An 88,948-nucleotide genomic window follows, 5' to 3' on the forward strand; every position below is an offset into this window, starting at 1 on the left:
ATTTAATGAAGCAATTTTACTAGCAAAAGGTGAATTAGAGTTAATTCGTGAAAGAGCGATTGAGAAATTCGGCGAGGATAAAGCCGCTATTTTCTCGGCCCATTTGCTCGTATTACAAGATCCTGAATTAAAAACGGCAATCGAAGCCAAAATTGATGAAGGTATTAATGCGGAAGCAGCGCTTGAAGAAGTATCAACAATGTTCGTGACGATGTTCGAATCGATGGAAAATGAATATATGCGTGAGCGAGCAGCTGATATTCGCGACGTTTCCCATAGATTATTATCAAAACTACTTAACCGAGATTTACCGGATTTAACGACGATCAACGAAGATGTCATTATTATTGCGGAAGATTTAACCCCTTCGATGACAGCACAATTAAATAAGGAATTCGTCAAAGGTTTTGTGACGAATATCGGTGGACGTACATCCCACTCTGCGATTTTAGCTAGAACTTTAGAAATTCCTGCGGTCGTAGGAACGAAAAATGCGACAGAAAGCGGCACTACAAATGAAATGATTATTCTTGATGGCTCAAAAGGCATCGTGATTTTCTCCCCTTCTACTACAGAAATCGAGCAGTATGAGCGTGAGAAGAAGGAATTTGAAGCAGAACAGCAAGCGCTAAAAGCATACGTCGATGAAGTAAGCCAAGATGCTGATGGTCATCATGTAGAACTCGCTGGGAATATCGGCCGACCTGATGATCTAGAAATCGTATTAGCGAACGGTGGCGACGGTGTAGGGCTATTTAGAACTGAATTTCTTTACATGGATCGCTCAGATTTCCCAACGGAAGAAGAACAATTCCAATCCTATAAAACCGTTTTAGAAAAAATGGGGGATAAACCAACAGTTGTACGTACTCTCGATATTGGTGGCGATAAAGAACTTCCTTATTTGAAATTACCACATGAAATGAATCCGTTTTTAGGGTATCGAGCAATTCGACTTTGCTTAGATGATCGAGATTTATTCCGTGTCCAATTACGCGCACTTTTAAGAGCGAGTGTATTTGGTAATTTGAAAATTATGTTCCCGATGATTGCGACTTTAGATGAATTTAGAGAAGCAAAGAACTTCCTTTTAGAAGTGAAGGAGCAGTTAATTTCTGAAGGCGTAGATGTATCCAACTCTATCGAAATCGGCATGATGGTTGAGATTCCATCAGCTGCGGTGATTGCTGATTTATTCGCTAAAGAAGCAGATTTCATGTCGATTGGCACGAATGACTTAATTCAATATACATTTGCAGCAGATCGAATGAATGAAAAAGTATCCTACTTGTATCAACCATACCATCCTGCGATTTTAAGACTTGTGAAAAATGTCATCGATGCAGGTCACGCGAATGGCAAATGGGTAGGTATGTGTGGCGAGATGGCGGGCGATCCAATAGCGATTCCACTATTGCTTGCACTGGGATTAGATGAATTCTCAATGAGTGCATCATCTATTCTCCATGCCAGAAAACAAATTTCTACGCTATCAAAAGCACAATTAAGTAGCCATATTGATCATATTTTAACACTTTCAACAGCTCAAGAAGTTGAAGCGTTTGTGAAGCAAATTACACAATAATAGGAGAAGAAAAAACTGCCATTGGCAGTTTTTTTTGAACGGAGGAATAGGATGGACATTCGAAAAATTGAGCCTGAAGAATACTCGCAAGTGTTAGATTTAAGATCCTATAGCTTTCAAAGTGTGTATAACGAAGCAAAATTAGATGACTTTCTTCATTGGTTAAATGCAGGGCATGCAATCGGATGTTTTGAGGAAGGTGAATTGATTGGACAATAACTAGTTTTGCCATTAAACATTACGCTAAGAGGACAGAATCTAGCGATGGGAGGGATTGGATTTGTTGCGACCTATCTCGAATATCGTAATAAAGGTGTCATGAAAGCAATTATGATTGATGCACTTGAACGTATGCGGCATCATGGACAAACTATACCCGTTTTAGCACCGTATTCGACGAGTTTTTACAGACATTTTGGTTGGGAATTATTTCAGGAACAACTGCAATTTAGTTGTGAACTATCAACTATTGGCGCAGATCCGAAATTAATGAATGAAGTGAAAAGGACATCTTTTGATCGTGTCAATGCGGCTGTATGGCATGACATTAAACAGTTTCATAATCCACTTGCGAACAGTAGAGATAGCATGATGCAACGTAGTGATGCATGATGGTATCGGATTGAAGAGTGACGACCGAATAGTCATTTTGCGGCATTTTATGAAAACGGGGAAATCATTGGCTATATTCGTTATACAATTGGCAATTTAGTGTTTAAGTTAGAAGAACATCGTCATTTACCAATTACTGTACAGGCGAAGGATTTATGGCATTCACAGCTTATAGATGACTTAATCATCGGGAATATGTATGCTTCAGAAGAAGAACTTGAAGCACTCGGACGACTAAATCGCTCGACTCTATCCTTAAAAGTCGAGTTAAGTGATGGAATTAGTCAGTTAGAACAGAAAATTATTTTGGAAGAAAAGCATTTTAATCGAGGCGATGTTTCTGCATATGTCATTCGCAGTACACAACCACGCGTTAAGTATAAAGATGAATCCGTTCCACCACTTGCGCCGCAAACATTAATGCCTGGTGATCTGACAATTGATAATGATTTAGATATTCGTTATAAAGGCGAGCTGAATATCGTCTTAAAAGAAATGCCGAATGAAGGAAAGACGAATGTCGTTGGAAAAGTAGTTGAATCCGAACGATTTCTAATTCATCAAATTCGGCCTTGGGAAACTTTTTCATTCACAATGAAGTAAATTTTCGGGAGGTTGTTCACTAGAGCAACCTCCTCACTATGTATGGAGGTATTCATATGCCAATTATTTTAGGAATCGACGGCGGTGGTACTTCGACAGTTGCTGTTCTCTCAGATGAAACTGGTCAAGTACTCGCGAAAGTTGTTGGAGGATCAAGTAATCCTACAGCAATTTCAAGACTGCAATTCGAATCGGAACTTGCCAAAATAATAAGCAAATTAAAAGAACAGAATGAAAATGCCTTTGAAAAGGTAGAATGTTGCTTTGCTGGACTTTCTGGGGTAAAAGAACTGTCTTTTGAAAAAATTGCAAAATCAGTCATTCAACAGTTCTATGATGACACTGTTTCGATTATAATTGAAAATGACGCTTGTATCGCTCTTTTTTCGGGTACATTAGGAATGCCGGGCATTGTTCAAATCGCAGGCACTGGAGCAATCACTTATTGTTTAGACTCTCATAATAACTCTTACAGAGCAGGTGGTTGGGGTTATCTATTTGATGATGAGGGCAGTGGCTACGATTTAGGTAGAGAAGCATTAAAAGCTGTTGTAAAATCCTACGACCATCGTGGGACAGAAACAGTGCTTACTGAAAAAGTATTGAACCATTTTCAAATTGACAGTGTTACAAAAATTGTCGATTGCATTTATAATGATGAGCATCCGAGAGCAATCATCGCGCCGTTAAGTCGTTATGTGATTGAAGCCGCTGAAGAAGGCGACTATGTAGCGCAAGTTATTTTGTCACGAGCAGCGCAGCAGTATATTCTAGCAATTGAAGCGTGTGCATCCCAAGCGAGATGGGATGTCCGGAAAGAACTGCCAACTGTTTTAGCTGGTGGCGTTTTTACGAACTTTAATCTGTTCTATGACGTCTTAATGAAGCAACCAATGAATTTTCAATTACAATTTTTACAACCCAAATTGATACCTGTAGGTGGAGCAATCATCGGTGGATTAAAGCAGTTAAACGAAGAAGTGACAACTGAATTTATACAAAACTTCGCAGAACAAATGAAAATGAAGTATTAAAGGAGATTGCTATGTCAATTAAATTAGAAATTATAAAAAATGAAGACGAGTTATATACTCGCGCTCTTGAAATTTTCCAAAATGAATTAGCTAAAGGATCAAATACATTCGGATTAGCTACAGGTGGAACGATGGTGCCATTATATGAAAAAATGGCAGCTAGCGACATTGATTTTTCAAAATGTAATAGCTTTAACTTAGATGAGTATGTCGGTCTACCAGCATCGCATCCCGAAAGCTATGTATCTTTCATGAAGACGAACTTATTCAGCAAAAAGCCTTTCGCACATTCAGAATTACCGAATGGTGAAGCAGCTGATCCAGTCGCAGAAGCTGCACAATATGAAGAAAAACTTAGAAATGCTCAATTAGACTTTCAATTACTAGGAATTGGTGAAAACGGTCATATCGGCTTCAATGAGCCTGGCACACCGTTTGATGCACCAACTCATGTAGTTGAACTGACACAATCGACTCGTGAAGCGAATGCTCGTTTCTTCAACTCGATTGATGAAGTACCTACGAAAGCAATTACAATGGGGATTTCTTCAATTGCTCGTGCAAAAACAGTCTTATTAATCGCTGTTGGCGAGAAAAAACGTGACGCTCTTCATGCATTAATCAATGGTGAGGCAACTGTTGAAGTTCCTGTAACAGCATTGAAAGATCATCAAGATTTCATCGTTTTAACAGATTTAGACTTATAATAATTATTAGCTTTGGAAAGTCATCTTTCCGAAGCTTTTTTATTTTGAAGGAAGCTTGCAATTTATCGCAGGAAATTGTATATTTTTTTCATAGTAATTTTGTAGGAATACTTATAAAAACATTTCAAAACATCGGAGTGAGTCATTTGTTACATCAATTTTCAAGAAATGAATTAGCAGTCGGCGCAGCTGGCATCGAGAAATTAAAAAATACAACAGTCGCTATTCTAGGCATTGGCGGAGTCGGTTCATTTGCAGCGGAAGCAGTTGCGAGAACTGGAGTAGGCCGCATTATCCTTGTCGATAAAGATGATGTCGATATTACGAATATTAACCGTCAATTAGTCGCATATATGTCGACAATTGGACGCTCTAAATCAGCAGTAATGAAAGAAAGAATTGCCGATATTAACCCGGATTGTGAAGTACATGACTTGCATATGTTCTATACGGAAGAAACGTATGAAGAATTTTTCAGCTACAAACCGGATTATGTCATCGATGCTTCGGATACTGTTATTTATAAAATTCATATTATGAAGGAATGTTTAAAACGCGATATTCCGATCATTTCAAGTATGGGTGCAGCAAATAAAATGGATCCAACACGTTTTAAAATCGCTGATATTTCAAAAACGAATACAGATCCACTTGCAAAAGTTATTCGTACGAAATTAAGAAAAGAAGGAATTAAAAAAGGGATTCCGGTAATTTTCTCTGATGAAAGTCCAATTGTGATTCGTCCAGATGTAGTGGAAGAAGTCGGGAACCCAGATGCGGCGATTCGTAAAGCGAAAATGCCACCATCATCTAATGCATTCGTACCGTCATCTGTGGGACTGATTGCAGCGAGTTGGGTGATTCGTAAAATCCTTGAAGATATTCATATTTCAACAATGAGAGATAAATAATTAAGTAAGCCGCTCGCTGAATTTCGGGCGGTTTTACTAATTTTTGAAACTTTTTGCCAATTCAAGTAGTATATTATACGTAAAACATCACAAGGAGGAGTTTCATGACTTTAGCAATAAAACAAGTGACGAAGAAATACAAAGATTTTGTCGCAGTCAACGCACTTGATTTTACGATTGAACAAGGTGAAATCTTTGGTTTAATCGGACAAAATGGAGCCGGAAAAACAACTACTTTCCGTATGATTTTAAATTTGCAAGAAACGACAGAAGGCGAAATTCTTTGGAAGGGGAAATCCGTACATAAGTTAGATCGTGATTTCTTAGGCTATTTACCAGAAGAACGTGGCATTTTCCCTCAAATGAAAGTAGAAGAACAGCTATATTTCTTCGGTACTTTACGTGGGAAGTCTAAAAAAGAGTTGAAGCCGGACATAGATTATTGGTTAGAAAGATTTGAACTAGTCGAAAAACGAAATGATAAAGCTGAAACATTGTCAAAAGGGAATCAGCAAAAGGTTCAACTGATCGCGAGTTTCATTCATAAACCAGAGTTTTTAATTTTGGATGAACCGTTTAGTGGTCTTGATCCAGTCAATAGACAGCATTTAATGGATTCAATTATTTATTTGAAAAAACAAGGGACGACGATATTGTTCTCAAGTCATCAAATGGATAATGTAGAAGAACTTTGTGATCATCTATGTATTTTAAAAAGAGGTGTATCGCTTTACGCAGGTGGCCTTCAACAATTAAAAGAAGTATATGGCAAAATTAAATTATCGATTCGAACAGATAAAACTTTCGATGAGCTTGCGAATTTAACTGGTGTGAATCGCGTTCAAAAAACGAAAGACGGTTTCACATTATTTTTAGAGGATGAATCATATAGTGAAGAAATCTTCCATTACTTAAATGGTGGTAAATATATGGAGAAATTCAGTTTAGATTATTTATCTTTAGACGAAATCTTCAAGTTAAAAGTAGGTGAGCCAGTTGAGTAAATTAATGCTTTTAGTCAAACAACTTTATAAACAAAAAGTAACATCGAAATCATTTATCGGATTAACTATTCTCTATTTAGCCATTATTGCTGTTGTATTTAACTGGTCATCGATTAAGGATGTTTTTAAAAGCGATGATTCGAATGTCAAAATTGCATTCGTCGATGAAACGAAAGCGAATCTGTACGACCAATTCCCTTCTTCAGACGATTTAATGTTCATGCGAATGAAAGACTCTGAAGAAGTAGTGAATAAGCGAGTGAAAAAGGGCGAAGTAGATGCTGCGCTTTACTTGAAAGATGAAAAAGGGAAGTTAGTGGTGAAATTAGCTACTGCAGACTCTTTAGATTTGGAAATCCAGTCTACGATTAATCAGCTAGCGGAGAATGCTGGGAAGATTTACAGCGTTCAAAAAATGAATTTAACGCCAGAACAGGCGAAGCAAATATTAGAAACACAAACACTTGTTAAACAAGTAGATTTATCAGAAACAGTCGCTTCAAAAACCTCAGATGAGAAAAGTGCAGGAATTCTTGTCGCATATATTATCGGTTTCTTAATCTATATTTTCGTGACAAGTTATATGTCAATGATCACGACGGATATTGCATCTGAAAAAGGATCGCGTGTATTAGAAGTGTTAATGGCTTCAGTAAAACCATCGACACATCTATTCTCGAAATTAATCGGCGTATTTTTAACAGGCATGACGCAAATCATACTATTATTTGCGGGTGCGTTTACAATCGCTAAATTTTCATCGAAATCTGAGTTAGTAAATGGTGCATCTTCCATGATGAAACAATTGTCACCAAGCTATTTCATTTATGTAAGCTTATTCTTCGTACTTTCAATTATACTGTTCCTAATTATCGGTGCTTTAGCAGGTTCGTTAGTATCGAAAGTAGATGAAGCTTCTCAAGTAATGATGCCTGGTATTTTCATCACATTGATTGGTTTCTATGTCATGATTTCAGGTATGGGTAATCCAGATTCTATGCTCATTAAAGTATTCTCATTCATTCCATTTACATCAGGAATGGTCATGACTTTACGAATGGGCGCGACAGACGTATCGAACTTCTATATTTTAGTTTCATTAATTACGTTAGCAGTAACTGTAATGGCACTATTCGCAATCAGCTTAACATTCTACAAGCGTAGTGTATTAACTTACAGTACTGGCGGGATTATTCAAAAAATCAAAACCGTATTAAAAGTTACAACATAATAAAAAGCAGCAGTCACATGTCACAGTGATTGCTGCTTTTTGCTATTTTTTAAAAGATTTAAGCTTGTCATAAATACTTGCCATTCGTTGTTCTTTACCGGCATGGACAGGCTTGTAATACTCTCGTTTTGCTAATTTGTCGGGTAAGTATTGTTGATCAACCCAGCCACCGAAAGTTCCTACAGGTGTATTGTGAGGGTATTTGTAACCGACGACACCTAATTCTGCTGCGCCGCCATAATGAGCATCGCGTAAATGTGGTGGAATCTCACCCGCATTGCCTTTATGAACATCATGAATTGCCGCATCAATTGCTGAAATGCCAGAATTTGATTTTTCAGCAAGACACATTTCAATTACCGCTTGTGCTAAAGGAATTCTCGCTTCAGGCATACCGAGTCTTTCAGCAGATTGAACAGCAGCTAGCACATGTGGACCAACTGCAGGGTCCGCTAAACCAATATCTTCATAGCTAATGACAAGTAAGCGTCGATTTACTGCAACTAAATCGCCATTCTCCAAGCAGTTTGCTAAGTAATATAACGCAGCGTTTACATCGCTACCTCGAATTGATTTTTGTAAAGCGGAAATCAAATTGTAAAATTGATCTCCTTTTTTATCACCGAACACACCAATTTGCTTCGCTAAACTATCAACGACTGAATCTTTCACGATGGCGACATCATCTTCTTCATCTGAAGAATAGTAAACAGATTCAAGTAAATTCAACGCTTTCCGTGCATCGCCATTACCTGCTGACGCAATTTTTTGTATTTGTTCTTCCGTGATGTTAATGCCGATTTTACCAAGTCCTCTTTCATCATCCTTCAGTGCTTGGTGAACAAGTTGCTCGAGATTGTCAGATGTTAAGCGTGAAAGTTGTTTAATCTCGCCACATCTTGAACGAATCGCTGGATTTACGTCATGGAATGGATTTTCTGTTGTCGCGCCGATTAAGATGATCGAGCCATTTTCAACATGGGGTAAAAGTGTATCTTGTTGCAACTTATTGAAGCGGTGGATCTCATCTAGGAAGAGGATGACCTGTCCTGAAAAATGCGCTTCACCAACGATACCTTCTACGTCTTTTTTGCCTGCACGAGTGGCGTTGAGTGCAAAGAAGGGCGTGTCGACACTACCTGCTATTGCAAATGCAAGTGACGTTTTGCCGATGCCGGGTGGGCCATATAGAAGCATGGACGGAACATGACCTTTTTTGATCATTTTATATAAGTTGGTAGTCGGTCCGACGATGTCTTCATGGCCGATTATTTCATCGATATTTCGAGGGCGCATTCGGTACGCTAACGGTTCATTCGACATTCAATCACTCCTACATTTAAGTTTACTGTCTGTTATTAGTTTAACAGACGCGGTTAAAATTGCATCAATTGAAAGGCTGAAAATTGAATGATCAGCGGAAACAAATTTTCATGTAGCAAAACCAAGTACAAAGGGTGGTCTTATGTTATAATTTAGCGATAAAGAATTTAAATATACGAGGTGGATCCAATTGAAAATCTCAACTAAAGGCCGCTATGGTCTAACGATTATGATCGAATTAGCAAAACAGTATGGTCAAGGGCCAATCCCTTTAAGACAAATTGCGACGGATAATCATTTATCTGAGGCGTACTTAGAACAATTAGTTTCTCCGCTACGTAACTCTGGATTAGTGAAGAGTGTTCGTGGTGCATATGGTGGCTATATGTTAGCGAAACCACCGCATCTTATTTCTGCAGCAGATGTTGTAAAAGTACTTGAAGGCCCAATTCAACCAGTTGAAGGAATCGAAAATGAAGCACCTCCACAAAGAGAATTGTGGATGCGTATTCGTGATGCAGTGAAAAATGTGCTGGATACGACGAGCCTAGAAGATTTAGCGAAATATACAGAAGAAAACACAGAAGATAATTTTATGTTCTACATTTAAAAGGAGATTTTTTTAATGAACGACATCTATTTAGACCACGCAGCAACATCGCCAATGCATCCTGAAGTAATTCAAGTAATGACGGATACAATGTCGCAAGTATATGGCAACCCATCATCAATTTACGGAATCGGTCGTGAATCGAGAAAATATTTAGATGATGCGAGAGCAGTAATTTCAAAATCAATTGGAGCAAAAGCGAGTGAGATTGTCTTCACGAGTGGTGGTTCTGAGGCAGATAATTTAGCGATTTTTGGGACAGCACACGCACGTCAACAAGAAGGACGACATATTATTACGACTCAAATCGAACATCATGCGGTGTTAAGAGCATGTGAACGACTTGAAAATGATGGCTTTGAAGTGACGTATTTACCTGTTGACAGTCGTGGTATGATAGCTATCGATGACTTAAAAAATGCACTGAGAAATGATACGATTCTTGTAACGATTATGTACGGTAATAATGAGGTTGGAACGGTTCAACCAATTGCTGAAATCGGCCAATTATTAAAAAATCACCCAGCTACATTTCATACGGATGCCGTTCAAGCATATGGCATTGAACAATTGAATGTGGATGAATTAGGTGTGGATTTACTATCAACTTCAGCACATAAATTAAATGGTCCAAAAGGAATCGGTTTCCTATATGAGCGTGCTTCTACGAAGATTGATCCACTATTAGTTGGTGGCGATCAAGAGAGAAAACGCCGCGCAAGTACTGAAAATGTACCTGCAATTATAGGTTTTGCAAAAGCTGTCGAACTTGCTCAACAGTCCATGCAAGTAAAACAACAACAATTTGAGCAATATCGTAATTTCATCCTACAAAAATTGGATGAGGCACAAATTTCATACCATACAAATGGGGATGCCCTTCACGCATTACCTCACTTGTTAAACATTAGTTTTAAAGGTATGGATGTTGAGTCATTTTTAGTGAACCTTGATATGGCTGGAGTTGCCGTGTCGAGTGGTTCTGCTTGTACAGCGGGTTCACTTGATCCTTCACACGTACTTGTCGCGATGTATGGCAAAGGCGCTGAAGAACTACGTAACTCAATCCGCATCAGTTTTGGCTATGGACTTGACGATGTGCAAATTGAACGAGCTACACAGTCGATTGTGACCGTTGTAGAGCGTTTTACGAAATAATGAGAAAAGGTGAAGTAAAACAATGACTAGAGAAATTAAAGATCCATCGAAAACACGCGTAGTAGTAGGTATGTCAGGAGGCGTCGATTCTTCTGTAACGGCACATGTTCTTAAAGAACAAGGCTATGAAGTCATCGGGATTTTCATGAAAAACTGGGATGATACAGATGAGAACGGTTTTTGTACAGCGACCGAAGATTATGAAGATGTTATTAAAGTTTGTAATCAAATTGGAATTCCATACTATGCAGTAAACTTTGAAAAACAATATTGGGATAAGGTTTTCTCTTATTTCCTTGAAGAATATAAAGCAGGACGTACTCCAAACCCTGATGTTATGTGTAATAAAGAAATTAAGTTCAAAGCATTTCTTGAACACGCATTACGTCTAGGTGCAGATTATGTTGCAACTGGGCATTATGCTCGTATTGAAGAAACTGACGAAGGCGTTAAAATGCTTCGCGGTGTTGATCATAACAAAGACCAAACTTACTTCTTAAACCAATTATCACAAGAACAACTGTCGCATGTCATGTTCCCAATCGGAGACATTGAAAAGCCGCGCGTTCGTGAAATTGCGGAAGAAGCAGGTCTTGCAACAGCTAAGAAAAAAGATTCAACGGGTATTTGCTTCATTGGCGAAAGAAATTTCAAAGAATTTTTAAGCCAATACTTACCGGCACAACCAGGTAATATGGAAACATTTGATGGTCGTGTCATGGGTAAACATGATGGCTTAATGTATTACACATTAGGTCAACGTCATGGTCTTGGAATCGGTGGCGATGGTGAGCCTTGGTTTGCAATCGGTAAAGATTTAAAACGTAATGTTCTATATGTAGGACAAGGTTTCCATCACGATAAATTGTATTCAACTAGCCTAACAGCAGTGAAAACAAGTTTCACAACAAATCGTGAAATGCCAACCAAATTCAATTGCACAGCTAAATTCCGCTACCGTCAAACAGACGTACCTGTAGAAGTGGAAATTTTAGAAGATGGTCGTTGGAATGTGACTTTCTCTGAAGCTACTCGTGCCATTACACCAGGTCAATCTGTCGTATTATACGATGGTGATGAGTGTCTAGGTGGCGCAACAATTGATGAAGTATTTAAAAACGGCGAAAAATTAACATACGTAGGGTAATAGGAGTTGGATTTTGTGAATCACAATGAAATTGGTATTAAAGCAATGCAAGAAAAGCGCTTTGAAGATGCAGCAAAAGCATTTACAGAAGCGATCGAAGTAAATCCAGAGGAAGCGATTGGTTACATTAATTTTGGTAACCTTCTAGCTTCAATGGATGATAATGAACGTGCGGAAAGATTTTTCCAAAAAGCATTAACAATTGATGAAGAAGCGGCAACTGCTTACTATGGTTTGGCGAATCTTTACTACAATAGCGAGCGTTTTGAAGAAGCGGCTAAACTATATGAACGTTCAATTCGTGCAGGCATTGAAGGGGCAGATGCTTACTTCATGCTAGGTAAATCATTTGAAGCAGCTGGAGATACGAAATTAGCGTTACCTTATTTACAACGCGCTGCCGAGTTAGCTCCAGACGATATTCAAATCCGACTTTCTTTCGCCATTTTAATGTGTTCATTAGAAATGTTTGAACAGGCGGAAAAAGAATTACGTCATATTATTGATGTTGATTGGAATAATGCAGATGCACATTATAATTTAGGTGTATTATTTGCAGTTTCAACAGAAAATATTAAAGATGCGCAATACCATTTACAACAAGCTTATACATTACAACCTGAATTCGATCAAGCTCGTTATATTTACGATATGCTTGAACAGAAAAAAGGTAACTAAAAAGGAGGGGACAGAGTTGACTGAAAATCTTTCACTATTTGCAGATGAAAAATTATTCATAGTGGGTCGACCTGTCGTCTCTATTTTTCATAATGCTGAGAATTTATTTTCCATTATAAAGCTGAAAATTCAAGAGACGAATACGGATTATAAAGAAAAAGAAGTGATAGTTGCAGGATATTTTCCAAAGGTAGTAGAGGATTCGATTTATCGATTTACTGGCAGAATGACGAAACATCCTAAATACGGCGCGCAATTTAAGGCGGAGACATTTGAAAAAGAGATTCCAGCTACTGAAACGGGCGTAATCTCTTATTTAAGTAGTGATTTATTCCCTGGTATTGGACGTAGAACGGCTGAGATTATCGTCAAAAAACTAGGGGCAGATGCCATTAAAATCATCATTAATAATCCTTCATCTTTGGATGATATTCCTCGATTAAACGAAGAGAAAAAAGAAACATTACGCCTTGTTTTACAACAAAACTTAGGTATGGACCGTATAATGATCAAATTAGGGGAATGGGGTTTTGGTGCGCAACTGGCGATCAAAATCTATCAGCTTTATTTAGAGGATACGATTCAATTATTACAAGAAAATCCCTATAGATTAATTGCAGATGTAGATGGTGTTGGATTCCAACGTGCAGATGACTTAGGCGAGATATTAGGGATTGGCGGTTCGCATCCGAGTCGAATCGAAGCGGCTGTTATTCATATCGTCAATCAAGCTTCATTATCAGATGGGCATACATTTATTGAAGCGCAGCAAGTGATTCCGCAGGCGAAAGCGATTTTGGAGCAAAGTCAAAATGTCGTCATTTCCTTTGAAGAAATTTCAGAAGCGATTATTCGTTTAGGAGAAGAAGGATTACTATGTGGTGAGGAAACTCGTTTATACATTCCATCTCTTTACTATTCGGAAGTCGGAATCGCTTCAAAAATATTGCAACTGAAAGAAAAAAATGAAGAACAATCGGCATTCCCAGTATCAGAAATTCGCAAATGGATTGGTGATGCGGAAGAACGATTCGAAGTGACGTATGCCAAGACGCAAATTAAAGCGATTGAGACAGCTATTAATAGTGCGGTTATGATTTTAACGGGTGGTCCAGGTACGGGGAAAACAACCGTTGTTCGAGGTATTGTAGATGTATTTGCGGAGTTACATGGCTTATCGCTCGATCCGAAAGAATATAGTAAAAAAGACGAAGAATTCCCAATCATTCTAGTTGCGCCAACTGGTCGTGCAGCGAAGCGTTTAAGTGAGTCTACAGGATTACCTGCACAGACGATTCATCGACTACTTGGATTTAATGGACAAGATAAGGAAGAAGAATCAGAACGTGAAATTGAAGGGAAATTATTAATTGTTGATGAAATGTCGATGGTTGATACGTGGTTAGCACATCAACTATTAAGAGCGCTTAACGATAAATGTCAAATTGTATTTGTCGGGGATCAGGATCAATTACCACCTGTAGGCCCTGGCCAAGTATTGAAGGATTTACTCGCTTCAAAAGCGATTCCTACTGTCGAATTAAGCGATGTTTATCGCCAAGCAGATGGTTCATCAATCATCGAATTAGCGCATCAGATGAAAATGGGGCAAACACCAACGAATTTAACGGAGAAAACGAGCGATCGTTCATTTATACCGGCCTATGCGAATCAAGTGCCAAGCGTTGTCCAACAAGTTATTGGATCGGCATTGAATAAAGGATTCTCTATTCATGATGTCCAAGTATTAGCGCCGATGTACCGTGGTGATGCAGGGATTGATGCCTTGAATAAATTGATTCAAGAATTCGTCAATCCGAAGAAAAATGCGAAAACGAAGGAAATTCAATTTGGCGAAACAACTTACCGAATTGGGGATAAAGTACTTCAACTTGTCAATCAACCAAATAGTAATGTCTTCAATGGTGATATGGGTGAAATCATCTCAATTTTGAAAGCAAAGGAAACAACGGAGAAGCAAGATGTTATGGTCATTTCATTTGATGGAATTGAAGTGACATATGAGCGTTCAGACTTGAATCAGATTACACTGGCTTATTGCTGTTCGATTCATAAATCACAAGGTAGTGAATTTCCAATGGTCATTATGCCGGTTGTAAGTGGCTATTCAAAAATGCTTCGGAAAAATCTTTTATATACGGGTTTAACGAGAGCTAAAAACTTCCTGATTCTATGTGGGGAGCCTGAAACATTTTTAAGAGGTATTCAAAATGATTCAGATATTCTAAGACAAACGAGCTTATCGAGTCGATTACTTGAATCTTCCGATGAAATTGCCGAAAAGGAACAACCAGCCGATCAGGAAATTCCGGAGAAGCCAGCCACATTTGCTTTAACGATGGATAATTTCATGCAAATTCCACCGATGATTGGTATGGATCGCATTAAGCCTACAGATTTTTTAGTAGATGAGCAACAGGAATTATTAGATACTTAGGGGATTACGCGAAAGCGTAGTTTCCTATTTTTTTAGGAGAGTTGATATGAAGGAATTATCATTGAGTGAAATCCAGTCGATCCGAAATTTAAGTGAGCATAGAATGTTGCTTTTAGAAGATTTATTTATGCATGAAGCTTTGATCATCGGCACAGTTGAAGATGGGGAAGTGACAAGTTTTGCTGCGCTAGACTGCCAATACATTTCAGGTTTTCGCTTACGAATTGTTGAATTAGTCGGAGATCGTGACTTATTCGAAAGATTAAAAACGTACGCAATAGAAAAAAGTGCAGAAGCCTTGTACGTTTGTACAGCAGACTCTACACTCTTGAATTTTTATAAAGAACTTGGTTTTCGAGATCCTTCAAGAACGGATGCTTATTTAGAACAACTTTATGAAGATACAATTCATTTGGAATTACCTTTATAACCAACCGTAAACGATTAATAAAAAACAACCAAGTCCGACAACAGAATAAACGATTGAACTAATAAGAAACGGGCCAACTGTATAAACTGTTTTCTCATAAGCTAGGGAAATTCCTGTTCGTGCCTGTAATTGAGCATTGTTAAAATTGGTAAGCGTATTGTCACCGCTTAAGAAAAATAGGCCAATTACAATGAAAAATAAGCCGACGAAAAACATGACTTCTATAAAACGAACATCAAAATAAATGCTAACGCCAAAAGTTACGATTGCTTGAACAAGTAATGTAATGATGTATATTATTTTTCGTTTCATCAAATCAACTCCTTATTAGTATACATACGGATGAGAATTTGATAAGTTACATAATTATGGAAAATAGTTCAAATAGATTTAAAAGTGTAATGAAGCAGCAACCATTGACATCACGCATTCATTTTCTTATAATCAAGAATATAATAAATGAACACGATGAAGGAAAAAGTATGTTTTTGCAATGTGAGCAGAAAGAGATTTCTTGGCTGAAAAAATCTCCTCATTCAATTTCGGAAAGCTATTCCTGAGTGCAGTTAATTACTGCCGGTCACTACGTTATAGTGCTAAGAGTTAGAGGACTTTTTTAAAAATCTTCTATAAATTAGGGTGGTACCACGACAACGATTATACAGTTCTCGTCCCTTTCCATAGGGATGGGGACTTTTTATTTTGTCTAAAGCACATCATCGTACGTATTTAAAAATAGGAGGAACAAATATGAAAACATCAGATATTCGCCGTAAATTTATCGAATTCTTCGTTGAAAAGCAACATAAGCAAGAACCAAGTATGCCTCTAGTACCAATTAATGATGCATCACTACTTTGGATCAACTCTGGGGTAGCGACTTTGAAAAAATACTTCGATGGTTCAGTAGTTCCTGATAATCCACGTATTGTAAATGCTCAAAAAGCAATTCGTACAAATGATATCGAAAACGTTGGTAAGACAGCTCGTCACCATACTTTCTTTGAAATGCTAGGTAACTTCTCAATCGGCGATTACTTCAAAAAAGAAGCAATCCACTTTGCATGGGAATTTTTAACTTCAGAAAAATGGCTTGGCTTTGAAGCTGAAAAATTATCAATTACAATTCACCCTGAAGATCAAGAAGCTTATGATATTTGGAAAAATGAAGTAGGTATTCCTGAAGATCGTCTAATCCGTCTTGAAGGTAACTTCTGGGATATCGGCGAAGGTCCATCAGGTCCAAACTCTGAAATCTTCTATGACCGTGGTGAGAAATACGGTAGTGATTTAACGGATCCTGAACTATATCCAGGTGGAGAAAATGAACGTTACTTAGAAATTTGGAACTTAGTATTCTCTCAATTCAACCATAATCCAGATCACACTTACACACCGCTACCAAAACAAAATATTGATACAGGTATGGGATTAGAACGTGTTGCATCAGTAATGCAAGATGTACCTACAAACTATGATACTGATTTATTCATGCCGATTATCGAAACAATTGAGAAATTCGCTGATCGTCGTTACAAACGCCCAGATGAAATGGAATTAAGCGAAATCTTCGGTAGTGAAGAAGATATTAACACACCATTCAAAGTAGTAGCTGACCATATTCGTACGGTTGCATTTGCTATTGGAGATGGCGCATTACCTTCAAACGAAGGCCGTGGCTATGTATTACGTCGTTTACTACGTCGTGCGGTTCGTTACGCAAAACAAATCGGGATCGAAAAACCATTCATGTTTGAATTAGTACCAACTGTTGGCGCAATTATGGAAGACTTCTACCCTGAAGTAAAAGCGAAAGAAGCTTTCATTCAACGTGTAATTAAAAATGAAGAACAACGTTTCCACGAAACATTAAATGATGGTTTATCAATCTTTAATGATGTAGTAGCAGCGCAAAAAGCAAAAGGTGAAACGACGATTCCGGGTGCAGATGCATTCCGCCTATATGACACATATGGTTTCCCAGTTGAATTAACAGAAGAGTATGCAGTAGAAGTTGGTATGACTGTTGATGAAGCAGGTTTTGAAGCGGAAATGGAACAACAACGTAACCGCGCTCGTGCAGCTCGTCAAGATGTTGATTCAATGTCAGTACAATCAGAAGTATTAGCAAACTTAACGCAAAAATCTACATTTGTAGGTGGCGATACTTTACAAACTGAAACTCAAATTACAGCAATCATCGCAAATGGTGAAGAAGTGAAAACAGTTTCAGAGGGTGAAGAAGCAGTAATCGTATTAACTGAAACACCTTTCTACGCAGAAATGGGTGGACAAGTAGCCGATCACGGTACGATTTCAAATGATTCATTCTCTGCTTATGTAAAAGACGTTAAAAAAGCGCCAAACGGTCAACCATTACACACTGTAATCGTTCAATCAGGTGAAATGAACTTAAATGATGAAGTTGCAGCAGTTGTTAATCGCGAAGAACGTAATCTAATCGTGAAAAACCATACAGCTACACATTTATTACAACGCGCGCTTAAAGACATCCTTGGCGATCATGTTAACCAAGCTGGCTCTTATGTCGGTCCAGACCGTCTTCGTTTTGACTTCTCTCACTTCGGTGCAACAACAAAAGAAGAGCTTGAAGCAATTGAATTAGCTGTAAACGAACGCATTTGGGATGATATCGAAGTAATTATTGAAGAAATGCCAATCGCAGCAGCAAAAGAAATGGGTGCAATGGCTCTATTCGGTGAAAAATACGGCGATGTAGTACGTGTCGTACAAGTTTCAGACTACTCAATCGAATTATGTGGTGGTATTCATGTAAAACGTTCATCAGAAATCGGTTTCTTCAAAATCCTTTCTGAAGGCGGAATCGGTGCCGGAACGCGTCGTATCGAAGCAGTAACAGGTAAAGCAGCATTCCTTGCGGCGAAAGAAGAGCAACAGACGCTTGAAGCAGCAGCACACACTTTAAAATCGAATGTAAAAGATGTACCAGCTCGTATCGAATCTTTACAACATGATTTAAAAGATGCACAACGTGAGAATGAATCACTTTCAGCGAAATTAGCTGGCGCACAATCTGCAGACTTACTAAGTGCAGCACAAGAAATTAATGGCGTAACTGTTTTAGCTACTAAAGTTGAAGCAAAAGATAATAATCAATTACGTCAATTAATGGATGATCTAAAAGCGAAGTTAGACAAAGCAGTGATCGTTCTAGGTGCTGTAGCTGACGATAAAGTTATGCTATGTGCAGGTGTTTCGAAAGAAATCGCAGGTAAAGAGTATCACGCGGGTCAAATTGTGAAAGCAGTTGCTGAACAATGTGGCGGTAAAGGCGGAGGTCGTCCAGACATGGCAATGGCTGGTGCGAAAGACGCAGACAAACTAGAAGCAGCATTAGCTTCAGTAATAGATTCATTAAAATAATGGAATGAGTGGAGAGGGGATCGGATTTTCGATTCCCTCTTTATTGATTTAGGAACAAAGATGCTTTCCAGGAGAATTGAGAATTTGAATTGATTTAAGAACCAACCTATTCAATTGGACGAATTTTACGTGTAAACGTCATGGAATTGTCAAAAATCAAATAAATAGGTAAAACAGTAATATACAGTGTAAAAATATAAGTAATTGAAACTTTTCAATCTCTTTTAAGTCTAATAATTATGTTCGGTTACTAAATTAATGACGAACTATACGATTTCGGTTTAAAAGAAACTCATATTAAGTTATACTAAATCTAATGAGTAGAATGACTACTTTAACTTTATTGTGAGGTGTTAGCATGAGTAAGTTTGATCAAACGATGAAATTTAATTTCCCTGAAGAACCGATGGAACAAGAAGTTCGCGAAACGATGCTTCATGTTCATGCAGCACTAGAAGAAAAAGGGTACAATCCAATTAATCAAATGGTGGGTTATTTACTTTCAGGTGATCCTGCATATATCCCGCGTCACCAAGATGCTCGTACAAAAATTCGCAAACTTGAACGTGATGAAATTCTTGAAGAGCTTGTGAAGTTTTATATTAAAAAGAATAACGAGGCTAAATAATGAGATCAATGGGTTTAGATGTCGGTTCAAAAACAGTCGGAGTTGCGGTAAGTGACGCTTTAGGCTGGACGGCTCAAGGAATTGAGACAATTAAAATCGACGAAGAGAATGAAGTATTTGGAATCGAGCGAATTCGTGAACTAGTAAAGCAATACGAAGTGAATCAATTCGTAGTCGGTTTTCCAAAAAATATGAACAATACGGTAGGTCCGCGTGGCGAAGCTTCACAAAAATATGCTAAAATGCTTGAGGATGAGTTTGGATTCCCAGTAACATTATGGGATGAAAGACTAACTACAATGGCTGCAGAGCGTCTTTTAATTGAAGCAGATGTACGCAGAAAAGACCGTAAAAAAGTAATTGATAAAATGGCGGCTGTTATGATCCTACAAGGATTCTTAGACCGCAATTCAAATTAAAGGAGCAAAACAAAATGACAAACGAACAACAAAACACAATCACAGTAGTAGATGAAGAGGGAAATGAAATTCTTTGTGAAATTCTAACGATCGTAGAATCAGAAGAATTCGGTAAAAACTTCGTACTATATAGCGAAATCGGTTCAGAAGACGAAGATGGTTTCGTACAAATCATGGCTTCTTCATTCACACCAGCTGAAAATGGTGAAGATGGCGAATTACAACCAATCGAAACTGAAGAAGAATGGGCTTATTTAGAAGAAGTAATCGAGCAATTAGACGATGAAAACGAAGAAGCTTAATACATCACTTTAGGAGGTATTTATTATGACAGAAGAACATAACCATGAACATATCGTAGCAATCGATGAGAACGGTAATGAAATTGTTTTTGCAGTAATTTCACGCGTGTACTCAGAAGAATTAGATAAAAACTATGTTTTATTTGCAGAGCATGCAGATTCTGATGAAGCTGTAGAAGTACAAGCTGCTGAAGTAATCGAACATGAAGATGGTGACGATGAGCTAGTAGGCATCGACCCTGAATCAGATAAAGAATGGGAATTCATCGAGAGTGTACTTGCTGAATTAGCTGACGAAGAAGAAGAAGCTTAATAATCTTCGTAATCTTTATTTGGGTGAGGTGAATAAGCATGACACAAGATTTTAATGGTAATTTTTTCACTGAGTTAGATGAAGACGGTAATGAAGTGATTTATACAATATTGACGCGAATCGAGCCAGATGATTCAGATTCAACATACTTGGTTTTCTATGAAGAGAACGGTGAGGTTGAAGAAGATATTCAAATTGAAGCTGCAGAAGTAATCGCCAATGAAGACGGTAATGGAGAGCAACTTTATGAAATCGAGACTGAAGAAGAGTGGGCATTAATCGAAGAAGTTGTTAATACAATTATGAGTCTATAAAAGAAGCTTTAGCTGATCTTGTATAGACCAAAGCTAGTCGCGAAAAAACTCATTTGAGGCTTTCGCGACTTTTTTTATAATTGGGCAAAAATAAGGTTATGATTAAAAAACAAGGGAATTATTAACTCTATGAATTAATAATAGATTAGTAGGCTAATTTCAACTACAATGGAATAGTTCGTAATTATGTATATGTAATATGAAGGGGGATACAATGTGGATCCGAAAATACCACAAGACGAATTTGAAAGATTAAAAGGTCGTCAAAAAGAAAAGAAAATTGTTCGAAAAATCGTATTATATGTTGGGGCAGCACTAATCGCTCTAGCTCTAATTATAGGAATTAGCGCTTATTTCTACGTAACAAATGCATTAAAACCAGTTGATGAAAATAATAAAGTAGCGGTTAAAATTGAACTTCCAATCGGTTCTAATTTAGATTCTATTTCTCAAACATTAGAAGATAAAGGTGTAATTCGAAACGCGAAAATTTTCAAATACTATACTAAGTTCAAAAATAATGCTGGATTCCAAGCCGGTACTTATAAAATTCCGCCATCAATGTCAGTGGATGATATTATTAAATCTTTAAAAACAGGAAAAGTTTATCGTAAGCCAGAATTCCAAATTACGATTCCTGAAGGTTTAACGCTTGAACAAATTGGTGCAGCTATTGAAAAACGCACTGATTTTACTTCGAAAGAGTTTATGAAACTAGTTACGAGTGAGAAATTCATTAAAGAAATGAAAGCGAAATATCCTGATACAGTTACGAAAGCAGTTGATGGGAAGGAAATCCGTTATAAACTAGAAGGTTACTTATACCCATCTACGTATGATTTCTTTACAAAATCTCCAACGCTTGAAGAAATTGTTGAAAAATTCGTTGCACAAACTGATTCGATGATTCGTTCATATGAGCCGAAACTAAAAGAAATGAAAATGTCTCCACATGAATTCTTAACATTCTCATCTCTATTAGAAAGAGAAGCAACTGCTCAATCAGATCGTGAAACAATCGCAAGCGTATTTAATAACCGTATGGAACAAGGTATGCCGCTACAAACGGATCCTACAGTATTATATGCGTTAGGCAAACATAAAGATCGTGTACTATACAAAGATTTAGAAGTGAAAAATGCGTACAATACGTATAAAAATAAAGGCCTACCACCAGGTCCAATTGCGAATGCGGGAAGAGCTTCAATGGATGCAACAATTGATCCGGCTAAAACGGATTATCTATACTTTGTAGCAGATAAAAAAGGCCAAAACCATTTCGCGGAATCATATGAAGAACATCAGCAAAATGTTGCGAAATATGTTCGTTCAAATGACTCAAAAGAATAATTATGCAGCTGAACCTTTCGTTAGTAGAAGGGTTCAGCTTTTTTATTTGGCACAGTATTGACATAGGTTGACATATAGCTTTTCTAATGATTTTATGGTAGGATAAAGTGTATTTTGTATATAAATAAGGAGTCGATTAGCAGATGGAAATTTCAGATGCGTATATCCAACCTTTCATACCTACAAGAGATGAACTTTTAATGGAGATGGAACAATATGCTACGGACAATCATGTGCCGATTATGCAGTTGTCAGCCATTGAAAACTTACTTCAAATGCTTAGAATTCAAAAACCTGCCTCAATTTTAGAAGTAGGGAGTGCGATTGGCTATTCAGCTATTCGTATGGCACAAGCGATTGAGAATGTTCAGATTGTTACAATTGAACGTGATCAACCTCGTATTGAACAAGCGAAGGGATTCATCGAACGCTCAAATGTAAAAGAGAATATCGTATTGATTGAAGGCGATGCGTTAGAAGTGGATGTTGAGAGCAAATATCCATCTTTTGATGCTGTTTTTATTGATGCGGCAAAAGGACAATACCAAAAATTCTTTGATAAATATAGCCCACTTGTGAAATCTGGAGGCATTTTATATATTGATAATATGTATATGCATGGACTTTCAGATTTAGATATGAAGGATGTACCTAGACGTAAAAGAACGATGATCCGAAACTTGCATAAATTTGCAGAATGGGTCATTCAAAACGAACAGTACCAATCAACTTTCTTCCCAGTAGGAGATGGTTTATTAATTTGTATTAAGAGGTGAATAGGATGAAAAAACCAGAATTACTTGTAACCCCGCACTCGGTGTCACATGTACAAGAGCTACTTGAAGCAGGAGCAGACGCATTTGTACTTGGTGAACAAAAATTCGGCTTACGATTAGCAGGTGAATTTACTATTGCTCAAATTGAAGAGGCAGTTAAGATGATTCATACGGCTGGCAAAAAAGCCTATGTAGCGATGAATGCTATTTTTCATAATGATCGTGTTGACGCACTTACACCATATATTCAACAACTTGATCGAATCGGAGTAGACGCGATTATCTTTGGAGATCCGTCTATTATTATTGCTCGACGCGAAGCTGAAAGTAATATTCCATTACATTGGGATGCCGAAACAACTTCGACGAACTGGTTCCAAGCGAATTATTGGGGCAAACGAGGCGCGACTCGTACATATCTAGCGCGTGAGTTAAGTATGGAAGAAGTCGTTGAGATTAAAGAGAATGCAGAAGTTGAAGTGGAAGTGTTAGTCCATGGTATGACTTGTATGTTCCAATCAAAACGCTCGCTTTTAGGTAACTACTTCCTTTTCCAAGAGAAAACGATGGAAGTTGAAAATCGTAAGGAAGCGAAGAACATGTTCTTACATGATAAAGAACGTGAAAATAAATACCCGATTTATGAAGATTTAAATGGTACGCATATTTATACTCCGAACGACATTTGTATCATTGATGAATTGAATGAATTATTTGAAGCAGAAGTAGATTCTTTCAAATTTGATTCAGTTCTTTGCTCGGATGAATATGCGATCACTGTCACTTCTTGCTACCGTAAGGCAATCGATGCCTATATGGAGTCAGAAGATGATTATGATGATGTAAAACAAGATTTATTAGAGGCAATTGAAGAAATTCAACCTGAAATCCGTCCTCTTGATACAGGTTTTTACTTCAAAGAAACAGTTTACTAGGGGGAGAGCAAATGACGATGATCAAAAATGATCGTATATCAGAAATAATTGATGGCAAACGTGTCATCACGAGAAAACCTGAGTTACTTGCGCCTGCTGGTAATTTAGAAAAATTAAAAATTGCAGTACACTATGGTGCAGATGCTGTTTTCATCGGTGGTCAAGAGTTCGGCCTTCGTTCGAATGCGGGTAACTTTTCACTAGAAGAAATGCAAGAAGGTGTTGAGTTCGCTAATAAATACGGCTCGAAAATTTATGTAACGACGAATATTTTTGCTCATAATGATAATATGCATGGCTTAGAAGAATATCTTCAAGGGCTTGAGCGCGTTGGTATTACAGGAATTATTGTAGCGGATCCATTAATTATCGAAACATGTAAAGAAGTTGCGCCAAAACTTGAAATTCATTTAAGTACGCAGCAATCTTTAGCAAACTGGAAAGCAGTTCAATATTGGAAAGAACAAGGTTTAGAGCGTGTTGTATTAGCTCGTGAAACAGGTGCAGAAGAGATTCAATTGATGAAAGAAAAAGTTGATATCGAAATCGAATCATTTGTTCATGGAGCGATGTGTATCGCTTATTCTGGTCGCTGTGTGCTGTCGAATCATATGACGGCACGTGATTCAAACCGTGGTGGCTGTTGTCAATCTTGCCGTTGGGATTATGACCTTTATGCGGTGGAAGATGGAGAAGAGAAACCATTATTTGAAGAAGGAAAAGAAGCGTTTGCGATGAGTCCAAAAGACTTGAAGTTGATTGAATCTATTCCGAAAATTATCGAACTAGGCATCGATTCATTAAAAGTAGAAGGTCGTATGAAATCGATTCACTATATCGCGACAGTAGTGACTGTTTATCGAAAAGTGATTGATGCTTATTGTGCAGATCCTGACAATTTCGTCATTCAACAAGAATGGCTGGAAGAATTAGATAAATGTGCAAATCGTGAAACGGCTTCATCATTCTTTGAAGGAGAGCCGAACTACGAACAGCAAATGTTTGGAGAACACGGAAAACAGACAAAATTTGATTTCTGTGGTATGGTTCTTGATTATAATGAAGAATCAAAAATGGTTACATTACAACAACGTAACTATTTTAAACCAGGGGACGAACTAGAATTCTTTGGTCCGAATATAGAGAATTTCACAACAGTAATCGAAGAAATTTTAGATGAAAAAGGTGAATCATTGGATGCTGCTAGACATCCACTTCAAATCGTTCGCTTCAAATGTGAGCAAAAAGTAAATCCGCATGATATGATGCGTAAGGAGATGCGTTAATTATGGGGAATAATAGACCAGTAGTAATCGGTATTGCAGGTGGATCAGGTTCAGGTAAGACGAGTGTAACTCATGCCATCCACGACGTATTTAAAGATCACAATTTAGTAGTAATCGAACAAGATTACTATTACAAAGATCAAAGTCATTTAGAGTTCGAACAACGTTTAGAAACGAACTATGACCATCCTGATGCATTCGATACAGATTTATTAATCGAAGATATCGAAAAATTATTAAATCGTCAACCAATTGAAAAGCCGATTTATGATTATGCATTGCATACGCGTTCGAAAGAGTCTGAGCATATTGAACCGCAAGATGTTATTATTCTTGAAGGGATTTTAGTATTAGCAGATGAAAAATTACGTGATTTAATGGATATTAAATTATTCGTTGATACGGATTCAGATTTACGTATTATTCGCCGTATTTTACGTGATATAAATGAGAGAGGTCGTTCGATTGATTCGGTGGTAGAACAGTATTTATCAGTAGTACGTCCGATGCATAATCAATTCATTGAGCCAACGAAGAGATACGCCGATATTATCATCCCTGAAGGTGGTCAAAATGAGGTAGCAATCGACCTTATGGTAACAAAAATTAAAACAATTGTTGAATCTGACAACATTGTGTAATATCATGGTAATGATTAACATTAATTAATGAATCAGCTATGTCGCATCCTAACATGGATCGTGACATAGTATTTTTATATCTCACTTAAGGAGTGAATTGAATTGTCAACAGAAAAACAATACCCAATGACAGCTGCAGGTAAGCTAAAATTGGAAGAAGAATTAGAATACCTAATCACAACAAAACGTAAAGAAGTAGTTGAACGTATTAAAATCGCACGTGGCTTTGGAGATCTTTCTGAGAACTCTGAGTACGATGCAGCTAAAGATGAACAAGGATTCGTTGAAGGTCGTATTTCTTTATTACAAAATATGATTCGTAACGCTATGATCATCGAAGAAGGTGCTGATGCTCGTGATACAGTCGGAATCGGTTGTACAGTAGCGTTTAAAGAGTTACCGGACGAAGATGAGGAAGAATACACAATCGTTGGTTCAGCGGAAGCAGACCCATTAGAAGGCCGTATTTCGAATGATTCTCCAATTGCGAAAGCATTACTTGGTCGCAAAGTGGATGATATCGTTAAAATCATGACTCCTGGTGGAGATATGGATGTTAAAATCATCTCAATCAAATAATAATATTTGATGAAAATCTGTACTAATTTTACTCTTTAAATGAGTAAGGTTAGTGCAGTTTTTTTATGATCATTATGACATTTTCCTTACAGCTTTGTTTAAGGTCGAAAGAATATGAAGAAATATGCTATTATGACGACAAGAGGTGGAATAACTATGACAGAAGAAAATAGAAGATATCGCTCGGATAAAAAGCCATCAAATAAGGCGAAGAGTGACCGAATTTTAAATTATTTAATCGGCATTGTTGTCGTTTTAATCGTTGTAGTCGCAGCTTTCATTTTTACAGGTAGTTCAAATCCAAAAAAGGTTGCGAATGAAGCGCCGAAAGAGACCGTAAAAGAGCAAGTGAATGATTCAAAAACGAAAGATGAAGAAAAGAAAACAGAAGATGCGAAAGAAGATAAAGTGGATCTAGAAAAACCATTAGAAATTACTTCAATTGATTCTTTAAAAGAAAGTAAGACTGTAGAAATCACAAAAGGTACGGAACAAATAGTGGATGAAGTTCTTACGGATCCGAATTGGCAAGCTTTCCCTACGAAACAACAAGACGATGGCACAGGACATACTTCAAGTTATGATGAGAAATCAGCAGATTGGAAAGAGAAATTGTCAGCTATGGCACAAATAACTGCATTAGATGACAATGATCTGATTATTTGGTTCATTAAAAACAATGGTGGTCCGGATACAGCGATTGGAACGATCTCATCGAAAGATAAAACGAAGAAATATCGCGTTTCTTTAAAATGGGAAAATAAAAAAGGTTGGAAGCCAGTAAAAGTAGAAGTATTAAATCAAATTAACGGCGCGTATTAGTCAGTATTGACGAAGGCGCAATAAATGTATACTGTAATATAGTACATTTAAAATGGAAGGCGGAATAATGAATGAAAATCGCAGTAATCGGTGCAATGGAAGAGGAAGTAGAACTTCTAAGAGCAGCAATCTCAAACCCAAAAACAACAGTCATTGCAAACTCAGAATATACAGAAGGTACATATGAAGGAAAAGAAGTTGTCCTTCTGAAAAGTGGAATCGGTAAAGTAAACGCCGGTATGTCTACTACAATCCTTTTACACGAGTTTAAACCAGATGTAGTCATCAATACGGGTTCAGCAGGCGGCTATGATGAAAATCTTGAAGTAGGAGCAATCGTCATCTCTGAGGAAGTACGTCACCATGATGTAGATGCGACAATTTTCGGTTATGAAATTGGTCAAGTACCACAAATGCCAGCTGCGTTTAAATCAGACGTAAAATTAATGGCTGCTGCAGAAGCTGCCGTTAATAAAATTGGCGAACATCAAGCAGCTACAGGATTAATTACTACGGGTGATTCTTTCATGAATGATCCAGTAAGGGTTGAGAAAGTACGTCAACAATTCCCGACAATGAAAGCAGTTGAGATGGAAGCGGCAGCAGTTGCACAAGTATGTCACCAATTCAAAACACCATTTGTAGTTATTCGTGCATTATCTGATATTGCAGGTAAACAATCAGATGTTAGTTTTGAGGAATTCTTACCAGTTGCAGCTAAACACTCTACACAAATTGTTTTAGAAACAGTTAAGTCACTTTAGTTCAATAGTTGTTCACGAATTCAAATAAAAACTGTTAATTTTCTCACAGTTGGTCTTGGTTCTGTATGTTAGGGTATGAATAGAATACAAGAAACAATGACGATCAATGGAGGGATTTACATGCTTTTTCTTATGGCCACATCTGTTGTAATTACAGCAGTAATCGCATTAATTATTAGCGCTGAAACATCAGAATCATAAAGTTTTTCTCAAATAATGAAACTGAATTGCGCTTTCAATCGTCAAATAAGTAGATGAATTCAATGGAAAATGGACTGCAAGAGTTAGATGCAGTCCATTTTTTATATAAAAAATAACACTCCAAAAATCGAAGTGTTATTGAAAAATTCATTTATACTTTTTTAAGTGTGAAATTACTAACCATTAATATTGCTAGAACTGGGAACAATATTAAGAAAAATGTTGGTGATAACCAACCGCTGAAGAAATAGGATACAGTTAAAATTGCACCCGCAGCTGTGATCGGTAATCCTGTGAAATAGCCATCTGATTCAGTAACATTGAATCGAGCAAGTCTAAACGCACCACATGCGATATAAAATACTGCGACAATCATACCTAAGCTACCAAAGTCAGTTAATGTAACTTCATACATTAATATTGCTGGTGCGACACCAAATGATATAATATCACTCATAGAATCTAATTGTTTTCCTAGTTCAGATTCAAGGTTATATTTTCGAGCTACTTTACCATCATAACGATCGAGTAGAGCAGCGATTAAAATAAATAGTACCGCGTTGCTATAGGATTCATTGATTGTAGCCATTACCGCCGCACCACCAAAGGAAATGTTCCCTAGTGTGATGAGATTCGCTAAATTTGCTTTCATCTTTTTTACTGTGACATCCACCATATTCAATGGACAACACTCCTTTTATTTTATTCATTATTAGACTATTATAAGTCTTTAGGATAGAAACTGTAAATCATTAAAAAAACGGAGGAACGACAATGTTCAAAAAAAAGCTTTACCAGACTGCAATTGAGCTGACAAATAAAAAGTGGTCTTCGCAATTGTTAAAATCAGTTGTGCATTCCAAAATTAGTAAACAATTTATTAGTTCTTATATAAATATATACGAAATAGACACAAAAGAAGTTTCAAAAAATATTACTTCATTTCCAAGTTTAGAGCAATTTTTTACGCGCGAACTTAAAAATGACGCAAGACCGATTGATGGAAGACTAGATGTAATGACTAGTCCAGCAGATTCTAAAATCGAATCATTCGGTGCAATTTCACAGGATACAGTAATTTCAGTAAAAGGGCAAGAGTATAAACTTCAAGATTTATTAGGGAAAGATGATCATGCGAAGAAATATCAGAACGGCAAATACATTGTATTTTATTTGAGTCCAGCTGATTACCATCGTGTACATAGCCCTGTAGACGCGCAAATTGGACGACAATATATTCTAGGAAATAATAGTTATCCGGTAAACCAAATGGGGTTAAAATACGGGAAAAAGCCGATTTCAGGAAATTATCGTATGATTTCTGAATTACAGCTTTCTAATGGCGATCAAGCGGCATTTATTAAAGTGGGTGCTATGTTCGTTAATACAATTCAATTAACAAATACTTCGAATGAATGGTCAAAAGGCGAAGATATCGGTCATTTTTCTTTCGGTTCGACGGTTGTCATGCTTTTTGAAGAACATTCAATCGAATTTTTACAAAATGTTCAACAAGGATACCATATACAGGTGGGAGAAGCGTTCTGCAATATGTTATAATTGTCTGAGGTAAAAGTGAAATCAATCGTAAATGGAGAGAATATCATTTGTATAAATTAATTATGCCAAAGGAATTCGTCCGATCTGTACTCGATTTAACTCCTGAAAAGTTACATGATTTAGGAATCAAAGGAATCATTACAGACTTAGACAATACTTTAGTAGAGTGGGATCGAGCGAATGCCACAGCAGAGCTTGAGCAATGGTTAGCTTCGATGAAAGCTGCAGGGATTAATGTCATAATCGCTTCGAACAACAATGAAGAGCGTGTAAAGAAATTTGCAGAACCAATTAATCTACCGTACTTATTTAGAGCGAAAAAACCATTGCTTGGTGCATTCAAAAGTGCTTTACAGCAATTAGACTTGAAACCACAAGAAGTTATGATGCTTGGTGATCAAATGCTTACGGATATGATGGGTGCAAATCGTATGAAGATGCACACGATTTTAGTGAAGCCTGTCGCAAACTCAGATGGCATGGTGACGAAATTCAACCGTGCAATCGAACGCAGAGTATATAAATACTTAGCGAAAAAAGGAATACCAACTTGGGAGGAACAATAATTATGAATGAAAAGTTACACTGCATCGGCTGTGGTACAGTAATCCAAACAGAAGACCCGAAAGAACCCGGCTATGCTCCAGCATCTTCGCTTGAGAAAGAGGATGTAATTTGTAAACGTTGCTTCCGTTTAAAAAATTATAATGAAATTCAACCAGTATCTTTAACTGATGATGATTTCCTACGCATCTTAAATGGTTTAGGAACTCAAAAAGGTCTGATTGTTAAAATCGTAGATATTTTTGACTTTAACGGTAGCTGGTTACCAGGATTACACCGTTTTGTCGGTTCAAATCCAGTATTATTAATCGCAAACAAAGTAGATTTATTACCTAAATCAGTAAACAAGAAAAAAGTAATCAACTGGATGAAGCAAGAAGCGAAGAAATTAGGCTTAAAACCAATCGATGTGTTACTTGTAAGTGCGCATAAAGGTGCTGGTATGGCTGAAGCGATGGAAGCTATTGAGCATTACCGTCGTGGAGAAGATGTCTATGTTGTTGGTTGTACAAATGTAGGTAAATCAACATTTATTAACCGCATTATTAAAACAGCAACTGGACAAGGGGATATCATTACGACATCTCACTTCCCAGGTACTACGCTTGATATGATTGAAATTCCATTAGATGACGAAAAAGGAATCTATGACACACCTGGGATCATCAATCATCACCAAATGGCACATTATATTGATTCATCAGAATTCAAATACATTATGCCTAAAAAAGAAATCAAACCTGCTACATTCCAATTGAATGAGGCTCAAACATTATTCGTAGGTGCTTTAGCTCGTTTTGATTTCATCAAAGGTAAACGCTCTGCATTCACATTGCATATTTCAAACGAATTGAAAATTCATCGCACAAAACTCGAAAATGCGGATGAACTTTATGCAAATCATCGTGGCGAATTATTAGCTCCGCCTTCAGCAGAATTCATTGATCAGTTACCAAGATTAGTGCGTCATGAGTTTTCAATTAAAGAAGGAAAAACAGATATCGTATTTTCTGGACTTGGTTGGATTACAGTGCAAGATGCTAATGTTGTTATCGCTGCTTACGCTCCAGAAGGTGTAGAAGTAACCGTTCGCCCGTCATTAATTTAGGGGGAAGTTATATGAAAAAATGGTACGCTGTCATCGGTAACCCTATCGGCCATTCGATGTCACCATTTATGCATAATAGTTGGTTTTCTCAAATGGAAATCGATGCGACTTATATTCCAATTCAAGTGATTGAAGAAGATTTGGATCGTGCAGTTAGCAGTATGAATTTATTAGGGATTAGTGGTTTCAACGTCACAATCCCTCATAAAGAAAAAATCATTCCATTATTAGATATTCTGGATCCGATGGCTGAAAAAATGGGCGCGGTGAATACAGTCGTTCGTTTAGAGGACGGTCGATTGAAAGGCTTCAATACGGATGGACTCGGTTTCGTACGCTCTTTAGAAGAAGTCGTGGGAGATCAACTGAAATCCGAAGAAGTGCTAATAATTGGAGCTGGTGGTGCGGCGAGAGGTATTGCATTTGCATTAGAAACTCTTGGCTATAGCCATCTAACGATTTGTAATCGCACAGTTGAGAAGGCGGGGGCGATTTGCTCTGAACTTGAGCAAAAAGCTGCAGCTATTTCATTACAACAAGCGAGTGAACAATTAAATCAATTTAAAATAATCATTCAAACTACACCAGCTGGCTTAAAGAATGGTGATTTCTCACTTCCTTTTTCAATAGAAAAGTTAAATTCAACTGCTATTGTTGCGGATATTGTGTATAATCCATTAATGACGCCATTTTTAGAGGCGGCATCTCAAAAAGGTGCCACGACCGTTTCAGGTTTAGGAATGTTTGTTCATCAGGGGGCTCTTGCGTTCAATTATTGGACGGGGCAATCACCTGATCTATTAGCTGTAAAAAAACAGCTAATCGAAAATTTAGGAGGAAATTAATTTTATGTTAACAGGTAAACAAAAAAGATTTTTACGTGCAGAAGCACACCATTTAGATCCAATTTTCCAAGTTGGTAAAGGCGGAATTAGTGAAGCGATGCTAGTACAAATCAAACAAGCACTTAATGTACGTGAATTAATTAAAGTACGTATTTTAGATAACTGTGAATTTGACAAAAAAGAAGTAGCGGCAGATTTAGCGGAAGGTTCTTCAGCAGAATTAGTACAGTTAATCGGTTTAACTGTCGTTCTTTACAAAGAAGCAACTAAACGCGAATACCGTAAAATTGAATTACCAAGAGCAAAATAAAGTAAGGTGATTTTATGAAGAAAATCGGAATAATGGGTGGAACATTCAATCCACCTCATATTGGCCATCTCATAATGGCAAATGAAGTTTTTCATACGTTAGAATTAGATGAAATAAGGTTTATGCCGAATGCCATCCCACCTCATAAAGAGCATTCAATCACGGCAACTTCTACTCAAAGATTAAAAATGACTGAATTTGCGATCAAGCAAAATGAACATTTTAAAATTGAGCCGATCGAAATTAATGAAGGAGGCGTGTCATATAGTTTTGACACGATTTCCAAATTAGTTGAAAGTGAGCCTGATGTGCAGTTTTACTTTATTATCGGTGGTGACATGATTGATTCGCTGCATACTTGGTACCGCATTGAAGAACTGGTGAAAATCGTTCAATTTGTTGGTGTCGGCCGCCCTGGTACATTGGGCAAAACGACATTGCCAATGATGTATGTGGATGCTCCATTAATCGATTTATCTTCCACCTTTTTAAGAAACCGTTTGTCAAATGGGCAAACGGTCACTTATTTATTGCCTGAATCAGTGGAAACCTATATACGAAAGGAAGGTTTATATGGAACGAAGTGAGCTATTAGCTGCAATTAAGGACCGTATGCCTGAGAGACGTTATATTCATACGATTGGCGTAGCAGATACAGCAATGAAACTTGCGGAACGATTTGGAGAAAATGTGAAGAGCGCAGAAATTGCAGGCATTCTTCATGATTCTTGTAAATACGTTGATCGCGAGTGGATGAAAGAAATTATTTTACAAGAAAAGATGGACTCGAATTTATTGGATTTTCACCATGAATTATGGCATGGTCCAGTTGGCGCATACGTTGCTAAAACTGAATTTGCTATAGAAGATGAAGATATTTTAAATGCGATTCACTATCATACTACTGGAAGAAAAGATGCTTCGGATTTAGAAAAAATCATCTATATTGCTGATTTGATTGAACCGAATCGTAAATTTCCAGGTATTGAAGAATTACGAAAAGCAGCAGTGGAACTTGATCTTCACTCATTATCAATTGTTTGTGTAAAACACTCTATCCAGTTTTTAATGCATCAAAACCAAGCTGTTTTCCCTGATTCGTTCAATTTTTACAATGATTTATTGATACAGAAAAGAGGCTAATTCATGGGAAATGAAACATTATTAAACATCGTATTTAAAGCAGCGGACGACAAAAGAGCAGAGGATACTGTCGTTCTTAATATGCAAGGAATTTCATTACTAGCAGATTATTTTGTAATTTGCCAAGCGAATTCAGAACGTCAAGTTCAAGCAATCGCGAAGGAAATTCAAGAAAGTGCTGGTAAAGAAGGCTATACGTTAAAACGTATGGAAGGCTTTGATACTGGACGTTGGGTACTAGTTGACCTTGGAGATGTTGTAGCGCATGTATTCCACCGTGATGAGCGTGGTTACTACAATCTTGAAAAACTTTGGGGAGACGCTCCAGAACAGTACATGGAAGATGAAATAAATGGCTAGTTACGGCAGATTTGCTGAAGTTTACGATCAACTAATGCAAGATATTCCATATGATGAATATGTGAACTGGGTTATCAAAAATGCCCCATCAGCTCAAAATCTACGTTTATTAGATATTGGCTGTGGAACAGGTGTTATGCTTGGAAAATTTATTGCTCAAGGTTATGAAGTAGCTGGGCTGGATTTGTCAGAGGAAATGTTAATGATGGCAAATGAAAGATTAGCGAATTCAGGTAAGCAAGTATTACTCGTTTGCCAATCAATGGATGAATTAGAGGGTTTTGAGGATTTAGATGTCATCACGATTCCAATCGATTCATTAAATTATTTACCAGAGCAATCACAAGTAGAAGCTACTTTCAAAGGAATCTTTGAGGCGCTAAAACCAGGTGGACATTTATTCTTTGATGTACATTCATTATTTAAAATGGATGAAATATTTATGGATAGTCCATTCACATATGACGATGGCGAAATCACGTATATTTGGGATACTGAAGCGGGCGAACACCAACATTCGGTTCATCATGATATGACGTTTTTCGTTCAAGAAGAAGGTACACACTTCGAACGATTTGAGGAATATCATTTCCAAAGAACTTTTCCAATCCAACAGTATTTAACGATGTTAGCTGCAGCTGGATTTGAAGAGGTAAATGTAACAGCAGATTTCTCGGAGGATGCTCCAGAACTTGATTCACAAAGAATCTTCTTTCATGCAGTAAAATAATCGTTTCCATTTAATTGGAATTGTTGTAAGATGGTATTAGCTCCTATGAACCCCCGATGAAAGGGAGTTCGAGCAATGCCATCTTTTTTTATTCAATATAAAACACCTATTATTTCATCCCTCATCGTAATCTTCGGTATTATACTCTACTTTATTTTTGGAACGAGCCAACCCCAAGAGGCTAATGTCCAACCCATCCAAAAAATTCAAGAAACTCAACCCCCCTTAGAAAAGGAAAAACCTAAAATAGAACCACAGCAACTTGTATCAACCGCGGTAATCGTGGATGTTAAAGGTGCTGTTAAAAAACCCGGTATTTACGAACTGGATCCAAACGCGAGAGTAATGGATGCCATCTCATTAGCTGGTGGTTATATTTCGACGGCTGATCGTAATGGTATTAATTTGGCTGCAAAACTACAAGATGAGATGGTCATTTATGTCCCTAAAAAGGGTGAGAATAAAGACAATCCTATTATTCAAAGTCCAGCGTCTTCGCCTACAGGACAACAAAATTCTTCTGGAAGTGAAGCGCAGTCTGTAGTGAATATTAATACGGCAGATGAGACTCAATTGCAGACGCTTAGTGGAATAGGACCTGCTAAAGCACAAGCGATTATCTCCTATCGCACCGATACGGGGTTATTTCAGACGATTGAAGATCTCAAAAAAGTGACAGGATTCGGAGAAAAAACTTTCGAAAGATTACAAAGTTCTATAACAGTTCAGTAAACCTATTGACCTTCAGCACACTTTATAATTACACTAGAGATATTAAAAAATCGGGGGCGTTCATATGGAGCGAATAACATGGCATCAATTTTTCATGGCGCAATGCCATTTACTAGCATTGAGAAGTACTTGTACAAGACTTGCGGTAGGTTCAACTATTGTCAGAGATAAACGAATCATTGCCGGGGGCTATAACGGTTCAATTTCAGGTGATGATCATTGTATCGACAAAGGTTGTTACGTCGTTGATAATCATTGTGTGCGAACGGTTCACGCCGAAACGAATGCACTTCTACAATGTGCAAAATATGGTACACCTACGAAGGATGCGGATTTATATGTCACGCATTTCCCGTGTTTACCTTGTACGAAATCAATCATACAGTCCGGCATTAAAAACCTTTACTACGCAACAGATTATAAGAATAATCAGTATGCAATCGAATTATTAGAACAGGCAAATGTCAACATCATTCATGTGCCGTTTGAAGAGTATAAAATCGATTTTTTAAGTGATGAGAAATTATCTCTTAATTTAGAAATGCTGACTGAGTTGCGCGCAAAAGGTGCGACACCTGAAGAGTTGGCATCATTTGAAAAAAGGGTGGAACAATTATTTGGGCTAAATATCTCAACAATGAAGTAATATACATCGCTCTGTCAGTCTTAATTGCTATTATTGCAGCAAATGGATTAACAGAGCTTTTATTTTTATATATCCCGTTTTTATTATGGTTATGGTTCCGACATACTTCTATTTTTGCGATGATCATGGTAGCTAGTTTCGCAATTTTGTTCTTTGTTTCGACTTCTGTCAGAATCCAGATGCCAAAAGAACTTCCGAAAGAAGCTATTTTGACATGGACTTCTCAAGTGAAAATTAATGGCGGCACAGTCCGTGGATTTATGAAAAATGAGCAGCATCAGAAAGTCTATGTCACATATAAAATCCAAGATGAAAATGAGAAAGTTCAACTTTTGAAACACGCTTTAGCGGGCAAAACTTTTGTCGTCACAGGACAATTAGTTGAACCGTCTAAAAAACAGCATCCATATAGTTTTGATATGCATCAATATTTTAAAAGTCATCGAGCAATTGGGGTTTTTGAAATTGAAAAATGGCAGTTTGTACCAAATAAGCGAGCAATTCTATCGCTTATTTATGAACAAAGGTTCAAGATGGGGAATCATATCGACAATACCTTTCCGAAATCAATTGCAGCAGAGGCAAAGGCGCTTATTCTAGGAAATCAAGAAGATGTGCAGCAAGAGGATCAACGGGCATATCAAGTGTTAGGAATTACGCATCTCTTTGCTATTTCAGGTTTGCATGTCGGCCTTATGACAATCATTTTTCAACAACTTTTAAAAAGAGCGCATATAAGAAAAGAACATGCGAAAATTCTACTATGCATCTCCTTGCCAGTCTATGCGCTTTTAGTAGGTGGCGCGCCTTCAGTTTGGCGAGCAGTCCTTACAGTTCTAGTATTGCTAATCATATCTTCTTTCACACGAAAGCCATCCTTACTAACTTCACTCTCCCTTTGCTTCATTATTTTCGTAAGCGTCGAACCGAATAGTATTTTTCAAATAGGTTTCCAGCTCTCATTTCTAGCGGCACTCGCTATTATTCTCTCAACAAAAATTATTAAAAATGCGAAAAATACAATTGTTGTATCACTTATAATTACGATTGTTTGCCAATTACTCGTAGCACCGATCCTTCTCTTTAACTTTTATGAGATTTCTATTTCAAGTTTTTTGATGAATCTTATTTTTGTCCCTCTTTTTTCGATTATTATCTTACCTGCCAATTTAATTCTTCTATGTATTAGTTACGTCCCAATCAATGAATTACAGTTTGTTTTCCAACTATATGAACCGTTTAGGCTGTTGATCCAACTCGTAATATTGAAAATACAATCAATCCCTTATCAAATGTGGAATCCAGGCAAACCACCGTTAATTGCACTCGCCATTTTGTACGCCGTCATCATATTATTCTTTCTCGCAATGGAAAAGCAGAAAAAACGCCTATTCGCCTTCATAGCTGTCGTTATTTTCTGTGTCCTTTTAGACATTAGCGTTAATAGAAGTCAATCGCTGCGAATGTCTTTTATAAGCGTAGGGCAGGGGGATTCAACATTAATTGAACTTCCGAATAAAAAAGGTGTTATTTTAGTTGATGCTGGAGGGATTCTTAGATTTGGTGGGGAAGATTGGAAGCAGCCGAAGAAACAATATGAAGTGGGAAGGCAAGTGATTGTTCCATACTTAAAGGGAAGAGGGATTTCGAAAATTGACCAATTGATTCTTTCTCACGCAGACGCAGATCATGTGGAAGGTGCTGAAGAAATTTTAGAGGAAGTGAGTGTGAGAGAAATTCATATCACACCAAATTCACTCGAAAAATCCGTGATGGCAGATGTGATCAATGAAGCGCAAAAGAAAAAAACGCCAATAATCGAGCGTATGGCTGGTATGAGTTGGCGTTTTGGCGAGGTTGATTTCGAGTATTTAATGCCAAGGGATACAGAATATGAAGGCAATAACGACTCACTTGTACTAATGGTACGCTATAAACAGCATAGTATTTTATTGCCGGGTGATTTAGAAAAAGAAGGTGAGGCTGAACTCTTGCAAAAGGGAGCAGAGAAAATTACGGATGTAAGCATTTTGAAAGCTGGGCATCACGGTTCTAAAACATCGACTACTGAATCCTTTTTGGAAGTGACGAATCCGAAACTCGTCATTTATTCGACGGGCCTTAAAAATCGTTACAACCATCCTGCAAAAGAAGTAACGGATCGCGTTGATGCGGCAAAAATCCCAAGTTTAAATACAGCGGAAGAGCAGACCATTATTTTGCGAATTGACGATCATATTTTGAGGGAAATGGAATAAAAAAAGTAGCAATCGTAAAAACGACAGCTACTTTTTTAAGAAAGAGTGACGATCTCCGTCATGTAGCAAGATTAACGAGCTACAAATTCAATCACCACTGCGATGACGTACATGAAAGCGAAGAATAAAAAAGAAACTAAGAAACCTACACCGGAGTCAATAGCGTCATTTCGCTTACATTGAACATCTTTTTCAAATGGATTCATAATTACCCCTCCTAATTTATTACCATTATATAGCATAATTAGAAAAAAAGCCATATTATGTCGGGTGAAGATTCCTTGATCTAACAGAATGCGGTTGTCTAATTGTATGGTTATTGTATAATTTAACTATAGAGAAAGTGAGGCGGGATAATGTTTCAAAAAATTTGGAAAGAAATTGAGCGAGGTAATATAGATCCTGTCTATGTGCTTTCAGGTGTTGAATCGTACTTTGTGGATGAGACTATACAACGAATTAAGGCAGCGTTAGAGAAAAGTGGGGATTTAGAAACTTCAACTTATGATTTGGACGAGGTTCCGGTTAGTCATGTAATTGAAGAAGCAGATACGATTCCATTCTTTTCTGAACGGAAGCTAATCATCGCAAAAAATGCATCTTTTTTAAAGGCGACTGACAAGTCAAAAGAGAAAATCCAGCATGACTTTAAAGCTTTAGAAGTTTGGTTGCAAAATCCATCGACTTTTTCAGTAACCATTTTCGTTGCACCGTATGAAAAATTAGATGAGCGTAAAAAAGTAACGAAACAAATGAAGGAATTTGCGACAATCATTCACGCAGAAGCACCAAAAGAACGGGATTTAGCCGTATGGGTGCGAAATGAAGTATCTTTAAGAAGAAAGTCTATAGACGACGATGCCATCGACAAATTAATTGAGTTAGTTGGCTCAGATATGCTTCATTTACAGTCAGAAATAGAAAAACTTTGCTTCTACATTGGAGAGGATGACCGAATTCCTTTTTCAATTATTGAAGAACTTGTACCTAAAACGCTTGAGCAAGATGCATTCAAATTATTAAATGCGTATATTGCAGGTGATAAATCTACCGCTATTTCGATTTATCATGATTTGATTCGCCAAAAGCAGGAACCAATCGCTTTAGTAGCGTTATTGGCTTCACAAGTGCGTCTAATGTCGAATGTTTACTACTTGCAGTCAAAAGGCTATCATGGTCAACAAATCGCTAAGACACTTAAAGTAAACCCTTATAGAGTGAAGAGGATTGTGGAAGATCGTCATCAAGTAAAGGATCAGCATCTGCTGAAAGCTTTATATGGTCTAAGTGAAGTAGATTTACAGCTTAAATCCTTAAGTGGCAAGCGAGAAAGATTTTTAGAGTTATTTTTAATGAAACCATTAGCATAAATCACGAATTCCGTGGTTTATGTTTTTTTGTGCATTTAAAACTAATTCGTATAAAATAATAAATAATTTAAGTCTAAATGGGGTATGTAATTAGTAAGAGTGATAGGAGGGATTCAATGTCAAGGCAATGGAGAAAAGCATGGATGATGATTGGCGTCGTACTTATACTTCTATTAATTGTGAACGAATTTACGAGTAATCCATATGAAAAGTATCGAGCGAAGGTAAAGTTAGAAACTTATTTAAATGAACAATATCCTGAAAGTTCATTCCGAGTGACTGCTGGTGATTTCAAACGAAAAAATGAATCCTACACTTTTACAATCGTGAATAAAAATAGAGAAGAACAAGTAGCAGAGATGGCAATTCAGAATGGCCATCAATATGAAGTGATTGAAGATCAGTTGAAGAAATGAGGAAACTAAAAAAAGACTGATGCCATGGCATCAGTCTTTTTGGATTCTACTAAAAGTAGAATTAAGCTTTTTTCATTAAACGAGCTTTAGTACGAGCAGCAGCGTTTTTGTGGATTAAGCCTTTAGAAGCAGCTTTATCTACAGATTTAACAGCAGCAGAAAGTAATACTGATGCGTTTTCCTCTTTAGATGTTAGAGCAGCCTCTGCTTTTTTAATAGCAGTACGCATAGTTGATTTAACTTGAGCGTTAGCTAGGTTAGCTTTTTCAGCAGTTTTTACACGTTTGATTGCAGATTTAATATTTGGCATGAAATTCACCTCCTATAAAGGATCGAGATGAGTAGATTCTCAACTGTGTCTGTATCTAATACAACAAGCATCATTATAGCAAACAAATAGTAAGGAAATCAAGAGAGAAATGGAAAGAATATATACTTGACACGCATTTTTTTAATTTTTTTTTATGAAATCGCTTAAATTATAGTATTTTAATATAATTAAGAGAGTTGATTTGCTAATTTAGCACGTTATTTACATCTTTCATTGCCAATATAGCCGTTTGACTGATATAATTCAAATAGTTTAAATAGGAGTGGAATGCATGAATCGAGAAGAATTATTAAAAAGACAACAAAACATCCGAAATTTCTCTATCATCGCGCATATTGACCATGGTAAATCTACATTAGCTGACCGTATTTTAGAAAAAACACAAGCTCTTTCTGCTCGTGAAATGAAACATCAGCTTTTAGATTCAATGGATTTAGAGCGTGAACGTGGAATTACAATTAAATTAAATGCAGTGCAACTTAGTTATACTGCAAAAGATGGCGAAGAATATACTTTCCATCTAATTGATACACCAGGACACGTCGATTTCACTTATGAAGTGTCTCGTAGTTTAGCTGCTTGTGAAGGTGCTATTCTAGTAGTAGATGCTGCACAAGGTATTGAAGCACAAACACTTGCGAACGTTTACTTAGCATTAGATAATGACTTGGAAATCTTACCGGTTATTAATAAAATCGATTTACCATCAGCAGATCCTGAGCGTGTACGCCAAGAAGTTGAAGATGTTATCGGACTTGATGCTTCTGAAGCGGTACTTGCTTCTGCGAAAGCTGGTATTGGGATCGAAGATATTCTTGAACAAATCGTAGAGAAAGTTCCTGCACCTCAAGGCGATCATGAAGCGCCTTTACAAGCTTTGATCTTTGACTCTGTTTACGATTCATATCGTGGTGTAATCATCTCAATTCGTATTTCACAAGGTACTGTTAAACCAGGTGATAAAATTCGAATGATGGCTACAGGAGCAGAGTTTGAAGTGTTAGAAGTGGGTGTTCATACGCCTGTAATGACGCCTACAGATATTCTTACAGTTGGTGATGTTGGTTATTTAACGGCATCTATTAAAAACGTTGGAGATACTCGTGTAGGTGATACAGTTACTTCTGCTACTCGACCTGCTGAAGCACCACTAGAAGGTTACCGTAAACTAAATCCGATGGTTTACTGTGGTTTATACCCAATCGACACAGCAAAATATGTTGATTTACGTGAAGCATTAGAAAAACTTGAGTTAAATGACTCATCTTTACAATATGAGCCAGAGACTTCTCAAGCACTTGGTTTTGGTTTCCGTTGTGGATTCTTAGGACTTCTTCATATGGAGATTATCCAAGAACGTATTGAGCGTGAATTCAAAATTGATTTAATTACGACTGCACCATCAGTAATTTATCATGTCAACATGACGGACGGCGAAGAGCTTCAAGTTGCCAACCCATCTGAAATGCCTGATCCTCAAAAAATCGACATTATTGAAGAACCATATGTAAAAGCGAGTATTATGGTACCGAATGATTATGTTGGAGCAGTTATGGAGATTTGTCAGCGTAAACGTGGTAACTTCCTAACAATGGATTATATTGATACAACGCGTGTTAATATTTTATATGAACTACCATTATCTGAAATTGTTTATGATTTCTTCGATCAATTGAAATCATCTACAAAAGGTTATGCGTCATTTGATTACGAGTTAATCGGTTATAGACCTTCTAAACTTGTGAAAATGGATATTTTACTTAACGCAGAGCAAGTCGATGCATTAAGTTTCATCGTTCATAAGGATTTTGCGTATGATCGTGGTAAAGTAATTGTTGAGAAATTAAAAACTTTAATCCCTCGTCAACAATTCGAAGTGCCAGTTCAAGCAGCAGTTGGTCAAAAAATTGTTGCGCGTTCTACAATTAAAGCAATGCGTAAAAACGTTTTAGCGAAATGTTACGGTGGGGATATCTCACGTAAACGTAAACTTCTTGATAAGCAAAAAGAAGGTAAGAAACGCATGAAGCAAGTTGGTTCTGTAGAAGTGCCGCAAGAAGCATTCATGGCTGTACTGAAAATTGAAGAAGACTAAATCACTTCCTGAAACGTCTTACTGTTAGGTGAACTAACAGTAAGACGTTTTTTTGAACAAATTAGTAAAAAAAGGTTTATTCTCAAAATTTAGGGGCATTTTATATACAGTATATTGAAAAATAAAACTTTTCTGTTTACAAAATAATACAGTAGGCATTATAATCTAATTAAGGAACTTAAAATAAAATGACAATAGTCCTTTAATAAAAAGATCCGATCGCAATGCGAATTATTTTTTCGACAATATTTGTCGAAAAAAGCTATACATTCGACAAATAATTTGTTAAAATTGATTAGCACTATAGAGATAGTGAATAGAGTAGTTAGAGAGGTGGTTTACAATGAAAACATATGAAGATCAGTTAGATACACTAATGGCTATGATCGAAAAAAGATTATCTTCATTAGAGAACAATGTCTCATATATGCATAGTAGACTTGCCGAGCTGCAAGAGTCTCAAGAAGATGGAACGGATTCGGAATATGAAAAGTATGCTAAAGCTATTTAGCTAATATAATAGATTGAGTAGGAGTTTGCAGAATTTATTTTGCAAACTCTTTTTATATGTCCAAATACATCGTATCTTTAAACGATTGAACGATGCATATGTTAAAATACACAATAGATGTGTTAAGTGAAGGGAGGAAGTTGTATTAATGGCTAGAGGAGTATATATCCACATACCATTCTGTCATCAGATTTGTAATTATTGTGACTTTAATAAAGTCTTTTTTAAAAACCAACCTGTAGACGAGTATATTGAAAGTTTAGGAAGAGAAATTAAAATGGCGGTTGAATCAAACCCAACTGCATATTCAAATATAAAAACGGTTTTTTTAGGTGGAGGAACACCGACAGCACTTTCAGCTGAACAATTAGATCGTTTACTTACATTAATTGTTTCATATATCTCATTAGATGATATTGAAGAGTATTGTACAGAAGCGAATCCGGATGAGCTTACAGAAGATAAATTAGTCGTATTGAAAAGACATGGTATCAATCGATTGAGCCTAGGTGTGCAATCATTTGATCAAGAGCTTTTGAAAAAATTAGGCCGAACACATGAAAATGAACATGTATTCCAAACAATCGAAAAAGCTAAAGAGATTGGCTTTACTAATATTAGTATTGACCTTATGTATGGCTTACCAGGTCAAACAATCGAGCAATGGCAAAATACATTGGATCAAGCTTTTTCTTTAGATCTACCACATTTCTCTGCGTATTCATTAATCGTAGAACCTAAAACGATTTTCTACAATCTAATGAATAAAGGGAAATTACCACTACCAGGCGAAGATTTGGAAGCTACGATGTATGAGATGCTAATGGCTCAGATGGAAGCTCATGGACTTCATCAGTATGAAATTAGTAACTTCGCGAAACCAGAGCATGAATCTGCACATAATTTAATTTATTGGGATAACGAAGAATACGCAGGCTTTGGTGCTGGAGCAAGCGGTTATTTAGATGGTGTACGTTATACGAACCACGGCCCACTAAAAAAATATATGGACGCAATTGATCAAGGAGAACTTCCTATTAATCACCAATCTAAAGTCAGCCTAAAAGAACGAGTGGAAGAGGAAATGTTTTTAGGTTTAAGAAAAACAAATGGAGTGAATATAAAACACTTTGAAGATAAATTTAAAAAGTCGATGCGCGATATTTTCGAAGGTCAGATCAACAAACTTTTAAATGAAGGTTTAATAGTAGAAACAAAAGATACTTTAAAGCTTACACAACAAGGTAAATTTGTAGGGAATGAAGTATTCCAAGAATTTTTACTCGATTAACTACTTTTCCGTTGACATAAAAATGGTCTTTTGATAAATTAATTATAGTGTTAGCACTCACTAATGATGAGTGCTAAAAAATGAGGTGATGATCATGCTTACTAATCGACAATTGCAAGTTTTGAAAGTAATCGTTGATGATTTTATTGCGTCTGGTCAGCCGATTGGTTCACGACAAATTTCGAAAAAGGATGAGATTACTTTTAGTCCAGCTACCATTAGAAATGAGATGGCTGATTTAGAAGAAATGGGCTTCCTTGAAAAACCGCATACTTCTGCGGGACGTGTACCCTCGGAAAAAGGCTATAGGTTCTATGTGGATCATTTAGTAACGCCTCAAGGACTTACGAATCAAGAAATAAAAACTATAAGTTCTGCTTTTACTGATCAATTCTTTGAAACAGAGCAAGTGATTCGTAAATCTGCTACTATTTTATCTGACCTGACGAATTATACTTCGATTATATTAGGACCAGATGTACAGATGCATAAGGTGAAGAAGTTTTCTATCGTTCCCTTAAATGCTACGAACGCCGTGGCAATTATCGTAACAGATAATGGTCATGTAGAAAATCGGGTCATTGATCTTCCGGCTGGCATGAATTCAAGTGATTTTGAAAAAATCGTCAATATTTTGAATGAACGTCTAGTTGGTGTACCACTTGTACAAATTCCATATTATTTGGAAAAAGAAGCAGCGAAAATAATTGAACAACATGTAGGTGCTTATGACGGTCTTCTCCAATCAATCTTTGGAGGGGCGGAACATTCAAGTGAACACAGGATTTACTATGGTGGTAAAACAAATATGTTGAACCAACCCGAATTCCATGATTTGGATAAAATTAAAATGTTAATGGAGATGCTCGAAACTCAAAGTCAATTACAGAGTTTATTACATCGCGATACACCAGGCATTTCAATCCGAATTGGTTCAGAAAATAATCTGCTTGCTGTAGAAGATTGCAGTATTATTACGGCTTCGTATCTTTCAACAGATGATCAAGTGGGATCAATCGCAATTATTGGCCCAAAAAGAATGGATTATCAACGTGTTATTACATTATTAGACCATATGAGTGGAGATTTAACTAAACTCTTACGTCGAGGAATATAATTGCAATATGCAATGCTAAAGGAGGATATACCGTGTCACAACAAAATGCAAATGAAGAAAAAGTGACTGAAGTTGTAGATGAAACTGTTGAAGCTACAGAAGAAACAGTTGAAGAAACAACGGAAGAAGTGGTAGAAGTAAATGAAGTTGAGGAGCTTGAGCAGAAATTGCAAGCTGAAGAGGAGCGATTCTTAAGATTACGTGCTGATTTTGATAACTTAAAACGACGTACTCAAACTGATCGTGAAGCGGCAGCAAAATATCGCTCGCAAAATCTTTTAACGGACCTACTACCAGTGCTTGATAACTTCGAAAGAGCTTTACAAGTTGAAGCAACGACTGAAGATGGCGAATCAATCAAAAAAGGTATCGAAATGGTTTACCGTTCTTTAGTAGAAGCTACTAATAAAGAAGGCCTTGAAGTAATTGAGACTGTAGATCAACCATTTGATCCGAATTTCCACCAAGCGGTTTTGCAAGAACAAGACGATTCAAAAGAAGCGGGAACTGTTCTTCAAGAATTGCAGCGCGGTTATAAACTGAAAGATCGTGTATTACGCCCAGCAATGGTTAAAGTAAACGAATAACATTCACTAAATACACTTAAAACGCAAATTGCGTTTATATATAATTATCTATTAATAGGAGGAATTTATTATGAGTAAAATTATCGGTATTGACTTAGGTACAACAAACTCTTGCGTATCAGTTCTTGAAGGTGGAGAACCAATCGTAGTAGCAAACAAAGAAGGCGCACGTACAACACCTTCAGTAGTAGCATTCAAAAATGGCGAACGCCAAGTAGGAGAAGTTGCTAAACGTCAATCAATTACAAACCCTAACACAATTATGTCAGTTAAACGTCATATGGGTACTGACTATAAAGTACAAGTTGAAGATAAAGAATATACACCACAAGAAGTATCAGCAATGATCTTAACTCACTTAAAAGAGTACGCTGAAGACTATTTAGGTGAAAAAGTTACGAAAGCTGTAATTACAGTACCTGCTTACTTCAACGATGCACAACGTCAAGCTACTAAAGACGCTGGTAAAATCGCTGGTTTAGAAGTAGAACGTATTATTAACGAACCAACAGCTGCAGCATTAGCATATGGTTTAGAAAAAATGGATGTAGATCAAAAGGTTCTAGTATTTGACCTTGGTGGTGGTACATTTGACGTTTCAGTACTTGAATTAGGAGACGGCGTATTTGAAGTACTAGCAACTGCTGGTGACAACAAATTAGGCGGAGATGATTTCGATGATGCAATCATGGACTACCTAGTAGCTGAATTCAAAAAAGAAAACGGTATTGACTTAGCTAAAGATAAAATGGCTATGCAACGTCTTAAAGATGCTGCTGAAAAAGCGAAAAAAGAACTTTCAGGCGTAACTTCTGCACAAGTTTCATTACCATTCATTACTGCTGGTGAAGCTGGTCCATTACACTTAGAAATTTCATTATCTCGTGCTAAATTCAACGAAATCACTGCTGAATTAGTAGAACGTACAATGGTTCCGACACGCCAAGCTTTATCAGACGCTGGTCTTTCTGCATCTGACATTGACCAAGTAATCTTAGTTGGTGGTTCAACTCGTATTCCTGCAGTTCAAGAAGCAGTTCAAAAAACAACTGGTAAAGAACCTCATAAAGGTGTAAACCCTGATGAAGTAGTAGCAATGGGTGCTGCTGTACAAGGTGGCGTATTAACTGGTGATGTGAAAGACGTAGTATTACTTGACGTAACTCCATTATCATTAGGGATCGAAACAATGGGTGGCGTATTCACTAAATTAATCGATCGTAATACAACAATCCCAACATCTAAATCACAAACATTCTCAACAGCTGCAGATAACCAACCTGCTGTAGACATTCACGTATTACAAGGTGAACGTTCAATGGCTGCTGATAATAAAACTTTAGGTCGTTTCCAATTATCTGATATTCCTGCAGCACCACGCGGAATTCCACAAATCGAAGTAACTTTCGATATCGATAAAAACGGTATCGTAACAGTTAAAGCGAAAGATCTTGGAACAAACAAAGAACAAAATATCGTTATCCAATCTGAATCAGGTCTTTCTGAAGCAGATATCGAACGTATGGTTCAAGAAGCCGAAGCAAATGCGGAAGCGGATAAAGTACGTAAAGAAGAAGCTGATCTTCGTAACGAAGCAGATCAATTAGTATTCCAAACTGACAAAACTTTAGCTGATCTTGGCGAACAAGTGACAGAAGACGAAAAAGCTCCTGTACTTGAAGCAAAAGAAGAGTTAGCGAAAGCAATCGAAGCTGGCGAACTAGAAGGTATTAAAGCTGCTAAAGAAAAATTAGAAGGCTTATTACAACCACTAGTTATGAAAGTTTACGAACAAGCTGCAGCAGCTCAACAAGGCGCTCAAGGCGAAGCTGGCGAACAACCTAAAGATGACGGCGTAGTTGACGCTGACTTCACTGAAGTTGAAGACGATAAAAATAAGTAATAAATTAACACAGAAAAGCTAAAGACCATACGATTCCACGCGCTGTGGACATAGCAAATTGCCCGTTCACCTATGGTAGCCAAAGACCGTTTTCGGGCTTTGGCTTTTCTGTTTATTAAGCAAGACCTAACTATCAAAATACACATTAAAATGATACAATAATATTTATGTGAAAAGAGCGGAGTTGAAAATAGTGGAAAAAAGAGACTATTATGAAGTATTAGGTATTGAGAAATCTGCTTCTGCAGATGAAATTAAAAAAGCATACCGTAAACTATCAAAAAAATATCATCCGGACATTAATAAAGAAGCCGGAGCAGATGATAAATTTAAAGAGATTGCGGAAGCTTATGAAATTTTAAGTGATCCTCAAGCAAAAGCCCGTTATGATCAATACGGACATCAAGATCCAAACCAAGGATTTGGTGGCGGCGGCTTCGGCGGCGGTGGCGGATTTGGTGGTTTCGATGACATCTTCAGTTCATTCTTTGGTGGTGGAGGCGGTCGTCGTCAAGACCCGAATGCTCCTCGTAAAGGTGATGACCTTCAGTACAGAATGTCGATTAAATTCGATGAAGCTGTATTCGGTGCTGAAAAAGAAATCGAAATTCCTCGCGATGAAACATGCGATACATGTACAGGTACTGGTGCAAAACCAGGTACTTCGAAAACAACTTGTACGCACTGTAAAGGATCTGGTTCTGTAGAAGAAACAGTGAATACACCATTCGGTCAAATGCGTAACCGTACAACTTGTCGCCATTGTAGTGGTTCTGGTTCAATCATTCAAGAGAAATGTAAAGATTGTCACGGTAAAGGAACAATTCGTCGTAATAAACGAATTAAAGTAACGATTCCAGCTGGTATTGATGATGGCCAACAACTGCGCGTAAGTGGTCAAGGTGAAGCCGGTATTAACGGTGGACCAGCAGGCGATTTATATATCGTATTCCAAGTTCGTGCATCAGATAAATTCGAACGTGATGGCGACGATATTTACTATCAATTGAATATCACATTTGCTCAAGCAGCACTTGGTGATGAAATTGAAGTTCCTACTGTAAATGGCAAAGTGAAAATGAAAATTCCAGCAGGCACACAATCAAATGAACGTTTCCGCTTAAAAGGAAAAGGTATTAAAAACGTTCAAGGTTATGGCGTAGGGGATCAACATGTTATTATTAAAGTCGTAACTCCTAAGAAATTAACGGAGAAACAAAAAGAATTATTACGTGAATTCGCAAATATTTCAGGTGATATTCCTGAAGAACAAAGTAGTTCACTTTTTGATAAAATTAAGAAAAAATTTAGAGATTAATTGGAGTTGATTGTAAGTGAAATGGTCTGAATTCTCGATCCACACATCAAATGAGGCAGTAGATGCAATTTCAAATATTTTACACGAGGCAGGCGCAAGCGGTGTCGTAATTGAAGATTCATTTGATTTAGAAAAACCTAGAGAGCAAGTATTTGGAGAAATCTATGCGTTAGATCCAGTCGATTTTCCTGTCAATGGAGTAATCGTAAAAGCATATTTACCACTTAATAGTTTTTTAGGTGAGACAGTTGAAGAGATTAAGCAATCAATCAATAATCTAGCTAACTTCAATCTGGATTTAGGTTCTAATAAGGTTACTACTTGTGAAGTCGATGATGAAGACTGGTCAACTTCTTGGAAAAAATACTATCACCCAGTTAAAATCTCGAATCGTTTTACAATCGTTCCAACATGGGAAGATTACCAACCAGTAGAGTCTGATGAATTAATTATCGAACTTGATCCAGGTATGGCATTTGGAACTGGTACACATCCGACGACTGTTATGAGTTTACAAGCTCTTGAAAAACATGTGAATAACGAAGTAGATGTTATTGATGTAGGGACAGGTTCGGGTGTACTAGCGATTGGTGCAGCATTATTAGGAGCTAAAACAGTACATGCGTTAGATTTAGATGAAGTGGCGGTTAGATCTGCGATTGAAAACGTAGAATTAAACAAAGTTTCGGATAAAATCGAAGTCGTACAAGGTGATCTTTTAGATACGGTGAAAGAGCCTGCAGAAGTTGTTGTAGCCAATATTTTAGCGGAAATTATCTTAACTTTCGTAGATGATGCTTTCACAATCGTCAAACCAGGTGGTATTTATATCACTTCAGGTATTATCGAAGGACGTAAGGAAGATGTTAAAAACGCTTTAATCGACGCTGGCTTTGAAATTGATGAAGTTATGATGATGGAAGATTGGGTTACCATCGTTTCTAGAAAACCATTATAAGAGGTGTACAATATGCAAAGATACTTTGTAGATCAAGTCGATGATTCGGCTCCAATCAGAATTTCTGGTGAGGATGCGAAACATATTACAAAGGTTATGCGTATGCAAGTGGGCGACGAGTTAATCGTCGTCCATTCTAATGTCGCTGATATTTGTAAAATAACATTATTTGATGAATTGGATGTAATCGTTGAAAAGACGGGTGAGCAAATTCCATCACCAGAGCTACCGATTCACGTTACGATTGCTTGTGGATTACCAAAGGGTGATAAACTTGATTTAATTGTTCAAAAGTCGACCGAATTAGGTGTATTCCAAATCACACCTTTTGAAGCAGCTCGTTCAATCGTGAAATGGGATCATAAAAAAGGTGAGAAGAAGCAGCAACGATTGCAAAAAATTGCAAAAGAAGCAGCTGAGCAATCACATCGTACGGTCATTCCGACTGTAGAATCACCAATCACGTTTAAACAACTCCTTGCTAGCGCTAAATCTTATGATGCGATTTTTATTGCAGATGAAGAAGATGCTAAATTGGAAGAACGTACAACTTTAAAAGAGAAGATAAAAGGTTTAACGGGTTTGAGTAACGTCTTAGTTGTATTCGGACCAGAGGGTGGTATTGATCGTAAAGAATCAAGCGCACTATTAGAAGTAGGTGCTAAAACAATATCACTTGGGCCTAGAATTTTAAGAACTGAAACAGCGCCACTTTATTTTTTAGCGGCGATTTCATATGAATTTGAATAAATAGTATATGCGGACACTTTGTAACAGCAAATTGTTCGCATTTATTTATATGTTTTTTTAAATAGAACAATCAAATTAAATTATACATAACAATAAAATAACGTTCGCACTAAATGCTATGATGAATTCAATTGATATTTTATTGTACGTATCGAAGGGATGAAATGATATGAGTAATATTCTTACGAAATCAGTGGCTTTTCACACTTTAGGGTGTAAAGTTAATCATTACGAAACTGAGGCAATTTGGCAACTTTTTAAAGATGAAGGTTATGAACGAAAAGATTTTGATCATCAAGCAGATGTCTATGTCATTAATACTTGTACAGTAACGAATACAGGCGATAAAAAATCAAGACAAATTATACGTCGTGCTATTCGGCATAATCCAGATGCAGTCATTTGTGTTACGGGATGTTATGCGCAAACATCTCCTGCAGAAATTATGGGAATTCCAGGTGTTGATATAGTAGTAGGTACACAAGACCGCTCAAAAATGCTTGAATATATAGAACAGTTTCATGAAAAGCGTCAGCCAATCAATGCTGTTCGCAATATTATGAAAAAAAGAGTGTATGAAGAATTAGATGTGCCATATTTTACAGACCGCACACGTGCTTCATTGAAAATTCAAGAAGGCTGCAATAATTTCTGTACTTTTTGCATAATCCCGTGGGCAAGAGGGTTACTAAGATCACGTGATCCGCAAGAAGTTATTCGTCAAGCACAGCAATTGGTAGATGCGGGATATTTAGAAATTGTATTGACGGGCATTCATACAGGTGGATACGGTCAGGATTTAAAAGATTATAATTTAGCACAATTATTACGAGATTTAGAAAGCCAAGTAAAAGGATTACGAAGACTTCGAATTTCTTCAATTGAAGCGTCGCAACTTACGGATGAAGTTTTAGATGTATTAAAAAACTCAAATGTCATTGTGAATCATTTGCATATCCCGATACAAGCTGGTTCAGATACAGTATTGAAGCGTATGAGAAGAAAGTATACGATGGACTTTTTCGGAGAGAGATTAGACAAATTGACAGAAGTATTACCAGATTTAGCGATTACTTCAGATGTAATCGTTGGATTCCCAGGTGAGACTGAAGAAGAATTTATGGAGACATATGATTTTATTGCGAAGTATAAGTTTGCTGAACTTCATGTATTCCCATTCTCCAAACGCACTGGAACACCCGCTGCACGAATGGAAGATCAAGTGGATGAAGATGTGAAAAACGAGCGAGTACATAGACTTCTAACTTTAAACGATCAATTGGCAAAAGAATATGCTGCTCGATTTGAAGATCAACTGCTTGAAGTAATTCCTGAGCATGTGACTCCAGATGGGCTTTTAGTAGGGCATACTGCTAACTATTTGAAAGTAACTTTTGATGGTTCACCTGAATTAATTGGGAAATTAGTTCGCGTGAAAATATCTCAAGCGGTTTATCCTCAAACAGAGGCGGAGTTTGTACGTGTATTAGAAGAAATTGAATATGTATAACTGTTTGCAGAGTAGTCAAATTGGCTATTCTGCATTTTTATAACTTTAAATAACATTAAATGAGAGAAATTTATGTCATTGCGAACTTTTTCCATTTTTATTTTAGTGGTATAATGAGGGCTGCAATATCCATACGCAACAATGCATATTCAATTTTTTGTGAAAATTACATAAGTTGGTATAATGAGGGTAAAAGAGTATGGAGAACAGTTAGGAGGAGATTAGATTGATGGAAACTTTAAGTAATTTAGTTAATACTATGAACGACTATTTATATTCATATGTATTAATCGTCTTACTATTATTTACTGGGTTGTTCTTTACCTTTAAATCAAAGGGTGTTCAATTCAGACTATTTCCTGAAATGTTCCGCGTATTAACAGATAAAGCAACAATCAAAGGTGGGAAAAAAGGGGTTTCTTCTTTCCAAGCATTTACGATTTCTGCAGCATCTCGTATCGGTACAGGGAATATTGCAGGGGTGGCAACAGCGATCGCATTAGGTGGTCCTGGTGCAGTATTTTGGATGTGGGTAATGGCATTTATCGTTGCAGCATCTTCATTTGTAGAGAGTACTTTAGCACAACTTTACAAAATAAAAGACGGAAATAACTTCCGTGGTGGCCCAGCTTACTATATGGAAAAAGGGTTAAATAAACGTTGGATGGGTGTTATTTTCGCCATCGCCATTACGTTTTGTTACGGATTTGTTTTCAATGCAGTACAAACAAATACAATCGCAGCATCTATGCAGTCTAGCTTTGGCTTCGACAAATTTTGGGTTGGTATTTTTGTAGCAATTTTAACGGCATGCATTATTTTTGGTGGCGTACAACGTATTGTAAGTGTCACTCAATTTGTAGTACCAATTATGGCAGTAGCTTATATGGTGGTCGCGTTAATCGTCATCATTTTGAATATTTCTGAAGTTCCAGCTATGTTGAAACTGATTGTAACTGACGCTTTCTCATGGAAATCTGGAGCTGGTGGTGTAATTGGTGTAGCAATTATGCAAGGATTTAAGCGAGGACTTTTCTCAAACGAAGCAGGTCTTGGTTCAGCACCAAACGCAGCAGCAACAGCAAACGTTACGCATCCAGTAAAACAAGGTTTAATTCAAACTTTAGGTGTTTATGTAGATACGATTTTAGTATGTACAGCAACAGCAGTTATTGTTCTAATGAGCGATGTGTACAAACTACCTGGTGCTGGTGAAGATTCGCGTATCGATATTACGCAACAATCTTTAGTGAATCAACTAGGTGATTGGGTAGGTATTTTCTTAACGATTGCGATCTTCATGTTCGCATTTAGTTCTGTTATCGGAAATTACTATTATGGTGAGACGAACTTAGAATTCATTAAAGAATCTAAAACAATGATTTTTGTGTATCGTATTGCAGTAGTTCTATTCTTAGTATTCGGTGCAGTTGCGAAAGTTGCACTTGTATGGAACTTAGCAGATTTATTTATGGCAATTATGGCGTTTATCAACTTAATCGCAATACTCATGCTATATAAAATCGCCTTTAGATTACTCAAAAACTATACAGATCAACGTAAAAAAGGAAAAGATCCAGTCTTCAAATCAAAAGATATGCCTGATTTGAAAAATATTGAATGTTGGGAAGATGACAAATAAATCGATATTACTTTACCACTAAAACATTTAGTGTTAAAATACGTTTGAATCATAATTCTTAGGAGGTTTTTTATATGGGTCGCGTAGAAAATAAAGTAGCATTAGTAACAGGTGGAGCATCAGGTATTGGTTTAGCTTCAGCACAATTATTAGCACAAGAGGGTGCAAAAGTAGTAGTAGCAGATTTCAATCTTGAAGGTGCTGAGAAAGTTGCAGCAGATATCAAAGCACAAGGTTTTGAAGCTACTGCAGTATTCTTAAATGCTGGTGAAGAAGAATCAATTAAAGAGGCTGTTGAATTCACAGTTGCAACTTATGGCCAAATCAACGTTCTATATAATAACGTAGGAATCACAAACGTACGTAAAGATTTAGATGTCGTTAACATCGATTTAGACGAATGGGATAAAGTAATGGACGTAAACTTAAAATCAGTTCTTTTAGGCGCTCGTTTCGCTATTCCGCACATGCAAAAAGTTGGTGGCGGTTCAATCATTAACACTGCTTCAATGGCAGCATTTGCATCGGATTCAATCCGTTCAGCATACGGTGCTTCTAAAGCAGGCGTTGCTCATTTAACTAAATACATCGCAACTCAATATGGTAAAGATCATATCCGTTGTAACGCAATCGCTCCAGGATTAATCATGACTCCTGCAGCTAAAAACAACTTACCTCAAGCAATGCTTGATATCTTCACAAAATACAATGCACTACCATACAATGGTGAAGCAGAAGATATCGGTTACGCAGTAGTTTACCTTGCATCAGATGAATCTAAATTCATGACGGGTCAAACATTACAAATTGAAGGCGGTCATTATATGGCTAACCCAACGATTGCTGACTTAAATGCATTAGCAGGTAAATAATTTCTAAGAACGATCGACACTCCTTGTTTCATTACAAGGGGTGTTTTTGTGTAGGTGCAAAATTTGTTGAAAAGGCTTATACTAGAGAGAATACAAACTTCATAGAGGATGTGATTGATTGAGAAAATTGATTAGATCGATCATTATTATTGCTTTGATTATTCCGATTGTGATTGTAGTAATGCATGGTCAAGAAATATCAGGTTCACTAGACCGATTGACAACTACTAGCAATCAAGCACAGCAACAAGAAGACCGACCGACCACTCCAGTTGAAAAGCCAAAGCAGGAAGAACCCGTTAAAAAAGAGCCTAAACCAGAAAAAGTGGAGAAGCCTTCTAAACCAGAAGTTTCAAAACCTAAAGTAATCGTCATTGACCCTGGTCACCAACGATACGCTGATTTCCGCTTAGAAAAAGTAGGGAAAGGTTCAGATGAATGGAAACCTATGATGCAAGGCAGTACATATGGCATTGTAACAGGTCAAGCAGAGCATCAACTTACTTTAGATGTTGCGAATAAGTTGAAAAAACAACTTATTCAAAAAGGATACAAAGTTAAATTGACACGCACAGAAAATGTCATAGCGATGTCTACGAAACAACGAGCAGATTTTGCTCATAAAAATAAAGCAGATCTCTATATCCAACTCCATGCAGATGGCCGTTCGAACGCACAAGCTAATGGCATGTATATCGTCGTACCAAGCGAGGATAATAAATACACGAAGAAGATTCATAAAGAGAGTCGGGAACTTGCTAATACCGTCATCAACACTGCGAAAGATTCCAAACAGGATGTATATAAAAAAGGTATTGTGACAAGTGCCAATTTACCAGCGCTTAATTGGAGTAAGATGCCAACAGTTTTAATTGAACTGGGCTATTTGAATAATCCAAAAGACGATCGCAGATTAGCTACCTCTAAATATCAAAATAAATTAGTTGAAAATATCTCATCTGGTATAGAAAATTATATTAAAAAATAATTTTTAGTTCCTACAGTCGTTGTAGGAACTTTTTTCATAGGGAATAACTATGAATTTCCTGTCAGACATGCTATTCTAATAGAGAGGTACGTACAACTAAAAAAGGAGATAAACTATGACTACAAATATTGCATCATTAATCGATCACACTTTATTAAAACCAGAGGCTACAGCAGACCAAGTTGAGCAAATCTGCGCGGAAGCAAAGAAATATAATTTTGCTTCAGTATGTGTAAATCCTGCATTCGTAGAACTTGCAGCAAAAGAATTACAAGGTGCTGAATCAAAAGTTTGTACAGTAATTGGTTTCCCGCTTGGCGCATCAACAAGTGCTACAAAAGCTTTCGAAACAAAAGACGCAATCGAAAAAGGCGCAACAGAAATCGATATGGTTATGAATATCGGAGCAATGAAAGCTGGCCAATTCGATGTTGTGTTAAATGATATGAAAGCTGTACGTGAAGCAGCAGGTCAAACACTTGTAAAAGTTATTTTAGAAACATGTTTATTAACAGATTCAGAAAAAGAAAAAGCATGTGAATTAGCAGTTGAAGCGAAATTAGATTTCGTAAAAACATCTACTGGTTTCTCAACTGGTGGCGCAACTGTAGCGGACGTAGCCCTTATGAGACGCGTTGTTGGAGCAGGCTTAGGCGTGAAAGCATCAGGTGGCGTACGTAGTCTTGAAGATCTTGAAGCAATGGTTGCAGCAGGAGCAAATCGCATCGGCGCAAGCTCAGGTGTTAAGATCATGAATGGATTAACTTCAGATTCAGAATATTAATGTATTAGAACCCTTGACCGCAATACGTTTATAGGGTATAATTTCAAAGTAGACAACGATATGTTAGTCATATTTGTTGTGCTTGGACGTGTGTCGGAGGGAGGGAAAAAGAGATGTCAAAAACTGTCGTGAGAAAAAACGAATCGCTTGAAGATGCTCTTCGCCGCTTCAAACGTACTGTATCTAAAAGCGGTACAATTCAAGAGGTAAGAAAACGCGAATTCTATGAAAAACCTAGCGTAAAACGCAAAAAGAAATCAGAAGCTGCAAGAAAACGTAAGTTCTAGTTCCTAGACATTCCCTACGTTCTAAACACGCACTATCATGATTTATTTAAATTGCAAATGAACGGAAGCCTGAAAATCACTTGATTTTCAGGCTTTTTTAGGTTTTTCAGAAAATATATATCCTAAATCGATTGATGCTTTTCCAAAATCAAAACTATTTAGTATTTCTATTACGATCATCAGGCCCAAACAAACCGCTGACAATAGGTTTTTTTGAAACTCTGATTCACATACATACTCATCGAAAGAAATAAGGAGGACTTCAGCCGAAGCACTAGTGTGGGCATTTGTTTTTTCTAAAAGTTAAAATCTTAATACTCTCGCAAAAAAAAATCTCCCTCAAAAGGGAGAAATAAAACTAATCCATCGTTTGTTTTTTACCTAGCTCGATACCTTTTAAAATGTACCAAATGATAATGCCCATTACAATAACTGCAACGGAAGATGTGATCGGATTAGGCTGTGTGAATGTCTTGTTGATGAAACTTCTAAAAGCAGGCAAACGTGTAACTTCGAAAATTGCCGCGATCGTGGTAATCCAAATACCGACACCGATGACAAAAATCCAATTAAATTTCAAGAATAACGCCACCTTTTTACTTTAATAATTAATAAAGTTATTTTACCTCTTTTGAATCTCATTTGCCAAACAAACTTCATTGAAATTTAAAAATGTAATATTTGAAATAATTATACTCCCTAAATATTTGTATATTTTAGGTGGTTACAATATGCTAAATATACGCTTTAGATTGAGGTGAAAGTCATGCAATTATTATTATGGTTTATTCAATTTAGTTTAGTAGGAATTATTATGTTTTTTGTAACTGGAAGATTGATTGGTACAAGGCTGAGTATTTTTAAAAGGCTAATCGCTGTAGGATTGAGTGTCATCACTACGTCCGTCGTTTATTGGTTCACTTATATTCAGCATAATAAGACATTTTACACACCAGTGGAAAATGAATCGATTTTTGTCAGTATCTTTATTTGGGCAGCAAGTATATTACTAATCACGATGTTTTTCCATTTAGTTTTAGAGTTATTTGAACCGATTAGTATTTCAAATCAGAGAAATGCATCGAAACAGAATTTCTTTATGCGATTATTGATTCGTTGGAAATTACAAAGACGATTAGCATCCGTATTTAGAATTGCTTTTAAACATGGTGTTGGACGGGCATTTGGATTTTGGCGTTCAGCTGAAAACGATCGAAGCAATGCGCGGTCATTTCGATTAATGCTTGAAGAATGTGATGGTATTTTTATTAAATTTGGACAAATGCTATCGACTCGAACAGATATTTTACCAGAGTCATTCACGAATGAGCTATCTGTTTTACAAGAAAATATTAAACCAATCCCGAAAGAAATAATCGAAGAAAAATTGATTAAATCGTACGGTGAAAATTGGCGTAGTAAGTTTTCGGAATTTGATTTAACACCGATTGCTTCTGGTTCAATTGGACAAGTCCATCGCGCAACGCTTTTTGAACCACATCAAAAAGTTGTGGTGAAAATTTTACGTCCTGAGATTGGCGAATTATTAAACAAAGATTTAGATTTACTCATCAATTTTGCTGCATGGTTAACGGAAGAATCAGTTTGGGCAGAGAATTTAGGCTTTTTAGAACTTGCTCAAAACTTTGCGAATAATATGTTAGAAGAAATTAATTTCGAACTAGAAATGCGCAATATGGAACAAATTAGTAATTTGCTCAAAAAAGAAAAAAGTGATATTCAAATTCCAAAGGTTTTTTCAAATGTTAGTGACGAAACAATTATCGTTATGGAATATTTCGATGGTGTGAAAATTACAGAAGCCGAAGAAGTGTTAGAGCGATTTAATAAGTCAAAAGAAGATGCTTTGGCGGAATTATTTAGTAGTTTCTTAATTCAAGTCATGACGACCGGGATTTTCCATGGAGATCCGCATCCGGGGAATATTCATATTTTAAAAGAAACTGGACAAGTTGCTATGCTGGATTTTGGTTCTGTTGGGCGAATCGGCAAATCCGAGCAACAAGGATTAACATTACTTTTCCTAGGTTATCACCGAAATGATGCGAAAATAGTTGTCGAATCATTACGCTATTTAATAGAAGATGATTCGCATTTATTAGAATTATCCTTTGAACAATCAGTGAGTCAATTACTCGCTCAAATCTCGTATTTAGAACATATTTCGACAAGTGAGGTCGTACAATCGCTGTTTGATTTAATTCAAAAACATCATATGCGTTTATTCCCGATGGTTGGTGTGGCACTTAGAGCGCTCATCACACTTGAAGGTACAATTCAAAGTGTTTCAAGAGATTTTGATGCATTTAAACAAGCGAGTGAGTTTACGGCGAGTAAGAAAGTAATTACAAATCCAATTGAACAAGCAAAATCGCTGAAGAAAATAGCTGAAGAAGAAATTCTACTAGCATTACCAGTAATTCGAGCTTTACCTCAAAGATTGGATCAAATTACACGAAACTTTGAAAAAGGCGAAATGAAAATTAAGATGGATTTCACTTCTAATGATACGAATAAGGCTTTCCTTACAAAATGGTTATCGCAGTTTATGTTGTTACTAGTGGCGATTACATTTGGCGGTTTGTCGATCGGTATATTGGCTACTGCTCAATATATTCGCAGCAGTTATATTGCCTATTTAAACACAGCGGCCTATATTGGTTTATTCCTAAGTTTGATTATTTTAGTGCGACTTTCGATTCAAGTAATCAGAGAATATAAAAAAATTGCGAAATAATGAAACCATTTTCAATGTCGTACGTAAATTAAGCGTTATCATAGTGACTGAGTAGAAATCTGGGTGGTGATTTTAATGTTAGACAACGTAGTTGATTTTGTCACAAATCCTATTGTAGTATTAGTGTTACTTCCAATTATTAGTTTATTATTTATTACTTCCCTTTTTACAAAAGGCCTTGGAATTGGTGGTATACTAGGTTCTATACTATTAGTTTTATTTTTTGCGGCTCATTCAATTGAAGGATACTCTTCACCAGGTTTAATTTTTTTATTTTTGATTGGCGTTCTATTTATCTTTTTAGAATTAATCATACCTGGATTGATTATTGGCACGATTGGATTTGCGTCCATTTCGGCAAGTATCCTTTATACAGGAGCTGATTTTATGCTTACAGCTTATGCGTTGGCAATTGCATTAGTTGTAGCGATTTTAGGGATGGTGATTTTGATGAAGCTTTTTGGAAAGAAAATGTCTGTGTTCAATCGAATGGTCCTAACGGATTCTACAGATACAGAAAAAGGCTATGTGTCTAACGTTAATCGCACCGAATTATTACAGAGAGAAGCGAAGACCGTCACGCCTTTACGTCCATCTGGTGTAGTCATGTTAGATGGCGAGCGTTTAGATGTAGTTTCAGAAGGTAGCTTTATTGATGTTGATTGTCTAGTAGTCATCATCAAGGTAGAAGGCTCACGAGTAGTAGTACGTGAGAAAAAAGAATAGTAGGGGGCATTTATAATGGAAGCAGTAGCTTTAACTGGTGGCATGATTTCAGCAATCATCGCGATCGTAATTGCAATAATTTTATTAGCAATTTTATTCACGTTTGTTCCAGTAGCACTATGGATTTCAGCGTTAGCAGCTGGCGTAAAAGTAAGTATTTTAACGTTGATAGGTATGCGTTTAAGACGTGTTACACCATCTCGTATCGTAAACCCATTAATTAAAGCGCATAAAGCGGGGATTGATGTAACAATTAACCAACTTGAGAGTCACTATTTAGCAGGGGGTAACGTTGACCGCGTAGTAAACGCGTTAATCGCAGCTCACCGTGCCAATATCGAATTAACTTTTGAGCGTTGTGCAGCGATCGATTTAGCAGGTCGTGACGTTTTAGAAGCAGTTCAAATGTCAGTAAACCCTAAAGTAATTGAAACACCATTTATCGCAGGTGTGGCAATGAACGGGATTGAAGTAAAAGCAAAAGCACGTATTACAGTTCGTGCAAACATCGACCGTCTAGTAGGTGGTGCTGGTGAAGAAACAATCATCGCCCGTGTTGGTGAAGGTATTGTATCTACAATCGGTAGTGCTAAAGGACATACAGAAGTTCTTGAAAACCCAGATATGATTTCTCAAACAGTTCTTGCAAAAGGACTTGATTCAGGTACAGCATTCGAAATTCTATCAATTGATATCGCGGACGTAGATGTCGGCAAAAACATTGGTGCGGAATTACAAATGGAACAAGCTGAAGCAGATAAAAATATCGCTCAAGCAAAAGCCGAAGAACGTCGTGCAATGGCTGTTGCCAACGAACAAGAAATGGTTGCCCGTGTACAAGAGATGAAAGCGAAAGTTGTAGAAGCAGAGGCAGAAGTTCCTCTAGCTCTTGCTGAAGCATTCAAATCAGGTAACCTTGGTGTTATGGATTACATGAACTACCAAAACGTTCAAGCGGATACTAGCATGCGTAATTCAATTAGTAAAATGGATGATTCGCATTCAAAAGGTGACGAATAATCATTGAGAGGAGATTGACAAATGGAAGGCTTAATCATTTTTATTGTCATCTCAGTTATTAGTTTTGTGTTGAACAAAGCTAAAGGTGGCGATGAGGAAACGCAGCAAAAGCGTAAACAAATGCCACCAATGAGCAATAATACTCCTCAAAATCGTAGAGTAGAGCAAAGTAAACCGCGTACTCTAGAAGATTTTGCGAAAAAAATTACGAGTGAGATTGAGAAGAAATTCGAAGAACCTACGAATCAGCGTAAGATTAAAGAAGTGAAAATGAAATCTCAAACGAAAATTCAAGAGTATTACGCAAATAAACAAGGTACTGAATCGACACAAGGACAAAGTGCCGGGCGTGCTAACAGTTCCATCTTAGAGAGATCTAAGCAACTTCAAGAGAAGAGGGATCAAAAACTTCATCCGCAGAAATCAGCGAGAAGTGCCATTGTTCCGAACACTCAAAAAGGAATTGCACAAGCGATCATTATGTCTGAAATCCTTTCTCCACCTGTTTCGAAGCGTAAATAACACTCGTAGGAGGATTTTTCCTCCTGCGAGTTTTTTATTTTTTTGAAAAATACATAGGCCACTTTTGACTTTCAGAAATACCGAATGCTTCACGCTTTTCATCTGCTTTTTACAATGCATTCATAAATGAATTTGGCTATTAGCGAATTGAATGATGTAGAGTCGAAATATAAAAGTTTAACAATTTAGGGAGTATTAATTGGCATTAATTAGGGGTATATAGAGTGTAAAGGGAGGTTTTAGCTTTTCATGTTGTGTATGGAGTGATAAGCTAGAAATGGTAAGGATATCCCTTGCTTTTATGATTAGTGAGTAGTAATGAGAGAGAAAAAACTTGCACTACTAAGGAGATAAAAAATGACAGAACAACAACCTATTCAGTTAACTTTAAAAGATCCGAATGAAGCGGTATTACTTCTAGGAGTTTCAGATAGTAATTTGAAATTGATTGAAGAAACTTTCGATATTCAAATCATTACTAGAGGAGATGCTATCGTCATTGTCGGTAGTGAAGATCAAAAGGCTGAAGCGGCTGCGCTGATTGAACAGTTATTGAAAGTAATCCGAAAAGATATTAATATTAATCAAAGAGATGTAGTTTCTGCAATCGAGATGTCGAAAGCAGGTACGATTGAATATTTTTCAGAGTTATATGATGAAGTGATTGCGCGCAATACAAAAGGCAAAATTATTCGAGCAAAAACAATTGGTCAGCGTAATTACATTAAAGCAATTAAAAATAAGGACTTAGTTTTCGGAATTGGTCCAGCTGGTACGGGTAAAACATATCTAGCAGTTGTAATGGCTGTTACTGCTTTGAAAAATAATGCAGTTAAGCGTATTGTCCTAACTCGACCAGCAGTAGAAGCGGGTGAGAGTCTAGGATTCCTACCGGGTGATTTAAAAGAGAAGGTAGATCCTTACTTAAGACCTCTGTATGACGCCCTGCATGATGTATTAGGGCTTGAACAGACGACGCGTATGATTGAGCGAGGAACGATTGAAATCGCTCCACTAGCGTATATGAGAGGTCGTACACTGGATGATGCATTCGTGATTTTAGATGAAGCTCAAAATACGACGAAAGCGCAAATGAAAATGTTCTTAACGCGCTTAGGTTTTGGCTCGAAAATGATCATTACAGGTGATAAGACGCAAATCGATTTACCGAAAGGTGTCGGCTCTGGTCTCACACATGCAGAATATATTTTAAGAGGTGTGAAAGACGTATCCATTCAAATACTCGAAGCGGGCGACATTGTACGCCATCCGTTAGTTGCGAAAATAATTACTGCCTACGACTCTGAACAACAAGATTAATGGTTTGTGAATTAAATTCGAGAACTTTCAAAAAGGTTCTCGAATTTTTACTATGTTCAATTATTACATAAAGAGAGGTGAGTAAAGTGTCGACCTTGATTACAAAATTAAATAAGATCCTACGCTTTCCCCTTCTTCTAACAATTGTTTTATTAATTACTGGCGTTTTGCAATATATGTTAATGGCGAAAGATGTTCAAGGACAGCATTATGACTTGAAATTATTCCAAGTGTCCCCAGAAACAATTCGTTCGGTAAAAACAATAGAAGATATTGAGAAAACGAAGAAAGAAAGAGAAGCGGCCGCGAATGAAGTGGAGCCAGTCTATTCTTATTCTGAAGAGAAAGGGAAAAATCAGGTTTCAACTGTTAACACATTCTTTGATGATCTATTTGAAAGTAAGCAAAATCTTTCAGATGTGAAGAAAAAAGAAAAGAATAAAGCAATGAATAAAGAAATTGATGCGATCGTAAAAGATTTAGATAGTTTAGCAGTGGATGTTCCAAGGATAGATGTGAATAAAGCGGATCTGCGCATTCTATTAAATCAAGATACAGCTGAATTAAAAATGATGCAGGATGAGATTACGAAAGCGATTACTGATCAAATGTCAGTACCGATTCGCGATGATCGCTTAGTTGAAGCGAAGGCAAGTATCGAAAGATCGATTCGATATAGTTCAGTATTTCCAGAATCAGTAAAGGGTATTGGTATTCGAATCGCACGTTCTGCCCTCGTTGTGAATGAGACAAAAGATATTAAAGCAACGAAGGAAAGAATGGAGTTAGCGAGTGCTAATATTGATCCTACGCGTATTTTACAAGGTCAAATAATCGTCCAAGAAGGGCAAGTAATTGATCGTGAAATATATAGACAGCTAGAAATGACTGGTTTATTAAGCGATAAAGTATCGAATAAACCAATGATCGGTTTAGCGATTCTCATTTTATTACAAATGATCTTTTTCTATGCGATTTTCACATCAAATAAAGAAAAATCTAATTTCTCGAAAACGAGAGATCTTTTTATTACTGTATTAGTTTATATACTTGCGCTCGTATTAATGGAGTTATTAAATTTAATTGATGGAGAATTTGATGTCATCATAGGATTCTTATTCCCAGCAGCGATTGTACCTCTATTACTACGGATATTAGTTAGTGAGCGTTTGGCGATTCTAGCGACGGTTATGCTGGGGCTATCAGCAGGAATTATATTCCAAGAAGGTTATTCGACTGTCATGCAGATGGAAGTAGCGCTATATATGATTATTAGTGGTGTTAGTTGTTTAATTTTCACGAGAAGAATTGAAAATCGCTCGAAAATTTTACAAACGAGTTTCCAAGTAGCAGGAATCAATATTTTATTCATCGCTTTCTACTTATTATTAACGCAATCGAATTATACGTGGAATGAATTATTATTCTATTTAATAGCAGCGATTGTTTCAGCTGTTGTATCAGGTGCATTGACGATTGGTTTATTACCATTTATTGAATCGGCATTTGGCATTATTTCAAGCTTCCGATTAATCGAATTATCGAATCCGAATCACCCATTACTGAAAAAAATATTAATGGAAGCGCCTGGTACTTATCATCATAGTATTATGGTGGCGAATTTAGCAGAAGCAGCATGTGAAGCAGTTGGAGCGAATGGTTTATTAGCGAGAGTGGGTTGTTATTATCATGATGTTGGTAAGACGAAGCGACCTGGATTCTTTGTTGAGAACCAAATGAACGGCTTTAATCCACATGATCAGTTGCCACCGACGTCTTCTAGCGATATAATTATTGCCCATGTGGAAGATGGTGTGAAGATTCTAGAACAGTATAAAATGCCGAGAGAAATTATTGACGTAGCTGCACAGCATCATGGAACTACTTTAGTGAAATTCTTCTATTTCAAAGCGAAGGAATTAGATCCAGATGTCAATGAAGCGAACTTTAGATATTCTGGACCAAAACCTCAAACGAAGGAAAATGCTATAATTTGTGTAGCAGATAGTGTTGAGGCAGCAGTTCGTTCTATGAAAGAGCCAACAGCCGAGAAGATTAGAAATCTCGTTCATGCCATTGCACAAGATAAATTAATGGATGGACAATTTGACGAATGTGACCTGTCGATTAAAGAATTGAAGACGATTGAGAAAATTTTCTGCGATACATTGAACGGCACATTCCACTCGAGAATTGAATATCCAAAGGAAGAAAAAGCTTAGGAGGCTTTCATATGATTTTAGACATTGATTTTTTAGACGAAACAGACAAAGTAAAAGACAGCGATATTGAATTAGTGGAGAAATTACTTCAACATGCTGCAAAAGTAGAAAAAATTGAAGAAGGTACAGAGCTATCAATTACTTTTGTGACAAATGAAGCCATTCATGAAATTAATAAAGAATACCGTCAAAAAGATGCGCCAACTGATGTAATTTCTTTTGCATTAGAGGAGCTAGGTGAAGGCGAAACAGCAATCATAGCAGAAGGTATGCCTAGAATTTTAGGCGATGTCATCATTTCGATTGACCGTACAAGAGAACAAGCGGAGGAGTTTGGCCATTCATTTGAACGTGAATTAGGCTTCCTAGCAATTCATGGCTTCCTTCATGTTCTTGGTTATGACCATATGAATGAAGAAGATGAGAAAGTAATGTTTGGTAAACAAGATGAGATTTTAGAATCATTTGGTTTATCAAGAGATTCGAATGAACGTCACTAAATTTATTCGATCCTTCAAGTACGCACTTGAAGGAATTCTTTCCGCTATGAAGGAGCAGAATTTCAAATTTCACCTACTAGCTGTCGTAATTGTAATTATTGCAGCTGTATGGACGGGCATTAGTATGGTAGAATGGCTTGTAGTTATTTTGATCATGACACTTGTTTTATCATTAGAAATGATGAATTCGGCAATCGAGAGAGTAGTAGATTTAGTAACGACTGAAATTCACCCATTAGCAAAGTTAGCGAAGGATTTAGCAGCAGGCGCAGTGTTAATCGCTGCAATTGCAAGCGTGATTATTGGCTGTATTATCTTTTTGCCTAAATGGTTTTAATTTATTGGAATGGAGAGATCAACATGGATCATAAACAATTATTAGAGGAATCTAAAAAAGGACGCGAAAATGCATACGTTCCTTATTCAAAATTCCCAGTTGGCGCAGCTTTACTGTCAACGGACGGAGAAGTGTTCCATGGTTGTAATATTGAAAACTCAGGATACAGCTTGACAAACTGTGCTGAACGTACAGCGATTTTCAAAGCAGTTTCGAAAGGTATTCGTAGTTTTGAAGCTTTAGCAGTTGTTGCAGATACAGAAGGACCTGTAGCACCATGTGGAGCTTGTCGACAAGTTATTTCAGAGTTTTGCGCACCGGATATGCCGGTTTATTTAACAAATTTAAAAGGCGATGTTCAAAAAACGACGGTAGCAGAATTGTTACCAGGAGCCTTTACCCCGGAGGATGTATTGAATGCAACAAAATAATCAATTTAAATCAGGTTTCGTTTCTATTGTAGGACGACCAAATGTAGGTAAATCAACTTTCTTAAACCATGTAATTGGACAGAAAATCGCAATTATGAGTGATAAGCCACAAACAACTCGTAATAAAGTACAAGGTGTATTAACGGAAGATCAATCACAAATTATTTTCATCGACACACCAGGAATTCACAAACCTAAGCATAAATTAGGCGAATTCATGTTAAAAGTATCGAAAAATGCACTTCGTGAAGTAGAAGTAATTATGTTCATGATCAATGCGCAACAAAAGCTAGGACCTGGCGATGAGTACGTGATGGAGATGCTAAAAGGTACGAACACACCAGTATTTTTAGTAATCAATAAAATCGACATGATTCACCCAGATGAATTAATGAAGAAAATTGAAGAATACCGTAACGAATTTGATTTCGCAGAAGTTGTTCCGATTTCAGCTTTAGAAGGAAATAATATCGATACGCTATTAACAACAATCAAAAAATATTTACCAGAAGGACCTCAATACTATCCTGCTGACCAAGTAACTGATCACCCAGAACGATTCATTATTTCTGAAATGATCCGTGAAAAAGTTTTACACTTAACTCGTGATGAAGTACCTCACTCAATCGCAGTTGAAATTGAGAAAATTGCACGCGATGAAAATGATAAAGTTCGTGTAACAGCGAGTATTATCGTTGAACGTGATTCACAAAAAGGGATCATCATCGGTAAACGTGGATCAATGTTAAAAGACATTGGTATTCGTGCGCGTAAAGATATCGAAAATCTTTTAGGTTCAAAAGTATATTTAGAACTTTGGGTTAAAGTTCAAAAAGATTGGCGTGACCGTGCTTCACAATTGAAAGATTACGGTTACCGTGACGACGAATACTAAGAGGGAAGTGAGAGGCATTGCTAAGTAAATTAGAAGGCATTGTCTTAAAAAATAGAGCGTATGGCGAAACGAATAAAGTGGTCATTCTCATGACGGAGGAAGCGGGCAAGATTGCAACGATGGCTAGAGGCGCTAAAAAGCCTTCTAGTCGCCTTGCAGGTGTTACGCAACTATTTACTCATGGTAACTTTCTAGTTGCTAAAGGCAAGGGAATGGGGACTTTACAGCAAGGTGAGGCCATTTCATCTATGAGACATATTCAACAAGATATCATTGCGACTGCTTATGCAAGTTATGTTATTGAAATCGTGGATCGATTAGTTGAAAATGACAAACCAGAGCCAGGTGTTTTCCATTTGCTTAGACAGGCACTACAAGCGATTGAGGACGGTTATGATCCAGAGGCCATTTCACTTTTTGTTGAGTGGAAAATGTTGCCGTTCACTGGTGTACAGCCAACTTTATCGCATTGTGCTTGTTGTAGTGCTGTTGAAGGTGAATTTGCTTTTTCATTTTCACAAGGTGGTTTTTTATGCCACAGATGTTTTTATCAAGATCCATACATAATTAGATTGACACCTACCCAGTTAAAACTAATTCGTATGTTTTATACAACGCCAATTGATCAAATTGGGAATTTGACATTGAAAAAAGAGACGAAACGTTTTATTAAGAATATTGTTAGTACGATTTATGAAGAGCAATCTGGTATGCGTTTTAAGTCGAAAAATTTCATTACACAATTGGAGCGAACACCGTTGTTATTTGGTGACAAAGCGGAAGAAAAAGAAGAGTAAGTAATCAGTAGGTATTCATGTATTTTGTGAATGCCTATTTTTTTGGCCTTGAAAATGATATCATAGTTATAAAATACTATAAAAGAGGGTTTATTATGAAAATAATTATTACTTTACTCATGTCGTTTTGTTTATTTATATTTACAGTTCCTGAAAAAGTAAGTGCAGAAGGATTAGATCGTCCAGTGCCGACTCAAGAAGAAATTATAGATTATGTTCAAAATAAATCATTTGCGATTTCGAAAAAACAACCATATGATGTGAAACCAACTTTCGAAAACGTAGGGAAATCTTCGAGTAAAGATGCTATGAACATGATGAATTTAATTCGTCTTCTTAGTGGTATAAATTCTGTAAATGAAGACGAAAACTATTCTGAACTTGCACAATCAGCAGCATACATAATGAATCGAGGAAAGCAGTTTTCACATTACTTATCATTACCTGCTGGCATGAAAGAAGATGATTTGAGATTCCAAAAAGGGGAACATGGAGCGAGAAGTAGTAACCTTGGTAGTGGATATATGAATATTTCTGAATCGCTTATTTATGGATATATGTTCGATGATGATGATAGTAATATTGATGCAGTAGGACATAGAAAATGGTTGCTCGATCCTTCTTTGAAAAATATAGGTGTAGGAATCGTAAATGGTTACACTGCAACGTATGTCTTTGATAATATTAAAAGGATCAATAGGGATTTGCCGAATGTATTTGAATGGAGTGCAGCTCAAATAAATGAAAATAAGCAAAAGAAGATTGATCCGGAAATAAAAATTGCTTGGCCACCGGAACAAATCCCTATTCAATTTGTACAAAGTAGATTACCGTTTTCATTATCTTTAGGTGAAGCATTTGAAATCGATGAACCGATCATTCATATGACAAACATTTCAACAGGGCAGAAAATTGTAATTGATTCTAAAAAATTAACTAAAGGTCAGCATTATAGTGTTAGTGGTGATGAAATGGGGAGTTTGGAAGCTATAGTTTGGAGACCAAACACCGATAAAGTTGATTATCATAGTGGAGATCAATGGAAAATTAGAGTGGAAGGTTTGAAGAAAAATGGGCAAGATACATTTGTTGAATATGTTGTAAATCTATTTGATCTTCAAACGAAGTTGCCAGAATTAGAGCTTGAGAAGGGGTTAACTGTTTATAAAAATCAGGAGTTTTCAATTAAAAGCAAAAGGAAATATGATTATTCAATGGAATTTTTTTATTGGGAGCCGAGCTATAATGATTATGTATTTACAGGGAAAAATAAAAGTAATGTAAATAAAATTTACTCGAATTTGTATGAAATCAATAAAGTGGGGTTGTATGAAGTAGAGTTGGTTGACTATCCTTCAATAAAAACAGTAGTTAAAGTAATTAATAATCCAAAATTAGTTCGAGAAATTATTGCCCCTAAGAAGATTTCTATTAAAAAAGGGAAAACTGTTAAATTAAAAACTAAAGTATTACCAACTACTGCGGTAAATAAAAAACTTAAATATAGCTCTGCCAACAAGAAAATCGCGACAGTTTCTAAAGCAGGTTCTATAAAAGGAATTTCAAAAGGTAAAGCGATAATTTGGGTTCAATCTGCAAATAAAATTAAGAAAAAAATTCATGTAACCGTTAAATAAATTAGAAGAGGAAGAATGCAACCAATCGCTGCATTCTTCCTCTTGTTTTATTCATATAAAAATTCTTTGCCATCTAAATCATTCATTTCATGATACATAGATGTTTCCCAAAATAGAATATTCATTAATGGATTCTGAACGTATGGTAATTGATCATAATCAAATGTAATATTTTGCGAGTTTAATATTTGTTCATTCATATTGTGTAATTGCTTAGGTGTAAATTTATGTTCGGCAACATAAGAAAACATTTTTGAGAATTCAATATTCAAAATATCAGGTTGAATAGGTGAGACATTGGCACTTACTACTTTTAATGGGATATCGAATTGACCATTATTGACGATGAATAAATCGTCAAGTGCTTGGCCATCTGTAAGGTCAGCATCAAATTTAATAGAAAGTGTACCGTATGAAAAGATTCTATGAAGTTTTGCTTTCAAGATTTCACTTCCTTTAACTATACATGTTTATATAACTATTATAGTCTAGTTTGCTGGGGAACGATAGGGAGAAGTGTATGTAAAATAATTCGAAAAAAAGTAAGATATTTAATGTGGAATGAATGGGGAATTGATTTGGTATAAGCGAAAATCATCTTTCAAAAGGCTAATTTATTGTATTCGACCACCGAAGTAATGGAAGGGCAAGATGGACAAGTATGAGGAACCTTAGGCATCTCAATATAAAGGGCATACTTACCTTCAATTTCTTCAATTTTTGGTGGTTAATATATCTCTTAATCCTAGAATATTGATGTAGCACAGTTAACCATTTTTTAGCTTATTATTTATAAAGGAATTAGCGAGCAGTGCTTTTTTTCACATAGATCGATATTGAAAGTAATAATGTGAATTGTTTTAAGACCCCAACATTTATAATAGAACCAAAAAACCACCCTTTTTAATGAAAGAGGGTGGTTTGATGGGAAGTTCATTGAGTGTGAACGGAGCTTTCAACTTTTCTTTATATCCAGGTCAAAAGGCTACGCTTATGAGGTCCCTTCAGTCTTTCGGTTGAAAGTTAAAGAGCAACTTTCAATTCAAGCCTTGCAGGTACTCTAAGCGTGAGCGGCCTTTTTTCCTTTTAGTGATATCCAGGTCAAAACACCACCTCAGTAGGTCCTTTCAGATTTTCAATTGAAAGCGAAGAGCGTGCTTTCAATTGAAAACCTTCCAAGTACTTCTGAGGTGAACGGTGTTTTTCCCTTTTAATTAGAACTCCATTGATTTTTCAATGTATGCTTTTACGTCTGCGATTGGCATACGTTCTTGTTCCATTGTGTCGCGGTGGCGTACTGTTACCATGCCGTCTTCAGCTGAGTCGAAGTCGTATGTGATACAGAATGGTGTTCCGATTTCGTCTTGTCGGCGGTAGCGTTTACCGATTGATTGTGATTCGTCATAATCAACTGGGAATGCTTTGCGTAGGTCAGCCCATACTTCATTTGCGCCTTCAGCTAGTTTTTTAGAAAGTGGTAATACAGCTGCTTTAAATGGTGCTAGTGCAGGGTGGAAGCGTAATACTGTACGTGTGTCGCCGCCTTCTAATTCTTCTTCTTCGTATGCGTCACATAAGAATGCTAATGTCACACGGTCAGCACCTAGTGATGGTTCGATACAGTATGGCACATAGCGTTCGTTCGTTACAGGATCGATGTAAGTGAAGTCTTCGCTTGAATGTTCCATATGTTTTTTAAGGTCGAAATCTGTACGAGAAGCTACGCCCCAAAGTTCGCCCCAGCCGAATGGGAATTGGAATTCGATATCAGTTGTTGCATTAGAGTAGTGAGAAAGTTCGTCATCTTCGTGGTCACGTAGACGCATAGATCCTTCTTTCATTGATAGGTTTAATAACCAGTTTTTACAGAATTCTTTCCAATATGCATGCCATTCTAATTCAGTACCTGGCTTACAGAAGAATTCAAGTTCCATTTGTTCGAATTCACGAGTACGGAAAGTGAAGTTACCTGGTGTGATCTCATTACGGAATGATTTACCGATTTGAGCAATACCGAATGGTGTACGTTTACGCATAGAACGTTGAACGTTTTTGAAGTTTACGAAAATACCTTGTGCTGTTTCAGGGCGTAGGAAGATTTCATTTGTTGAATCTTCTGTAACACCTTGGAAAGTTTTGAACATCAGGTTGAATTGACGGATGTCAGTGAAGTCAGTTGAACCACAGTTTGGACATGCTACTTCGAATTCAGCCATTTTTTCTTTCATTTGGTCAAAGCTCATACCGTCAACGATAATTTCGTTACCTGTTTTAGCTAATGAAGCATCTTCGATAAGTTTATCTGCACGGTGGCGAGATTTACATGATTTACAGTCGATCATTGGGTCGTTGAAGTTACCAACGTGACCTGAAGCGATCCAAGTTTTAGGGTTCATAAGGATTGCTGCATCAAGACCAACATTATATTGTGATTCTTGAACGAATTTATCCCACCATGCTTTTTTAACGTTGTTTTTAAGTTCTACACCTAGTGGACCATAATCCCAAGTGTTTGCTAAGCCGCCGTAAATATCAGAACCAGGGAATACGAATCCTCTGTGTTTTGCTAAACTTACGATGCTTTCCATTGATTTTGTCATATAAATGACCTCCTATTTAATAATATAATGCAAAAAACACCCGTCTCCGGGCAAAATTTCTGCCCGGGGACGAGTGTATTATACCCGCGGTTCCACCCCGATTGACTATTTTCATAGTCCTCTTTAACATGCTATGGCTCCAGGATGCCTTTTCCGTTATCGCGTAGGCTTTCACCAGTTCCTACTCGCTGTTGAGGATAACATACTTATAATCCGTTCATTGCCTATATTGTTTGAAGATATTGTAACATGCAACACTTTTCTTAGCAATCTTTAGAAATATAGTATATAATAATTAGTGATTTAGTATAACACTTTTGAGGCGGTGAGTGATATCGAACTCAACAAACGTCAGGAAGAAATATTGGAAATCGTTAAAAATAACGGTCCGATTACCGGCGAGCAAATTGCAGAACGCCTTTTTTTAACACGTGCCACACTTAGACCCGACCTAGCAATCTTAACGATGGCAGGGTTTTTAGACGCGAGACCACGAGTTGGATATTTTTACTCTGGTAAGAAAACAGGGCAAGCAGTTGTTGAAAGTATGACGAACATGAAGGTCAAAGATTTCCAATCAATACCTATTGTTGTAGCAGAAGATATGTCAGTTTATGATGCCATCTGTCAGATGTTTTTAGAGGATGTTGGCACTTTATTTGTTGTAGATAAAAATGCTTATTTAACTGGGGTCTTATCAAGAAAAGATTTACTGAGAACGAGCATAGGTAGTCAAGATTTAAACCACATTCCTGTACATATTATTATGACAAGAATGCCGAATATTGCTTTTTGTTTTAAATCAGATGGTTTAATTCAAGCGGCGAATAAGTTAATAGAGAGACAAATCGATGCATTACCCGTTGTTGTAGAACATCCAGATGGGTATGAAGTCGTCGGTAGAATGACGAAAACAAACATTACACGCGCGTTTTTATCGTTAGCGGAAAACCACGATTTGTGAGGTGATGCACCAATGGAAAAAATTTTAGTATATGTCGTATCAGATTCAGTTGGAGAAACGGGCGAATTAGTTGCGAAAGCCGCAGTTAGTCAATTCCGACCAGGCCTTCAAAGTGTTGCATTCCAACGTTTTCCTCATGTCGAAAGTGCGGAACAACTTGTTGAAATTGTGCAATTAGCTGCTTCTCAAGAGGCATTAATCGTGTATACGCTCGTACAAGAGAATATGCGTAACACAATGAAGGAACAATGTGTAAAAGCAAATGTTGCTCATATTGATTTAATTGGTCCACTAATGGATATTTTAGCGGATTCATTACAAATTGAACCGATTGAAGAACCTGGCTTAGTTCGAAAATTAGATGATGATTACTTTAAAAAGATTGAAGCGATTGAATTCGCAGTAAAATATGATGATGGCCGTGATCCGAGAGGGCTATTAAAAGCCGATATCGTTTTAGTAGGTGTATCAAGAACGTCGAAAACACCACTTTCTCAATTTTTAGCGCATAAACGCTTTAAAGTGGCGAATGTTCCTTTAGTACCCGAAGTCGAACCTCCAGAAGAATTATTTTTAGTTCCTCCAGAGAAATGTTTTGGCTTGGTTATTTCACCAGAGAAATTAAACGGTATTCGCAAGGAAAGACTGATTGCACTTGGCCTAAATGACGGCGCGAGTTATGCGAAATTCGAACGTATAGATGAAGAAATTGCTCACTTCAAACGAGTGATTGATCGGATTGGCTGCCCTGTTATAGATGTAACGAATAAGGCAGTTGAAGAAACAGCGAACGATATTATGCATCGATTGCAAAAATAAGGTACGTAAGGAGTGGTCTTCTAAGACTGCTCCTTATTTTAATTGCTTATACGCGATTGTTTATTTGATTGAAAATTTAATGGAACTTTGTCCTCTTATTTACGTAAATAGTAGTAGATAAAAAAGTTTAGATGTTTTATAATGAAGAATCGTGGTAAAAACAAAGACAGTATCTTTCAGAGCCAATGAGATATTTTAAAAGAAAATCTCTCAAATTAGAAGGATATTGCGAACTTGTATTGAATAGAACATATAGCCAAGCAAAGATGGTGATAAAATGGCTCAAAGAATACCAGAAGAATTAATCGAACAAGTACGCTCACAATCAGATATTGTAGATGTCATTAGTGGATATATGCAATTGACTAAAAGAGGTCGAAATTATTTCGGCTTATGTCCATTTCATGGAGAGCAGACACCTTCATTTTCAGTAAATAGTGATAAACAGATTTTCCACTGTTTCGGATGTGGTGCTGGTGGTAATGCCATTACATTCATGATGGATATCGAAAATCTTTCATTCCAAGAAGCGGTTAGTAAGCTTGGAGATCAAGTCGGAGTTCAAGTTGAAGTGTCAAACACAGGTCAGCATGAGCGTCAAACTACACCGGTTTCCCCTGAAGAGGAACGAATGAAGGAAGCACATATTTTAGCAGCTGAATATTTCCAAAATCTACTATTAAATACTGAGCAAGGTGAAGAAGGTCTTAACTATCTTGAAGGCCGTGGTTTCACGCGTGACATGATTGAGACATATGGGATTGGTTGGAGTCTTCCAAATTGGGATGCTTTAACTACTTTGTTACAACATAAAGGTTTTACCCTTGATGAAATGGAACAATGTGGTCTCATCATTAAACGAGAAGATGGTTCTGGATATTTTGATCGATTTAGAAGTCGTGTAATGTTTCCCATTCGAGATGATGTCGGGAAGATTATCGCATTTTCAGGTCGTGTCATTAATCAAGAGGGCGAAAATGCAAAATATATGAACAGCCCAGAATCACCTATATTTCATAAGAGCCAAGTCCTTTACAATTTAGACCAAGCCAGACCAATTGTTCGAAAAGAACGAAAACTCATTATTTTTGAAGGATTTATGGATGTTTTAGCAGCTAAAAATGCGGGTGTTCATAATGGAGTAGCAACAATGGGAACTTCATTAACGCCACAGCATATCCAAAAAATCCGAAGAATAACGAATCAAATTATTGTTTGTTACGATGGCGATAATGCCGGCTGGGAGGCAGCAAAAAGAGCTGCAGATATGTTAACTGCAGAAAATTTAACCGTTGAGGTTGCTGTACTTCCGGCAGGGTTAGACCCGGATGATTATATACGCAGTAATGGAGCGGAGAATTTCCGCGAAAAAATTATAGCGGAGCCAATGTCATTTGTAAGTTATATGATGATGTATGCGAAGCGTAACAAAAACTTTCAATATCCGAATGATGTCCAGCAATATGCGGATGAAGCTTTATCTTATTTAACAACAGGCATTTCCCCAATTGAAAAAGAGCTTTACTTAAAGCAAATTTCAGAAGATACGCAAGTTTCGTTGGAAACTTTACAAGGTCAGTTACGTCTTAAAGAGACTCAAAGTAGTGATCGCGCAAATGCGACTCCACAAAAACACTTTAATGAGCCAAAGCAACTACAACAAGCGACGCCGAAAAAGTCTTATACAGCGATTGATCGTGCTGAAAGACTGTTATTGTCTCATATGCTTCATAGTTATGATGTCGTTGAGTCAATGAATTTAGAAGCTCCTTTTGTTCGAGAAGACTATATAGCAATCTTTGTCCATTTGATGGGCTTTTATGAAACACATGATAAACCAGACTATCAGCGCTTTGCTGAAGTTGTTGAAGATCGTGAATTACGTAAGATTGTCATGGAAGCTGCAATGGCTGATCGAGATCCGGATCATACTGATGAGGAAATTGCCGATTGTCTGAAACAAGTTAAAAAGTATAAAATCCAACAACAAATAGCAGACAAGAAACACGCAGTCCAACAAGCTGAACAGCTGCGTGATTTACAAAGTGCAATTGCACTTTCTCAGGAAGTTATTGATTTAAAAAAATCACTAGCATTACTTTAAAAAAGAGTGCTAGGAGGAGGAAGACACCTATGGCAGAAAAAGCTAAACGTACAAAGAAAGCAGTCGCAAAACCAACGAAAGTAGAACATGAACATTCTTTAGAGGACATGAAAAAAAGTCTTCTTGAAGCTGGTAAAAAAGCGGGCGAATTAACTTATAAAGAACTAGCCGATAAATTAAGTGCTTATGAAATGGAAGCCGATCAAGTAGAGGAATTCATTGATAAGTTAGAATCAAATGGTATCGAATTAGGCGGTAAAGAAGGCGACGAAGAAAACTTAGAAAGATTATTAAAAGCCGGCGACAATTCTGCTGAAACTTTTGATTTAAACGATTTAAGTGTCCCTCCAGGCGTTAAAATCAACGATCCAGTTCGTATGTATTTAAAAGAAATTGGTCGTGTAGATTTATTAACTGCTGAGCAAGAAATTAGTCTTGCTGAAAGAATTGAGCAAGGAGATGACGCTGCTCGTAAACGTCTAGCTGAAGCCAACTTACGTCTAGTAGTAAGTATTGCGAAACGCTACGTTGGTCGTGGTATGTTATTCCTTGATTTAATTCAAGAAGGTAATATGGGTCTAATTAAAGCCGTTGAAAAATTCGATTACCGCAAAGGTTTCAAATTCTCAACTTATGCAACATGGTGGATTCGTCAAGCGATTACCCGTGCGATTGCTGACCAAGCACGTACAATTCGTATTCCAGTGCATATGGTCGAAACAATCAATAAATTAATCCGTGTACAACGTTCATTACTGCAAGATTTAGGACGCGAACCATCACCTGAAGAAATCGGTGAAGAAATGGATCTTACGCCAGAAAAAGTGCGTGAAATCTTAAAAATTGCACAAGAACCAGTATCTCTTGAAACACCAATTGGTGAAGAAGACGATTCTCACTTAGGCGATTTCATTGAAGATTCTGAAGCGCAATCACCTTCAGATCACGCAGCATATGAGTTATTAAAAGAACAACTAGAAGATGTTTTAGACACATTAACTGACCGTGAAGAAAATGTACTACGTCTTCGTTTCGGTTTAGATGATGGCCGTACTCGCACACTCGAAGAAGTAGGTAAAGTATTCGGTGTAACGCGTGAACGTATCCGTCAAATTGAAGCAAAAGCATTACGTAAATTACGCCACCCATCACGTAGTAAACGTCTGAAAGATTTCTTAGAATAAAGTCAGTTTATATTTTTAGGAAAATATGACTTAATGAAAAGCACCTCAAATGATAGAAGAGACTATCATTTAGAGGTGCTTTATTTGGTTCTACAATAAATAACGTTGGTGAAGAAAAAGCACCGATCTCTCATCAGATCGGTGCGGAAACTTCAGTAACGTTATTTTTATTCGAAAAAATAGAAAACAAGTGAGTTTCCCTATAGAATAAAAGTCTCGAACCAATAAACTAAGGGGGAGAATCACTTGTCTATTAATCATGATATTCGAAATTTACTCGATATTCAAGACCTAAATATTCACAACAACATTTGACGCAAAGCCAAAAAAATAAATTTTGTTAAAATTAGAATGTTAGAAATGTAATTGCATATTTTCACAAAAATACTCCTCTTACTAGGGTGTAAAATAAGGGATACTAAAGGTAAAGACAGAGCCAACATTTTGCACACAATCAACATACAGTTGACCATTATGATTCTCAATTATATGCTTACATACAGCTAAACCAATTCCTGAAGAGTCAGTAGAAAGTGCTTTTGACTTTGTATAGTTAACATCGAAAATAAAAGGGAGATGTCTTGGATCGATGCCACTGCCAGTATCACGTATAATAAAATCGACATATTCATCACGTTTGATCATGGAAAATGAAATTGAACCTGCTTTTGTATGCTTTACCGCATTTTGAATTAAATTCATTAATACTTGTTCAATCCTTTGTAAATCAATAGAAAGCAATAATTCACCTTCGAGCTCCATCTCACTTGAATAATTCAAATGTGTTTGATTTACATCAAATAAAAGCTGGGAGTTAAGGTCGAAAAAAAGACTTTGTGCAGACCAAGTTTCAAAATTCATTTGGAAAGTTCCAGTTTCTAATTTAGATAAGTCAAATAAATCTTGTATCATTTGATTCATTGAAAATAATTTTTCTCTACTTCGTACTAAATAATCTTCAACTACCTTGGGTTCAGTTACAATTCCGTCAACGAGTAAATCAATAAACCCTATAACTGAAGTAAGTGGTGCTCTTAAATCATGTGAAATTAATTTAAATGAATTTTGTAGATTGTTCTTTGAATATTCTATATTCTGATTAGTCTCAAGTAATTTATTATTTAATTGTATGAGTGAATCTGTTCTGTTTTGAATAATGGATTCTAAATTTGATACTATAGTATTTTGACTAATAAAGTGAACTATTTGTGTAGCAATCATTGTAACTCGTTGAATATCAGTATTTTTGAATGCGCTTGAAATATGATTGTTTTTAAAGGATAGGATAGCAGCAATTTCTTCATCTTGAATGATTGGTAAATAAAATACTGATTTCGAATTATTTGAATTTAGATTGAATGATAGAATATTGTCGTCAGTATTAATTTGGACTAACTCACGACTATTTGAAACTAAATTCAGTATATTTTCTGTGTTTGGATCGACAAGATGAAATGCCAAAAGATCTTTACAAATTACTTTTGAGAAACTTTGTGTTGTCACAATAAAATCAATTTCTTGAACTGAATAATTATACCAAGTACATTTTGTCGCACCAGAATTTTTCAAAAGTAATAAACAAGCTGAGTTTAATAAATGATCTATTGAAAAATCTTCCGTATAAAGTTGTGTGAATTCACTAATTAAAGGTAAATCTGAGTTACTCGGCACTGTCGAATTGGAATTAAAAATAGTGTTAGAAAAATGAGGGTTTATTCTTTTCCATTCAGCAATAATATTTTTTGCTCCCCATTTCACTAATGCAAGAAACCCCTGTTCTAAATAACTTTTACCAGCAATGACATTATCAATGGAAAAGCAATATAAAGCGGCTCTTTCACAACATATTGCTTCATCATGTAGGTGTTTATATTGTTTGCTAGTTTGTATTGAACGATCATAACAAGAAAGAATTAATGAAGTATTGCAACTACTTCTTGCTTCTTCAGCTTTGAGTAAAAAATACATATGTTGAAAATTGTTGATTTGAAGTTTAGACCATTTCTCAATAATCTTAATATTACGTTTCAGTTTAGATTTGAATTTTCTCATTTTTGTTTTTGATACCTGCATTTGATCAACTTCATCAAAGTAAACTAAATCAAAAAGAGCGATTGATTGGATAAAAATAGTATGAGGCATAATAGGAAGTACAGAAACGCTTTGTTCAAAATCTATTAATTTTAATAAATAATGTTTCAATTGAATTTTCTCTTTCAATAGAAATGCAGGGACTGTCAATATTTTTGTGTAAATGACTTTTCAACCTTTCAAGGTAGATGACCACTTTTGTATTCAAATAGACTTGTTCGAAGCTTTGATTTGGATATCTAGGAAAGGGCTAGCCCTTTCCTAGATATCCAAATTTCGCGCTGGCTCGTCCCGGTTAGTTTGTCGGTTCGTGCAGTTGCTCAAACATCTCTTCTAGTTTGGCACGGGCCTGATTAAAACCGATGTGACAACGTGTGGCGAAACGTTGATTGTAGTCTTCGAACTGTGCCACTAAGAAGCGTTCCAGTGATTCTTCGTTCGGAAACTGTTCCTTACGCTTCGTATATTTTTTGATTTGTTTATTAAAAGATTCAATTAGATTTGTCGAGTAGATGCTTCGCCAAATTGCTTTTGGAAACTGATAAAACGTGAGTAAATACGGATTATCAAGTAAGCTCTGTGTAACTTTTTTATACGATTTGCTCCATTTCTCGCAGAATTGCCCAAGTGCTAGCGCAGCTGCTTCGGCGTCCTTGGCCTGGTGAATCGTTTTAAAATCTTCGCAGACTTCCTTGCGATCCTCTACGCGCACTTTATGCATGATATTGCGACCGACATGAACTAAACATACTTGATATTTGGCCTTTGGAAAGACACTAATAACAGCGTCAGCCATGCCTTTTAAGCCGTCTGATACGAATAATAAGACGTCTTCTACACCACGGTCTTTCAGCTCTTCTACTAGCTCTTTCCAGTTGTAAGCAGACTCCGTTGGGGCAATCGTGTAAGCGAGCACTTCTTTAGAGCCGTCTTCGCGAATACCAACAGCGATATAGACGGCTTCCTTTGACACCGTATCACGACGCACGGCAATATACGTTGCATCTAAATACACGCATACATAGCGATTGTGCAGCGAACGTTTATTAAACGCTTCAACCGTTTCTGATACAGCTTTTGTCATGTTTGAAATCGTTTGTAGCGTATAATGATGCCCGTACATTTTCTCGATTAATTGCGCGATTTCAGACATCGTAATCCCTTTTTTAAATAGGTGAATCACGGTATCTTCTAACGTATCGTTTGAGCGCTTATACGGAGCCACTGTCTGTTGTTTGAACTCGCCATTACGATCACGAGGGATTTGAATCGCTAAATCACCGTACTCCGTGTGAAGTGTACGCGAATAAGACCCATTGCGTGAGTTGCCTGAATTAAAGCCGATACGATCATATTTTTCATAATCAAGAAATTCGGTTAGTTCTGTCGCCAGTAGCGAATTGATTGCCATTTCCAAGTGCGAACGAAAAACCTCGGTAATATCTTGTTTTTTCACTAGTGCATCGACAATTTCTGTTGTAAACTGATTCATAGGGAAGACCTCTTTTCTAGGATTAGTTGTGGTGACTTAATTCTACCAAGAAAAGGTCTTCCTTTTTTATTGAAATTTTTCATTTACACAAAATATTTTATACTCTCGGTTTATTATGACAGTAAAGAAGTATATAAAAAAGGAGAGTTAATACCTTTATTTGTTAAAGAGAAAAATTTATTGTTTTATTTACTTGAAAATAAAGGGCGAATATTGAGCCTTGACCAAATAATTGATCGTGTTTGGGGAGTTGACGGGGTTGAGGACACAAAAGTTGTTTCTGTAAACATTAGTACGCTAAGAAGGAAATTGGAGGACAATCCATCGAAACCGGTATATATCCACACAAAAAGAGGATATGGGTATCAGTTTTCAATGTGAAATTAAACAATGTAGGTTTTTTCAATAGTTTATCTTCTATAAGGATAATTTTTGAATATCGTAGATTAGCAGTATTATTTCTCATAGGCATACCTTGTCATAAGCATATAAAAAGTGTAAGTAGTGTGTGTTTTCAATTGTATTTAATACCATTCGCATAGTTATTAACTGAAAATTCTTGGAATATTAGTGCATATCCCCTTTACTAATGAAAGTTCATTAGTAAAGGGGATATGTGTTTTTCTAAAATATAAAAGAATGCTACCGATAAAATACATAGATAGCCTTAAATAAGGAGGGCAACTATGGAAAAGGATCAACAGAAGAAAGCGGTTATTTTAAAAGAAATTTCATTTTGGAAAACGAATAGTCTTTTGCCTGAACATTATTGTGATTTTTTAACACAATTATATACAGAGGGGAAATCTTTAACTGAAGAAGGAGAGAAGCATCTGGCTGAACAGTCAATTCTTCAAACCGAAAAAGCATCATTAGGTAAGACCTTTGTGCTAGTTCTTTCTGTTCTACTCGTAATCGCTTCTATAGCATTAATGTTCATTTTCTCGCAGAACTTTGTCTGGGTTCCGATGATTATTAGTGCCGTATTACTAATTGGAGTCGCTTCATACATATTAAAAACCGCTCATAATCCAACTTTAACAACTACATTTGCCTATGCGACAGCGGCGTTACTATTATTTTCGATATCGGTTAAACTTGCTGGATTATTTGCCCCAGAAAACCAAATTGCGATCTGGGCAGTATTAATAATGAATTGTTTAATCTGGTTAATTGTTGGGATTTCTCGAAAACTAATTTATTTCACGATTTCTGGCGTACTTGGCATACTCGTAATCGTTTTTTATTGGATCTTCGCATAAATCCTTATCCATTTATGTCGCATTTGGAAATTTTTATGAATAGATTGTAGAAATTGGATATTATTACTTTTCGTTTTAGCTCACATGAAGTACAATGAAATTGTTGAGTAATTCTATTATGAGAAAAAAATTCAATTTTTAGGGAGGGCTATTTATGAAGAAAAATCCTGTTGTACCTTATCTACTTATTATCGCTTTTGGTTTAGGCCTTATTTTCTTTATGTCTTTAAGCGGTGCAGATAAGAAAAATGAAGCAGCTAAGAAGGAAGATGCAAAAACTGAACAAACTGGTGGCGACAAAGAGTCAGCAAGTTCAGGAGAAGCAGATCCGAAAGCAATCACATCTGCAAAATGTATTAGTTGTCACGGTGATGATTTAAAAGGAAGTATGGGACCATCACTTCACGGCACTGGTTTAAAAGCAGCTGACGTTGAAAAAGTTATTAAAGATGGTAAAGGTAGTGGCATGCCGGGCGGACTTTTAACGGAAGACGCAGAAATTAAGGCAGTTGCCAAGTATATTGAAGGTTTGAAATAATTCGAAACGTAGTAATGCTAATAAACATTAGCGTTACTACGTTTTCTTTCTTTTCATTCATTAAATTATTCGCTACAATATGATATGTAGAAGGGAGGGCATAGATCAATGAATGCCCAAAGATTATCGAAAAGATTAGAAAAAGTAGCTTCATTTGTACCAGAGGGTGCAGTTGTAGCAGATATAGGTTCAGATCATGCATACTTGCCATGCTATTTGGTGAATAAAGGGATTGTAGACAAAGCAATTGCAGGTGAGGTTGTAAAAGGACCATATGAATCAGCATGTAACGAAGTGAAAAAAGAAAAACTTCAAAATCAAATCGAAGTAAGATTTGCGGATGGAATGGAAGCAATTTCTGCAGAAGATGGTGTAACAGCAGTAACGATCGCAGGAATGGGTGGACCATTAATCGCAAGTATTTTAAATAAAGATTTATCGAGATTAGAAACGGTCGAACGATTGATTTTACAACCGAATATCCATGCGATTTCAATTCGCCAATGGGCTAAAGTGAATGGCTGGAAAATTGTCGATGAAGCCATCTTAATGGAAGATGACAAAATCTATGAAATAATTGTATTAGAACGTGGAGAAGAACAACTTTCAGAAGCGGAATTATTAATGGGGCCGTTTTTATTGAAGGAAAAAAATGAAGTGTTCGTTCAAAAGTGGCTTGGAGAAATTAAGCAATGGCAATTCATTTTAGAATCGGTGAAAGCTGTCATGCAAACAGAGCCAATTAAAGAGAAGATTATTGAAACAAACGCGAAAATCCAGTTAGTTGAGGAGGTTTTATAGTTGAAACATTCGAATGGTCAAACGATTATTCAAATTTTCGAATCTTGGTCACCGAAGAAATTAGTAGCAATGGAAAATGATCCAATAGGGCTTGCGATTGGTACACTTAATAAAGATGTTTCTAAAGTTTTAGTTACTTTAGATGTGAATGATGCAGTTGTGGATGAAGCAATCGAAAAAGGTTGTCAGTTGATTATTGCGCATCACCCACCAATTTTCCGTAAACTACCGAATTTAAGAACGGATACACCTCAAGGTCAATTATTTGAGAAATGCATTAAGAATGATCTTGCAGTTTATGCGGCACATACGAATTTAGATGTTGCGACAGGTGGCGTCAATGATCTACTTGCAGAAGCATTGCAATTAAATGATTGTGAAGTACTTGTACCAACTTATTCTGAAAAATTATATAAATTAGCTGTTTTTGTACCAACTTCGCATGTTGAAAAACTTCGCACAGCGTTTGCACAAGTAGGCGCGGGCAAATTAGGGACATATGATAGTTGTAGCTTCCAAACAACCGGAGAAGGCATGTACAGAGCGTTAGAAGGTGCGAATCCATTCGTAGGTAATGTAAATGAACTTCATCGTGAAGAAGAAGTGAAACTAGAAGTAGTCGTACCAGAGTCGGAGAAGAAAAAAGTAATTCGTACAATGCTTAAAAATCACCCTTATGAAGAAGTAGCATATGATTTAATAACACTTGATAATGAATCAAAACCATTAGGTCTAGGTAGAATTGGCAAACTTGAAGAAGAAATGACACTTGAACAATTTGCTCAACATGTTAAAAAAACGCTTCAAGTTCCACAAGTTCGAGTAGTCGGTGCTTTAAATTCTACTATTCATAAAGTGGCTGTTCTTGGTGGCGATGGGAATAAATATATCGGTGCAGCGAAATATGCTGGGGCAGATGTGTTTGTAACGGGCGATCTATATTTCCATGTTGCGCAAGATGCGGAAACGATGGGATTATCAATTGTAGATCCAGGGCATCATGTCGAAAGCGTTATGAAAAAAGGTGTAGCAGTTAAAATGACGCAGCTATGCGAAGAACAGAAAGTAAATTGTGAGTTCATCATAAGCGAACTTTCAACAGAACCATTTACATTTGTATAAGTAAAAAGATCAGTCCGCAATGGACTGATCTTTTTTAGTAAGGTTCGATACGTGTAACAGGTTTTGGTTCTTTGATCTTTGGTAAGATTTTATCAATTGTGACAGAACGAGTTAAATGATGCGTCTCAACATCGTTTGGATCATATTGATCAAGGAATCGAATGACTTCTTTAACAATTGGCGTTGGCGTAGAAGCACCAGCAGTAACGCCGACTGTTTGGATGCCTTCCAACCATTCAAGTTTTAATTCAGATAAATCAGAGATACGGTAAGATTTCGTATTTGCGATTTCTTCAGATACTTGCGTTAAGCGGTTAGAGTTATTACTTTTTGGATCGCCAACGACAATTAATAGTTCAGCTTGGTCAGCTTGTTTAGCAACAGCCTCTTGTCGAACTTGAGTCGCAAGACAAATCTCTTCATGCACTTCAATATGTGGATATTTTAATTTTAATGCTTCCATTAAAGAGTGAACATCCCATTGTGACATCGTTGTTTGATTCGTCACGAGTAATTTTTCAGTCGTGATATTCAACGCTTCAACGTCTGGGATATGCTGAACTAAATGAACATGATCAGGTGCTACACCAATAGCACCTTCTGGTTCAGGGTGACCTTTTTTACCGATGTAAATAATGTCATAACCTTCTTTAGTTTTTTCTTCAATTAAAGTATGTGTCACTGTCACATCAGGGCAAGTAGCATCGATTGATACTAAACCTTTGCGACGCGCTAACTCACGTACTTCAGGTGAAACACCATGAGCGGTGAAAATAACGGTACCCGATTCCACTTGTTCTAAAATTTCTAATCGGTTCGATCCATCTAATGTAATAATTCCTTCAGCTTCGAAGGCGTCAGTTACATGTTTATTATGAACAATCATTCCTAAAATAAAGATAGGACGAGGTAATGTTTTATCTAATGCAGCGTTTCGAGCAATAACCATTGCATCGACAACTCCGTAACAATATCCACGAGGGGTAATTTTTACAACTTTCATTCTAACGAACTCCTTTCAATACACAGTATCTACATTATAAACGAGGTAGCATACTTATACAATTGAACGACTCAGAAACAAAAAAGTTCTTTAAAAACATTTGACATGGACTAAATTGTTTCGGTATGATAACGAAATGTGCTACTTGAACGGGAATCATGTTACAATGTAGAAAGCAAGTGAGGAGTGACGAAATGTCAAAATATACAGATTATAATTTTCAGCCGTTTCTAAGAGACGCGATTGAGAAATTAGGTTTTACAGAACCAACTCAAATTCAAAAAGAAATGATCCCTTTAATTCAAAAAGGGAAAAGTGCCATTGGCCAATCACACACGGGTACAGGGAAAACACATAGTTTCCTTATTCCAATCGTAGAAAGAATTCGTCAAGATAAAGAGGAAGTACAAACAGTAATCGCTGTACCTACTCGCGAATTAGCGCAACAAATCTTCGGTGAATTAGCTAAGTTAATTGAAGGTTCAAATATCCAAACAAAATTATTTATCGGTGGTACGGATAAACAACGTTCAATTGATAAATTAAAAACACAACCACAAATTGTTGTAGGTACACCGGGTCGCCTGCGCGATTTAGTAAATGAACAAGCTTTATTAGTTCATACTGCACAAGTTCTTGTAGTGGATGAAGCGGATTTAGCATTCGACATGGGCTTCATTGAAGACATCGATCAATTCGCATCACAAATGGGCGACAACCTAGAAATGTACGTATTCTCAGCTACTGTACCAGAAAGCTTACAACCATTTTTACGTAAGTACATGGCTTCTCCAGTGCATGTACAAATGAATGATAAGCGTCCAGTTGCGGAAAACTTAGATTTCTACTTAGTACCAACAAGAAGTCAGTCTAAAAATGAAAAATTACTAGAAGTAATCAAGTCAATTAATCCGTATTTATCAATTATCTTTGTTAACACACGTAAACAAGCGGATTATGTAGCGAACTTCTTAGCGAATAATGGCGTTAAAGCGGGTCGTATTCATGGTGATTTAACACCACGTGACCGTAAACGTATGATGAAACAAATTCGTGAACTTGAATTCCAATATATCGTAGCGACTGATTTAGCAGCACGTGGTATCGATATTCCAGGGATTTCACATGTCATTAACTATGAATTACCACAAGATCTTGAATTCTTTATTCACCGTGTAGGTCGTACTGCGCGTGCAGGTAATAAAGGTCAAGCCATTACAATTTTCGAACCTTCAGAAGAAGATGCAATCGCTCGAATTGAAAAAATGGATATTTCTTTTGTCATGAAAGATATTAAAAACAATGAATTAGTAGATATGAAAGATCGTCACACGCGTCAAAAACGTGATGGAGCTAAAAAAGAAGACGACATCGATCGGATCGCTAAATCAAAAGTCCGTAAACCGAAGAAAGTTAAGCCAGGTTACAAACGTAATATGCGTTGGGAAATGGACAAAATCAAGAAGAAAGAACGCCGTAAACGCGCTCGTTCTAGAACGAAAAACTAATATTTTACTGGAGGTCTGAAGATGTTATTAGGATCACATGTGTCAATGAGTGGTAAAAAAATGTTGTTAGGCTCTAGTGAAGAAGCTGCTTCTTATGGAGCAACTACAATGATGGTTTACACTGGTGCGCCTCAAAATACGCGCCGTAAGCCACTTGAAGAGTTAAATATTGAAGCGGGTAAAGCTCATATGGAAGCAAACGGCATCTCTAATTTAGTCGTTCATGCGCCGTATATTATTAATATTGCGAATACAATCAAACCAGAAGTATTTGGTCTAGGTGTTGAATTTCTTCAAAAGGAAATTGAACGAACTGCCGCTTTAGGCGCTAACCAAATCGTTCTTCACCCAGGCGCTCATGTAGGTGCTGGACCAGAAGCTGGTATTGCTAAAATTATTGAAGGTTTGAATGAAGTGTTATCTGTAGATGCGCCTGTTCAAATTGCTTTAGAAACAATGGCTGGCAAAGGTTCTGAATGTGGACGTACATTTGAAGAATTAGCGATGATTTTTGATGGCGTTAAAAATAACGATCGTCTATCGGTATGTTTCGATACTTGTCATACACATGATGCTGGTTATGATCTAATCAATGATTTAGATGGTGTACTAGCACAATTTGACCATTATGTTGGGTTGAAAAATATTAAGGTCCTTCATATTAATGATAGTAAAAATCCAATTGGCGCTCACAAAGACCGACATGAAAATATCGGCTTTGGTCATATCGGATTCAAAACATTAAATGAAATTGTTCATCACGAAGCATTCGTAAATGTTCCGAAAATTTTAGAAACACCGTGGGTAGGTTTAGATAAGAAAAAATCTAAAGCGCCATATAAGTTCGAAATTGAGCAATTACGAAATGGTGTATTCTCTGAATCACCGATCGCTGAAATGAAAGAACAGTAAATAGAACCACTTAGAATTGTCATTATTCTGAGTGGTTTTTTTGTGGCTCTTTGTCAAATAACGTTGGTGAGAGTTTTCAATTGAATAAAAATCGATTGGTTTGAGCGAGATCACGTTTCATTTATGAAGCGTGGCTCGCTCTTTTTAAATGGAAATGTAAGTAGATTCGAT

General features: G+C 36.8%; 91 protein-coding genes and 1 pseudogene (1 of these 92 running past the window's edge). 81 read left to right on the top strand and 11 right to left on the bottom strand.

Annotated features, from left to right (window positions below; all coding sequences use genetic code 11):
• From ptsP to DF281_RS00580, 8 genes and pseudogenes are all read left to right on the top strand, one after another.
• On the top strand, nt 1–1,585 hold the 3' portion of the coding sequence (gene ptsP, locus DF281_RS00545; RefSeq protein ID WP_109348304.1) for a phosphoenolpyruvate--protein phosphotransferase. Its footprint begins 125 nt before the window's first position; only the last 1,585 of its 1,710 coding nucleotides appear in the window; its start codon lies off the left edge, out of view; its stop codon occupies nt 1,583–1,585.
• A gap of 51 nt (nt 1,586–1,636) precedes the next feature.
• A pseudogene (locus DF281_RS00550) lies at nt 1,637–2,197 on the top strand (GNAT family N-acetyltransferase).
• Between the two features lie 99 nt (nt 2,198–2,296).
• Nucleotides 2,297–2,800 carry a phospho-sugar glycosidase domain-containing protein gene (locus tag DF281_RS00555; protein ID WP_240605491.1) on the top strand — a complete coding sequence of 168 codons (504 nt, stop codon included), beginning with the start codon at nt 2,297–2,299 and terminating at the stop codon, nt 2,798–2,800.
• 56 nt (nt 2,801–2,856) lie between these two features.
• Complete coding sequence (locus DF281_RS00560) at nt 2,857–3,834, top strand: N-acetylglucosamine kinase (protein WP_166636038.1); 978 nt, start codon at nt 2,857–2,859, stop codon at nt 3,832–3,834.
• An 11-nt stretch (nt 3,835–3,845) separates the two neighbouring features.
• Nucleotides 3,846–4,541 (top strand): glucosamine-6-phosphate deaminase, encoded by a 696-nt coding sequence (locus tag DF281_RS00565; protein WP_109348308.1) that lies wholly within the window; start codon nt 3,846–3,848, stop codon nt 4,539–4,541.
• 146 nt (nt 4,542–4,687) lie between these two features.
• Nucleotides 4,688–5,452 carry a tRNA threonylcarbamoyladenosine dehydratase gene (locus DF281_RS00570; protein WP_109348309.1) on the top strand — a complete coding sequence of 255 codons (765 nt, stop codon included), beginning with the start codon at nt 4,688–4,690 and terminating at the stop codon, nt 5,450–5,452.
• A 104-nt stretch (nt 5,453–5,556) separates the two neighbouring features.
• On the top strand, nt 5,557–6,456 hold the full coding sequence (locus tag DF281_RS00575) for an ABC transporter ATP-binding protein (RefSeq protein WP_109348310.1): 900 nt from the start codon (nt 5,557–5,559) through the stop codon (nt 6,454–6,456).
• A complete protein-coding gene (locus DF281_RS00580) occupies nt 6,440–7,687 on the top strand; it encodes an ABC transporter permease (protein WP_240605492.1) in 1,248 nt (415 codons plus the stop codon). The genes DF281_RS00575 and DF281_RS00580 overlap by 17 nt, the downstream gene beginning before the upstream one ends.
• Nucleotides 7,688–7,729: 42 nt before the next feature.
• Here the strand turns inward: DF281_RS00580 and DF281_RS00585 are convergent, their stop codons facing one another.
• The gene (locus tag DF281_RS00585; RefSeq protein WP_109348312.1) at nt 7,730–9,010 is read right to left on the bottom strand and encodes a replication-associated recombination protein A; all 1,281 of its coding nucleotides are present in this window, start codon (nt 9,008–9,010) and stop codon (nt 7,730–7,732) included.
• A gap of 190 nt (nt 9,011–9,200) precedes the next feature.
• On the opposite strand from DF281_RS00585, the gene cymR reads away from it, so the two are divergent.
• From cymR to DF281_RS00615, 6 genes are read left to right on the top strand one after another with little or no spacing between them, the layout of a single operon-like run.
• Nucleotides 9,201–9,620, top strand: coding sequence for a cysteine metabolism transcriptional regulator CymR (cymR, locus tag DF281_RS00590; protein WP_109348313.1), 420 nt, complete (start codon nt 9,201–9,203; stop codon nt 9,618–9,620).
• Nucleotides 9,621–9,635: 15 nt separating this feature from the next.
• Entirely contained in the window at nt 9,636–10,778 is a 1,143-nt protein-coding gene (locus tag DF281_RS00595; RefSeq protein ID WP_109348314.1) for a cysteine desulfurase family protein, read from the top strand.
• Between the two features lie 22 nt (nt 10,779–10,800).
• Nucleotides 10,801–11,925 carry a tRNA 2-thiouridine(34) synthase MnmA gene (gene mnmA, locus DF281_RS00600; protein WP_109348315.1) on the top strand — a complete coding sequence of 375 codons (1,125 nt, stop codon included), beginning with the start codon at nt 10,801–10,803 and terminating at the stop codon, nt 11,923–11,925.
• A gap of 15 nt (nt 11,926–11,940) precedes the next feature.
• Entirely contained in the window at nt 11,941–12,603 is a 663-nt protein-coding gene (locus DF281_RS00605; protein WP_109348316.1) for a tetratricopeptide repeat protein, read from the top strand.
• Nucleotides 12,604–12,619: 16 nt separating this feature from the next.
• Complete coding sequence (recD2, locus tag DF281_RS00610; RefSeq protein ID WP_109348317.1) at nt 12,620–15,061, top strand: SF1B family DNA helicase RecD2; 2,442 nt, start codon at nt 12,620–12,622, stop codon at nt 15,059–15,061.
• Between the two features lie 46 nt (nt 15,062–15,107).
• The gene (locus DF281_RS00615; RefSeq protein WP_109348318.1) at nt 15,108–15,491 is read left to right on the top strand and encodes a hypothetical protein; all 384 of its coding nucleotides are present in this window, start codon (nt 15,108–15,110) and stop codon (nt 15,489–15,491) included.
• Here DF281_RS00615 and DF281_RS00620 read toward each other — a convergent pair.
• Nucleotides 15,486–15,803 carry a hypothetical protein gene (locus tag DF281_RS00620; protein WP_109348319.1) on the bottom strand — a complete coding sequence of 106 codons (318 nt, stop codon included), beginning with the start codon at nt 15,801–15,803 and terminating at the stop codon, nt 15,486–15,488. The two genes, DF281_RS00615 and DF281_RS00620, sit on opposite strands and share 6 nt — an antisense overlap.
• 438 nt (nt 15,804–16,241) lie before the next feature.
• Here DF281_RS00620 and alaS point away from each other — a divergent pair, with 438 nt between their 5' ends.
• The 15 genes from alaS (at nt 16,242) to DF281_RS14925 (ending at nt 28,226) form a co-directional block, all read left to right on the top strand.
• Nucleotides 16,242–18,896, top strand: a complete 2,655-nt coding sequence (gene alaS / locus DF281_RS00625; protein ID WP_109348320.1) for an alanine--tRNA ligase — start codon at nt 16,242–16,244, stop codon at nt 18,894–18,896.
• 358 nt (nt 18,897–19,254) lie between these two features.
• Nucleotides 19,255–19,524, top strand: a complete 270-nt coding sequence (locus DF281_RS00630) for an IreB family regulatory phosphoprotein (protein WP_109348321.1) — start codon at nt 19,255–19,257, stop codon at nt 19,522–19,524.
• Entirely contained in the window at nt 19,524–19,943 is a 420-nt protein-coding gene (ruvX, locus tag DF281_RS00635; protein ID WP_109348322.1) for a Holliday junction resolvase RuvX, read from the top strand. The genes DF281_RS00630 and ruvX overlap by 1 nt, the downstream gene beginning before the upstream one ends.
• Nucleotides 19,944–19,957: 14 nt before the next feature.
• Entirely contained in the window at nt 19,958–20,245 is a 288-nt protein-coding gene (locus tag DF281_RS00640) for a DUF1292 domain-containing protein (RefSeq protein ID WP_109348323.1), read from the top strand.
• A gap of 25 nt (nt 20,246–20,270) precedes the next feature.
• Nucleotides 20,271–20,558, top strand: a complete 288-nt coding sequence (locus DF281_RS00645) for a DUF1292 domain-containing protein (protein WP_109348324.1) — start codon at nt 20,271–20,273, stop codon at nt 20,556–20,558.
• Between the two features lie 38 nt (nt 20,559–20,596).
• Nucleotides 20,597–20,872, top strand: a complete 276-nt coding sequence (locus DF281_RS00650; RefSeq protein WP_109348325.1) for a DUF1292 domain-containing protein — start codon at nt 20,597–20,599, stop codon at nt 20,870–20,872.
• 216 nt (nt 20,873–21,088) lie between these two features.
• Complete coding sequence (gene mltG, locus DF281_RS00655) at nt 21,089–22,222, top strand: endolytic transglycosylase MltG (RefSeq protein ID WP_109348326.1); 1,134 nt, start codon at nt 21,089–21,091, stop codon at nt 22,220–22,222.
• A 143-nt stretch (nt 22,223–22,365) separates the two neighbouring features.
• Entirely contained in the window at nt 22,366–22,998 is a 633-nt protein-coding gene (locus tag DF281_RS00660; RefSeq protein WP_109348327.1) for an O-methyltransferase, read from the top strand.
• A gap of 5 nt (nt 22,999–23,003) precedes the next feature.
• A complete protein-coding gene (locus DF281_RS00665) occupies nt 23,004–23,933 on the top strand; it encodes a peptidase U32 family protein (protein WP_109348328.1) in 930 nt (309 codons plus the stop codon).
• A gap of 11 nt (nt 23,934–23,944) precedes the next feature.
• Nucleotides 23,945–25,219, top strand: coding sequence for a peptidase U32 family protein (locus DF281_RS00670; protein ID WP_109348329.1), 1,275 nt, complete (start codon nt 23,945–23,947; stop codon nt 25,217–25,219).
• 2 nt (nt 25,220–25,221) lie between these two features.
• Nucleotides 25,222–25,860: a uridine kinase gene (udk, locus tag DF281_RS00675; protein ID WP_109348330.1), complete on the top strand. Its 639-nt coding sequence runs from the start codon at nt 25,222–25,224 to the stop codon at nt 25,858–25,860.
• Between the two features lie 102 nt (nt 25,861–25,962).
• Complete coding sequence (greA, locus tag DF281_RS00680; protein ID WP_109348331.1) at nt 25,963–26,439, top strand: transcription elongation factor GreA; 477 nt, start codon at nt 25,963–25,965, stop codon at nt 26,437–26,439.
• 156 nt (nt 26,440–26,595) lie between these two features.
• A complete protein-coding gene (locus DF281_RS00685; protein WP_166636039.1) occupies nt 26,596–27,261 on the top strand; it encodes a YrrS family protein in 666 nt (221 codons plus the stop codon).
• Between the two features lie 71 nt (nt 27,262–27,332).
• Nucleotides 27,333–28,025: a 5'-methylthioadenosine/S-adenosylhomocysteine nucleosidase gene (gene mtnN, locus DF281_RS00690; protein ID WP_109348333.1), complete on the top strand. Its 693-nt coding sequence runs from the start codon at nt 27,333–27,335 to the stop codon at nt 28,023–28,025.
• 75 nt (nt 28,026–28,100) lie between these two features.
• Entirely contained in the window at nt 28,101–28,226 is a 126-nt protein-coding gene (locus DF281_RS14925; RefSeq protein WP_256595758.1) for a hypothetical protein, read from the top strand.
• 151 nt (nt 28,227–28,377) lie between these two features.
• On the opposite strand, the gene pssA is transcribed toward DF281_RS14925, so the two are convergent.
• On the bottom strand, nt 28,378–28,902 hold the full coding sequence (pssA, locus tag DF281_RS00695) for a CDP-diacylglycerol--serine O-phosphatidyltransferase (protein ID WP_240605494.1): 525 nt from the start codon (nt 28,900–28,902) through the stop codon (nt 28,378–28,380).
• Nucleotides 28,903–29,000: 98 nt separating this feature from the next.
• Here pssA and DF281_RS00700 point away from each other — a divergent pair, with 98 nt between their 5' ends.
• The 12 genes from DF281_RS00700 to DF281_RS00755 all read left to right on the top strand — a co-directional run bounded on the left by DF281_RS00700 (nt 29,001) and on the right by DF281_RS00755 (nt 38,482).
• The gene (locus tag DF281_RS00700) at nt 29,001–29,786 is read left to right on the top strand and encodes a phosphatidylserine decarboxylase (RefSeq protein WP_109348334.1); all 786 of its coding nucleotides are present in this window, start codon (nt 29,001–29,003) and stop codon (nt 29,784–29,786) included.
• Between the two features lie 62 nt (nt 29,787–29,848).
• Entirely contained in the window at nt 29,849–30,352 is a 504-nt protein-coding gene (locus DF281_RS00705; RefSeq protein ID WP_172461988.1) for a YqeG family HAD IIIA-type phosphatase, read from the top strand.
• A gap of 2 nt (nt 30,353–30,354) precedes the next feature.
• Entirely contained in the window at nt 30,355–31,458 is a 1,104-nt protein-coding gene (yqeH, locus tag DF281_RS00710) for a ribosome biogenesis GTPase YqeH (protein WP_109348336.1), read from the top strand.
• An 11-nt stretch (nt 31,459–31,469) separates the two neighbouring features.
• The gene (gene aroE / locus DF281_RS00715) at nt 31,470–32,303 is read left to right on the top strand and encodes a shikimate dehydrogenase (protein ID WP_109348337.1); all 834 of its coding nucleotides are present in this window, start codon (nt 31,470–31,472) and stop codon (nt 32,301–32,303) included.
• A gap of 4 nt (nt 32,304–32,307) precedes the next feature.
• A complete protein-coding gene (gene yhbY, locus DF281_RS00720; protein WP_109348338.1) occupies nt 32,308–32,613 on the top strand; it encodes a ribosome assembly RNA-binding protein YhbY in 306 nt (101 codons plus the stop codon).
• A gap of 14 nt (nt 32,614–32,627) precedes the next feature.
• Nucleotides 32,628–33,200: a nicotinate-nucleotide adenylyltransferase gene (locus tag DF281_RS00725; protein WP_109348339.1), complete on the top strand. Its 573-nt coding sequence runs from the start codon at nt 32,628–32,630 to the stop codon at nt 33,198–33,200.
• Nucleotides 33,187–33,756: a bis(5'-nucleosyl)-tetraphosphatase (symmetrical) YqeK gene (gene yqeK / locus DF281_RS00730; RefSeq protein ID WP_109348340.1), complete on the top strand. Its 570-nt coding sequence runs from the start codon at nt 33,187–33,189 to the stop codon at nt 33,754–33,756. Before DF281_RS00725 ends, yqeK begins: the two co-directional genes overlap by 14 nt.
• Before the next feature lie 3 nt (nt 33,757–33,759).
• A complete protein-coding gene (gene rsfS / locus DF281_RS00735; protein WP_109348341.1) occupies nt 33,760–34,116 on the top strand; it encodes a ribosome silencing factor in 357 nt (118 codons plus the stop codon).
• The gene (locus DF281_RS00740; protein ID WP_109348342.1) at nt 34,109–34,846 is read left to right on the top strand and encodes a class I SAM-dependent DNA methyltransferase; all 738 of its coding nucleotides are present in this window, start codon (nt 34,109–34,111) and stop codon (nt 34,844–34,846) included. Before rsfS ends, DF281_RS00740 begins: the two co-directional genes overlap by 8 nt.
• A gap of 75 nt (nt 34,847–34,921) precedes the next feature.
• Entirely contained in the window at nt 34,922–35,578 is a 657-nt protein-coding gene (locus tag DF281_RS00745; protein WP_109348343.1) for a helix-hairpin-helix domain-containing protein, read from the top strand.
• 64 nt (nt 35,579–35,642) lie between these two features.
• Nucleotides 35,643–36,224 (top strand): ComE operon protein 2, encoded by a 582-nt coding sequence (locus DF281_RS00750; protein ID WP_109348344.1) that lies wholly within the window; start codon nt 35,643–35,645, stop codon nt 36,222–36,224.
• A gap of 179 nt (nt 36,225–36,403) precedes the next feature.
• A complete protein-coding gene (locus DF281_RS00755) occupies nt 36,404–38,482 on the top strand; it encodes a DNA internalization-related competence protein ComEC/Rec2 (RefSeq protein ID WP_166636040.1) in 2,079 nt (692 codons plus the stop codon).
• Nucleotides 38,483–38,553: 71 nt separating this feature from the next.
• Here DF281_RS00755 and DF281_RS00760 read toward each other — a convergent pair whose 3' ends face one another.
• A complete protein-coding gene (locus DF281_RS00760) occupies nt 38,554–38,688 on the bottom strand; it encodes a YqzM family protein (protein ID WP_109348346.1) in 135 nt (44 codons plus the stop codon).
• Nucleotides 38,689–38,838: 150 nt separating this feature from the next.
• On the opposite strand from DF281_RS00760, the gene holA reads away from it, so the two are divergent.
• Both holA and DF281_RS00770 read left to right on the top strand, forming a co-directional pair.
• Nucleotides 38,839–39,852: a DNA polymerase III subunit delta gene (gene holA / locus DF281_RS00765; RefSeq protein ID WP_109348347.1), complete on the top strand. Its 1,014-nt coding sequence runs from the start codon at nt 38,839–38,841 to the stop codon at nt 39,850–39,852.
• Nucleotides 39,853–39,968: 116 nt separating this feature from the next.
• Entirely contained in the window at nt 39,969–40,268 is a 300-nt protein-coding gene (locus DF281_RS00770; RefSeq protein ID WP_109348348.1) for a YfjL-like protein, read from the top strand.
• A 61-nt stretch (nt 40,269–40,329) separates the two neighbouring features.
• Here DF281_RS00770 and rpsT read toward each other — a convergent pair whose 3' ends face one another.
• Nucleotides 40,330–40,578: a 30S ribosomal protein S20 gene (gene rpsT / locus DF281_RS00775; RefSeq protein ID WP_109348349.1), complete on the bottom strand. Its 249-nt coding sequence runs from the start codon at nt 40,576–40,578 to the stop codon at nt 40,330–40,332.
• Nucleotides 40,579–40,870: 292 nt separating this feature from the next.
• On the opposite strand from rpsT, the gene lepA reads away from it, so the two are divergent.
• The 15 genes from lepA to rpsU all read left to right on the top strand — a co-directional run bounded on the left by lepA (nt 40,871) and on the right by rpsU (nt 57,212).
• Nucleotides 40,871–42,694, top strand: coding sequence for a translation elongation factor 4 (lepA, locus tag DF281_RS00780; protein WP_109348350.1), 1,824 nt, complete (start codon nt 40,871–40,873; stop codon nt 42,692–42,694).
• Between the two features lie 343 nt (nt 42,695–43,037).
• Entirely contained in the window at nt 43,038–43,205 is a 168-nt protein-coding gene (locus DF281_RS14650) for a hypothetical protein (protein ID WP_166636041.1), read from the top strand.
• Nucleotides 43,206–43,353: 148 nt separating this feature from the next.
• The gene (gene hemW / locus DF281_RS00785) at nt 43,354–44,496 is read left to right on the top strand and encodes a radical SAM family heme chaperone HemW (protein WP_109348351.1); all 1,143 of its coding nucleotides are present in this window, start codon (nt 43,354–43,356) and stop codon (nt 44,494–44,496) included.
• A 94-nt stretch (nt 44,497–44,590) separates the two neighbouring features.
• Nucleotides 44,591–45,613 carry a heat-inducible transcriptional repressor HrcA gene (gene hrcA, locus DF281_RS00790; protein ID WP_109348352.1) on the top strand — a complete coding sequence of 341 codons (1,023 nt, stop codon included), beginning with the start codon at nt 44,591–44,593 and terminating at the stop codon, nt 45,611–45,613.
• Between the two features lie 32 nt (nt 45,614–45,645).
• Nucleotides 45,646–46,200: a nucleotide exchange factor GrpE gene (gene grpE, locus DF281_RS00795; RefSeq protein WP_109348353.1), complete on the top strand. Its 555-nt coding sequence runs from the start codon at nt 45,646–45,648 to the stop codon at nt 46,198–46,200.
• Between the two features lie 70 nt (nt 46,201–46,270).
• The gene (gene dnaK / locus DF281_RS00800; RefSeq protein WP_109348354.1) at nt 46,271–48,103 is read left to right on the top strand and encodes a molecular chaperone DnaK; all 1,833 of its coding nucleotides are present in this window, start codon (nt 46,271–46,273) and stop codon (nt 48,101–48,103) included.
• Between the two features lie 193 nt (nt 48,104–48,296).
• Nucleotides 48,297–49,421: a molecular chaperone DnaJ gene (dnaJ, locus tag DF281_RS00805; RefSeq protein ID WP_109348355.1), complete on the top strand. Its 1,125-nt coding sequence runs from the start codon at nt 48,297–48,299 to the stop codon at nt 49,419–49,421.
• Between the two features lie 16 nt (nt 49,422–49,437).
• Nucleotides 49,438–50,379: a 50S ribosomal protein L11 methyltransferase gene (gene prmA, locus DF281_RS00810; RefSeq protein WP_109348356.1), complete on the top strand. Its 942-nt coding sequence runs from the start codon at nt 49,438–49,440 to the stop codon at nt 50,377–50,379.
• Between the two features lie 12 nt (nt 50,380–50,391).
• Nucleotides 50,392–51,129 carry a 16S rRNA (uracil(1498)-N(3))-methyltransferase gene (locus tag DF281_RS00815; RefSeq protein WP_109348357.1) on the top strand — a complete coding sequence of 246 codons (738 nt, stop codon included), beginning with the start codon at nt 50,392–50,394 and terminating at the stop codon, nt 51,127–51,129.
• 169 nt (nt 51,130–51,298) lie between these two features.
• Nucleotides 51,299–52,639, top strand: coding sequence for a tRNA (N(6)-L-threonylcarbamoyladenosine(37)-C(2))-methylthiotransferase MtaB (gene mtaB, locus DF281_RS00820; RefSeq protein WP_109348358.1), 1,341 nt, complete (start codon nt 51,299–51,301; stop codon nt 52,637–52,639).
• 229 nt (nt 52,640–52,868) lie between these two features.
• On the top strand, nt 52,869–54,281 hold the full coding sequence (locus DF281_RS00825) for an alanine/glycine:cation symporter family protein (RefSeq protein WP_109348359.1): 1,413 nt from the start codon (nt 52,869–52,871) through the stop codon (nt 54,279–54,281).
• 74 nt (nt 54,282–54,355) lie between these two features.
• A complete protein-coding gene (locus DF281_RS00830; protein WP_109348360.1) occupies nt 54,356–55,153 on the top strand; it encodes an SDR family NAD(P)-dependent oxidoreductase in 798 nt (265 codons plus the stop codon).
• Nucleotides 55,154–55,271: 118 nt separating this feature from the next.
• Entirely contained in the window at nt 55,272–56,141 is an 870-nt protein-coding gene (locus tag DF281_RS00835) for an N-acetylmuramoyl-L-alanine amidase family protein (protein WP_109348361.1), read from the top strand.
• 115 nt (nt 56,142–56,256) lie between these two features.
• The gene (gene deoC, locus DF281_RS00840; RefSeq protein WP_109348362.1) at nt 56,257–56,925 is read left to right on the top strand and encodes a deoxyribose-phosphate aldolase; all 669 of its coding nucleotides are present in this window, start codon (nt 56,257–56,259) and stop codon (nt 56,923–56,925) included.
• 113 nt (nt 56,926–57,038) lie between these two features.
• On the top strand, nt 57,039–57,212 hold the full coding sequence (gene rpsU, locus DF281_RS00845; protein ID WP_016426884.1) for a 30S ribosomal protein S21: 174 nt from the start codon (nt 57,039–57,041) through the stop codon (nt 57,210–57,212).
• A 358-nt stretch (nt 57,213–57,570) separates the two neighbouring features.
• On the opposite strand, the gene DF281_RS00850 is transcribed toward rpsU, so the two are convergent.
• Nucleotides 57,571–57,792, bottom strand: a complete 222-nt coding sequence (locus DF281_RS00850; protein ID WP_109348363.1) for a hypothetical protein — start codon at nt 57,790–57,792, stop codon at nt 57,571–57,573.
• 186 nt (nt 57,793–57,978) lie between these two features.
• Between DF281_RS00850 and DF281_RS00855 the strand changes: the two genes are divergently transcribed.
• The 12 genes from DF281_RS00855 to DF281_RS00910 all read left to right on the top strand — a co-directional run bounded on the left by DF281_RS00855 (nt 57,979) and on the right by DF281_RS00910 (nt 70,377).
• Nucleotides 57,979–59,970, top strand: coding sequence for an ABC1 kinase family protein (locus tag DF281_RS00855; RefSeq protein WP_109348364.1), 1,992 nt, complete (start codon nt 57,979–57,981; stop codon nt 59,968–59,970).
• 75 nt (nt 59,971–60,045) lie between these two features.
• Entirely contained in the window at nt 60,046–60,696 is a 651-nt protein-coding gene (locus tag DF281_RS00860) for an NfeD family protein (protein WP_109348365.1), read from the top strand.
• Between the two features lie 15 nt (nt 60,697–60,711).
• Nucleotides 60,712–61,716, top strand: coding sequence for a flotillin-like protein FloA (floA, locus tag DF281_RS00865; RefSeq protein ID WP_109348366.1), 1,005 nt, complete (start codon nt 60,712–60,714; stop codon nt 61,714–61,716).
• Between the two features lie 21 nt (nt 61,717–61,737).
• On the top strand, nt 61,738–62,238 hold the full coding sequence (locus DF281_RS00870; RefSeq protein WP_109348367.1) for a hypothetical protein: 501 nt from the start codon (nt 61,738–61,740) through the stop codon (nt 62,236–62,238).
• 357 nt (nt 62,239–62,595) lie between these two features.
• Entirely contained in the window at nt 62,596–63,558 is a 963-nt protein-coding gene (locus DF281_RS00875; protein WP_109348368.1) for a PhoH family protein, read from the top strand.
• 86 nt (nt 63,559–63,644) lie between these two features.
• On the top strand, nt 63,645–65,780 hold the full coding sequence (locus DF281_RS00880) for an HD family phosphohydrolase (RefSeq protein ID WP_232025874.1): 2,136 nt from the start codon (nt 63,645–63,647) through the stop codon (nt 65,778–65,780).
• A gap of 11 nt (nt 65,781–65,791) precedes the next feature.
• Entirely contained in the window at nt 65,792–66,280 is a 489-nt protein-coding gene (ybeY, locus tag DF281_RS00885) for an rRNA maturation RNase YbeY (protein WP_166636042.1), read from the top strand.
• Nucleotides 66,267–66,617 (top strand): diacylglycerol kinase family protein, encoded by a 351-nt coding sequence (locus DF281_RS00890; RefSeq protein WP_109348369.1) that lies wholly within the window; start codon nt 66,267–66,269, stop codon nt 66,615–66,617. Before ybeY ends, DF281_RS00890 begins: the two co-directional genes overlap by 14 nt.
• A gap of 23 nt (nt 66,618–66,640) precedes the next feature.
• Nucleotides 66,641–67,048, top strand: a complete 408-nt coding sequence (locus tag DF281_RS00895; protein WP_109348370.1) for a cytidine deaminase — start codon at nt 66,641–66,643, stop codon at nt 67,046–67,048.
• Nucleotides 67,035–67,943, top strand: coding sequence for a GTPase Era (gene era / locus DF281_RS00900; RefSeq protein WP_109348371.1), 909 nt, complete (start codon nt 67,035–67,037; stop codon nt 67,941–67,943). The genes DF281_RS00895 and era overlap by 14 nt, the downstream gene beginning before the upstream one ends.
• A gap of 17 nt (nt 67,944–67,960) precedes the next feature.
• On the top strand, nt 67,961–68,740 hold the full coding sequence (recO, locus tag DF281_RS00905; RefSeq protein WP_109348372.1) for a DNA repair protein RecO: 780 nt from the start codon (nt 67,961–67,963) through the stop codon (nt 68,738–68,740).
• A 95-nt stretch (nt 68,741–68,835) separates the two neighbouring features.
• Nucleotides 68,836–70,377: an Ig-like domain-containing protein gene (locus DF281_RS00910; RefSeq protein WP_166636043.1), complete on the top strand. Its 1,542-nt coding sequence runs from the start codon at nt 68,836–68,838 to the stop codon at nt 70,375–70,377.
• 47 nt (nt 70,378–70,424) lie between these two features.
• On the opposite strand, the gene DF281_RS00915 is transcribed toward DF281_RS00910, so the two are convergent.
• Nucleotides 70,425–70,820 carry a hypothetical protein gene (locus DF281_RS00915; protein ID WP_109348374.1) on the bottom strand — a complete coding sequence of 132 codons (396 nt, stop codon included), beginning with the start codon at nt 70,818–70,820 and terminating at the stop codon, nt 70,425–70,427.
• Between the two features lie 771 nt (nt 70,821–71,591).
• Nucleotides 71,592–72,977 (bottom strand): glycine--tRNA ligase, encoded by a 1,386-nt coding sequence (locus tag DF281_RS00920; protein WP_109348375.1) that lies wholly within the window; start codon nt 72,975–72,977, stop codon nt 71,592–71,594.
• 325 nt (nt 72,978–73,302) lie between these two features.
• Between DF281_RS00920 and ccpN the strand changes: the two genes are divergently transcribed.
• The 4 genes from ccpN to rpoD all read left to right on the top strand — a co-directional run bounded on the left by ccpN (nt 73,303) and on the right by rpoD (nt 78,048).
• Nucleotides 73,303–73,941 (top strand): transcriptional regulator CcpN, encoded by a 639-nt coding sequence (gene ccpN / locus DF281_RS00925; protein WP_109348376.1) that lies wholly within the window; start codon nt 73,303–73,305, stop codon nt 73,939–73,941.
• Nucleotides 73,942–73,953: 12 nt separating this feature from the next.
• Nucleotides 73,954–74,760: a pyruvate, water dikinase regulatory protein gene (locus DF281_RS00930; RefSeq protein ID WP_109348377.1), complete on the top strand. Its 807-nt coding sequence runs from the start codon at nt 73,954–73,956 to the stop codon at nt 74,758–74,760.
• 277 nt (nt 74,761–75,037) lie between these two features.
• Nucleotides 75,038–76,864 carry a DNA primase gene (gene dnaG / locus DF281_RS00935; protein ID WP_109348378.1) on the top strand — a complete coding sequence of 609 codons (1,827 nt, stop codon included), beginning with the start codon at nt 75,038–75,040 and terminating at the stop codon, nt 76,862–76,864.
• A gap of 29 nt (nt 76,865–76,893) precedes the next feature.
• Nucleotides 76,894–78,048, top strand: a complete 1,155-nt coding sequence (gene rpoD / locus DF281_RS00940) for an RNA polymerase sigma factor RpoD (protein ID WP_109348379.1) — start codon at nt 76,894–76,896, stop codon at nt 78,046–78,048.
• Nucleotides 78,049–78,444: 396 nt separating this feature from the next.
• Here the strand turns inward: rpoD and DF281_RS00945 are convergent, their stop codons facing one another.
• Complete coding sequence (locus DF281_RS00945; protein ID WP_109348380.1) at nt 78,445–80,250, bottom strand: sensor histidine kinase; 1,806 nt, start codon at nt 80,248–80,250, stop codon at nt 78,445–78,447.
• 184 nt (nt 80,251–80,434) lie between these two features.
• Nucleotides 80,435–81,631, bottom strand: a complete 1,197-nt coding sequence (locus tag DF281_RS00950; RefSeq protein WP_109348381.1) for an IS256 family transposase — start codon at nt 81,629–81,631, stop codon at nt 80,435–80,437.
• A gap of 69 nt (nt 81,632–81,700) precedes the next feature.
• Between DF281_RS00950 and DF281_RS14930 the strand changes: the two genes are divergently transcribed.
• The 5 genes from DF281_RS14930 to DF281_RS00975 all read left to right on the top strand — a co-directional run bounded on the left by DF281_RS14930 (nt 81,701) and on the right by DF281_RS00975 (nt 85,354).
• Complete coding sequence (locus DF281_RS14930; RefSeq protein WP_256595757.1) at nt 81,701–82,012, top strand: winged helix-turn-helix domain-containing protein; 312 nt, start codon at nt 81,701–81,703, stop codon at nt 82,010–82,012.
• 305 nt (nt 82,013–82,317) lie between these two features.
• Entirely contained in the window at nt 82,318–82,893 is a 576-nt protein-coding gene (locus DF281_RS00960) for a hypothetical protein (protein ID WP_109348383.1), read from the top strand.
• A 154-nt stretch (nt 82,894–83,047) separates the two neighbouring features.
• Complete coding sequence (locus tag DF281_RS00965) at nt 83,048–83,431, top strand: c-type cytochrome (RefSeq protein WP_109348384.1); 384 nt, start codon at nt 83,048–83,050, stop codon at nt 83,429–83,431.
• 108 nt (nt 83,432–83,539) lie between these two features.
• Entirely contained in the window at nt 83,540–84,232 is a 693-nt protein-coding gene (locus DF281_RS00970) for a tRNA (adenine(22)-N(1))-methyltransferase (protein ID WP_109348385.1), read from the top strand.
• The gene (locus DF281_RS00975) at nt 84,233–85,354 is read left to right on the top strand and encodes a Nif3-like dinuclear metal center hexameric protein (protein WP_109348386.1); all 1,122 of its coding nucleotides are present in this window, start codon (nt 84,233–84,235) and stop codon (nt 85,352–85,354) included.
• Nucleotides 85,355–85,388: 34 nt separating this feature from the next.
• Here the strand turns inward: DF281_RS00975 and DF281_RS00980 are convergent, their stop codons facing one another.
• Complete coding sequence (locus DF281_RS00980; protein WP_109348387.1) at nt 85,389–86,357, bottom strand: 4-hydroxy-3-methylbut-2-enyl diphosphate reductase; 969 nt, start codon at nt 86,355–86,357, stop codon at nt 85,389–85,391.
• 194 nt (nt 86,358–86,551) lie between these two features.
• Here DF281_RS00980 and DF281_RS00985 point away from each other — a divergent pair, with 194 nt between their 5' ends.
• Both DF281_RS00985 and DF281_RS00990 read left to right on the top strand, forming a co-directional pair.
• Entirely contained in the window at nt 86,552–87,865 is a 1,314-nt protein-coding gene (locus DF281_RS00985) for a DEAD/DEAH box helicase (protein WP_109348388.1), read from the top strand.
• A gap of 21 nt (nt 87,866–87,886) precedes the next feature.
• Entirely contained in the window at nt 87,887–88,777 is an 891-nt protein-coding gene (locus tag DF281_RS00990) for a deoxyribonuclease IV (protein ID WP_109348389.1), read from the top strand.
• The last annotated feature ends 171 nt before the right edge of the window (nt 88,778–88,948 follow it).

Origin of the sequence: Kurthia zopfii (assembly GCF_003143955.1) — a bacterium.
GTDB lineage: Bacteria > Bacillota > Bacilli > Bacillales_A > Planococcaceae > Kurthia > Kurthia zopfii.

Coding starts and splice junctions, on each gene's coding strand:
- DF281_RS00640 (WP_109348323.1), top strand. CDS start 19,958: ATGACAAACGAACAACAAAACACAATCACAGTAGTAGATGAAGAGGGA.
- DF281_RS00705 (WP_172461988.1), top strand. CDS start 29,849: ATGCCAAAGGAATTCGTCCGATCTGTACTCGATTTAACTCCTGAAAAG.
- dnaK (WP_109348354.1), top strand. CDS start 46,271: ATGAGTAAAATTATCGGTATTGACTTAGGTACAACAAACTCTTGCGTA.
- DF281_RS00575 (WP_109348310.1), top strand. CDS start 5,557: ATGACTTTAGCAATAAAACAAGTGACGAAGAAATACAAAGATTTTGTC.
- alaS (WP_109348320.1), top strand. CDS start 16,242: ATGAAAACATCAGATATTCGCCGTAAATTTATCGAATTCTTCGTTGAA.
- hrcA (WP_109348352.1), top strand. CDS start 44,591: ATGCTTACTAATCGACAATTGCAAGTTTTGAAAGTAATCGTTGATGAT.
- DF281_RS14650 (WP_166636041.1), top strand. CDS start 43,038: ATGAAAACATATGAAGATCAGTTAGATACACTAATGGCTATGATCGAA.
- era (WP_109348371.1), top strand. CDS start 67,035: ATGCAACAAAATAATCAATTTAAATCAGGTTTCGTTTCTATTGTAGGA.
- mnmA (WP_109348315.1), top strand. CDS start 10,801: ATGACTAGAGAAATTAAAGATCCATCGAAAACACGCGTAGTAGTAGGT.
- DF281_RS00770 (WP_109348348.1), top strand. CDS start 39,969: ATGTCAAGGCAATGGAGAAAAGCATGGATGATGATTGGCGTCGTACTT.
- yqeH (WP_109348336.1), top strand. CDS start 30,355: ATGAATGAAAAGTTACACTGCATCGGCTGTGGTACAGTAATCCAAACA.
- DF281_RS00685 (WP_166636039.1), top strand. CDS start 26,596: ATGACAGAAGAAAATAGAAGATATCGCTCGGATAAAAAGCCATCAAAT.
- DF281_RS00565 (WP_109348308.1), top strand. CDS start 3,846: ATGTCAATTAAATTAGAAATTATAAAAAATGAAGACGAGTTATATACT.
- DF281_RS00560 (WP_166636038.1), top strand. CDS start 2,857: ATGCCAATTATTTTAGGAATCGACGGCGGTGGTACTTCGACAGTTGCT.
- lepA (WP_109348350.1), top strand. CDS start 40,871: ATGAATCGAGAAGAATTATTAAAAAGACAACAAAACATCCGAAATTTC.
- DF281_RS00950 (WP_109348381.1), bottom strand. CDS start 81,631: ATGAATCAGTTTACAACAGAAATTGTCGATGCACTAGTGAAAAAACAA.
- holA (WP_109348347.1), top strand. CDS start 38,839: ATGTTTCAAAAAATTTGGAAAGAAATTGAGCGAGGTAATATAGATCCT.
- DF281_RS00620 (WP_109348319.1), bottom strand. CDS start 15,803: ATGAAACGAAAAATAATATACATCATTACATTACTTGTTCAAGCAATC.
- ruvX (WP_109348322.1), top strand. CDS start 19,524: ATGAGATCAATGGGTTTAGATGTCGGTTCAAAAACAGTCGGAGTTGCG.
- DF281_RS00825 (WP_109348359.1), top strand. CDS start 52,869: ATGGAAACTTTAAGTAATTTAGTTAATACTATGAACGACTATTTATAT.
- DF281_RS00930 (WP_109348377.1), top strand. CDS start 73,954: ATGGAAAAAATTTTAGTATATGTCGTATCAGATTCAGTTGGAGAAACG.
- DF281_RS00890 (WP_109348369.1), top strand. CDS start 66,267: ATGAACGTCACTAAATTTATTCGATCCTTCAAGTACGCACTTGAAGGA.
- mtnN (WP_109348333.1), top strand. CDS start 27,333: ATGAAAATCGCAGTAATCGGTGCAATGGAAGAGGAAGTAGAACTTCTA.
- DF281_RS00740 (WP_109348342.1), top strand. CDS start 34,109: ATGGCTAGTTACGGCAGATTTGCTGAAGTTTACGATCAACTAATGCAA.
- DF281_RS00745 (WP_109348343.1), top strand. CDS start 34,922: ATGCCATCTTTTTTTATTCAATATAAAACACCTATTATTTCATCCCTC.
- DF281_RS00645 (WP_109348324.1), top strand. CDS start 20,271: ATGACAGAAGAACATAACCATGAACATATCGTAGCAATCGATGAGAAC.
- pssA (WP_240605494.1), bottom strand. CDS start 28,902: ATGGTGGATGTCACAGTAAAAAAGATGAAAGCAAATTTAGCGAATCTC.
- DF281_RS14925 (WP_256595758.1), top strand. CDS start 28,101: ATGAATAGAATACAAGAAACAATGACGATCAATGGAGGGATTTACATG.
- DF281_RS00985 (WP_109348388.1), top strand. CDS start 86,552: ATGTCAAAATATACAGATTATAATTTTCAGCCGTTTCTAAGAGACGCG.
- DF281_RS00830 (WP_109348360.1), top strand. CDS start 54,356: ATGGGTCGCGTAGAAAATAAAGTAGCATTAGTAACAGGTGGAGCATCA.
- DF281_RS00615 (WP_109348318.1), top strand. CDS start 15,108: ATGAAGGAATTATCATTGAGTGAAATCCAGTCGATCCGAAATTTAAGT.
- DF281_RS00595 (WP_109348314.1), top strand. CDS start 9,636: ATGAACGACATCTATTTAGACCACGCAGCAACATCGCCAATGCATCCT.
- DF281_RS00815 (WP_109348357.1), top strand. CDS start 50,392: ATGCAAAGATACTTTGTAGATCAAGTCGATGATTCGGCTCCAATCAGA.
- DF281_RS00870 (WP_109348367.1), top strand. CDS start 61,738: ATGGAAGGCTTAATCATTTTTATTGTCATCTCAGTTATTAGTTTTGTG.
- mtaB (WP_109348358.1), top strand. CDS start 51,299: ATGAGTAATATTCTTACGAAATCAGTGGCTTTTCACACTTTAGGGTGT.
- rpsT (WP_109348349.1), bottom strand. CDS start 40,578: ATGCCAAATATTAAATCTGCAATCAAACGTGTAAAAACTGCTGAAAAA.
- DF281_RS00670 (WP_109348329.1), top strand. CDS start 23,945: ATGACGATGATCAAAAATGATCGTATATCAGAAATAATTGATGGCAAA.
- hemW (WP_109348351.1), top strand. CDS start 43,354: ATGGCTAGAGGAGTATATATCCACATACCATTCTGTCATCAGATTTGT.
- dnaG (WP_109348378.1), top strand. CDS start 75,038: ATGGCTCAAAGAATACCAGAAGAATTAATCGAACAAGTACGCTCACAA.
- ybeY (WP_166636042.1), top strand. CDS start 65,792: ATGATTTTAGACATTGATTTTTTAGACGAAACAGACAAAGTAAAAGAC.
- yqeK (WP_109348340.1), top strand. CDS start 33,187: ATGGAACGAAGTGAGCTATTAGCTGCAATTAAGGACCGTATGCCTGAG.
- DF281_RS00585 (WP_109348312.1), bottom strand. CDS start 9,010: ATGTCGAATGAACCGTTAGCGTACCGAATGCGCCCTCGAAATATCGAT.
- DF281_RS00990 (WP_109348389.1), top strand. CDS start 87,887: ATGTTATTAGGATCACATGTGTCAATGAGTGGTAAAAAAATGTTGTTA.
- DF281_RS00965 (WP_109348384.1), top strand. CDS start 83,048: ATGAAGAAAAATCCTGTTGTACCTTATCTACTTATTATCGCTTTTGGT.
- udk (WP_109348330.1), top strand. CDS start 25,222: ATGGGGAATAATAGACCAGTAGTAATCGGTATTGCAGGTGGATCAGGT.
- DF281_RS00855 (WP_109348364.1), top strand. CDS start 57,979: ATGCAATTATTATTATGGTTTATTCAATTTAGTTTAGTAGGAATTATT.
- DF281_RS00700 (WP_109348334.1), top strand. CDS start 29,001: ATGTTCAAAAAAAAGCTTTACCAGACTGCAATTGAGCTGACAAATAAA.
- DF281_RS00875 (WP_109348368.1), top strand. CDS start 62,596: ATGACAGAACAACAACCTATTCAGTTAACTTTAAAAGATCCGAATGAA.
- DF281_RS00755 (WP_166636040.1), top strand. CDS start 36,404: ATGCCAAAAGAACTTCCGAAAGAAGCTATTTTGACATGGACTTCTCAA.
- deoC (WP_109348362.1), top strand. CDS start 56,257: ATGACTACAAATATTGCATCATTAATCGATCACACTTTATTAAAACCA.
- yhbY (WP_109348338.1), top strand. CDS start 32,308: ATGTTAACAGGTAAACAAAAAAGATTTTTACGTGCAGAAGCACACCAT.
- DF281_RS00970 (WP_109348385.1), top strand. CDS start 83,540: ATGAATGCCCAAAGATTATCGAAAAGATTAGAAAAAGTAGCTTCATTT.
- DF281_RS00650 (WP_109348325.1), top strand. CDS start 20,597: ATGACACAAGATTTTAATGGTAATTTTTTCACTGAGTTAGATGAAGAC.
- DF281_RS00980 (WP_109348387.1), bottom strand. CDS start 86,357: ATGAAAGTTGTAAAAATTACCCCTCGTGGATATTGTTACGGAGTTGTC.
- rpsU (WP_016426884.1), top strand. CDS start 57,039: ATGTCAAAAACTGTCGTGAGAAAAAACGAATCGCTTGAAGATGCTCTT.
- DF281_RS00960 (WP_109348383.1), top strand. CDS start 82,318: ATGGAAAAGGATCAACAGAAGAAAGCGGTTATTTTAAAAGAAATTTCA.
- DF281_RS00910 (WP_166636043.1), top strand. CDS start 68,836: ATGAAAATAATTATTACTTTACTCATGTCGTTTTGTTTATTTATATTT.
- DF281_RS00760 (WP_109348346.1), bottom strand. CDS start 38,688: ATGAATCCATTTGAAAAAGATGTTCAATGTAAGCGAAATGACGCTATT.
- DF281_RS00665 (WP_109348328.1), top strand. CDS start 23,004: ATGAAAAAACCAGAATTACTTGTAACCCCGCACTCGGTGTCACATGTA.
- DF281_RS00895 (WP_109348370.1), top strand. CDS start 66,641: ATGGATCATAAACAATTATTAGAGGAATCTAAAAAAGGACGCGAAAAT.
- rsfS (WP_109348341.1), top strand. CDS start 33,760: ATGGGAAATGAAACATTATTAAACATCGTATTTAAAGCAGCGGACGAC.
- floA (WP_109348366.1), top strand. CDS start 60,712: ATGGAAGCAGTAGCTTTAACTGGTGGCATGATTTCAGCAATCATCGCG.
- DF281_RS00660 (WP_109348327.1), top strand. CDS start 22,366: ATGGAAATTTCAGATGCGTATATCCAACCTTTCATACCTACAAGAGAT.
- aroE (WP_109348337.1), top strand. CDS start 31,470: ATGAAAAAATGGTACGCTGTCATCGGTAACCCTATCGGCCATTCGATG.
- DF281_RS00750 (WP_109348344.1), top strand. CDS start 35,643: ATGGAGCGAATAACATGGCATCAATTTTTCATGGCGCAATGCCATTTA.
- DF281_RS00630 (WP_109348321.1), top strand. CDS start 19,255: ATGAGTAAGTTTGATCAAACGATGAAATTTAATTTCCCTGAAGAACCG.
- DF281_RS00860 (WP_109348365.1), top strand. CDS start 60,046: ATGTTAGACAACGTAGTTGATTTTGTCACAAATCCTATTGTAGTATTA.
- DF281_RS00920 (WP_109348375.1), bottom strand. CDS start 72,977: ATGACAAAATCAATGGAAAGCATCGTAAGTTTAGCAAAACACAGAGGA.
- DF281_RS00725 (WP_109348339.1), top strand. CDS start 32,628: ATGAAGAAAATCGGAATAATGGGTGGAACATTCAATCCACCTCATATT.
- rpoD (WP_109348379.1), top strand. CDS start 76,894: ATGGCAGAAAAAGCTAAACGTACAAAGAAAGCAGTCGCAAAACCAACG.